A 115,343-nucleotide genomic window follows, 5' to 3' on the forward strand; every position below is an offset into this window, starting at 1 on the left:
CACGGCGCAAATTTTATGACCTGCATTCGGCACGTCCGACTTCGCTGACAACCGAGGCATTCCACTGGATCGGCGAGCTGTATGCCATCGAAGAATCCATCCGCGGCAAGCCGCCAGACGAACGTCGTGCTGCACGGCAGCTGCAAGCAAAACCGCTGCTCGATGATTTTGAGCGCTGGCTGCACGCCAATCCGATACGGCAGCGGCGATCCTGTACGCCCTCAAGCTGTGCCCAGCGCTGACACGCTATGCCGAAGATGGCCGCATCGAAATCGATAACTCGGCCGCCGAACGCTCTCTGAGAGGCATCGCCCTGCGCCGACGCAACTACCTGTGTGCCGGCGCCGACAGCGGTGGCGAACGCGCTGCCGCCATCTATGGGCAGATCGGAACGGCCAGGCTGAAAGGTATCGCCCCCGAAGCTTGGTTGCGCTATGTGCTGACGCATATCGCCGATCATCCTGTGAACTGCGTCGACGACTTCTGCCCTGGAACTGTGCCGCCAAGCTCGCCAGCTGAACCCCGCTTCCCAGCGGTGTGGCAAGCATCATCTCGCTTCCTGCTAATCATCTCAAGACGGCGCTGAGACGACGCTTACGGTGGATGCCAATTGTCGTACTCTAATGATGACGCCTCCCTTGATGTCGTGCCTTGTTGACACTTCCACTTTGGCACATCGATGCCGTTTCGGGATGGCGGCGTCCTACCCATTGCCTTAATAATTGATTCATCGCGATGCTTTACAATTGGCTCCCCTCCTGCCATTCGAGAGTCACCCGTGCAGATCCTGTTAGTGGAAGACGACACCATGCTGGCCGACGCGGTGTGCCATGGCGCCCGCCACAACGACTGGAAGATCGACCATGTCGGCGATGCGGCCACCGCGCGCCTCATGCAACTCGACCGACTGTATTCGGTGGTGCTGCTCGATCTCGGCTTGCCCGGCGAGTCGGGCCTGAGCCTGCTCCGTGCGATGCGTGCCCGCTATGACATCACGCCGGTGCTGATCCTGACCGCCCGCGACCAGATGAGCGAACGCATCGCAGGACTCGATGCGGGGGCCGACGATTACTTGGTCAAGCCTTTCGAACTGGGCGAGCTGTGGGCGCGGGTGCGCGCCGTAATCCGCCGCAGCCAGGGGCGCATGGTGCCCCTGCTCGCTTGCCGCGACGTGGAACTTGATGTGGCCCGCGGCACGGTGACCCGCGCCGGCGCGCGCGTGACACTGAGCGCCTACGAGTACCGCACGCTGCTGGCGCTGATGGAGCGGCCAGGCTATGTGTTTACCCGCGCCCATCTTGAAAATGCCGTGTATGACGGCGCCGGCGCCATCGAGAGCAACACCATTGCCGTCTTCATCCACCAGTTGCGGCGCAAGCTGGGCGACGACGTGATCGTGACCGTGCACGGCCAGGGTTACACCATCGGCGACGGCATTCGCAACGGCATCGGACCCACCGCGCGATGACGTCGCTACGCAAGCGGGTTCGCACGGTACTGGCGCTGGCGTTCCTCGGCTGCTGGATTGTCGGGGGCGGCACGCTGGTTACCTATACCACGCGCGCGGAACATAGTGTCTGGGATGCGAAGATGGAAGCCTTCGCCCACAAGCTGCTGATGGCGATTCCCGCAGATGAGATCAACGAAGGCCCATTCGGCCCGGGCTTGCAACTGCCGCTCGACAAGGGCCGGACCGCCGAAGACTTCAGCTTCCAGGTATGGAATGGCCAGGGTACGCTGTTCATCAAGACTCCCGGGGTGCCGTCCCGGCCATTCCGGCCCCGCGGCGAAAACGGTTTTTTCAGCACGGTCATCGGGGGCGAGAAATGGCGCGTCTATGCCGTATCGGACCGTACCGGGCAAGTGTCGGTGCAGGTCGCCAAACTGCAGGGCGCCGTGGACTGGGACATGCAGCGGGAAGCACTCATCGCGCTGTCCCTGCTCACGGTGGTGCTGGCCATGGTCGGCATGCTGCTGGAATATGCGCTGAACCGGGCCCTGCGCCCGATCGCCGGCATCGGCGCCGCCGTCCTGCAGCGCAAGGATTTCGACCTGGCGCCGTTACCCTTCGAAGAACTGCCGGAGGAATTGCGGCCCCTAGTCGACTCGTTCAATCACATGCTGCGGCGGCTCGCCACCGCCGTGGACTCAGAACGCCGTTTCATCAGCGACGCCGCGCATGAATTGCGCACGCCCCTGGCGGCGCTGCAGGCGCAGGCCGAAGTGGCGCTGGCGGCCGGTTCGGCGGCAGACAAGCATGCCGCGCTGGTCAAGCTGCTGGCCGTCGCGAAACGCAGTACGCGCCTGGCGGAGCAGTTGCTCGACCTGGCCCGGCTCGACGCCAGCGGCAGCAGCGGGCGCGCCACCGTGGTGGACATGGCCGAACTGATCGGCCATGTCGCCCACGAATTTGAGTTCGATGCCGAGCAGAACAGGCCCGCACTGCTGGTGGAAACAGCGCCCTGCCACATCGATGGCAACATCGACGAACTGGCCATCCTGTTGCGCAACCTGGTCGACAATGCCCTGCGCTTCGCGCCCCGGGGAGGACAGGTCCGCATCGCGTGCGGCCGGCCCGATGCCCGCGCCCGGGCCTATCTGGATGTGGCGGACGACGGCCCGGGTGTCCCGCTTCACGAGCGGGAGCTGATCTTCCAGCGCTTTCACCGTGCATCGAGCGGCAACAACGGCCGCGGCAGCGGCATCGGCCTGTCACTCGTGGCCGGTATCGCGCAGCTGCATCGGGCCCGCATCGTCACGGGCGCCGGGCTGGCGGGGCGCGGCTTCTCGGTCCGCGTGCTGTTTCCCCCACATGCCAGCAAGTCCGTTCAAAAGTTATAGAGATAGCCAAGCTTGACACTGCTCTCGCTGGACTTTTCCACCAGCGGGCTGTCCTTGATGGCGCCACCCAGCGAGGTGGCGCTGAAGTCGACGAACAAGTTATGGCGCGGGGTGACGGCGTAGCCCAGGCGTATGCCGATTTCGCCGTTGGTAGCCGACTTGCCCACGTAGCGGGCGCGGCTCGCGCGGACTTCCTCGGCGCGCACGCCATAGTAGTAGTCGACGTATTTCTTGTCATGCCAGTTCGCCGCGATGCGCGGCGTGACGGACAATGCGCCGGACTTGAAGGTGCGGTTCAGTTCCAGCTTGAAGCGCTTGCCCTCCGCGTCGCCAGTGGACGCGAGCGCTTCGGCGGAAGCGTTCAGGATACCGCCGCGCCAGGTCACGGCGCCGCCAAGCCAGACCCCGCCCTTGCGTTCGGCCATGCCTGCCAGGTAGGGCGAATCCTTCGCCTCGTAACCGTCGCCGGAGTACTTGGCGCGCAGGCGGAACGTGAACGGCCCGGCGGACGGCAGCTTGGCATCGAGCGTGGTGCCAAAGAAGCTGATGTAGCGGTTCTCGTACATCAGCAAAGGCAGCACGTCGGGATCGTCGTCGAACTCGCGGTAGGCCGCCTTGCCGAAGCCGGCGCCGATGCCCAGGCCCCAGTGCGAATCGGCGGGAGCCGCTTCCTTGGCGGCCAGTTCCGGCGCCAGCACCTGCGCCTGCGCGCCGTGGTGTACCGCAAGCGACAAGGCCGCGGCCAGCAGCGTGCGGATGAAGAACGTGCGGTAAGTGGTGGTTGCGTGTGTCATGCGTGGTTCTCCTTCAGGGTTAAAAAATCAGTAGTCAGGTGGCGAGGCCGGCACCGGGAAATCTCACGGCAAGCCGGCGCCGCAGGCCGTCCACGTAGCTGAATGCCACGGGCACCACAAACAGGCTCAGGAAAGTCGATGTCGTTAAACCGCCTATCACGGCGATCGCCATCGGCTGGCGGAAGCTGGCATCCGCGCCCAGCCCCAGCGCGATCGGCAGCATGCCGGCCACCATTGCCATCGTTGTCATCACGATCGGGCGGGCCCGCTTGTGGCACGCGTCCAGCAGCGCATCGCCTACGTCCAGCGCCCGGTCTCGCATGCCGACGACCGCATATTCGACAAGCAGGATCGAATTCTTGGTGACGACGCCGATCAGCATCACCAGCCCGATCATCGACGGCACATCGAGTTCGCTGCGGGCAAGCAGCAGGGCCACGAAGGCGCCCCCCAGCGACAGCGGGATGGCCGACAGGATCGTCACCGGCTGCAGCAAATCGCGGAACAGCAGAGCCAGCACGCAGTACATGCACAGTAGGCCGGTCAGGATGGCGGTGCCAAAGCCGGCCGCCAGTTCCGCAGCAATCTCCGCGTCGCCATCGTCGACCACCGCCACGCCCGACGGCATGCCGCGCGCGGCCGGCAATGCCAGCGCCGCGTTCATGGCCGATCCCAGGGGCACGGCGCCCAGATCCGCGCTCACCGTCACTTGGCGGCGGCGGTCGTAACGGTCGATCTGTGCCGGGCCGCTGTCCACCGACAGGCTGGCCACACTGGCCAGCGGCACCTGGCCGCCGCGTCCGTTCACGCGCAGGCTGGCCAGTGCGTCGAAGTCGGTGCGCAGGGCCTCATTCATCCGCACCCGGATCGCCAGCTGGCGATTGTCGAGGTTCAGCTTGGCCAGTTGCGCCTCGAAGTCGCCCATTGTTGCCACCCGCACCGTCGCGCCGATCTCTTCGGTGCTGACTCCCCGTTCCGCGGCACGGGCGGCGTCCGGGCGTACCACGATCTCCGGCCGCTCCAGGCTGGCCGTCGAGCGGATGTTCGCCAGCCCGGCCACGCCGCGCAATTCGCGCTCGAATGCTTGCGCCGTCGCTTGCAGCGCGTGCGCGTCGTCGCTGGCCAGAATGAGCGACAACTGTTCGCCCATCGCGCCGCCCACCGTGAAGTGCGCGCCTGCCACGTGGCCGAGTAAGGGCCGTATCGATGCTTCGATTTCCTGTTGCCCGGGCCGTTCGTCCCGCTCCGCCAGCGTCAGCGTCAGCGTGGCTGCATTCGCGCCGCGAGCGGTCGAAGCGGCGTCCCCCGCCGCACCCACGCTGGCGAATAGTGAGGTCACGCCGCCTACCCCCGCCAGCGCGCCGCGGACACTTTCCGCCGCCGCTGCCGTAGCTTCGAGCGAGCTGCCGGGCGGCAGTTCAAGGCCGATCGTGATGTAGCCACGGTCGGCGGCCGGGACTAGTCCCGTCGGGATGAGCGGCACCAGTGCGAGCGACCCCGCCAGGAACAGCACGGCGGCGCCAACCGTCGCGGCGCGATGGCGCAGGCACCAGCGCACGGCCACCAGGTAATCGGCCATCGGGCCCGTCGACTCCATCGGCCGGTCGCCGGCCTCGGGTTCGTCGTGCGCACCCGGACCGAACTTCAGCAGCCGCGCCGCCAGCACGGGTGTCAGCAAACGCGCCACCAGCAGCGAGGCGAGGATCGCGATCACGGCCGTCCAGCCGAACTGCTGGAAGAACAGCCCCGGCACGCCGTCCATCAGCGCGGTGGGAATGAATACGACGACGAGTGTAAGCGTGGTGGCGATCACCGCCAGTGCGATCTCATTGACGGCGTCCGCCGTGGCATGCATTACCGGCTTGCCCATGCGCCGGTGCCGGGCGATATTCTCGATCTCGACGATGGCATCGTCGACGAGGATGCCGACGATGACGGCCATGGCGAGCAGGGTCAGCGTGTTGAGCGAATAGCCCAGCCAGTGCATCGCCGCGAACGCGGGCAGGATCGACAGTGGCAGGGCCGACGCGGCAACCAGGGTGGCGCGCCAGTCGCGCAGGAACCACCACACCACGAGTACCGCGAGCAGCGCCCCCTCGTACAGCATCTGCATCGAACCCCGATACTGCTGCAGCGTGTAGCGCACCGTGCCGGAGACGGGTGTGAACTTCAGGTCGCGGCCGTCGCCCGCGAAACGGCACACCACCTTAGCCACACCGGCTGCGACGCGGGTTTCATCGGAGCCGCGGGCGCGGTAGATCTCGAAGCCGGCGACGCGCCGACCATCGAGCAGCGCGATGGAGGTGGCGTCCGCCGCGCTGTCGCTGACCATGGCCACCTGGTCGAGCCGAAGTTCGCGGCCGTCGGGCATTGTCATCGGCAGCGCGGCCAGCTCGCCGGCCTGCCGCACCGTGGCCACCGTGCGCATCGACTGTTCGCCGTGCCCCAGTTGTCCGCGACCGCCGGAGGCGTCCTGCTGAGTGCGGCGCAGCGCGCGCGACACATCCACCGCCGTCACGCCGTGCGCGGCCAGCTTTACCGGGTCGAGTTCCACAAGTACTTCGCGCTGCACGCCGCCCAGCCGCGCCACCCGGCCCACACCGGGCACCTGCAGCAGCGCCCTGGTCAGCTCGTCGTCGATCAGCCAGGACAGTGCTTCTTCATCGATGCGGCCGGAGGCGACGGCATAGGTCAGCGTGGGCTCGCTGTCGGTCGTGTCGGCACTGATGGCCGGCTGTTCCAGGTCCGCCGGCAGGTCCGCGCGCACGCGGTCCACAGCATCTTTCGTTTCGATCAGCGCATCGGACAAGGGTTTTTCTAGCACGAACTCCGCCTCGATCCGCACCTGGCTGTCGGTGATGGCCGTCGTGACGTGCTTGAGCCCCGACACCCCGACCAGCGCATCCTCGACCTTGCGCGCGACTTCGGTTTCCAGTTGCGCCGGCGTGCCCCCCGGCTGCGTGAGCACGATATGCACGGTGGGCAGCGCAAGGTCCGGCATGTTCTGGATCGGCAGTTGCCGGAAACCGTGCAGGCCGGCCAACGACAGCAGCACGAACATCAGCAGCACGGGGATCGGATTGCGCAGCGACCAGGTGGACAGGTTCATGCCGTTACCCCCTCTTTTCCGCTGCCGCCGCCACGGGCGCATTCAGCAGGCGCACGGCGTCGCCATCCTTGAGGAACCCCGCGCCCTGCATGACCACGCGCTCGCCTGCGGCCACGCCCTCGACCGCGACGGAGCTGCCGCTGCGCTGTCCGGTTCGAACGGTCAGCGCCTCGACGATGGGCCGGGAGCTGCCCGGCCTGAGCCGGAACACATGACTGCGGCCGTCGCGCACCACAATGCTCGAGGCGGGCACCGCCAGCACCGGCCTGTTATCAAGCATCACGCTACCGGCGGCATACATGCCGGCGTGCGCGCCGCTGCCCCGATCGATATCGGCATAGACCGTCGCCATGCGTGTCTGCGCGTCGAAGCGCGGGGCACTGCGCCGGACGCGCGCGCGGGCGGTCGTTCCGTCCGGCAGCCGCAGGTGAATGCGCTGGCCGGGCGCGATGCCGGCCAACTGGCTGGCGGTCACCTGGCCATGCCATTCGAGGCGGCCCTGGCGGATCAGGCGAAACAGTTCCCGGCCGCTTTCGGCCACGGCGCCCACGGTCGCCCCGCGGGCACTGACGATGCCGTCGTCGGGTGCGCGCACCTCGGCCTGCGCGACCAGCAGGCGCCGGCTCTCGACTTGGGCGCGGGCCACGGCAACCTGCGCTGCGCTGGTCTCGGCCAGCGTCTCGTACTGCAGCAACTCCTGCTGGCTGACACCGCCCCTGTTCTGCAGTGCCGCCATGCGCTGGCGATTGGCGGCAGCCTGCCGCGCGGCCGCTTCGGCCTGCGCGAGGCTGGCCCGCAGTTCCGCCAGGCCAGCACGCAACAGCGCATCGTCGAAGCGGGCCAGCAACTGGCCCCGCTTCACGGAATCGCCAACGTTGGCGTGTACTTCCAGCAGCCGCAGGCCTGCGCTCTGGGCGCCAACGACCGCTTCCTGCCACGGTTCGATGGCGCCCGACGCTTCGACCGTGTGCGCCCACACGACGCGTTCGACCGGCGCCAGCGCCACCGTGATGGAAGGCGCGGCGGGTGCCGGTGTGGCCCGGACAGGGCTGCCGGCAGGCGATATGCCGACGGTGACAAACAGTGCCAGGCACAGGATCGCGGCCGCGGCCAGGAATGCCGCGGTGGTGAGTATCCGGTAGCGCTGCGATGCCGCGGCCGGTGCGGTACCGACGTCCGCATAGGCGTCGGCGTGGATGCTGTCGTACGATTTCATTGGGAGGCGCTTTCAGGAATGATCGGGGAACCGCCGCATGCCAGCACCAGTGCCACCCACGCCTGGCTGCTGTCCTGCACGGCGGCGATGGCGTCGTTGTTGGCCGATGCGAGCTGGCGCCGGCTGTCTTCCAGGACGAACAGACTGCTGGCGCCGGCGCGCCACATCGCTTCGGTGGCATCGAACGTGGCCTGTGCGGCTTCAGCCGCGTCGCGCGTGGTGACCAGGCGCGCGTGGGCAGAACGGCTAGAGGCAAGTGCGTTTTCCACATTGAGCGCGGCATCGCGCACGGCGCCGCGCAGTGCCGCGGTGGCGAGGCGATAGCGGGCCTGGCTGCCTGCCACGTTGGCGGCGCCTCGGCCGCCATCGAACAGGGGAACGCTCAGCGCCGGGCCGATGCTCCAGCCGGTAGCACTTTCGCTGGGCGCGCGCAGCCACTGGCCGGACAGCGCCGCGCCCAGGTCCACACGCGGCAGCCGCTCGGCGCGGGCAACAGCGATTTCTGACGACGCCGCCGCCAGCTCCGCTTCGGCGGCCAGCACGGCGGGATGGCGGGCCAGCATTGTGGCTGGCAAGCGCAGCTGGTAGCTGGGTGCGCGCGGCATGATCCATTGTGCGTACAGTGGCAGGGCCTGCGCGGCGGCGGTGCGGCTTTCCACCGGCCCCGCCATCAGCGCGGCGACGGATGCGGCATCGCGGCCGGTCAGCGCAACCAGCGCATTCGTGTAGGTAGCACATTGCTGCCCGCGAACCGCCTTTGCCGTCCGGGCGGCAGCCAGCCCGGCCCGTGCGCGGTGGACATCGACCGCCGCCATAGCGCCGGCTGCGAGGTGGTGCTCGCTCAAGTCAAGCGTGACTTCGCGCGAGGCGATATCGTCGGCCAGCACCGCTTCGGCAAAGCGGCAGCCGCGCAGCGCCATGACGGTGTGGGCCACGCGCGCGGTCAGGGCGAGCCGGGCCGCGGTGGCGTCGGCATGGCGTGCGTCCAAGCGGTGGCTCGCTTCATTCACCGAGTTGCGCACGCGACCGAACAGGTCGATTTCCCAGCGCAGGGCGAGGCCCAGCGTCGCAGCGCTCGTGGCGGGCGTCGTCTCATGATCGAGTTCGCGCAGGCGCGCGGCACCGAGATCCATTTGCAGCAATGGCATGCGCTGTGCCGCACGGCTGCTCAACACCGCGCCGGCTTCGTCGACCCTGGCGATGGCTTGTGATAGTGTCGGATTGTCCGCCAGCGCGGCAGGCACCAGCACGTCGATCGCCGCGTCGTTCAGCGCGGTCCACCAGTCCCCGCTTGCGATCGGGGCCTCGCCGGCCATCCCGGATGGGCTGGGGCTCGCCGGCTCCGACAGGGCGAGGGGGGCCGGGAACGGCCCCGGCACGTGCATCGGCTGCGTGGCGCATCCACCGGCCAGCGCCGAACAAAGCAGCGCGGCCGGGCGGCACCACGTGCGTGGACGATTGGTAAAACGGATTCGCATATTCCCCCTTGGCGTTCTGGATACCGCGCCGTCCAGACGGCCGCGGATCACAACGGAAGGGATAATGCCTGTCTGCGATTAATAGTTTTTTGGGGTCGCCGAGCCGGTCGGCAGTTACCGCCCGCGCACCACCTGCAACTTCACGTTCTTGCCCTGCCGGCAGGTTAACTGGGTCATCGCGGCATCGCACAAATCGCCTTCGCATCGAAGGCGACGGAGCCGGTGATGCCTTCGTACCTGCGTTTCGTTAGCGCCGGCAGAAACTTCGCGGGCACGGGGGACCCTGCCTGCTGCATCGTGGTCGCGAAGATCATCACGGCATCGTAGTCATACGGGCATGGGGTCCATCGGCAGCTTGTAGCGCTGCCGATAGCGCTCGATGAACGCAGCATGGCTCGCTTCCTGCAGGCCGTCGATGTCGCCTGCCACCACGCACACGACTTGGTCGTCGCCAGCGCATTGCCGGCCAGCACCGGCAGGCGTTCGGAACAGATGCCGTCGCTGGATACGGCAATCGGGTGCCGACGTTGACCAGTTGCAGCGCCGGCGCGCCTGGCCAGTGGTGCGCGCTGGCGTGAAAGGACCAACCTGAAGGTGGAAGAGCGCAACTGCGTATCTGGCCTACCGGGTCGAGCGTCGCGAGATGGTGACGACAGGCAAGAGCGCACACCGAAGCCTTACCCCAAATACTCAACCTTTCTATGAAACGAGTAGACGATTTCCCGCTACGGGACTGCGCCGATAAGCCTGGCCGGCTGAACTCCGCTTCATAGCGGTGTGGCAAGGATCATCTTGCTTCGTGCATATCAGCTCAAGACCGCGCAGCCAACCCTTACTGTAGGGGAAAAATGAATGTGGCGCGATTTTGGCGCAGTTCCCCGAACCGCGCCAAAGTGGCAAGAGATTCTGGCGCAGTTTCGCTAACGGCGCCAAATTTTTGCGAAGCGCCAGCATCGAAGCCGCTAGCGAATCCGCGCCGGATCCCCTCAAATTTCTCGACCGGTGGCAGCGGAGCCGTGTAGTAGTTGCCACGTGAGAGAACCCTTTGTTGCCTACCACCAAAGCGTGGTCTACAGTGGCGAAGGCGTAGAACTTGAGGGCAGCCTTCGGCTCAGCGGTACACCCGCGCACGACGGCGCCTGTGCAGTGACCTTATCTGGAATCGTTGCCATAGCTAGGCGCAGAGAACGCCACGCGGCGCGACTTCCGCCTGGAACTCGGAGAACGAGCTCTGGCACAACTGGTAAGTGGACGACGGCAATTGCCTTGCCCAGAAGCCGCCGATTGCTGAGTGCCGCATGGTCTTGCCTGCGCATCCACGCCAGGTGCGCATCCAAGGCGCCCTGTGCCGACCAGCGCCTGCACAGCAGATCCCCTAGCGGGAACCCAGTAACTTCTCCAGAGCTTCCGGCGCCAGCGGCTTGACCAGATGCAGTGCAAAGCCTGCCGCCCCGCTGCGTTCCCGGTCCGCATCCTGTCCATAACCGGTCAGGGCTACATAGCGCGCATTGGCATTGCGTCCGCTTTCGCGCATCAGGCCGACGAGCTGGTGGCCGCTGATCTCCGGCAGCCCGATGTCCAGGATCGCCAGGTCCACGCGCAGCTCCGCGAAGCGCTCGAGTGCCTCGGCCGGAGCATGGCAGACCGTTACCGCATGGCCATGGGAGCGCAGCAGCGCAGCCAGCGTATCGGCAGCATCGACGTTGTCATCGACGACCAGGATGGATTGCGCCGTCCCGGACTTTTCCACTTGCGCTAACGGCACTTCGATCCGGGGCCTCGGAGGTGCTGCCGCAAGCGGCAGATGTACGGTAAAGATGCTCCCTGTTCCCGGTCCCTCGCTGGACGCGGCCACGCGGCCGCCATGCAGCTCCACCAGGTTTCTGACCAGCGCCAAGCCAATCCCTAGCCCGCCTACCGCCCCATCCAAGTTCCGCTCGCCCTGCACGAACGGCTCAAAGATCCGAGGCAGCAGCTCCGCCGGCAGGCCGGTGCCGTTGTCGGAGACGTCGATCCTGATCTCGCCGCCGGCGGCACCGGCTCGGAGCATGATCTCCGCCCCGGCCGGGCTGTAGCGCGATGCATTGGTCAGCAGGTTCGAGACGATCTGTGCCAGCCGCGCAGCATCGCCGTACCACGGCAAGGAAGCGACCTCGACCTGGAGCCGCTGCTGTTTCTGCGCGACAAGCGGAGCCACCATCTCGACGGCGCGCATGAGTACTTCACGCGCATCGACGGTTTCTTTCCGAAGTTCGACCTTGCCGCGTGTGATGCGCGACACGTCGAGCAGGTCGTCGACCAGGCGCGTCAGGTGCGCTACCTGGCGGCGGATCACCACCTGTTCACGTTCCGTCGACCCGTCACGCATGCGCATCAGTTCGAGCGCGGTAACGATCGGTGCAAGCGGATTGCGCAGCTCGTGGCCCAGGAGTGCCAGGAACTCGTCCTTGGCGCGCGCAGCGGCCTGCAGGTCGACGTTCAGCTTTTCCACCTCGGCACGCGACTCCACCTGGACGGTGATATCCACGGCGATCACCATCAGCCCATACACCTGGCCAGCGAGGGTACGCAAAGGCGAAAGGTTATATGTAAAGTAGCGATTGTCGAGTGCGCCGCCGTGCCGGTGGATCTGCACCAGGGTCGGCTGCGAGATGAACGGCTGGCCCGCGCGATACACGGCTTTAAATTGTTCGTGAACCGGCGAACCGTCCAGCTCGGGAAATACACGGACGAACGGCTTGCCGATCATGTGCTCGGCCGGCCGGCCACTGACCATGGCATACATCGAATTGACCAGGTGGTACACCAGCTCCTCGCCAATCATGACAGCGGCGCCGACCGGTGCATCCAGCAGGAGCCGGTCTCGCTCCGCTTCGACAATCCTGCGCAACGCCTCGCTGTCCACCCGATGCCGCGCGGTAGCAACCAGCAACGTAAACTGCTCCACGAAAAGCCGATAGGCGTCATCCAGCGCGATCCGCGGCGTTGGTTCGAAGTCGATCGCCAGGTCGACGTGGAGGCCGACGTCGGCCGCCGTGACCCGCACATGGCGTACCGACGGGTCGGGTGGCGTGGCGACGGGCTCAAGCGGCGTAAGCTTCGCACTGCACAAATCGCTGGAATTGAATGCCACTGCCTGGTCGACGGCGGCATCCAGCCTGTCCAGTGTGCTGGCAGTGACCAGTTCCTGGCGCAGCAAGTCCAGGGTCTGCTGGCGGCGCGTGCCGAGGATGCGCTCGGTCGTCTCGTAAGAGATCAGCAGCACGCCCCGAACGGCGCCGGCGTCGTCGCGGACAGGCGTGAAGGAATATGTCCAGTAAGTATCCACAACCCGGTTATTGCGCTCGATACCATACCGGAAGTCGGAATGAACGGTCGGCGGCCCCCCGCCAAGCACGACGCTGACCAATGGCGCTATCGAAGCCCAACCGTGTTTCCAGCTCTCGGCGGCCGGCCGGCCGAGCGCGATCGTCCCCTGCCCGGCATCAACGCGCGGTGCATAGGCATCGTTGTAGATCTGGATCGATTCCTCGCCCCACCAGATGACCAGCGGCTCGGTCGAATCGAGCATCAGCGTGACGATCGCCTTCAGGCTGGCCGGCCATTGCGGGATGGGTCCCAGCGGGGTCGCAGCCCAATCGTGCTCGGCGACCAGCACGCGCATGCTTTTTTCGCCCCTGGCTGCGAAGCGATCATTGACAGCGCCCGGCTGGGCCGGTGATGGAAGGACAGACGGCTTGAGCATCGTGTTATCTAGATCGGACCGCGGACACTGCCGCGTACGTCCCGATTGTACCGATCATTGCCATTTCACGATGGCCAGGCGCTTCATCCGTGTACTTGCCCTGTCGCCTCCCTCGTTCTCTTCCGTCAATCACTCCAAAGGCAAGGCACGACATCGCGCAGCCGTACCCGCAAGCGCCGGGACGTCCCTTGCGTCATCCGTGCAGCGCGCTGTCGATCGCTTCCCGCAGTAGCGGATCTCCGGGCTCCACGTCCGGATTGAATCGCGCCACCACCCGGCCATCGCGGCCGACAAGGAACTTCTCGAAATTCCACAGCACATCCGACGGATCTTCCTGCTCAAAGCCGTACTGCGCCAGCTTGCGGTGCATGGTGCCGCCCGCCGGGTCCAGTGCCTCCGGCTGGGCCTGCGTCAACGCGGCGTACAAGGCATGCCGATCCGGCCCCTTGACGGACACTTTCTCGGCCAGGGGAAACGCCACGCCGAAAGTCGTGTTGCAGAACTGGGCAATTTCCTCGTTACTGCCCGGCTCCTGGGCGCCGAAGTCATTGGCGGGGAAACCGATCACGACCAGGCCCGCCTCGCGCTTTTCCTCGAACAGCCGCGCCAGGCCCTCGTATTGCGGGGTCAGTCCGCATTGCGAAGCGACATTCACCAGCAATACCGCCTTGCCGCGATAGCTGGACAGCGTGGCCTGGCCACCATCCATCAGCCGGAACGGTATCTGGTCGATCCTTGTATGCATCGTTGCTTCTCCTTCAAACAGTCAATAGGGTGCGCTGGGAATGGCCATGCCGAGATTGGCGGCGCCATGCGGAAAGCATGCCGATGCGCTTCGAGCCCGAACCGTCGACGCAGCCCGGAAAAAATATCCGGCAGCGGCCACATCGTTTGTTGAACAAATCCACGATAAGTGTACAATTAAAGCGCGGAAAAACAAAGGAGACAACGATGCACCCACATGCCGAAACGACACTGCGGGACGGGACCAAAATCTCGGACCTCATCAACCACGAGACGCGCGAGGTCAAGGTCCGCGCCCTGTCCGATCCCGAGCTGTATGAACTCGAGATGGAACGGATCTTTGGCAAGACCTGGATCTTCCTCGGGCACGAGACCGAAATCCCCAACAAGGGCGACTTCATCACACGCGACATGGGCTCCGATGCCGTCATCGTCGCCCGCGATCGCGATGGCGAGATCCACGTCTCGCTGAACGTCTGCCCGCACCGCGCGATGCGGGTGCAGACGCACGATGCCGGCAACACCAATGTGCACATGTGCATCTACCACGGCTGGGCCTTCAAGCCGAACGGCGACTTCATCGGCGCACCCGTCGAGAAGGAGTGCATGCACGGAAAAATGATGGCGAAGGACCAGCTCGGCCTGAAGAAGGCGCGCGTGGCGCTGTATGGCGGTCTGATCTTCGCTACCTGGAATATCGACGGCCCCAGCCTGGAAGAGTTCTTCGGCGACGCCAAGTACTACTTCGACACGCTGTTCCTGCGCACCAAGGGCGGCCTGGAAGTGCTCGGGCCGCCGCAGCGCTTCCGCATCAATGCGAACTGGAAGACCGCCTGCGAACAGTCGGCCGCCGATGGCTTCCACACGCTGACCCTGCACCGCTGGCTCGCGGAAGTCGGCCCATATGCGAAGAAACCGGATGCCGAAGGCAAAGGCGCCGACCTCTCGCCGGAAATGTATGGCAGCGAAGTGTGGACCGACCATGGCCACGCGCTGCGCTGCATCGAACTCGACCGGAAGATCGTTCGCCTGACGGGCAAGGATCCGGCCGAACTGACGCCCGCGGAAAAGCTGACCGCCCTGCCGCCCCCCGGCATCACCGCCGCGATGGTCCCGGAACTGCTGGAGCGCTTCGACGAGGGCCAGCTCAAGCTGATGTCGTGGCGTCCGCCCCAGGTGGGCGGCTTCTTCCCGAATGGCCTGTTCGAATTCATCTACCTGCCGCAGCCCGATGGCACGATCGTCGGCGCCTGCGCCCTGCACGCCTATATCCCGAAAGGTCCGGACAAGCTGGAATTCATGAACTGGATTTTCGCTGAAAAGGACACGCCGCCGGAACTCAAGGCACGTATGCTGCGCCAGTCGGTCCAGATGCTGGGCACGTCAGGCATGGTCGAGATGGAAGACTCCGACACATGGCCGCACCAGACGGAAGTGGCCAAAGGCGCAATGAGCAAGACCATCACGATGAAGTACCAGGCCAAGTTCGACCACGGCGCGCCGGAAGGCTGGCCGGGGCCCGGGCACGTGGGCGACGGCTTCACCAAGGACGATACCCAGTGGGCGTGGTGGACATACTGGCACGAGCTGATGACGAGCGAAAAATGAGCCAGCCACCGGACACCCAACAACGCCCCCAGGAGACAACCATGGAAAACAATCCGCTGGAACCGCGCCCGCTGCCGCCGTCGCTGCGCGCCAACCGGGTCGCCATCGGCAGCCCGCTGTACAACGACATGGTCGAGTTCATGTACGACGAAGCGGAGATGTTCGATACGTTGCGCCTGCGCGACTGGATCGAGATGGTCGCTAAAGACATCGAATACACCGTGCCGCTGCGCCACACCCGCGCGACCCGAGACCAGGACAAGTCGATCGTGCGCACCGTCCAGCACATGTACGACGATTACCGCTCGATCATGCTGCGCGTGATGCGCGTGATGGACACCCGTAGCGCATGGGGCGAGGACCCGCCGTCGCGCACCAAGCACATGGTCTCCAACATCCGCGTCTACCGCACCGACAGGGAGGACGAGTTCAAGGTGCACAGCTACCTGCTGCTGACCCGCAACCGCTTCGACAACGATAAATTCGACCTGATCCCCTGCGAACGCCACGATGTGATTCGCAGGACCGAATCGGGCTACCAGCTGGCGCGCCGCGAAGTCATCATCGACCAGGCGGTGCTCGGCACGCCGAACCTGGGCATCTTCCTGTAAGCACCCACGGCTCGTTACAGCCCGCCCCCCCGCCGGTAAGGCGCGGGGCGGCTTTTTTCATGCTGCCTTTCGATGTACTGTAGGCCGCCGCAGGACGTGGCGGCGGCGCCCGCCCCTGCCGGATCGCCCGGGAGAAGCGTCCGTCACGGAGCCGGACTGCGGCTTACTGCGCGGTGATGTCGAAGATCGCATTCACTCGCGACGGTCCAACGGATGGGTACGGGACGACCGGTGCCTGGTTCACGCCGGCTTTCGACCAGTCGCATACGCCGGCCGGAAAGATCGCTTTCAGGCGTGCCAGCTGCGTCGCGCCGAGCACCGGCAGGTAGTCATCGGCCGTGACCGGCTTCAGCGCACATTTGAGCTTGTCCGCGGCGATCGATGCACCTGCCTGCGCACGCGGATAGGTCCACGTCGGCCAGATGGCATTGCAGCTGCCGGCCGGTCCAGTTGACCCGACGGTCTGCGTCTCGGCGATAAACGCCGGTGTCGTCGACAGCGTGAAGCAGCCGTCGACCGCCGCGGCAGGCTTGCTGGCAATGACCCTGTCACGCTGCGGCGCCGCGCCCGCTGCCGCCTTGTAGGCGCGCACCCACTGGATGAACAGCGGCCAGGCGTCGGCCTGGGCCTTCGCACTGACAGCTGCACGCTCCGCGCGGCCCGGCGTGGCAATGCCGAACAGGTCGGCGAACGAGACACCGCCCCGCCACATGACATGGTTTTTCGTATCGCCATTGGCTTTCAGCAGCCGCTCGCGCATCGCGAAGTGGAACCACTGGTAGTGATAGAAATTGTCTTCGTCGTAGAAATTCGACAGGTCGAAGATCGGGATCGCCGCCAGTCCACCGTTGGCGCCAAGCTGCATTCCGGACTGGTAGGCACGCTGGATGGCGGCCTCGGAGCCCGCGCTGCGCGCCGCGATGTAATTGCCGTCGCGGTCGTAGCCGCCGATCTTCTCGTTCAGGTCGAGGAACTGTTCGACCGTCAGCGCGCCGTCGTTCAGCTGCGCCAGCCCGTACTGCACGCCGACGTTGTCGAACGGCCGCAGGCCATATCCCTGGGCGTCGACGCCATAGATATTGCGGCCGATATCGAATACCGTGGCGCGTGCACCGCCCGGATTGACGATGGCATCCCAGCGCTGCGATATCGGCACGGCGGCGTTGAAAGCGCCGGCCGCGTACGCACCGCCGAACGAACCGGCCGTGGGGATGCTCTCGGTGCGGCCCGATACCGGGTCGGTACGCCCGGACTGCACGGCCAGGTCATACCAGGCGCGCGCAGACTTGTGACCGGAGACGGCAACCATCTGGTGCTCCGACACGCCGGCGCCGTTGTTGACGGCAAGGTAGTGGCTCAGGAGCTTGGCGTCCATGGCCGACATGGCGATCGCCAGCGCGTCCGGGAAGGTCGCGTCGATGAAGACACCGTCGAACAAACCCGGGAAAGCATCGGCGATCTGCAGGCTGGTGTACGAACCGCCCGAGGTCCCGACGCTGACGGTGAAGGCCGGCACGCCGAAGGTCTTGATGAAGTGATGCTTGCCCATCAGGGTCGTCTCGGCCGCCAGATGGGCATTGCAGCTGTTGGTCGGATGATTCAGCGTGTTCGTGAATACCGCATAGCCCTCGCCCAGCCGGGTCATGTTCGTCGCCGTGTACGGGCTGACGCCCATTGCGGCACCCTGGATATACCAGCCGGTCGCGCATCCCGTACCATGCACCGCGATCAGGCCCCTGTTCCATGCGGGCGGCGGGGAAAGCGCGCCCGGCGCCGCATCCTTGACCGGATTGAACAGGATGGCGTTCTGGTAGATGCCGCGGTTCATGGTGCCGGTCTCGATCCGCACCACGAACGGCACGGTCACCCCGGCCGTCGTGGTCGTGCTGGCCACATCGGCAGGCAGCGCCTTCGTGTCCGGCAGGACTTTGAGCGCACCGGCCCCGGTGGGCAGGTACATGTACTGGACCTTCGTTGGTGCCGAGCAGGCCGCATCGGTCGGGGCACCCAGCCGCGAGCCGTCGGGCAGCACGAAATCCTGGGTCTGGCACTGGAACGGCTTGAGCACGGGACCGGACAGGACCGGCCCATTGCCGTAGTTGGTTACCGTCGCCGATGCCGCGGCGCCGCCCACATTGGCCGAGAGGACGTTGGCGCCCGCCTTGAGACCCGTGACCAGGCCGACGAAGTGGCCGGGATGCGCCGGGTCCGCGGCAAAGCTGGCGGAAACGTCGACATCGTTCGCCGTTACTTTCAACGTGCCAGCTGCCAGCCCGGCCGTGGGCGCGGCAATTTCGACAAGGGCCGAATTGCCGGCCACGTAGTCGGCCTTCGATGACAGCAGCGTGATCTCCGGTGCGGCAGGCGGTGCATCCGCGTGGCCGCCACAGGCCACGATGGCCAGGCTTGTTGCCGCGGCAGCGGCGGCCAGCACCGCTGTTGGGGAAGTTGTTTCATGGGTTGCAAAGTCTCCGTTGTGTTGAATACAGCTTGAAAGGCATCGGCATGCGACGCGTCATCGAGCGTCGATCCGCGATCGCCTTTTTATCCAGGAAATGAAAATGTGTCGAAGTAGTGTGGAATGTACCGACACGAGCGTTGTTACAGGCGTGACGCTTCCAGCCCGGTCCGCCACGCGATGTACGTAGCGGCGGCGTCAAGTCCTCGAATAAAAAGGCAGTCGTGCCGCGTGGCACGACTGCAACACTTCCCTGTTCAGGAAGTCGGGAAAGGGATCAGGTGCCGCGTGCCGGGCGCCCGCCCGGACGACAGGCGTAAAGCCGATGGTTTGTTCCTGGGTGCAGCCGTTGCGCCGGCGTCCGCGGCATGCAACGTGCTGCGTGTCACCGCAGCCCAGCCTGACGCCTTGCGGTTTCCAGTCTGCCCACCCACCGCGGACTGGCCGCTCACCTGCGCCATCAACAACGGCACGGAAGCGTTCCGCGGTACCAGATCGGCTGGTATCCGTGTACCGATGATTCTCATTGTGTCTCCTCCAAAACCTCTTCTTTGCGGCTTCAGGCCGTCTTTCGATGCACGATCGGCGTATGGGTGAGGATGGGCCTTTCGCGCTATCCGCCTGGACCGCCGAGGCACCGAGCACCATCATGCTAGCGTAAGTGCTTGACGAAATTAATACGCAAAAACCACATTTTTGTTCAAATACATCAATGCGCGTATTTTTCCCGGATCGCTTTCTACGAACTCAGAACGCCAGCCAGCGTTCGCCTGCCGCGATGCAGTGAACTCCCGGCATGTGCCGAGGTGGCGGCCAGCATGCCCGACGATACGGATGAAGAGCCGAGGATCGACCCGAAGAAGGCCGGCTTGGCGAAGGCAAAGGCCATGCGGCCCGGCGTGTGATCGACATCGACATCAAGAACGTTTTTTTGGGGGGGGGAACGCCGTCGACATCCAGGAACCGGTGAGCTATGCCAGGCACCGCTTGGACCTGTATTACGTCACCCGAGCATCTCCTGGGCGGGTCCCGGCGCGCCCATCACAGGCGCGCGGCAAGCAGCACGCCTGCGCCGGCGCACAGGAACAGGACCGCGGCACCGGCGGCCAGCGACAGCAGCGATCCCCACACCATCGGCGCGATGACGGCGGCGATCAGTGCGTTGAATCCGGTCTGGACGAAAAGTTGTACCGAGGCCCCCATGCCGCGGCGCGCGGGGACGCAATCGAGCCCGCGGATCGTCAGCGTCGGCACCGCCAGCGACATGCCCAGGTTGAACACGAACAGGTGCAGTACATACCATCCTGCGCCTGGCGGACGCGCCAGGCAGACCGCCAGGTTGAAGGCGAGCGCCGCCGCCATCAGCGCGAAGCCAACCTGCAGGGTCAGGCGCACGGGCCACCTTGCCGATACCTTGCCCGCCAGCGCCGAACCGCCGACCAGCCCGGCCGTTGCCGGTCCGAACAGCCAGAGGAAGTCGGCTTCGCCGAGACCGAGATGGCGCATCAGGAATACGGGGGCCGACAGTACGTACAGGAAGAACGCGCCGAACATCAATGCATAGGACAGCGACCAGGCCATGAACGCACGGTTGCCCAGCACCCCGGCATAGCCGCGCGCCAATGGCCCGGGCCGGAACGGCTGGCGCGCCGTCGCCGCGAGCGTTTCCGGCAGGCGCAGCACTACCGCCACGAACAGGCTGGCGGCCAGCAACGCCAGGAACAGGAACACGGCGCGCCAGCCGAAGGCCCTCTGCAGCGCGCCGCCGACCAGCGGCGCGATGGCCGGCGCCAGTCCGTACACCATGACGACCTGCGACATCATGCGCCGCGCCTGTGGCCCGTCGTGCAGGTCGCGGATGATCGCACGCCCGATCACGATGCCAGCGCCGGCGGCCAGGCCCTGCAATGCCCGCAGCGGCAGCAGCTGTTCAACGCCCGTGACGAACACACAGCCAAGCGAAGCCGCCGCATACACCGCCAGTCCTGCCAGCACCACCGCGCGCCGCCCGCAGGCATCGGAGATGGCGCCGTGCCACAGCGACATGAACGCAAACGCGGCGAAATAGACCGAGATCGTCTGCTGCAGTGCCACCCCGTCCGTGTGCAGGACGCGCGTCATCTCCGGGAACGACGGCAGATAGGCGTTGATCGAAAACGGCCCAAGCATCGCCAGCCCTGCCAGGATCAGCGCGATGCCGGAAGGCACTAGCCCCGCATCCCGAGGACCGCAGCGATATCGACCGCAGGATCGGCATCGGCGCCGTAGGCGAAATCCCCGGCGCGCTGGCGTTCGGCCAGGCGCGCCATCAGTACCCGGTAGCGGTTGCCCGGCGCGTCGAAGCGAGAGCTGAGGTCGCGCCGCTGGTTCGACTCGAAATAGCGCGCATTCTGCGGCCGCAGCACCGAGTTGTCCTGCGGCCCGATCACATAGGAAATGCGCGGCATCAGCCAGCGGAACGGCGCCGGCGCATGCACCGTGTAGTTGGTCTGGTCGACCCGCGAGCGATGCTTCCCGACCGGCACGAAGGGCTGCACGTTGGGGATCGCATAGCCGGGTGAGAAGCTGGGATAGGAAATGCACAGGTTGTTGCGCAGATGGACATGCAGCACCGCGCGCAGGTCCTGGTAGCGGGCGCGTACGCCGCCGATCCAGCGCATCACGGGAGCCACCGACTTGCGCGTGACTATGCGGGTGCGCGTCAGCGTCTCCGATGTCGAGCTGAATTCGACCACGTCGCTGTCCGATTGCCCGTCGCCGATGGTGTTCGCATGCAGGAAGTCGGCATGCGTGAGGTCGATCAGGTTCTCGACCGACAGCGGCGAGGCGGCGTCGAAGCGCACCGACCGCTGGGTATAGCGCGGGATGCCGGCACCGTCCGCCGGCAGGAACGGAATCTGCGGGATCAGTGCCTCGTGCGCATGGTCCGGATCGCCGTACCAGACCCATACGTAGCCATAGCGTTCATGGACACGGTAGAAGCATGAACCGCCGGTAAATGAGGTGGCGCCGCGGCGCAGCCGTTCCAGCAGGTCGGGCCGGAACTCCGCGGCGCGCACGCGCCCCGCCTCGCGCCACAGATAGACATCCTGCGCGTGGACGATGCGCCGCAAGGCGCGCTCGCCCACGTCGGCGCTGTACGCCACCGGGAACCAGGTGTCGCGCAAGTCGAAATTGCCGGGGATCCAGTCGCGTTTGCCATCCGGCGCCGCGTAGCGCGCCGCCTTGTCATCGCTGTGCATGCAGGCACTCCTTTTCTTCGTCGATTCCAGAAGCGGCCCCGGTGCGCCGTTCGCGCGATGGCGCGGCGACCAGCGCCGCGATGGCGCGCCCGTCCAGCGCCGTACGCACCGTGAACGGCGGCGCTCCCGCCAGGCGGCGCAGGCGCCAGCCCGGCGGCCCCATATGGGCGTGCGCATGGGCGAAACCGCGCCACACCAGGCTCGTCGTCCCGCGCCGACCGGCGGTGGCGGCGATGAACAGCGTCACCAGCGGCCGTTCGGCCGCGTCCAGCAATGCCATCACGATGTCGCCGCCCGACAGCGGCACGCGTGCGCGCACCAGCAGCGGATGGTCGCGCACGAAGGCGGGACCGGGTCCCCTTCCCTGCCAGACCGCGCCGCGATCGAGCAGCAGGTGGCGGCCGTCGCGCCGCGGATCGCCGAGGAAGAAGTCGGTGATCGTCACGCCCGGGAAATCCACCAGGCATTCCGGACCGTCGAGCATGACGTCGAGGTAGTCGTCGAATGCGATGGGTACCACCGCACTGCCGGTATATTCCCGCCCCGCCGGCCGATAGCTGACGCCGGGCAGCGTGCCCTGCACCGCGGCGCCCCCGGCGTACACGTGGATGAAGCCATTGAGTTCGCCTACCGGATAGGCCTGGGCCATCGCCGGCGGAATCTTTTCATCTCGCCGCAAATTGGGAATATCGGTGCAGCGCCCGCTTGCCCCGTCGAAAGTCCAGCCGTGGTACGGGCATTGCAGCCCGCCCGGCCGGACCTGGCCCGGTGACAGCAGCACCCGCCGGTGCGGGCAGCGGTCTTCCAGCGCGAATGCCGTGCCGTTGGCGTCGCGGAACAGCGCCACCTCCCGGCCGTCGCACACCACCGCCAGCGTCTTGCCCGGCGCCAGCTGGCCGGACAGCGCGACGATCCACCATTGTCCTGATGTCATGGGCTCCTCTCCACGCACCGGGCGCTCAACCGCGCACGCGCGCGGTGATCTTCGCGTGCGGTCCGCTCACTTGCGCCGCCCAGGCCGCGCCGGCATCGTCGAAGGCGAAATCGCTGTAGTCGATGCGGATGTCCTGCTCGCGCGCGATGCGCAGCAGCCGCTCCCAGATCGCGCGCCGGTCTGCCGGCGGCCGCTGCCCCGTGCCGATGCAGGACAGCGTGCGGAACAGCAGGTCGGCGATGTCCAGGTTGACCTGCCGCCCCGCGCCGGTGCCGATGGTCATGATGCGCGCCCCCCAGCGCGTGGCCTTCAGCGCGTTGAGCATCGGTTGGCCGCAGACCAGGTCGAGCACGACGTCGAAGCCTTCGCCGGCCGCGGCCTTCAATGCGGCGGCATCGTCTTCACCGCCGAGCGTCACGACCGCGTCGGCAATGCCGCGCTCCTTCAGGCGTGCCAGCGCCTCGGCTGAACGCGCCGCCGCCACGACCCGGCCGGCGCCCAGGAAGCGCGCCAGCTGCAGCGCGATCTGGCCCAGCGTGCCCGTGGCACCGAGCACCAGTACCGATTCGCCCGGCTGGATCCTGGCCTGTTCCAGCGGCACCAGCGCGCCGGTGGCGGCGATGCCCATCGCGATCGCCGTGCGGTCGTCGACGTCGTCCGGCACGTCCCACACTTCCTCGGCCGGTACCAGGGTGCGCTCGGCCCAGGCGCCATACGGCAGCACCGAGCGTTCGCCGAAGTACACCCGGCGCCCATCCGGCGCCCGACCCACGCCCTCGCCGCGGATCACGCAGGGGTACTGCACGCCGAGCCGGTAGGCGCCCAGCACGTCCCAGCCGCCCAGCCCGGCCGTGTCGACGTCGATCAGCACCGCGCCGTCGCGGGTCCCGGGTTCGGCGAACTCGCCGATGACCGGCGCCGCGCCGCGTTCATGAATGATGGCTGCCTTCATCACATCCCCTTTGCGCCGGACTGCGCGAACAATGCCTTCATCGCCACCAGCGACGGCGTATGGCTGCCGAAGCCGCCATCGGCCACCAGCGTGGTACCGGTCACGAAAGACGATTCATCGGATGCCAGGAACGCCACCACGTCGGCAATCTGGCGCGGCGTGCCGAGCTCGGGCGTCAGGTGATTCTCGCGCAGGATCTCGAGCAGTGGCGCGGGCATGCTGTCGTGCGCATTCTCGGCCGGGGCCAGGCCGATCTGCAGCGCGTTCGAACGGATGCCCTGCTTGCCGTACTGCGCCGCCACCGAGCGCGCCAGCATGATCAGCGCGGCCTTCGAGGCGGCATAGGCCGTCAGCGACAGGTCGCCCTGCACGCCCAGGCCGGAAGTGACGAAGATCACCGAACCGCGGCCATGCTTGAGCATCTCGCGGATCGCATATTTACTGCACAGCATGGCGCCGCGCAGGTTGACGGCCATCGCCCGGTCCCAGGCTTCGACATCCATGTTGACCACGTCGCGGTCGCGCTGGCGCTGTTCCACGCTCAGGATCGCCGCATTGTTGTGCAGCACGTCGACGCGGCCGAAGCGCGTTACTACCGCCTCGACCATGGCGGCGACTGCCGCTTCGCTCGAGATGTCGCACTGCAGCGCCAGCGCCGTGCCGCCCTGTCCTTCGATGCTGGCCGCGACCTTGCGCGCGGCCGCGCCGTCGATGTCGACGATGGCCACGTGCGCGCCATGGCCCGCCAGCACGCGGGCCGCCTCGGCGCCCAGGCCGCCGCCCGCGCCCGTGAGGATCGCGACACGGCCGTCCAGCTTCCCTTTGTTCACTGCTTCATTCATTCCCGGTCTCCGTCAGGTGGGCCGCGCTCAGCGGCCGATGAAATGGGGCTGCCGCTTCTCGCTGAAGGCCAGCGCGGCTTCTCGTGCATCCTCGCTCGGCTTGAGCATGGCGAACAGGTCGAGTTCGAGGTCCAGGCCCTGCTTGAGTTCCAGGTCGAGGGCGCCGCGCGCGGCGCGCTTGACCGACAGCGTGGCCGCCGGGGCACGGGCCGCGATGCGCCGCGCGAACGCGCGCACCTCGTCGACCAGCGCCGCCGATTCGCTGGCGATGCGCGTGACCAGGCCGATGTCCCTGGCCGCGCCGGCATCCAGGCGCTCGCCGGTAAGCAGCAGATCCATCGCCCGGCCGGGGCCGACCACGCGCGCGAGGCGCTGCGTGCCGCCACCGCCCGGAATCAGGCCCAGCGCGGTCTCCGGCAGGCTGAATACCGCATCCGGCGCGGCGTAGCGGATATCGCAGGCCAGCGCCAGCTCCAGGCCGCCGCCCATGCAGTAGCCATGGACTGCCGCGATGACCGGCTTGCGCACCGTGTCGATCGCCTCGATCCAGCGCGCTCCCTGCATGCGGCTGCGCACTTCGATCGCCGTTTCCGCCCCACGCCGCTCCTTGATGTCCGCGCCGGCGCAGAAGCCGCGCTGGCCGGCGCCACGGATGGCGATGACCCGGATCGCCGGGTCGGCGTCGAGTTCGCGCAGCGCAACCGGCACGCCGCTGCGGATATCGTCGTTGATGGCATTGATCTGGGCAGGGCGGGTCAGGACCACCCAGCCCACGCTGTCCTCGCGCTCGATGGTCACCGCGTCGTTGACGACGCTGGACAGTACGTCGGCGCCGCCGTGCGGTTCGCTGGCGCGCGTGTCATGCTGCTGCATCTCGCTGTTGTCCATGATTAGGCTTCCTCGAACTCGATGACTTGGCCGCGCAGTTCCGAGGGCTCGATGCGGATTAGCGGGCGCCCGCCGGCCGATTCCGATTCCTCCACCCACGTGAAGCGCGTGCCCCGCGCGCGCAGGTCTTCGGCCTTGGCCTGCAGGCCGTGCACGGCGATACGGATGTAGTACAGGCCGGGGCCCCAGTTGTTGAGGTAATGCGCGGCCGGCGTGTCCCACGCGGTCGGCTGGATCACATGCAGGGCCGCGCTGTTGGCGACGGCGAACGGCATCACGGCGCGGCGCTGGCCCTCGCGCCCCAGCAGCTCCACCCCGCCGCGCGGTTCCCAGTCCAGGTTCTTCGAGCAGCAGCGCAGCGTGTGGTCGAGGTCGCGCACCAGGAAGGCCCGTGCACTGATCCTCACCATCTCGCCCGGCCGCGGCTCGCGCGGCTGCGCCGGCACCCCGGCAAAGGTCTCGGGCGGCATCTGCAGCGGCTCGGTGGGCATTACCTCGATGCACAGGCCACCGTCGACATCCGGCGCATAGCGCGGGCGTTCCGGCGTGGCGCCCAGCCACAGCCTGTCGAACGGCATCTCCGCAGTACGCTGCGCCATGCGGAATGCCAGGCCGCGGCGCATCAGCTTGTCCACGAAGATCTCGAACTTCGGCCCCTGCAGCGCCAGCACCACAGAGTGCGTCAGCATCGGGCGATGGCGGCCCTGGTAATCCTTCAGGCTCTCCAGGAATTCATGGAACATCGGATCGCCCGGATTGTCATAGTCCAGGTGCCATTGCGGTTCCAGCCTGGTCGGCGCGACCGCCAGCGACTTGTGCACGCGCAGGAAGTGGGCGATATACGGATGGTTGTCGAAGGCCTGGCGCCAGTTCGGATGGCTGTGCACGCCGAGTTTATTCACCAGCAGTTCGGTCATGCCGTCCGGGTCGGGCAGCATCATGTCGGCTGACAGCAGCAGATCAAACATATTTTTTCTCCAAGGGTGGACTGACGCGCGCCTCGTCACGGGCGCTGCGGGGATTGAGCAGGAAATAGGACAGCGCCGGGGTCAGCATCAGCGCGCCGAGCATATTCCACAGGAACATGAAGGTCAGCAGGATGCCCATGTCGGCCTGAAACTTGATGGGCGACCACGCCCAAGTGACCACGCCGGCCGCCATCGTCATGCCGACCAGTGCCACCACCTTGCCGGTGAAGTCGAGCGAACGGCGGTAGGCGGCACGCAGGCTGTCGCCGCGGCGCTGGCAGGCCAGCTGCACGGACAGCAGGTAGAGCGCATAGTCGACGCCGACCCCGACCCCGACGGCAATCACCGGCAAGGTGGCCACCTTCAGCCCGATGCCCAGCCACACCATCAGCGCCTTGCAAAGGATGGTGGTGATCACCAGCGGGATCAGCGCCACGATGGTGGCGCGCACGCTGCGGAAGGTGACCAGGCAGAGCAACGCGGTCGAGCCATACACCGCCAGGTACATCATGACGATGCTCTTGCCGACCTCGATGTTGGTGGCCGCCTCGATGCCGGCACTGCCGGCCGCCAGCAGGAACTCCACCGGCTCCTTGGCGCCTGCCGGCGTATTGTTGACCCGGGCGTAGTCGCTGGAGGTCTTCAGGATGCGTGCCACCGTGTCGGCCTTGTGGTCGCGCAGATAGACCACCAGCGGCGACACCGAGCAGCTCTGGTTGGTGATGTCCGGCGTGGCGATCGCCGCCGCCGACATCGCGCCGTCGGTAATCGACTGGTTGCGGCTGATCGTCATCCATTTGCCGCTGCCTTCGGACATCGCGGCCGTCGTGAAGCGTACGGTCTCGGCCAGCGACGTGGTGGCCTGCACCGCCGGATCGGCGCGCAGCAGCTGCGCCAAGCCATCCATCCTGGTCAACGCGGGGTAGAGCCGGCAGCCTTCGTCGCCGGTCTTCATGATCACCACGAACTGGTCGCTCGACAGGCCGTAGTTGCGGGTGATGTAGGCGTTGTCGCGGTTGTAGCGCGAATCGGGGCGCAGTTCCGGCGCGCCGGCGTCGAGATCGCCGATGCGCAGGCCCTGCATCACGATCGCCGACGCCACCGTGACCAGCAGCGCGGCGGCGGTCACGCCGATGGCCCAGCCCCGGCCCGTCAGCGCATCGAGGCGCTCCCACACACGGCCCAGCAGCGACTGCCCCTGGGCCATTTCGCGGTCAGCCTCCAGGGCACGCTGCGCTGCCCTGGCGCCGATACCGGTGTACGACAGCGCCACCGGAATCAGGAACAGCTTGGTGAAGACCAGCACCGAGACGCCGATGCTGGTGGTCACCGCCAGGTCGCGGATGACCGGGATATCGATGATGACCAGCACCGCGAAGCCAACGATGTTGGCCAGCAGCGCCGTCACCCCGGCCACGAACAGCCGGCGGAACGTATAGCGCGCCGCCACGTACTTGTGGGTGCCGCGCCCGATGTCCTGGATGATGCCGTTCATCTTCTGGGCGCCGTGCGACAGGCCGATCGCGAAGATCAGGAAGGGCACCAGGATCGAGTACGGATCGAGTTCGTAGCCGAGCAGCTGCATCAGCCCGAGCAGCCAGATCACGCCGATCACCGCCGCCGACACCAGCAGCGCCGTGCTGCGCACGCAGCGCGTGTACAGGTAGACGAACACCGTGGCGACGGCAACCGAGACGGCAAAAAACAGCATGACCGATTTCAGCCCTTCGATCAGGTCACCCACGATCTTTGCGAAACCGACGATATGGATGCCGACCTTGGCGCTTTCGTAGCTGCGGATCTTGTCCTCCAGCTGGCGCGAGAAGGCGCCGTAGTCGAGCGGCTGGCCGGTTTTCGGGTCGCTGTCGAGCAGCGGCACGACGATCATGCTCGATTTCATGTCGAGCGCGACCAGGCGCCCGACGATGCCGGCCTTGGCCACGTTGTCGCGCAGCTTGGCCACTTCCGCGGCGCTGCCGTCGAACTGGGGCGGCATCACGGGGCCGCCGGTGATGCCATCCTCGGTCACCTCGCGCCAGCGCACGATCGGCATCCAGATCGACTTCATCCAGGAGCGGTCGACGCCATCGATCATGTACAGGTCGTCGTTCACCTTGCGCATGACCTCGAGGTAGGCCGGATCGTAGACATCGCCGGTCCTGTTCTCGACCACGATCCGCACCGTGTTGCCGAGCCCCGGCAGGTCCTTCTTGTACTTCAGATAGTTCTGGATGTACGGACTGTCGAGCGGGATCATGCGCTCGAAGTTGGCGTTGATGTCGATCCGGGTCGCCGAGTAGCCGAGAAACACGGTGGCCAGCAGGCAGACCAGCAGCACCAGCAGCCGGTTGTTGAAGATGATGCGTTCGAGGAGATTGCCCGATCCGCGATCGAAGTCTTTCACGTCCCGCACCACGGGCATGCGGGGTTGTTCGCTATGCGCTGCCATGTCAGTTCTTTCCAATTCTTGCACTATCCGCGCCGCAGCCCGGAACCCGGGCCAGTCTTGCGCCGGCACTGCCGACCAGTGCCACCTGGCCCGGTCCCGCGAAAGCGGCGCCCGCCACATCGCCGCCGCGTGCCGGACCACCTTCGGTCACACTGCCGCCACGGCTGAGAAACACCTGCCCGGCCTGGGTCACCAGGGCCAGTTCACCCGGCGCGCAGGCCAGCGCATCGACCACCGTGGACTGGGTGCCGAGGGCGATCCGCTGCCAGGTGGTTCCCTGGTCGGCGCTGGCAAAGGCGTTGCCGCGCAGGCCGAAGGCCACCAGGCCATTCTCGCTGGCCTTCAGGCCGAAGAAGGTGCCAGCGTATGGCGAGTCCAGTGCCACGAACCGCGCGGCGGCACGGTCATGGCGGCGCAGCAGGCCCTGCTCGCCGGCAAGGTAGAACACGCCGTCGACACCCTGCTCGACGGCATACAGGTGCATGCGGCGATCGTTGGCGGCACGTTCCATCCACGGCTCCCAGCTGGCACCGCCATCGCGCGTATGCAGCAGCAGGCCGAACGCGCCGGCCAGGAATCCTTCGCCGCCGGCGTCGATGCGAATATCGAGGAAGGGATAGGGCAGCACGCCCGGCGTGGCCGACTGCGCAGCCGCCTGCGCGATTTCCTTCAGCATGGCCGTGGCGCCGGCATCGCCCCTGTTGGCGAGACCGGTGTAATGGGTGTTCAGCAGCGCCATCAGGCTCTGCCCGTCGAACACCTTGCGCCAGGTCGCGCCCTGGTCGTCGCTGCGCAAGACGACACCGTCATGGCCGAGCGCCCAGGCGCTGCCCGGCCCCGTGATGCGCACTGAAGTCAGGTCGACGCTGACCGGCGCCGGCGCCTGCTTCCAGGTTGCCCCGGCATCGGCCGACGCCAGGATGGTGCCGCGCGCGCCGACGGCGAGCGCGGTATTGCCCTGCATAGCGATGCCGGTCAGGGAACTCTTGAGTGCCGCCTGCGACAGCGCAGCCGGCATCGTGATGGGATCGTGGCCGGCAACAGCGCCGGCCAGGGTGGCCAGGCTGGCCAGCACGCCCGCGAGCGTGGCGCGCCGCCACCTGGCAGGCGCGCGCGGACGTGGGGCATGGCGATTGAGACTTTTCATGGCTGACTCCGTCGTGATGCGTGGTGCCGGACTGCCGGCCGCGGCGCGTGGCCGCGACCGGCGCAGGCCGCCACGGCCTGCCCGGCGGGGATGCCGGCTCAGCGCGCGGTTTCCTTGGCCACGATGGTTTCCGGGTTCAGGTCGCGGTTCGAACGCGGCTTGGTGACCACCCCGTACCCGCCGACCAGGCCATCGTTGACCAGTGCATACATGCCCTTGTTGAAGTCGAAGATCACGTTCTTGACCGTGTAGGGGGCATTGACGTCGTACAGCTGGACCATCGAATTGAAGATCGAGCGGTACAGCTGGCCGCTGCGGTCATAGGCGTCGTACAGCATGGCGCCGTAGGTATCCTCGTCGATGTAGTAGGTGCGCTTTGCATAGGCATGGCGGAAGCCCGGCTTGAGCGTGGCCTCGACCACCCACATGCGGTGCAGTTCCCAGCGCCAGCAGGCCGGGTTCGGGTATTTTTCCTTGAACTGTTCTTCGACGCCGCAGCCGAAATACAGCTTGTAGGCGTTATAGGGGACGTACATTTCCTTCGTGCCGGCCAGCTTGAAGTCGAAGCGGTCCATCGTGCCCGAGAAAACGAACAGCTCGTCGAACAGCGTCACGCCGCCCATGCTGGCCACCGGCGTATCGTACGAGAATTCAGGCGCCAGCTTGATGCGGCGCTGGCCCGGCGCATAGCTCCAGGCGCGGCGCGGTTTCTGGGTGGGATCGAGAAAATCCATCAGGCCGGTCACTTCGCCCGCCTTGCGGATCGGCGCGCTGTTGACCGAGTACGTGCGCCAGTACATCTGCTCGTCGCGGCCGTCCAGGTCATCGTGGTAATACGGCGTTTCCTCGAATGTCTGCTGCTGGGCCGTCAGCACGGCCTTGCCACTGGAATCGACCACCCACGAGCGCGAGGATTTGGTGGTGGTATCGGCCTTGTAGCGCAACTGCTGGTTCCACATCATCTCGTGGCCTGTCTTCGCAATCGGGAACGGGATGCCGCCGCGGCATTCCTGCTCCACCGACAGCCCGTTCTTGGCCGTCTTGCAGGACGTGGCATTGCGCACGGTCTTGGCCAGCACCGCTTCCGGCAAGGCGGCCGTGCGGTGGCTCGGGTAGACGTCCATGTAGAAGCCCGGGTTCTTCTTGAACAGCTCCTTCTGCCCGTCGGAGAGCTTGTCGGCGTGCTGCTGCCAGTTCTTGGCATCGATGCGCAGGATCGGCGCCTCGTCCTTGAACGGGTCGGCCCAGACGCCGCTACCGGGCTTGAAGCCGGCCGGCGCCTTGGTCAGCCCGCCCGTATAGGCCGGGATCGTGCCTTCCTTGTTGCCGGCCTTGACGGCGCCCGCCTGGGTCAGCGTGCTGCCCAGCTGTTTGGCTTCCTCGGGCGTGACCGCGGCGTGCGCGATGGTACTCGCGCCAGCCAGCAACGCAAGGACGAATGTGTGCTTGTTCATGTCTTGTCTCCTGTATGCGGCGTTTCAGAATGCCGTCTTGAAGGTAAAGGACAGCCAGCCGCGGTCGATGACCCCGACCGACGAATTGCTGTGCGCGGCGCCGCCGGTGATCCTGCCGTTCAGTTCGCGTACGGGCAGGGTGCGGTCGGCATAGCTGAGAGAAAATTCATACTTCGATGCATACGTCATGGTCGCGCCAAGCGACCAGCGCAGTTCGCCTTCGGTGCCGCCGCCAGAGGTTGGCGCATTGCCCGACAGGCCGTACGTGATACTGAGCGGGATGCTCAGGTCCCACGACGGTAGCACGTTCAGGTACTGGGGCGTCATTTTCAGCGCCATCAGCCAGGCATCGCGGGTCGAGCAGCCATCGTCCTTGTTGCCCGAGCCGGCCTTGCCGGTGCGTGAATCGACGCAGGCGGCCGAGCCCACCGACCGGTACAGCGCCGGGTTGGTGACCACCTTGTCGAGCCGGTTGTAGGCCAGCTCGGCAACGAAGCTGCCGGTGTCCCAGACCGGCGTTGCCGGCAGCATGTAGATGCCGTTCACGACCGCGTGCCAGGTGTCGCCGCGTGCGCCCGTCTCGGTGACCACGGACGACGGCGTGTTCAGGGCGCCGTTCTTGCGGTGCGAGAGCTCGACACCCACCGCGACAGTCTGGATCACACGCCCGAAGCTCAGGCTGGCCTGCTTGACATCTTCCGGGTACAGGAAGCGCGCCCGGGTCGGCAGCGGGCCACGGAAGTCCAGCAGCTGGACGCCCAGCTCCGGCGAATAGTCGTCGAAGCGGCGGTAGTAGGCACCGAACGTGGACTCGATCGCTTCGACATTCAGGCGCGCGCCGATGCCCCAGTTGCCGTGCTGGCCCGGCTTGCGTGCCTGGTCGATGCGGGCCGCCACGCCGGCCACGGGAAACGCCAGGAAGTCGGACGACGGTGCCGTGTCGGCGCCCATCAGGTAGGTGCCGGCATGCGGGATGCGGGTCGGCTTCCACTCGTAATAGTACTGGCCGACCAGCGTGAGATTGTCCGTCACCTGGGTGCTCAGATGGACCTGCCCTACCGGCAGGAACACTTCCTTGGTCTCGACGCCCGGGTTGGTCGCGGCCTTGACACCGTCCACCGGCGACTGCCCGTACGAGATCGCGTGGGCGCCCAGCAGCAGGCCCTCGCCCCAGACATTGGTCTGGCGGCCCACCTTGATGTTGACGGGCACCTTGCCAAGTTCCAGATTGGCCCAGACGAAGGCGTCCAGGATCTCGCCCGACGGGCCGTTTACATAGCGTTCCACTTCGCTGTTGTAGCGGTTGTTGCGGTAGGCGGTGGCGAAACCGGCCGGCGAGCTGACCGTGTGATCGTCGTAGGCCTGGTCATACCACGCCGCGGCCGACACCCGGGCACCGACCTTGTTCTTGTAGCTGATATCGAATTCGGTCAGCAGGTCGAGGCGGTTGGTGACCATGTCGCCACGGTCGAACTTGGCATCGCCCTCGTCGTAGATGTAGTTGCCCAGCAGCCGGCTGTCCGGCTTTTCGGTGCGCCAGCCGCCGGTGTAGCGCACGGTGGCGTCGAGCCGCACCTTGAGGTCGGGATTGCTGACCGCGATTTCGGTGGCCGGCGCGGTGCCGGCGCAGAGCATGGCGACTGCCGCCGCGATGCCGCGCAGCGCCTGGCCGGCAAGGATGGAAATGCCGCTTGCATGGTGGGTGGGGATACCCCTTGCGTGGTGCATGGACCTGTCTCCTGTCGTTGTCGTTGTCGTTATGGCGGATTTTTAAAAAATCGCTCGGTACTGCCTGCCCGGTCCTTCCCATGCACCGTGCTGCTGGCCTGCCTTCGGCCCATCGGAAACGAGATGCCTGACACGATCAATAGTAGCAAGAATTTAGACACTATTCTAGTATTCGATTACTATTCTGTATCTAGAATTCCTGGCACCTACCTATGGTCTTATGGAACGGTGCCGCCGGCATGGCGTGCACGGGCCATTTCGGTGAACTCGCGCTTCAGCGTCGGGTAATAGGCGATCTGCCCCTGCAACCCGCCGGCGATGTCGATCGAGGCCGCGCTGATGAAGCTCGCGTAGTCGCTGGCCAGGAACAGCGCCATGCCGGCTACGTCCTCGGGCTTGCCGAAACGCCCCAGCGGAACCACCTTCAGCACCATCCGGTCGAACTCCTCGCGCGTGACGCCGGGACCGGTATCACGGAAGTGGCGCTCCCACTGGCCGGTATCGATCCAACCCATGTTGAGCGAATTGACCAGGATGTTGTCCTTGGCCAGCGACATGCCGAGCGACTTGGACAGCGCCAGGCAAGCGGCGCGGTTGATGACCGAGGGGATGCCATCCGGCGTGGGAATGGCACCGGCCAGCGCGTTGATGTCGATGATGCGCCCCCAGCGCTGGCGGCGCATGTGCGGCACCACTGCCTGCACGAAGCGGAAGTGCCCCATCTGGAGGATGTTGGCGTGCTCCAGTATCTGCTCCGGGGTCAGCGTGTCGAGATTGCCGCCGCGCCCCTGGCCGGCATTGTTGACCAGCACGTCGATGCCGCCCCAGCTAACCGCGACCTCTTCGACGAAGGACTTCACGCCGGCGTCGTCGGTCACGTCCACCGCACAGGCGATGACGGCTTGCGCGCGCGGCGCGAGTTCCTGGCCCGCCGCCTCCACCGCTGCGGCGGTGCGGGCACAGATGGCCACGCGCGCGCCCTCCGCCGCGAACGCGCGGGCGATGGCAAGGCCAATGCCGCGCGACGCACCGGTGACGATGACGCGCTTGCCGCTCAAGTCGATCTGCATGGTTGTCTCCTGTTCCCTAGAGGCGCTCGATCAGCGTCGCCGTGCCCATCCCGCCGGCACAGCAGATCGCCTGCAGGCCGAAGCGCGCGTCGCGCCGCTCCAGTTCATGCAGCAGCGTGGTCATGATGCGGGCGCCGCTGGCGCCGAGCGGGTGGCCGAGTGCGATCGCTCCGCCGTTGACATTGAGCCGGTCGAGCGAAACGTCCAGTTCGCGCGCCCACATCAACGGCACCGGGGCAAAGGCCTCGTTTACTTCGAACAGATCGATATCCCTGGCCGTCAGTCCCGCCATCGCCAGCACCTTGCGGGTGGCGGCCACCGGCCCGGTGAGCATCAGCGTCGGGTCCGACCCCACTGTGGTGAAGGCACGGATACGGGCTCGCGGCCTGACGCCCAGGCGCTTCGCCGCTACGCCCGACATCAGCAGCAGCAGCGCGGCACCGTCCGAGATCTGCGACGAATTTCCGGCGCTCAGCTTGCCCTCCGGGCGGAAGCTCGACTTCAGCGTGGCCAGTTTCTCCGCATGCGTGCCGGGGCGGATGGTTTCATCGGCGTCCAGGATTTCCGCTACGGGCTCGGCCCAGTCGCGCTCCTTCAATGCTGCCACCGGCACGGCGGCGATCTCGCGCCGGAAGTAGCCGGCCTGCGCGGCGGCGGCGGCGCGCCGGTGGCTCTCGACGGCGTAGGCATCGAGCTCGCCGCGGCCCAGTTTCCACAGGTCGGCGATCCGCTCGGCCGCCTCGCCCTGGCTGGTCAGCTCGTACCGGTCGGCCGCCATCCAGCCAAATGCCTCGCCGTAGATCTCGCGGTTGCCGCCCATGCGCACCCGGCTCATGTTTTCCGCGCCCCCCGCCACCACCACCTGGGCGGCGCCGGCGGCGATCTGGCCAGCCGCCAGGTGCACGGCCACTTCGCCCGAACCGCACTTGCGGTCGACCGTCAGGCCCGGGATACCGGCCGGCCAGCCGGCACCCAGCAACGCCGTGCGGGCGATGTTGGCCGACTGTTCGCCCACCTGGGTGACACAGCCGAAGATGACGTCGTTGACCAGGCTCGCTTCGATGCCGGCGCGCGCCACCAGGTCGTTCAGCAGGTGGGCCGCCAGGTGGTCGGCGCGCACGCCGGCCAGGCTGCCCCGGTATTTGCCGACCGGCGTGCGCACGGCTTCCACGATGTACACATCCGTCATAGCGCGCTCGCTTTCAGGCCGGAGCCGGGCACGCGCTGGCCCGCCGCGTCGTAGCGGTAGACACCATGGCCGGTCTTGCGCCCATGGCGGCCGGCGGCAACCATCTTGATGATCAGCGGGCACGGACGGAAGCGTTCGCCCATCGTCGCGTGCAGGTAGCGCAGCACCGACAGGCGCGTATCCCAGCCGGTCATGTCGCCCAGCTCGAGGGGCCCCATCGGATGGTTGAAGCCCATCCGCAGCGCGGTGTCGATGTCCTCGGCACTCGCAGTGCCTTCCTGCAGCATCCACATCGCTTCGTTGCCAAGCAGTGCCGACATGCGGCTGGTCGTCAGTCCCGGCGATTCGTTCACCAGGATCGAGGTCTTGCCGATCGCCTCGCACCAGGCGCGGCTGCGTGCCACGGCGTCGGCATCGGTGGCGATGCCGAGTACCAGCTCGACCAGCTTCATCTTGTGCACGGGATTGAAGAAGTGCATACCGATCACGCGTTCCGGCTGCGGCACCGATGCCGCGATCTCCGTGACCGACAGCGCCGAGGTATTGGTGGCCACCAGCGCGCCATCGGCCAGGACCGGCACGGCCTGCGCCAGCACCGCCTGCTTGACGGCGAGGTTCTCGGATACCGTTTCCACCAGCAGGTTGGCATGCGCCGCGCCCGCTCCGAGTCCGGCATGGACGCTCAGCCGCTGCTTGGCGGCGGCCGCGGCTTCCGGCGTCAACTTGCCGAGCTTGACGCCGCCATCGACGATGGCGTGGATGTTCTGCAGCGCCTTGTCCAGCGCCTGCCCATTGCTGTCGACCAGGCGGGTCTGGAAGCCGCTGCTGGCGAATGCGTGCGCGATGCCGGTGCCCATCAATCCGGCACCGACCACCACGACGATCTGGTTCTTGTCGATCATTGTTCTTGTCTCCTCAGGCGCCGGGCCGAGGCCCGACGATATTGCAAATGGTGCCGATGCCTTCGACACCCGCTTCGACCACGTCGCCCGGTTGCAGGTATAGTCCGGTGCCCTGCCCCACGCCAGCCGGCGAACCGGTGAACAGGATGTCGCCCGGCGCAAAGCTGGAGCGCGCCTCGACAAAGCACAGCAGCTGGCCGACATCCCAGGTCATCTCGCTGGTATTGCTGTCCTGGCGCACCTGTCCGTTAACTTTCAACGTGAGGCGCAGATGCGGGCTGCCGCCCGGGAATTCGTCGCGCGTCACGATCCATGGGCCCACGCCCGTACTGCGGTCCTGGCTCTTGGCCGCGAACAGGTCCATGCCGATGCCGGCCGGCCCGCTGCGCTGCAGGTCGCGTGCGGAAACATCGTTGCCGACCGTATAGCCGAGGACGCTGTCGAGCGGCGCCGCGGGATCGACCGGCGCGCTGCCGACCACCACCACCAGTTCGACCTCATGGTCCAGTTCCGCGGTCAGCGGCGGATAGCGGAGCGCGTCGGTGGCGCCGATCAGCGCACCGTAGGCTTTCAGGAAGGCAATCGGCTGCGGCGGCGACTGCAGGCCGAAGTCGGCGGCCAGGTGCTTGGCATAGTTGGCGCCAGCCACCACCACGCGGTTGACCGGCTCGACCGGCGGCAGCAGGCGCACGCCGGCCAGCGCGCGCGCCGGACCGGCCAGCGGCAGCGCCGCCCGGCCCTCGCCGGCACGGCCCGCGGCGATGGCGCGCGTCAGTGCGGGCGCCCACTCGGCGAAGGCGCCGGCGATCTGGCGCAGCGTCTGCGCGTCGGCATCCACCAGCGCCCAGAACGGCGTGCCGCCATCGGTGCAGCGGGCGATCTTCATGCGGCCAGCGCCGGCGATTTGGCGACCTCGACCAGCGTGGCCGGATCGATGTGCAGCAGTTCGCAGGCATTCTTCCAGCGGATCTTCTGCAGGTCTTCGTCCGACAGGCGCAATCCGTCGGTCAGGTCGTGGCGCACCGCGTCGCTGCCGCCGAAGTTCGAGCCATACAGCACGCGGTCGGCGCCGATGACTTCGATCATCGCCTGGCGCATCGGCAGCTCGTGCAGTTCGACGTCGAAGTAGAAGTTCTTCAGGTATTCCAGGACCGGCTTCTTGTTGTGCGCCACGTCAAGGTTCGGATTGGTCTGCGCCAGGCGACCGAGCTGGTACGGCACGAAGCCGCCGCCGTGGGTGATGTACACCTTCAGGTTCGGGAAACGGTCGAACACGCCGCCGTTGATCATGTTCCAGAAACACTTGGTCTCGTCGTAGTTCATGCCGACGATGGCGGTGGTCTCGTAGTTGTCGGTATTGGCGTTCTCGCCCCAGGTGACCGACTGGTTATAGCCGTGCACGAACATCGGCAGGTCGAGGTCGCACAGGGCCTGCCACACCGGATCGAGCTCGGGCGAATCGAATTCCAGGCCGCCGAAGTTGGAGCCGCCCGCCACCAGGCCCTTGGCGCCCAGCGTGGTGCAGGCGCGGCGGATTTCCTTGGCGGCCTCGACCGGAACGTTGAGGGGCGCGTGGGCCCAGGCCATCAGGCGGTTCGGCGCGGCCGCGCAGTACTCGGCCAGCACGTCATTGACCTTGCGGGCGAACGGCACGCCGAATTCCGCTTCGGCCCAGTACATGTAGCAGTGCGAAGGAACCGACACCACCTGGGCGCTCTGCCCCGCCGCATCCATGCCGGCCAGGCGTGTCTTCGGATCGGCCCAGCGCTCCAGGTACTGGTTGATGTCGAGCTGCTTGCCTTCGGCGCGCGCCTTCTGCAGCGCGGCGCGCCGCTCCGGCGAGCCGAGCGACAGGATCCAGTGCCCGACGCGCAGCTTGATGTCGCCATCCGGGCGCTGTTCGAAGAAGGGACCCCAGTGCGGGTGCTGGTTGTAATAACCCGGGTGCGGGGCATGGGCGTGAAGGTCGATGAGCATGGGGTGTCTCCTGTCTGGATTGATTAACCCGACCACAGGCGCACTCATCCGGACACACCGGGGCCCCGTTCAGGCCTGCCCGCAAGCGCTACGTGTCTCCATCAGCCCGCACTCGGTCGGTGCTTTGCATCAGGACCCATCATGCCAAACTTAGACAGAAATGGCAAATATGTTTAACTTTATTTTTTCAACGCTCGCTCGTGCCGCAGGCGACAAACGAATACAGGAACCTGACGATGCGCTGCACGCCGTCCTCCGGCCGCCGGTTCGGTACCACGAGCTCGCTCAGCACGCAGCGGATCAGCATTTCACAGACGAGGTCGCGGTCGATGCGGATGCCGAGCCGGCGGTCCCAGGAATCGAACACGGTGCGCATCAACTCGTCGATGCGCGCCAGCGACTCGTGGAACAGGCGCCCGAACAGGCGCAGCGTGTATTCGGGTGCCGCGCGCAGCAGCAGGCGCGCCTGGCCGTGCGCCGCGTAATTGTCCAGGTAGCGCACCAGCGCCTGGAAACGTTCGTCCGGATCCGTGAACGGCACCACGGCGTCCGCCATGGCCTGCTGGAACGATGAACGCTTGTGGCGCGCGAACGCGTCCAGCAGTTCGTCCTGCGAGGCGAAGTAGCGATAGAAGGTGCCCCGCGACACTTGCGCGAGCTCGCATACGTCGAGCACCGAGATGCGGTCGGATCCGGCGCGCAAAACGATGGCCTCGGTGGCGGCCAGGATCGCCGCGACGGTCGTCTCCGCACGCCGGTTGCGCTTGTCGTTCGAGGAGTGGCTGGCGCTGGGGACGGTCGCGGTGCGCATCGGGGTGGTAATCCTGTCGTGGAAAAATCAGTATTCGCGAACCGGCACATGCGCCGGCCTGGAGTTGTAGCCCGGCAGGTGCAGGCCGCCGTCGACATGGAACGATTCGCCGGTCACGTAGCGCGACATGTCGCTGGCCAGGAACACGGCCACCGGGCCGATATCGTCTTCCGGGTCGCCGCAGCGGCCCAGCGGGCGCATCGCCGCCGACCGCTCGGCGAACCCCGGGTGCTCCGCCGCCAGCTTGTGGAACGTCGCGCCCATCGCCGTCGGCGCGATCGCGTTCACGGTGATGTTGAAACGCCCCCATTCGGCCGCCGCGCTGCGCGTCAGGCCGATGATCGCAGCCTTGGCGGTGTTGTAGTCGGCATGCAGCCAGGCCCCGATGTCGACATCGATCGAATAGAAGTTGACGATCTTGCCGCCGCCACGCGTGCGCATGTGCGGCAGCGCCGCGCGCATGGCCCACCAGCAGGCCTTGACGGTGGACGTCAGGGTCTGGTCGAGCATCTCGTCGGTCTTGTCTTCCAGCAGCACGTTCGGCGTCGGCACGAAAGCGTTGTTAACCAAAATATCCAGACCGCCGAACTGATCGACAGCAGCAGCGACTGCTGCTTCAACAGATGCTTTCTGCAAGACGTCGGTCTGGATGAACAGTGCCTTGCCGCCGAGTTCCTCTACTTCGCGGGCGACCCTGGCGCCGCTGTCGGGGTCGATTTCGGCGATCACCACCGCCGCGCCTTCGCGTGCAAAACGGCGTGCCACGCCGCGACCGATACCGCCGCCGGCACCGGTGACCAGCGCCACCCTGTCTTTCAGAAGCTCCATGTCAGTCTCCTCACTTATGAACATATTTTCTGTTATTGTACACATTCACAACAACAACCGATATCGGAATACGCCATGCAACGCTTTCGCAGGCGCATCGAACTGGCCGCCCGCCGCCATGGCGACGGCGGCGAAGTGCGCGCCGTCCTCGAGGACGACTTCCATCATTTCCGTGTCGTGGTCGGGCATCGCGGCGGCGCGGTCACGGCGGTGCGCGGCGAAACGCCGCGGCATCCGTTCTCCGCCTGCCCTGGCGCGGCCCCCGAACTGGACCGCCTGGCCGGCATGCGGATCGACCGTATTGCCAATTCGGTCACGCTGCATGCCGACCCGGCGCAGCAGTGCACGCACATGTTCGACCTGGCCGGGCTGGCGATCGCCGTCGCCGCGCGGGGCGACAGCCGGCGCCGCTACGACATCGACGTGCCGCGCCACGTCGACGGGCGCTCGCATGCGTGCCTGCGGCGCAACGGCGTACTCGTGCTCGAGTGGGAAGTAGACGGCAGCCTGATCCTGGGACCGGCGCCCTACGCCGGCGTCGACATGCGCCAGGGCATGGCGCGCTGGGCGCTGGGCACGCTGCCGGACGAGGAGGCGGAAGCGGCCCTCGTGCTGCGCCGCTGCGCCCTGATCTCGCTGGGGCGGCTGAAGGACCTCGACCGCCAGCCCCATGCCCACCTGAGCGGGCGCTGCTACGCCCAGCAGCCCGAACGCGCCCCGCAGGCGATCCGGATCGTCGGCTCGACGTGGGATTTCAGCGCGCGCCCCGAGGCGCTGTGCCAGGACGACCAGGCCTGGCTGGGCGACTTCGGCGCCTGAGCTCGGCGCCACCCTGGCCGCTCAGCGGTTGGCCGCCTCCCACGCCTTCAGGTCGAAACCGGGCGCCGCCGCCATCGACGGCGTCAGCGCCGGCGGACGTGCCAGGATCTTGCGCGCCGCCATGTGGTCGCCGACCCGCCCGCAGGATTCCACCGCCAGCAGCTGTTCGCCGCGGAAGCACAGCACCGACACCTGCTGCGCCGCCGGGTCGCCGAGCACAACGTGATTGTCCGCGCCGCCCGACAGGCCCGCGATCTGCAGCTTGAGGTGGCCCTGGTCGGTCCAGAACCACGGCAACGCGGTGTACGGCGCCGGCTTGCCGGTGAGGCGCGCCGCGATCAGCTTTCCCTGGTCGACGGCGTTCTGCACCGACTCGAGGCGGGTCGGCCGTTCGCCGTTCTGCAGGCAGGGGAAGCAGGCGACGTCGCCCAGCGCGGAAATGTGCGGGTCGGACGTCAGCAGGCCAGCGTCGACCCGTATGCCATTGTCGATGCCCAGTCCCGCCTCCAGCGCCAGCCCGACGTTCGGGATGACGCCAATGCCGTACACCACCAGGTCGGCGGGCAGGCGCCGGCCATCCGCCGTGAGCACGGCCACCGCCTTGCCGTTGTCGCCTTCAATTTCCGCCACCGCGCCGCGGAAGTGGAAGGTCACGCCCCAGGCGGCATGCGCCGCGCGGAACAGCTCGGACATGGCCGGCGACACCGCGCGGGCCATCGGGCGATCGCCCAGCTCCAGCACGTCGACCGCGGCGCCGGCGGCGGCCGCGACGGCGGCGAATTCCAGCCCGATGAAGCCGGCACCGATCACCACCACCCGCTTCGCATTGCCGAGCAAGGGCGCCAGTGCCTCGGCATCGGCGCGGGTCTTCACGCCATAGACGTTCGCCAGGCCGGCGCCCGGCACGTTCAGCGGCCGGTTATGGGCGCCGGTGGCCAGCACCAGGTGATCGTAGTCGAGCACCGTCCCCGAGGCCAGCAGCAGCCGGCGGTTCTGGCGGTCGATCGCGGCGCCGCGGTCGGCCACCAGGTCGATGCGCTGGTCGGTGTAGAACTGCGCCGGGCGGAACTGCATCGCCGTGGCATCGATCTTCCCCAGCAGGTAGGCTTTCGACAACGGCGGGCGCTGGTAAGGCAGCCAGGGTTCGTCGTTGACGAGGGAGATGCTGCCGGTGTAGCCGTCCTGGCGCAGCGACAGCGCCACTTGCACGCCGGCATGGCCGGCGCCGGCGATCACGATGGAATTGAGCGTCATGGTATGGTTCCTCCAGTTTCGATAACAGTCATGCCGCCGCGTGCGCCTGCATGGCGGCTTGCGGACTGCGTCCCAGCGTCAGCAGCAGCAGCGAACCGGCCAGGGTGCTGGTGGCGCAATAGACCAGCATCGTGGCATAGCCGCCGGTGGCGCTGAACATGGCCGCGAACAGCAGCGGCGCGCCCGCCGAGGCCACCGTGATCAGGCCCTGGTGCAGGCCGAAAATGCGCCCGTAGTCCTTCAGGCCGAAATAGCGCGCCATGAGGAAGGCGGCGATATCGAATTCGGCGCCCGCGCCCAGGCCCGCCAGCGCTGCGGCCAGGCTGAGCAGGACGATGTCACCGCTTCCCGACAGGAAGATGGCCGCGCCGACGGCCGGCAGGGCCAGACTGACGGCAGCCACGCCGGGCGGCCATAGCCTGTCGAGCAGGTAACCGACCACCAGCCGTCCCAGCACCAGCGCGATGCCGAACCAGGAAAAGACCTGCGTCGCGCCGGCGAGTGTCAGCCCGCGGTCGCGCAGCATCGGCACGGTGCTGGTGACCATGCCCATCACCGCCGAGACGACCAGGCACAGCGCCAGGTTGCAGATCCAGTACCTGGGCGATGCCAGCGCGGCCCGGAAGGACATGCCGGCCAGCGCCGGGGCGCCTGCTGCAACCGCCTCCGGCGCCGCAGCTGCCACCCTGGCCACTTGCGGCAGCCGGAACCAGGCAAGTGTCAGGGGGATCCCGATCAGCACGTTCACCAGGGCCAGGATCACGAAAGGCGCCTGCCAGCCCCACTGGGCCACGCCCCACGCAAACAGGGGTGGCGTGACGGCGGCCGTGATGCCTGTGCCGGACAGGCCCAGCGCCAGCGCCAGGCCGCGGTTGCGCGTGAACCAGAGGTTCAGCAACTGCGTCCAGGTCACCGCCAGCGCGCCCATGCCGACGATGGGCAGAAGGAAGAAGGCCGCGTACAGCGTCCATACCGGGCCGCCAATGCCGGTGGTCGCCAGGTAGCCGAGCGCCATCGTGAACAGCGACACCAGGGTGACGCGCTTGATGCCGAAGCGCAGGTTGAGCCAGCCGACCAGCTGCAGGCCGATCACCGCGCCGGCGAAGAGGAAACTGATCGCCGCCTGCAGCGACGGGCGGTCCCAGCCGAACTGCTGCTGCAGCGGGATGACCAGCACGCCGAAGCCGTACAGCAGGGCCGCGTTGATGCTGATCATGACCCCGGCAATCGACAGCAGCAGGACGCGCCAGCCCTGCCTGAATTCGGCGAAATCGATCGCCGCGCCATTCTTGGTTCCGACCATGGTTGTCTCCTGTTGGGTCGTGGAAGCGGCGCCCTGGCTCTGCGGCCGGGTGCACCGGGGGGAAGGAAGGCGGTTCAGGGCCGCACGATGCGGCTGCGCAGCACGCCGATGCGTTCGATCTCGAGCTCGATCTCGTCGCCCGGCTTCAGGTAGCGCAGCTGTTCGAGCCCGCAGCCGTTGCCGACCGTGCCGGAACCCAGCACTTCACCCGGGTACAGCGTCTCGGAGCGCGAGATGTGCTCGATCACGTCCTCGAAGCGCCAGCGCATGTCGCGCGTGCTGCCCCTGCCCCACTCTTCGCCGTTGACCCGCGCGACCATGGCCAGATCGTAGGGATCGGGAATCTCGTCGGCGGTGACCAGGCATGGCCCCATCACATTGCCGGTGTCGAAATCCTTGCTCTTGGCCGGCCCCAGCATGCCGGCCATTTCCAGCGCCTGGGTGTCCCGCGCGCTCATGTCATTGAAGATCGTGTAGCCGACGATATGGTCGCGCGCCGCGCCGGAGGCGATGTCCTTGCCCTTGCGCCCGATGTAGCAGGCGAACTCCAGTTCAAAATCCATCGCCTTGCTGTAGGCGGGCCAGATCACATCCTCGTCCGGGCCGATGACGGCGAAGCGATTGCACTTGTAATAGATCGGCTGGCGATTGAAGGTGGCAAGCACGCGCTCGTCGGCGCGCGTATTCATTTGCGCCAGCGCCTCCTCCGGATTGGGCAGGTGCGCCACGCGCGCGCGGCGCGCCGCCGCGAAGCTCTGCTTCAGGTGCAGCTCGAAGCACGAGCAGTCGCGCATCTGCGGCGGCGGCTGGATCGGCGCGCACAGCCTGACCGTGGCACGTCCGATGACCGCCCCGGCAGGCGGGTGGGCAACCAGGCGGCGCGCCTCGTCCATGGCTTCGTCGCCCGCCTCGACCAGCGCCAGGATGCTGGTGAACGCGGGCCATGCGCCCAGGCCGGTGGTGGTGGCGGCGCTGCGCAGATCGACGATCGCCGTATCGTCGTCGATCAGGGCGCCGGGGCGCATGGCGCCCGAAGTGTCGCGGTAGGTAACCAGTCTCATTGCTGCAGTTCCATTGCTGTGTCTCCGTACTTGTTTTGGTGATCCGCGGCTACACGCGGCCGTTGACCGGAATGCAGGCGCCGGTCAGCGCCGACGCCTCGTCCGACAGCAGGAAGGCGATGACCGCCGCCAGCTTGTCGGGCGTCACCCAGCGGGCATGATCGGCATCCGGCATGTCGGCACGGTTGGCGGGCGTGTCGATGATGCTCGGCAGGACGGCGTTGACGGTGATGCCGCGGTCCTTCAGCTCTTCGGCCAGGGCTTCGGTCAGGCGCATCACCCCGGCCTTGGAGGCAGCGTAGGCGCCCATCCCCATGCCGGCTTTCTGCGCCGCCGCCGCACCGACATTGACGATGCGCCCGGCGCCGCGCGCCAGCAGGTGCGGCAGCGCCGCGCGGCAGCTGGCCACGGCGGTACGCAGGTTCGTGTCGTACATGCGATCCCACGACGCCAGCGCCCCGCCTTCGACGGTTTCCCAGGTGAAGCCGCCGGCGACGTTGACGATGCCGTCCGGCGCACCGAGCGCTTCGCGCACCTGGGTGTACGCGGCCTGGCAGGCGGCTTCCTGCCCCAGTTCGATGCCGCCGAGCGCCAGTGCAAGGCCCGGCACAGGAGCGCCGGATGGCGCGGCACGGTCGAGCAGCGCTACGGATGCGCCTTCGGCAATCAGCCGTTCGGCGACGGCGCGGCCCAGCGCGCCGAAGCCGCCGGTAATGACGATGATGCGGGAAGCAAGTCGATCGGACATGGTGTGAAGGTTCTCCGGACGGAATGAGGGACGGGATGGAATTGGCCCGGTGTGAAAACTTTAAACATATTTTCAATTTCTGTCTACATAGTTGTAGAATCTTCTCACCGACAGTTCGCCATCCACTCGTTCCAGGGCCAGCACATGACAAGAAAACTTCCGGCACTCACTGCCGACAACCGGGCATTCTGGCAAGGCGGCGCCGAAGGCCGGCTGCAGATGCATCACTGCGACCGCTGCGCGCGCTTCTTCCACCCGCCGGCGCCGATCTGCCCGCGCTGCCTCGGCCAGGACGTCGCGCCGCGGCCGGTCTCGGGCCGCGGCAAGGTCGTCACCTTCACCATCAACCACCAGGCCTGGCGGCCGGACCTGGACCAGCCCTATGTGGTGGCCATCGTCGAGCTGGCCGACCAGGAAGGCTTGCGTTTCGTGAGCAATATCGTCGGCACCGAGCCGGAGCGGGTCAGCATCGGCATGCCGGTGCAGGTGTGCTTCGAGCAGGTCGAGGATGTCTGGCTGCCGCTGTTCGAGAGGGCTGCATGATGTTCGACCGCCTGTACGAGAAGGACGTGGCGATCACCGGCATCGGCCAGTCGGAAGTGGCGCGGCCGTCGTCGAAATCGGCGATGCGCCTGACGCTCGACGCCTGCCTGGAGGCGATTGCCGACGCCGGGCTGACGCGCGACGATATCGACGGCATCGCATGCTGGCCTGGCGACAACAACAACGGCGACGCGTTTTCCCCGGTCGGGCCGAATGCGCTGATCGGCACGCTGGGCCTGAAGGTCAACTGGTATGGCGGCGGCTACGAAGGTCCGGGGCCGTTGGCCGGCGTGATCAATGGCGCGATGGCGATCGCCGCCGGACTGTGCCGGCATGTGCTGGTATTCCGCACCATCGCCGAGGCAACCCGGCGCCAGACCGACAAGGGCGCCAGCGCGCTGACCAACAAGACGGCCGGGCGCGACACCAGTGCCGCGTGGCAGTGGTACACGCCGTTCAACGTGCTGTCGGGGGTCAACCTGATGGCACTGTATGCGCAGCGCCATTTCCACGACTACGGCACCACGCCCGAGCAGCTGGCGCAGATCGCCCTGACCTGCCGCGCCAACGCGGCCCTGAATCCCAAGGCGATCTACCGCACGCCGCTCGGCATGGACGACTACATGGCCTCGCGCATGATCTCGACGCCGCTGCGCATGCTCGACTGCGATGTGCATTGCGACGCGTCGACGGCCATCATCCTGTCGCGCGCCGACGCCGCCCGCGACGGCCCCAACCCGCCGGTGCGCATCGAAGCGATCGGCGCCGCGCTGCACCAGCCCTGGTCGTGGGACCAGATCGACCTGACGGCGATGGCCACCCGCGATGCGGCCGACATGATGTGGTCGCGCACCGACATCACGCCATCGGAAGTCGGTACCGCCCAGCTGTATGACGGATTCTCGATCCTGACCATGATGTGGCTGGAGGCGCTGCGGCTGTGTCCGCTGGGCGAAAGCGGCCGCTTCGTCGAGGGCGGACGCCGCATTGCCCTCGATGGCACACTGCCGGTCAATACGAACGGCGGCCAGTTGTCCGGCGGCCGGACCCATGGCCTCGGCTACGTGCATGAAGCTTGCACCCAGCTGTGGAACCGCGGCGGCGCGCGCCAGGTAGCGCCGCACCAGGTCTCCGTGGTGGCATCCGGCGGCGGTCCGCTGGCAGGCAGCCTGCTGCTGGTGCGCGCCTGAACCCGTGATGCCGTGCCCGGCGCGCCTGCGGCGCTCGACCGGGCGCGCCGGCGATCCGTCCTTGCCCGGAAGCGATTCTAATCTTAGAATTTGATTTTCAATACGGGCATGCCGGCGGATCGCCGCCGGCGCCCGATCCGGAGCGCAACAATGCCAGAGCACAGCAGTGAAGACCTGTCCGAATCCTCGACCGGCGTGACCGTCAAGCCGGTCGTGAATGCGATCCGCATCCTGCGCTTCCTCACCGCCTCGGGTTCGCCCGCGCGGGCCGCCGACATCGCGCGCGAACTGGCCATCAATCCCAGCACCTGTTTCAATACGCTGCGCACCCTGGTGGCCGAGGAGATGCTCGACTTCGATCCGCTGTCGAAAACCTATACCACCGGGCTGGGCCTAGCCAAGCTGGTCGAGCAGCTGGTCACGCAAGGCCAGCGCCTGGAAATCGTGCGCCCGCTGATGCAGGAATTCGCGGCGGCGCACCACGTCACCGTGACTCTGTGGCGGCGCATGGGCAACGATCGCATCGTGCTGGTCAGTTCCGAGACCAGTCCCGGCGACCTGCGTATCGACATGGCGATCGGCCAGCGCCTGCCGTTGCTGATGGGTGCCAGCGGCCGGCTGTTCACGGCCCGGCTCGGCCTCGACGAGGAGCGCCTGCGCGCCGTCTTCGACAAGGTGCGCTGGGCCCGGTCGCTCGGCTACGAGGAGTACCGGCGCCAGGTCGCCGACGCCAGCACCAACGGCTGGTCCGTCGACGACGGCTATTTTTCAGCCGGCATCCTGGCGGTCGCGGCGCCCGTCAACGACCGCGCGGGAGCGATTGCCTATGCGGTCTCGGCAGTGACCTTTCGCGGCCAGCATGGCGACGCCGAGATCGGCAAGCTCGGCCAGTCGCTGTGCAGGACAGCCGCGAAAGTCGGCAACATCCTGTTCTAAACCCTGGAGAAAACGTGACAGTTTTTTGATTTGTGTGCATAATCGTCTCACGGTCGACGCGGCCGGACAACTATTAAAGAGACGAATCATGAGCGATCAAGTACTGCACCGCGTAATCATCGAACGCAGCCGCTGCTGCGGTTACGGCCTGTGCGCCGCCATCTGCCCCGAAGTCTACAAGCTCGATGCCGGCGGCATCGCCTATGTCGACAGCGACCTCGTTCCCGACGAGCTGCTGGAGAGTGCCCGCGAAGGTGCGGCCGCCTGCCCGGCGGAAGCCATCGCCGTCCAGGCGCCGGCCTGAACCGGCCGGCGTTGTGCCACCTTGAGGAGAAATCCATGATGAGACTGGCTGGGAAGGTTGCCTTGATCACCGGCACCGGCGGCGGCCAGGGCCGCGTGGCGGCCCTGTATTTTGCGCGCGAAGGCGCTACCGTGGTGGGCTGCGACGTCGACCGCGCGGGGCACGAGGAAACGGCGCGCCTGATGGCCGCCGAGGGGTTCACGCTGCATGGCAGCGCCCCGGTCGACCTGGGCGATCCTGAGCAGGCGCGGCACTGGGTCGAGGCGGCTGCCGAGGAATGCGGCCGCATCGATATCCTGTACAACAATGCCTCGGCGGCAAAATTCGCGCCGGTCGGCGAGATGTCGGTCGACGACTGGCACTACACCATCCGCAACGAACTCGACCTTATTTTCTTCACCACCCGCATCGCCTGGAAGCACCTGGCGAAGCAAGGCGGTGTCGTACTCAATATCGCCTCGACCGCGGCCTGGGGCGGCTCGCGTGCCGCCGGCCTGAGTGCCCACAGCGCGGCCAAGGGCGCGGTCGTGTCCTTCACGCGCCAGCTGGCGGTGGAAGGCGCGCCGCTCGGCATTCGCGCGGTCAGCATCAGCCCCGGCTTCGTGCGCACGCCCGGCACGGCCGCCTTCGTCGACAATCCGGCGATGCGCCGCGTCATCCTCGACGGCGTGCTGCAGGACCGGCCCGGCGAACCCGAGGAAGTCGTCTCGCTGGCGCTCTACGTCGCCTCCGACGAGGCGCGGTTCATGACGGGATCGGACCTGGTCGTCGACGGCGGCCTGCTGGCGGTCTAGGCGCCCGCGCAATCAACCATAAAACCAAGGAAGGAGACACATGGACATCATCGGCATCGGCTATCTCGGCTTCGAGACCGCCAACCTGGACGCCTGGCGCGAATACGGCCCCCAGGTGATGGGTTTCCAGGCCGGCAATGCGCCGGAGGACGACCAGGATTCGCTGTACTTCCGGATGGACGACCGGCGCCACCGGATCGCCTTCCACCCCGGCAAGATCGATCGCCTGGCCTACATCGGCTGGGAAGCCAAGGGCAGGCTGGAGTTCCATGCCGCGGTGGAACGCTTTCGCGAGCACGGCGTCGAGATCAGCTTTGCCGACGAGGCCTTGCGCGAGCGCCGCGGCGTCAAGGAACTGGTGCGCTTTCGCGACCCGGTCGGCTACCAGCATGAACTCTTCTACGCGCAGAAATGGATGCCCCGTTCGTTCCAGCCGGGCCGTCCGCACGGCGGCTTCGTGTGCGGCGAGCGCGGTGTCGGCCACGTGGTCCTGATCACGCCGGAATTCGGCCCCGAGCTGGAACACTTCCTCACGGTCGTGATGGGCCTGCGTTACTACGGCGCCGGCGCCGGCAAGGGCAAGACCGGCTTCTTCCGCGCCAGGCTCAATACCCATACCAGCCACGACATCGCCTACGGCTTCGGCCCCGGCAAGGCCGGCGTGCAGCACGTGGGCATTACGGTCAGCTCGGTACGCGACGTCGGCGAGACCTACGACCTGGTCCGCAAGAAGGGTTTGCAGATGATGATGACACTGGGCCAGCATACCCAGGACCCGCACATGTCGTTCTACCACTTCACGCCGTCGGGCTTCGCCATCGAGTGTATCGCCGAGCTGGAGCCATGGCATGACGACGGCTATGAGCTCAATCCCGAAAAGCTATCGACCTGGGGCCATGAACTCGTTGGACCGATCCTCGGCACGAGCGTACGCACGCCGGAAGAGATCTTCGGGAGCTGATCCGCGTTAGGAACTATTCACGAGTTCCTGCAAGGCGTCCGGCTTGATGATGATCAGCCGGCTCGCCTCTTTCTGCACAATTCCCTTCTGGGCCAATACCGTCAACGCGCGCGTCACGGTCTCGCGGCTGGTGTTGATCATATTGGCGATGTCCTGGTGGGTCGGTAGGTTTTCGAGCACCGCCGGGGAGCCCGGTTCGGACTGCTTGTCCTTCTGCATCAGCACGAGATAGGTGTAGATGCGCCTGGAGGTATTGTTGATGCTCAACAGGGAACGGAACTCCGAATCCCGCTGGATCTTCTCGGCCAAGTGCTGCAGCATGCGCTTCGCGACCGACGGCGAATGCGAGAACAGGTGCAGTGCAGTGGCCGCAGGCAAGAAACCCACCAACACGTTCGAGATCGCGACGATCGATGCCGTCCGCCTAGAATTGTCGATCAGCGCGATCTCGCCGAAAAAGTCTCCCGGCGCCAGCATACGCAGACCGATCGTCCTGCCGTCCTTGGTTACATCGACCACTTGCAACTGCCCCGACAACAGGAACAGCAGACCATCGCCATGGCCGCCTTTGTGCAGCACGATATCGCGTTTACTGTACTGCCGGACGCGGATTTCCTGCTTAACGAGGGCAATTTCCTCCTCCGCCAACCCGGCAAGAAGTGGAATCTTGCGCAAGTGAATTTGTATCTGGCGCTCTTCGGGCACGCTGGCGCCCTGACCGCCGGGAGGGATCGGATGAATGGATGTAGCGCTCATGGTGATGTCATCGTCCGACAAATTGCAGGGGGCCCGCACGGTGCGCACCGGCCAGAAGTTTACCCGATTTCGGCGGCCAGTGCCGGAACGATCTCGAACAGGTCGCCGACGATGCCGTAGTCGGCCACCGAGAAGATCGGCGCTTCCGGATCCTTGTTGATGGCCACGATCGTCTTCGAATCCTTCATGCCGGCCAGGTGCTGGATCGCGCCGGAGATACCGACGGCGATGTACAGCGACGGCGCGACGATCTTGCCGGTCTGGCCCACCTGCCAGTCGTTCGGCACGTAGCCGGCGTCGACGGCGGCGCGCGAGGCGCCCATGGCCGCGTTCAGCTTGTCGGCCAGCGGTTCGAGGACCTTGAAGTTGTCGGCCGAGCCGATGCCGCGGCCGCCGGAGACGATGACCTTGGCGGCCGTCAGTTCCGGACGGTCCGACTTGGCCACTTCGCGGCCGACGAAGCTCGACTTGCCGGAATCGGCGACGACCGTGACGTTTTCAACGGCAGCCGAACCGCCGGTGGATGCGGCGGAATCGAAACCGGTGGTACGGACGGTGATGACTTTCACCTTGTCCGACGACTGCACGGTGGCGATCGCGTTGCCGGCGTAGATCGGGCGCTCGAACGTGTCGGGCGAATCGACCCTGGTGATTTCGGAAATCTGCGCCACGTCCAGCCTGGCGGCCACGCGCGGCAGGATGTTCTTGCCGTAGGCGGTGGCAGGCGCCAGGATGTGCGAGTAAGCGCCCGCAACGGCCAGGATCTGCTCGGCCACGTTCTCGGCCAGGCCGTCGGCGAAATGCGGCGCATCGGCCAGCAGCACCTTGGTGACGCCGGCGATCTGCGCGGCCTGCTCGGCGGCGGCCGCGGCGTTCGCGCCGGCGACCAGGACGTGGACTTCACCGCCGGCTTGCGCGGCGGCGGTAACGGTGTGGTGGGTGCTGCCTTTCAGGCTGGCGTTGTCGTGTTCTGCGATGACGAGTGCGACCATGATGGATTCCTTGTTGGATGCGGTGGTGAACACCGGTGACAGTCCCCGTGCGGGGACTGTCACCAGTGCATTACGCGCCGGGGTAATTCGGATGACTTTATTCAGATGACTTTGGCTTCGGTGCGCAGCTTCGACACCAGCGTGGCAACGTCGGGCACCATGACGCCGGCCGAGCGCTTGGCCGGCTCGGCCACTTTCAGCGTCTTCAGGCGCGGCGTCACGTCAACGCCCAGGTCTTCCGGCTTGATCGTTTCCAGCGGCTTCTTCTTCGCCTTCATGATGTTCGGCAGCGTCACGTAGCGCGGCTCGTTCAGGCGCAGGTCGGTGGTGACGATCGCCGGCAGGCTCAAGGACAGCGTTTCCAGGCCGCCGTCCACTTCGCGGGTCACGGTGACCTTGCCGTCTTCCAGCACGACCTTGGAGGCGAAGGTGGCTTGCGGCCAGCCCAGCAGTGCACCCAGCATCTGGCCGGTCTGGTTCGAATCGTCGTCGATCGCCTGCTTGCCCAGGATAATCAGTTGCGGCTGTTCCCTGTCGGCCAGCGCCTTCAGCAGCTTGGCCACGGCCAGCGGCTCCAGTTCTGCCGTCGTTTCGATCAGCACGCCGCGGTCGGCGCCGATCGCCATGCCCGTGCGCAGCGTTTCCTGGCACTGCGTCACGCCGGCCGACACGGCCACGATCTCGGTCGCCTTGCCCGCTTCCTTCAGGCGCATGGCTTCTTCCAGGGCGATCTCGTCGAACGGATTCATCGACATCTTGACGTTGGCGATATCGACGCCAGTGCCGTCGGACTTCACGCGCACCTTGACGTTGTAGTCGATCACGCGTTTCACGGGTACCAGTATTTTCATGTCTCTCTCCTTATGTTCTCGTTATGCTTGCCGCAGGGTGCGCGGTGGCGCCATATTGCTCCATGAGGCGGGTCCACCGTTCGGCGGCCTCGTCCATGGCGCGTTCCTTCACGTGGCCGTAGCCGCGGATCTTTTCCGGCAGCCGCGCCAGTTCCAGCGCCGTGTCCAGGCGTTCCGGGGTCAGGCTCTCGCAGAACAGCCGCACCAGCGCAAAATAGTCATCGACCAGTGCACGCTCGCGCCGCCGTTCGCCGGTCTTGCCGAACGGATCGAGCAGCGTGCCGCGCAAGCCCTTGAAGCGGGCCAGCAGGGCGAATACCGGCATCATCCACGGACCGAAGCGGCGCTTGACCAGCTTGCCGGCCCCGTCGCGCCTGGCGATCAGTGGCGGCGCCAGGTGGAAGTGCAGCTGATAATCCTTGCCGGGCTCGCCTTCGAACTGATTGCGCAGTTCAGCCAGGAAGGCCGGCGCGCTGTGCAGCCGCGCCACCTCGTATTCGTCCTTGTAGGCCATCAGCTTGGCCAGGTTGCGCGCCACCGTCTCGGTCAGCGCCAGGCGGCCACCGGGATTGACCGCCGCCTCCACCTTGCGCAGCGCGTCCACCGCGGCACGGTACCGCGCGGCATAGCGCGCGTTCTGGAAAGCGGCAAGCAGGCCGGCACGCTGGGCAATGACGCGATCGAGCGAGACGGGCATCGGCAGCGCCTTGCCCTCCGCCGCCGGGGCGACAGGCGCCGCCACCGCGGCCGAGTCGTGCGCCGCCAGCCGGCCGGCCTCGAAGGCCTGCTGGTTTTTATCCACGGCGACGCCGTTCAGTTCGATGGCACGCAGCAACGCGGCGCGGCCCAGCGGCACCCAGCCCTTCTGCCAGGCATAGCCGAGCAGCAGGGGATTGGCGTAGATCGTGTCGCCGAACAGGCGCAGCGCCAGAGCATTCGCATCGACGAACTCGCAGGTCTCGCCGATGGCGCCGCGCAGGTCCGCCTCCGTGGCCGTACCGGGGAACTTCCAGTCAGGGTTCGACAGGAAGGCGGCGCTGGGCACCGACGCGCTGTTGACGACGGCACGGGTGCGCCCCCGCCAGACCCGCGACAGTGCGTCCCCGGAAGCGGCCACCATCGCGTCGCAACCGATCAGCAGCGCTGCCTCTCCCATCGGTACCCGGGTCGCGTGGATCTGGTCGGGATGCGCGGCGATCTGCACATGGCTGAGCACCGCGCCGCCTTTTTGCGCCAGGCCGGTGATGTCGAGCACCTTGACGCCCTTGTTCTCCAGGTGGGCCGCCATGCCGAGCAGTGCGCCGACCGTGACCACGCCAGTCCCGCCGACCCCGGGCACGACGATGCCGCAGACGCCGTCGAGCGGGGCCGGCACGGGTTCCGGCACCACCGGCGCAGCATCTGGCAGGGGCGCCGCCACCTTCGGACGGCGCAGCTGGGCGCCTTCCGCCGTCACGAAGCTCGGGCAGAAACCGTTGACGCAGGAAAAATCCTTGTTGCAGGAACTCTGGTTGATCCGGCGCTTGGTACCCAGCGGCGTTTCCAGCGGTTCCACCGACAGGCAGTTGGAGGCCACCGAGCAATCGCCGCACCCTTCGCACACCGCCGGGTTGATGAAGGCGCGCCGCGGCGGGTCGGGATAATCGCCACGCTTGCGGCGCCGCCGCTTTTCGGTGGCACAGGTCTGGTCGTAGATCATGACGGAGACGCCGGCAACTTCCCGCAACGCCAGCTGCAGCGCGTCGAACTCATCCCGATGATGCACGGTCACCGCATCCGGCAGGCCGGTGCGTTCGGCGTATTTTTCCGGTTCATCGCTGACCACCAGCACCCGGACCGCCCCTTCGCTGGTGACTTGCTGGGCGATTTGCGGCACCGTCAGCGTGCCGTCCACTGGCTGGCCGCCGGTCATCGCGACCGCGTCGTTGTACAGGATCTTGTAGGTCAGCGTGGCGTTGGCGGCGATCGCCGCGCGAATCGCCAGCAGGCCGGAGTGGAAATAGGTGCCGTCGCCCAGGTTCACGAACACATGCCGGTCGCGCGTGAAATGCATCTGGCCGAGCCAGCTCACGCCCTCGCCGCCCATCTGCGCCACCGTCTCGGTGCGCCGGTCCATCCATAGCGCCATGTAGTGGCAGCCGATGCCGGCCAGCGCCCGGGAGCCTTCCGGCACCCTGGTCGAGGTATTGTGCGGGCAGCCCGAGCAGAACCATGGCTTGCGCTCGACCGTCACGCGCGGCCGCGCGGCTTCGCGTTCCTTGGCTTCGATCACGGCGATGCGCGCATCGATGGCGGCACGCCGCTGCGCCGGCAGGCCGGCCGCGCCCAGGCGGCGCGCCAGCGCCTTGGCGACCAGCGCCGGCGACAGTTCGTAGCGAGCCGGCAGCAGCCAATCGCCGCGTGGCGAAGCCCACTCGCCGCCCGCCATGCCGCGTTCATCGAACTTGCCGTACACGCGCGGACGCTGTTCGCCGGGCCAGTTGTACAGCTGCTCCTTGATCGCATATTCGAGAACCTGGCGCTTCTCTTCGACGACGAGGATTTCCTCGAGCCCGGCGGCGAATTCGCGCACGTCGTCCGCATGCAGCGGCCAGACGCAGCCCACCTTGAGGATGCGGATGCCGATATCGTGGCAGGCCGCGTCGTCCAGGCCCAGGTCGACCAGCGCCTGGCGCAGGTCGAGGTAGGCCTTGCCGGCGGCGACGATGCCGAAACGCGCCCGCGGCGCATCCAGCACCACCCGGTTCAACTTGTTGGCGCGGATATAGTCGAGCGCCGCGTACCACTTGCGCTCGACCAGCCGCGCTTCCTGCTCCAGCGGGCCGTCGGGCCAGCGGATGCCGAGGCCGCCCTCCGGCACCGGCGTCTCCGGCGTGCCGATGCGCAGCCGCTGCGGATCCATCTCCACCGAGGCGGATGACTCCACCACGTCGGTCACGCATTTCATCGCCACCCAGACGCCCGCGTGGCGGCTCATGGCCCAGCCGTGCAGGCCATAGTCATGGATTTCCTGCACATCGGCCGGATACAGCACGGGAATGCCGCAGGCGACCAGCACGTGCTCGGACTGGTGCGCCACCGTCGACGACTTGGCGGCATGGTCGTCGCCCACCACCATCAGCACGCCACCATGGGCCGACGTGCCGGCCGCGTTCGCGTGCTTGAGCACGTCGATCGAGCGGTCCACGCCCGGTCCCTTGCCGTACCACATGCCGAACACGCCGTCGCGCGTGGCACTGTCGTACAGGTTGACCTGCTGCGTGCCCCACACGGCGGTCGCCGCCAGGTCCTCGTTCAGGCCCGGCTGGAATACCACGTCGTGGCTGTCGAGATGCTTGCTGGCCTTCCACAGCGCGAGGTCCAGCCCGCCCAGCGGCGAGCCGCGGTAGCCGGACACATAGCCGCCCGTGTTCAGGCCGGCCTCCAGGTCGCGCTTCTTCTGCAACATCGGCAGGCGTGCCAGCATCTGCACCCCGCTCAGGTAGATGCGTCCGCGGTCGACCGTGTATTTGTCGTCCAGCGAGACGGCACGCAGCGCTGCACCGGCGGCAGGCGTTAGCGGCGAGTTCATGAATGCCTCCGTTAAATTTTCATGAACATATTCTACTAATCTGTTCAACTATCTCAAAACCAAGAATCATGAGCGCAGGTATTTGAAAAACGAATACCGGCGCCGGCCGGTGCCGGTACGCTGCCGCTTTGCTTATTCGTGGCCGCGCACCAGGCTGCGCGTCGCCTCGAACGGCCGCAAACCCGACCAGCACAGCCAGATCGCCGCCAGCGCGGTCGGCAGCACGGTAGCGCTGATGGCCCAGTGCAGCTTGCCATCGTCGCGCAGGATGTGGTCCGATACCAGCGCCACCAGGGTCGGCCCCAGCCCGATGCCCAGCAGCCCGGCGACCAGCAGGTAGACCGACACCGCCTGCCCGCGCATATTGTTCGGACAGACTTCCTGGATGCAGGCCGGCGCCGCCGACTGCGAGATGCTCAGGCCGAACACCGCGCAGCCGAGCAGCGCGAACGCCGTGCCGGCATCGCCGGCGAGCGGCCACAGCACGGCCGTCGGTGCGCATACCACCGTGCCCGCCAGTGCGACCCTGAACCGCGCTGCCGGCACCCGCAGCCGCAGCCAGCGGTCGCTCAGATAGCCGCCGAGCAGCGTGCCGCCCAGGCCGGCGACGGCGATGATGACGCCGAGCACGATCCCGGCGCGGCTGGCCGGCATGTGGAAGCGGCGGTCGAACAGCGCCGGCGCCCATGACAGCATGCCGTAGCCGATCACGGCAAGCAGCGCGGGATAGGTCAGCAGGCGGCCGAAGGTGGCCCGGTGCTGCCCGAGAAAGCGGGCAAACGCCGCCACCGAGCATCGCTCCGCCTGGACACCTTGTTCGCGCCGCACCGGCTCGCGTATGCTGAACAGCAATGCGCCAAGCAGGATGCCCGGGGCAGCCGCGGCCAGGAAGCATATGCGCCAGGCCGGCATCGTGCCCAGCAGGGGCAGCGCCATGCCCTGCGGCGGGATGGCGCCCAGCAGCCATCCGCCCAGGAGCATCGACGCGCCCGAACCGACCGCCAGCGAGGTGTAGTAGAAGGCCAGTGCGCGCCCGCGCCGCTCCGGCGCCACATAGTCGGCAATGATCGAATACGCGGCCGGTGCCAGCACCGCTTCGCCGACACCCACACCCATGCGCGCCAGGAACAGCACGGTGTACGAGTCGGCAAGCCCGGAAAGCGCCGTCATCAGGGACCAGAACAGCAGGCCCCAGAAGATCAGGTTGCGCCGCACCGCGCGGTCGACCAGGCGCCCGAGCGGCAAGCCCGTCAACGTGTAGCAGATCGAGAACGCATAGCCCTGCAGCAGGCTGAACGCCGTGTCCGAGATCTGGAAATGGTCGCGGATCGGCCGCACCAGCAAGGCCGGCAACTGGCGGTCGAGCTGCGAGAACAGGGTGACCAGGAACAGCACGCCGATGACCCAGGCGGCGTAGCCGAGGCTGGGATAAGGGGCGGCCAGGCGCTGTCGCGAAAGGATGTCCATGTCGTGTTTTCCCGGGGCTCAGAAACGCTGTTCGAGGTTGATGCCGAAGGTGCGCGGATCGCCCGGCGTCTGGTTGTTGTAGCCCTGGATGGCGAACGAATTCGACCGGGCCAGATAGTACTTGCCGGCCAGGTTCTTGCCCCACAGGCTGACACGCGTGCGCTCGCCGCGCAGATTGAGCGTGACCATCGCGTTCAGCAGCCCGAATGGCGGCTGGCTGTTCGATGCGATCTGGCCGGCCGACAGCGGCTGGAACGGCAGGGTATTGGTATTGACGGGCTGGAAGTACGCGACTTTCGAGCGCCAGTTGTAGTCGGCATGCAGGTCGAGCTGCCCGAGCGGGGTGGCAAGCGGATAGTCCGCGCCCAGCGCGACGGTGGTCCTGGCCGTCGTGACGAACGGCAGGCCCTCGAACGGGCCATTGTCGAAGGCTGGATCGGTCAGGCCGATCGCGGCGGACAGGCTCAGGTTCGCCAAGCGCAGCACGGCGTCGAGTTCCAGTCCCTTGATCGTCGCATCGCCGGCATTGACGACGGCGCTGATCGTCGTCGTGCTGCCGGGCGGGAATTGCGGCGTGATCTGCTGGATATCCGTGTACTTTGCCACGTAGGCCGCCAGGTTCAGGCGCAAGCGGCGCTGCAACAGTTCCGTCTTCGCGCCCGCCTCGTACGACATCACCTGTTCCTTGTCGAAGGGCGCATAGCCGAAGGCCGTGGTGGCGCCTGCCGGCTGGAAGCCGCCCGAACGGAAGCCGCGCGAGACCTTGCCGTAGAGGAGCGTGCCGTCGTCGAACCGGTAGTCGAGGCCGAGCGTCCAGGGCGTGTAGCGGGCATGCAGCGCCGCCGGCACATAGCGGCATCCGCCCGCGTCCAGCCCGGCCGCGGCCAGCGCGCAACCGGCGCTGCCGGCCAGCATGGCCCCCGTTTGCACGAGGTAGCGCGGCGCATGGTAGTCGACCTCGCGCTTGTCCCGCACCAGGCGCGCGCCGGCGGTAGCGCGCAGGCGCGGCAGCACGGCATACGTGAGCTGGCCGAACACGCTGGCCGACGTCTGGTCCGAATCGAATTCGTTCAGGCGGCCCAGCATATTGGCGCCCGAGGGCGTGGTGACCAGGCTGCTGTCGCGCAGCGCCTCGCTGAAATAATAGGCGCCGGCGATCCAGTCGAGGCGGTCGTCGAGCGCGCTGCCATAGACCTGCAGCTCCTGGGTGAACTGGTGGCCGCCCACCGCGTAGCGCTGCAACTGGTTGACGAATACGGGCGTCGCATCGAGGTCGTAGCCGCTGACCGTGGCGAGATGCCGGTAGGCGCTGATCGACTTGACGGTGGCCGGGCCGGCGTTCCAGCGCACCGTCGCGGTCGTGTTGTCGACATCGGTGGTGTTGCGCGGATTGAAGCCGGCGTAGCTGGTATAGCCGCCATCCTGGACGTAGCCGGCGATCGGCGCCAGCGCGCGGGCGGCGATGGCGGGATCGAAGAAGTGGACGATCCACACCTGCGATGCGGCATCGCTGCGGAACCGGTCCCAGGTCACATCGACCAGCAAATCGCGCAGCGGCCTGCTGCGCAGCGAGGCGCGGACATAGCGCCGGTCCTCGTCGCCGAGCTGCTCGCCGAGTGCAGCGCTGCGGCCACGCCCATCGTGCCGCAGCCCGTCGACCACCAGGCGCAGTGCCGTGGTGTCGCCGAGCGGCACGTTGACGATGCCGGTGAGCGAGCGCTGCCTGTAGTTGCCCACGCCCGCGGTCACGCTGCCTTCGAAGGCCGGCTGCGGCGCCCGGGTCGTCATGTTCAGCGCACCGCCGATGGTATTGCGGCCGAACAGCGTGCCCTGCGGTCCGCGGATGACCTCGACGGCGTCCATGTCGACCAGCGCCGCGTTGGCGCCGGCGGTGCGTGCATAGTAGACGCCGTTGACATAGATGCCGACAGTGGGATCGTTGTTCGAGGAAATCGAAGTCGGCGCGATGCCGCGCATGCCGATGATCATGTTGTTCTTGCCGACCGGGGTGTCGCTGATCAGCAGCGATGGCGCGTTGGCGCTGAGCGCCTTGATGTCGCCGACCTGGCGCCTGGCCAGCTCGCCGGCGTCGATGGCGGTGATTGCCGCCGGCACTTCCTGCAAGGCCTGTTCGCGGCGCTGCGACGTGACGATGATGCGCGGCACCGCAGGCGCCGTCTCGGCCTGCGCGGCCTGCGCGGCCTGCGCGGCCTGCTCGGGCGGTTCGGCCGGGAGCGTTTCGGGTGGCGCGGCGAGTGCGCCGCCGCCAAGGACGGCGACGGCGAAGCCGCCGGCAAGCAGGGGCAGTGGAACGGATCGGGTCATGCGGGTCTCCATGAATATTATTGTGAACAAAGTCTACAAAACTGTTCACTTAACGTAAAATCAAATAATCATGAATCGAGGTATCGGAAAAACGCATGTCACGCACCGATAACGTCAGCCTGCGCCAGCTGCGCTACTTCGTGGCCGCCGCCGAGACCGGCCGCTTCTCGATGGCCGCCACGCGCGCCCACGTGTCGCAGTCGGCAATCACCAACGCGGTGCTGCTGCTCGAGCAGGAACTGGGCGTGCGGCTGTTCGAGCGCAAGCCGCATGGCGTTGCCCTGACCGCCGACGGCCAGCGCTTCTACCACCGCACGCGCGGCATTCTCGACTCGCTGGCGGACTGCCTGCGCGAGCAGCACCTGCCGGCGCTGCAGCTTTCCGGGCCGCTGCGCATCGGCGCGTCGTACACCCTGCTCGGCTATTTCCTGCCGCCCTTGCTGTCCCGCTTCCGCGACCAGTATCCCGATGTCGCGCTCGACCTGGCGGACATGCACCGCCAGGCCATCGAGGACGCCGTGCAGGCCGGGAGCATCGACATCGGCGTGGTGATCCTGTCGAACATCGCGGAGCGCGAGCGGTTCGGCCACCACGTCCTGGTGCGGTCGCGGCGCCAGCTGTGGCTGGCGGCGGATCACCCGCTGCTCGCCAAGGAAAACGCCGCGCTGGCAGACATCGCGGCCTATCCGTACATCCAGGTGACGGTGGACGAGAGCGAGGAGTCGACCGGGCGCTACTGGCAGGCGCGCGGCGTGCGCCCGCCCGTCGCTTTCCGCACCAGTTCGATGGAGGCGCTGCGCGGGCTGATCGCCCACGGCTTCGGCGTCAGCATCCTGTCCGACATGGTTTACCGGCACTGGTCGCTGGAAGGCAAGAAGATCGAGGCCCGGCCGATCCTCGACGTGGTGCCCGACATGGAAGTGGGACTGATCTGGCGCCGCGGCCAGCCGCTGGAAGCGCCGGCCGAGGCATTCCGCCAGTTCCTGATCAGGACCAGCGGGAGTTGAAACACGCAGCGGCCAGCCGGGCCGGGCCGGCTGGCCGCCTCGCAGCGCTACAGGGAGCGCGCGATGATTTCCTTCATGATCTCCGACGTGCCGCCGTAGATGCGTGCGACGCGGGCGTCCACCCAGGCACGGCTGATCTTGTACTCGCTCATGAAGCCGTAGCCGCCGTGCAGCTGCAGCAGCTCGTCCAGCACCCTGCCCTGCATTTCCGATCCCATCAGCTTGCACATCGCGCCCACCTCGGCCGACAGCTCGCCGCGCATGGCCTTGGCCAGGCAGTCGTCGACGAACACGCGCAGCATCGTGGCCTGGGCCTTGCACTCGGCCAGCTTGAAGCGGGTGTTCTGGAAATCGAACACGGACTTGCCGAACACCTTGCGCTCGCGGACATAGCCGAGCGTGTCTTCGAGCAGCGCGTCGATGCTGGCGGCGGCGCGCAGGCCGATGATGGTGCGCTCCCACGCCAGCTGGTGAGTCAGGTAGGAAAAGCCCTTGTTTTCCTCGCCGAGGCGGTTGGCCACCGGCACCCGCACGTCGTCGAAGAACAGCTCGGACGTGTCCTGCCCCTTCAGGCCGATCTTTTCCAGCAGCTTGCCCTTGGAGAAGCCGGCGCGGTCGGCCTCGACGCAGACCAGGGTCAGGTCCTTGGCGGCCGGGTCCAGCTTGGCCGCGGTCACCACCAGGTCGGCATTGCCGCCGTTGGTGATGAAGGTCTTCTGGCCCGTCACCACGTAATCGTCGCCGTCGCGCCGCGCGCTGGTGCGCATCGAGCGCAGGTCGGAGCCGATGCCCGGTTCGCTCATCGCGATCACGCCGATCGTGGCGCCGCTGACCATGCCGGGCAGCCATCGGCGCTTCTGCTCCTCGCTGCCGTAGGCCACGATGTAGGGCGCGACGATTTCGGAATGGGTCGTGAAACCGATCGCGGTGGCGTTGACGCGCGCCAGCTCCTCGATCATCACGGCCGAATGGCCGAAATCGCCGCCGGCGCCGCCATACTCTTCCGGCACGGTCGAGCACAGCAACCCGACTTCGCCGGCCTTGCGCCAGACCGACTTCGGCACGATGCCGGCGTGTTCCCACTCCGGCAGGTGCGGCACGATCTCGTTCTCGATGAACCGCCGGGCCATCTCGCGGAACATCTGGTGGTCTTCACGGAATACCGTACGCATGCTGCTTCTCCTGATATTGAACGGGTCTTATCTGCCCTGGTATTGCGGTTCGCGTTTGCCGAGGAAGGCGGCAACCGCTTCCGCGTGGTCCTCTGTGTGATGCGCCAGCGCCTGGTAGGCGGCCGACATTTCCAGCAGGGAGTCGAGCCGCATGTGCTGGCCCTCGCGCAACAGCCGCTTGGTCAGGCGCAGCCCGTGCGAGGGATTGACCGCCATGCGCCGCGCGATTTCCTGCGCCGCACTCTCGAGCTGCGCCACCGGCACGACTTCGGTCACCAGGCCCCACGCCAGGGCCGTGGCCGCGTCGATGCTGTCGCCCGTCAGCGCCATCAGGCTGGCCTTGGGCATGCCGACGATGCGCGGCAGCAGCCATGCGCCGCCGTCGCCAGGCACGATGCCCAGCTTGACGAAACTCTCTGCGAATTTGGCGGTATCGGCGGCGATCCGCACGTCGCACATGCAGGCGAGGTCGAGGCCGGCGCCGATCGCCGGACCGTTCAGGGCCGCGATTACCGGCACGTCCAGGTTGTACAGGCACGATGGAATGCGCTGGATGCCGTTGCGGTAGCTCTCGCTGACCTCGTACGGCGAGCCGGCGAAGATGCCGCCGCGCTCGGCCATGTCCTTGACGTTGCCGCCCGCGCAAAAGGCCGGGCCATTGCCCGTCAGGACCACGACCTTGACGCTCCGGTCGAGCCGCACCGCCGCGCACAGGTCGACGAATTCCTGCATCTGGGACGGCGTGCTCAGGGCGTTGCGCGTTTCAGGGCTGTTCAAGCGCACCGTCAGGATCGCTCCTTCGCGCTCGATTGCCAGGAAGGGAGTCATGCGTATTGCTCCTGCAGGGTGCCGAAACGGCCATCGGTGATGCCGGGCCAGAAGGCCTCCGGACCGGCGGCACAGACCGCCCTGCCCAGCCGCTGGGACCAGGTGCTAGCCGAACCGAACTCGCTGCGCCAGGACCACAGGCGGCGCGTGCTCAGGTGCAGCGAATGCTCGTGCGTGAAGCCGATCGCACCGTGCACCGCGTGGGCGATGCCCGCGCCGATGCCGGCCGCTTCCGAGGCGCAGATCTTGGCGGCAATCGCCTGCAGCCGCACGATGCGGGTGTCCTCCGCCGCGAACGCCGCCTCGCACGCCATCACGGCGGCGGCGGCGTGTTCGGCCAGCACGGCGACCTGGTGCTGGATCGCCTGGAAGCTGCCGATCGGCTTGCCGAACTGGACCCGCTCGCCGGCATAGCCGGTGGCCATGGCCAGCACGCCTTCCAGCGCACCGGCAATCTGGGCCGCGCGAACCAGGGCGCCGCCGAGCAGCAGCACATCGGCCGGCCAGCCGGCCGGCAGCGGTGCCTGCGCCACCGGCGCCACGTCCTCGAACAGCAGCGTCGTGCGTGGCTCGGCGGCGGCATTGGCGCCGTCGAGCTGGCTGGCCGCTTCCGTCGGCAGCAGCACCACCATCGGCGCGCTCCCCCCGGTCACCGCCACCACCAGCGGCACCGTGCCGCCCCAAGGCACGTCCGGCGCCTTGCCGCTCACCAGGCTGCCCTGCAGGCGCAGCGAGCCGCCACCGACGATGCTGACCGGGCCGCCCGCCGGAGCCAGGCCGGCCGCGCCCAGCAGCCAGTTGGCCAGGATCGTCTCGGGCAGCGGCAGCGGCACGTTGAAGCGCCCGGCCAGGCGCATGACGCCGCAGACGTCGGCCCAGCTGGCCCCGGCGCCGCCGAGCGCCTCGGGCGCCAGCGCCAGCGGAAAGCCCGACTCCTCGACAGCCGCCCACATGGCTTGCGGCCAGGCGCCGTCCTCGCAGGCCAGCACCGCTGCGGGGCTGGCAATGTCGGCGAACAGGCGCTCGACCGTCGAATCAAACACTTGTCTCATGATTAACGCATTCCCAGTCCGCGCGCGATGATTCCGCGAAGTATTTCGCGTGTACCTCCGCGCAATGAAAATGAAGGAGCCTCCTGCATCAGGTAGGCCAGTACCCTGGCATGCTCGCTGCCGCCGCGCGTCGCCGGCGCAACGTCCAGCAGCGCTTCGGCCAGCTCGGGTATTTCCTGCTCGAAGGTGGTGCCGAGTTCCTTGACCACCGAGGCCTCCCAGGCCGGGTTGCGGCCTGCCGCCAGGTGGGCGGTGACAGCCAGCGACATCTGCCTCAGGGTGGCCAGCCGCGCCGCCAGCCGGCCGATGTCGCGGGCTTGCAGCGCATCGGGTTCGGCACCGACCGCGCCGATCAGCGACTGCAGCAGCGCGATCGAGCTCAGGAAACGTTCCGGCCCGCTGCGCTCGAACGCCAGCTCGGCCGTGACCTGCGCCCAGCCGCAGCCCTCGGTGCCGATCAGGGCGCCGGCATCGAGGACCACGTCGTCGAAGAAGACTTCATTGAAGTGGGTGGCGCCGGTCAGGTCCTTGATCGGACGGATCGTAATGCCGGGCAGCGACAGGTCGATGATGAACTGCGACAGGCCGTCGTTGCGCTTGCTGTCCGGATCGGTACGCACCAGCGCAATCATGTAGTGCGAGCGCTGGGCGTTGGTGGTCCATACTTTCTGGCCGTTGACGATCCACCGGCCGCCGTCGCGCCGTGCGCTGGTCCTGATCGACGCCAGGTCGGAACCCGAGTTCGGCTCGCTCATGCCGATGCAGAAGAACTGCTCGCCGCGGCAGATGGCCGGCAGGTGGAAATCCTTCTGGGCGTCGCTGCCGTAGTGGAGGATCTGCGGGCCGCTCTGGCGGTCGGCAAACCAGTGCGCTGACACCGGCGCGCCCGCGGCGAGCAGCTCCTCGACCACGACATAGCGTGCAAACGGGCTGGCCTCGGCACCGCCGTAGCGTTTCGGCAGGGCCATGCCGATCCAGCCGCGCTCGCCCAGGCGGCGGCTGAACGCGGCATCGAATCCCATCCAGGACTCGGCGCGCCGCGCCGGCGCAATATCCGCCATCGCTTCGGCGAGGAAGCCGCGCACCGCGCCGCGAATCGCCTCGGCCTCGGGTGGCAGGGGGCTGTAGGTGAACTGGTCAATGGACATGGTGGTTCATCGTTTGAATGGAAATGACTCCGTCGCGCCGCGCCTGCACGCAGGCGCGGCCAACATCGCGACAAAAAGCGGTCAGAGCGCAGTCTGCGCGTCGGCGGCGGCGAACATCTTGTTGATGTCGCCCGACGTCACGGGGCGGGTCGGATCGCGTTCCGGCGCCGCGCCACCCAGGCCGAGGGCCGGCTCGATGCTGACGTGGGTGGCCTGCGCCTTCAGGGCGCCGACGGTGCAGTTTTCGCGGCCGAGGATGGCGAAAGGATCGTACGAGAACTCGCGCATCGCGTTCAGGTGGGTGATCTTGTTGATCACCTCGTCCGACAGGTGCTGCGCCTGGCTCCAGAAGACGTTGGCCGAATTCGGCCAGGTGCAGTCGGAGTGCGGGTAGTCGCATTCCCAGGTCACCTTGTCGACATTGATCGCATCCAGGTTCTTCAGGCCGAAGGCATCCTCGATGAAGCACGTGATGAAATGCTCGTTGAAGATCTGGCTCGGCTTCTTGCCGTCGAAGTTCGAGTTGGTCCACTCATGGTGGTGGCTGTGGGTGAAGTCGGCGCGCTCGAGCAGGTAGGGAATCCAGCCGATGCCGCCTTCCGACAGCGCCATGCGCAGCTTCGGGAACTTCTTCCACATCGGTGCCCAGATCCAGTCCGCGGCCGAGTTCGAAATCGAGATCGGCATCGAGGTGATCCAGGCGTCGATCGGCGATTCATCCGAGGCGTGGGCGGCCTTCACGCCGGTGCCGATATGGCAGCAGATGACGACGTCGTTGTCGGCGCAGGCTTTCCACAGCGGATCCCAGTGCGCGTTGTGGATCGACGGGTAGCCGTGCACGGTCGGGTTGTCGGACAAGGTCAGTGCATGCACGCCCTGTGCCGCCAGCCGCTTGACTTCGGCCGCTGCCGCCTGCATGTCCCACCAGGGCACCATCATCAGCGGGATGAAGCGGCCCGGCGCCGCATTGCACCAGTCGTGCAGGTGCCAGTCGTTGTAGGCCTGGATCGCCGCCAGGCTGACTTCGCGGTCGTTCATGACCTGGAAGCGCTGGCCGGCGAAGCCGGGGAACGTCGGGAAGCACAGCGAGCCGAGCACGCCGTTGGCGTTCATGTCGTCCACGCGCGCCTTGATGTCCCAGGTGCCGCGGCGCATCTGCTCGTAGGACAGGGGCTCCATGCCGTATTCCTCCTTCGGGCGGCCGACCACGGAATTGAGGCCCATGTAACCGGTGGCGCGGTCCTCGAACACCCAGACGTCGCGGCCCTTGATATTGTCCACCCGCGGCTGGCGGCCCTTGAACCGCTCGGGCATGTGGCGGTCGAAGGCACCGCGCGGTTCGATCACGTGGTCGTCCACGCTGACAAGGATCAGGTCTTCAAATTTCATGTTTGTCTCCAGGAAATGAAATCCGCTTCACAGGAAGCGGTGTTCTTCTGTCGTCAATTCTAGAACAGAAATCAAGATTAGTTAAACACTTTTCTCTTTTGTGTTCAATATATAGCGGAAATTTCAGTCCCAGATCACATGGACGTGTTTCGGGCCGCGCAGCTGGGCACCGGTGATGCGCGGCGGCGCCTGTTCCGGGTCCAGTCGCACGTTCGGCATCAGGTCGAGCACGCCATTGATCGCCACCTGCAGCTCCGTCTTGGCAATGAACTGGCCGATGCACATGTGCGGACCGAAGCCGAAGCCGAACGAAGGCTTGGGCTTGCGGTCGATATCGAACTCCTCGCTGCGTTCGAACGCTTCCTCGTCGCGGTTGGCGGAGGACACGATGCATTGCACCATCGCCCCTTTGGGGATCGCTACGCCGGCCAGCTCCAGGTCCTGCGCAGCCTGGCGCACCTTGAAGGTGGCCACCGGCTCGAGGCGGATCGCCTCGTCGATGGCTTTCGGCACCAGGCTGCGGTCGGCGCGCACGCGCGCCAGCAGTTCCGGCCGTTCCAGCAGCAGCGTCATGGTCGTGCCGAACGTGCGCGTGGTGGTCTCGGCGGCGGCCGGCAGCAGCGAGCGCACGAAGGTCGTGACTTCATGGTCGTCGAAGCGGCGGCCGTCGCTTTCGGCGCGGATCAGGCGGCTGATGAGGTCGTCGCCAGCGGCGCCGTTGCGGCGCACCTCGACCACTGCCGCATGGGTGGCGTCGTACAGCGCCTTGGCCGCCTCCATGGCGGCCTGGCGCGCCTGCGCGGCCTTTTCCGCGTCGACCTGGGGACCCGCCAGGATCGCCAGTGCCCATGCCGCATACTGCTTGACCTTCTCGGGGTCGTTGTCGGGGAAGCCGATCAGCGCGTAGATCACGCGGATCGGGAACAGCAGTCCGAAGTCCATCAGGTCGGCCTTCTTATGCGCCACCAGCGGCTGCAGGAATTCCTCGCGCACGATGGGTGCCATCTTGGTGTCGCGCCAGCTGTTGACCACCTCCGGCATGAAGATCGGCTGGAGCAGCGCGCGCGCCTTCTTGTGCGCATCGCCATCCATGCCGGTCAGGATCAGGCCGTCGAAGAACGATCCCAGCCCCTCCGCGATGAAACCGCTGGTGTAGTTGGCGGCATCGCGCAGCACCGCCATCACTTCCTTGTACTTGAACACCGTGAAGGTCGGGCGGTTCGCATCCAGCCCGGCGATGTTCGGCACGCCGAGCCTGCCCATGAAATTCTCGGCGATGATCGGCGAGTTCCGGCGCATGTCGCGGTAGATCGCGTGCAGGTCCACATCCTCGCCGCGGTAATTGTCGGCCACGCCCGAGTAGGCACTCTCCAGGCTCACGCTCTTGATGACAGTCATACATTCTCCTCCATATGGTCGACCCGGACGATGCCGGGATCAATTTATTGAACACTTTTCACGATAGTGCTCTATTTATGGAGAATTGCCAAGCCTGAATTGGCTGGCAGGCGTGCCAGGCATCCACACCGGCCAGGCGGTTTCAGATCCGCTGGCCGGGACCGATCGTACGCGCCTGGATGCTGCCCAGTCCGAGCGCGAAGGACATCAACCAGAACAGGACGGCGGCGCCGATGCTGGCGCCGATCGCCCCGAACAGCAGCGGCATCACGGCCATCGACGCATGCAGCGTCATCGAACGCAGCGCCAGCGCCTCGCCCTGGCGCTCCGGCGGCGTCACGTCATGCAGCGTGGCCATGATGGCCGGCTGCACCAGGCCCAAGGCGATGCCGAGGATGGCTGCGCAGGCCGCCATGGCCCAGGCGCTGTGGAACAGCGGATACGCGGCGAACACCGCGCAGGTGAGCGTCAGGGCACCGCACAGCAGCGTGCGGCGCGACAGGCGGGCCGCGGCCAGCGGCATCAGCAGCCGCACCGTCATCGACGCCGCGGCGTAGGCCGCCAGCACCAGCGCCAGTGCGGAAGCATCCAGGCCGCGCTCGACACCGAGCAGCGGCAAGGCAAAGCCGTGCACGTCCCAGCTGGCCGACACGACCCAGCTGATGAACACCATGCGGCGCACGGGTGCCAGGCGCAGCAGGCCCCAGGCCGATGCTTGGCGCGTGCCTGGCGCAGGGGCGGGCCGCGGCGCCTCGCGCGGCACAGCCTGCGCCACTAGCAAGGTGGCCGAGGGCAGCAGCGCCAGCGCCAGGAACGCGGCGGAGAATCCGGCACGGTCGACCAGCACGCCCGCCAGGAGGGGGCCGACCAGCCCCGCCAGCGCCGGGGCCAGCGCGATCCAGCTGAACACGCGCAGGCGGTCGGTGTCGCTACGTGCCAGGCGGCTGGCGCTGCGCTGGATCGCGATCATGCCGAAGCCCGCCCCCGCGCCGCACAGGGCCGCGGCTGCGCACAGCGTAAAGCGGTTCTGCTGCGCCGCCGCCAGCAGCGTGCCGGCAAGCGAACAGAACGCGGCGATGCGCACCGGCAGGTGATAGCCGCGGCGGTCCGCCAGGCGTCCGGCCGGCAGCGCCAGCAGGGCCGGGAACAGCGCGAACATCGTCATCACGAGGCCCACCGACCAGGCCGAGTGGCCCAGCTTCAGGACGTTCAGGGGCGCTGCAAGGCGCACGCCCTGCATGCAGCCGTGCAGGCCGACCTGGCACGCGACCATCGCGCCCAGCGCCAGGTGCCTGTCGCGCGCCGGTGTCGCCGGCCCCGCCGGACCGGCTTCGGGACTATGCATGGCCGGTCATGGCGCTGCCTCGTAAGCCTGCTGCACATAGGTCATGCGCCCGCCCGCCAGCATCAGCGCGCAGAACATGTTCAGCTCGACGATCTCGGGGATGGTGAATTGGCGCTTGAGCAGCTCGAACAGGGCGTCGTCGATCGCCGTGTAGTCGGCCGCGAACAGCTCGGCATAGCGCAGGGCTGCCTGCTCGGCCGGCGTGAAGCGCGCAGAGTCCGCGGACAGGCAGGCAAGATCCTCGTCGCCGACGCTGTCGTCCTTGCGCGCTAGCTGGCACGCCCTGCAGTTGGTGATCGAGGCGATCCTGAGCCGCACCAGCTCCTTCAGGCGCGCCGGCAGCACGCCACGCAGGTGCATCGCTTCCAGCGTGGCGAGCCAGGCGCCGGCCGCTTCGGGCCGGTGCGCCCAGACCTGCACCGGCAGCGTGGTGCTGAGCATGCGGTTGGTACGCCCGCGCGCGACCGCCGCAGACAAGTCCGGCGGCAATGCGTTGATCGGTACCGGCGGCAGGCGGCTCACGGCGCGGTCCCTGCCGGGGCGTACGAAAATGCGGTCATGCATGTCTCCTCTCCCGCGGCACATCGGATCATGCCATGCGGGGGCGATTAAATTAAACATAACTTTTAGTAGTGTTCAATATAATCATGTTCAAGGAAATTGTCGACCGTTTCCGCTGGTGCCCTACTCCGGCCGGATGAAGTAGCGCACCAGCAGCCGGCCGTCCTCGTCAAAGCGATACAGCTCGATGGTCTCGATGACCCGGCCGTCGCGCCGCATCCTGTTACGGTTGTGGCAGGCCGCCTCGGTACCGTTGACGATGAGCGCTACTTCCTCGATCTCGATGGCGGCGCTCTGCCGGTCCCACATCGCTTCCAGCACCGCCCAGCCGTCGGTGGCCGGGCGGCCGACGTATTCGATGAGCAGGCCGCCAGGTGCGGCCTCGCGGTACGCCGCCAGGAAGCCGGCCTTGTCGCCGGCATTCCAGCAGGCGACCTGGGTATGGAGAAAATGGTTGATGTCGCTTGCACTCTTGCCTGCAGTGGTGCTCATGCCTGTTCTCCCGTGGCGGCCATGCTTTCCTGCCCGGCCTCGTCCGGCGCCGCCGGCCGCACGTCGCGAGCGCTGCCATTGCGCCGGTCGGTCTCGCCCCAGCCCACCGAGCGGTCGGGCTCGCGCGTATCGCCACGCCGCCGCCAGCGGCCTTCCTGCTGCGCGGTAATCGGGAAGCCGCCAACGAAATCGATCATCTCGCCCTGCGGGTCAGGCACGAACTCCCAGGTCTCCACGCCATCGAGGACAATCTGCGCGCGCTCGACGAAATAGCTGCCGGGCTTGTGCAACACCTCGCCCTCGATGTCCGTGGTGCAGCGCACCTGGCCTTTTTCGTTCTGGAAGATGGCGTAGCCCAGCTTGCCGTGGCCGACCATGAAGGAACCGGCGTCCCAGGTACCGTCCGTGTAGACAGTGGCGAAGGTCCACCAGATCACGTGCATGCCGTGGTTGACTACCAGGTCCTTCTGGAAATGGATCGCGCCGCCTTCGGCCATCCAGGCCTGGTCAAGCGCGATGAAGCCCTTCACGGGGCGGCCTTCGCAGGTGCCGGCAACGTCGTACAGCTGGGAGACGTAGAAGGTGCCCCAGTCGCGTCCCGGCAGGTACCACTGCATGCCTTTGCCGAGGAGACGGCCTTCGAGCGCGAACAGTCCCTCCTCCTGCCAGGTGAAACGGGTGCCGGAGGCCGTGAGGCGCCAAGGGTTGCCCGGCTCGCCGTCGTGGCTGGCCCAGCCCGCGGTGTCGCCGTCCAGCCAGCGCTGCGGGAACATCGTCGGCGCCTGCGCCGCGCTGCGCTCCCGGTCGATGCGCAGCTGGCCACCGTCGCCGGACCGGGTCGACTGGTAGATGAACTTGGTGGGGTTCGGGCTGCTGCCCGGCGCATTGAGCGCGCGTACCATTGCGTAGATCGCGCCTTCGGCATCGCGCACGCAGCCGAACGGCATGTGCTTGGTCAGCTTCAGGCCGAAGTGATCGCGCAGGTCGGCCAGCCCGGCGCCCGTCACCTGCTGCGGGCCCACCAGGCACTGGTAATCGAAATCGGCGCGCTCCGGCACGTTCGTGAAGTTTTTCATGGTGTCAGTCCCAGAGTACGTGGAGGTGGGCGGCGCCGCGCAGCTGGGCACCCTCGATGACGGGCGCCGGCATGGCAGGGTCGAGGCGCAGCCCGGGAAACAGGTCGAGGATCGCGTTGACGGCGCAGTTCAGTTCCATTTTCGCGACGAACTGGCCGATGCACATGTGCGGCCCGAAACCAAAGCCGAACGACGGCTTGGGCTTGCGGTCGATATCGAACTCGTCGGGGCGCTCGAACACTTCTTCGTCGCGGTTGGCGGAGGCGACCATGCACTGGACAAAGGCGCCCTTCGGGATCGTCACGCCATGGAACTGTACTTCCCTGGCGGTTTCGCGCACCTTGAAGGTGGCCACCGGCTCGAAGCGTACCGCCTCGTCGATCAGCTTCGGCACCAGGGCGCGGTCGGCACGCACGCGCTCCTGCAGGCCGGGCGTCGTCAGCAGCAGCGCCATTACCGAGCTGAAGGTGCGGGTGGTGGTTTCGCCGGCGGCCGGCAGCAGTGAACGCACGAACGTGGTGACTTCATGGTCGTCCAGCCTGCGCCCCTCGTGCTCGGCGCGCAACAGGCGGCCGATCAGGTCGTCGCCCTGGCTGCCGTCCACGCGCCGCTGCGCCACCACTTCCAGGATCGCCTCGTACAGCAGCCTGACCGCGATCCCCGCGTTGCGGCGCGCCTCGTCGGCCTTGGCGGGATCGACCTGGTTGCCACCGACCATCGCCAGCGCCCAGCCGGCGTAGCGCCGGTAGGCGTCCGGATTGTCGGTCGGAAAGCCCATCAGCGCATACATTTCGCGGATCGGGAACTCCAGGCCGAATTTCATCAGGTCGGCGCCCTTGTTCCCGGCCAGCGGTTCGAGGAAATCCTTGCGGATCACGGCGTCGATCTGATCGCGCCACTTGTTCACGGTTTCCGGCATGAAGGCCGGCTGCAGCAGCGCGCGCACCTGGCGGTGCTGTTCGCCATCCATGGCCAGAATGATCAGGCCGTCGAAGAAGGCGCCCAGGCCCTCGGCGATGAAGCCGCTGGTATAGGACGAGGCATCGCGCAGGACCGCCATCACGTCCTGGTGACGGAACAGCGCAAAGGTGGGCCGCGTGCCCTGCTGCATGCCGGCGTTGGTCGGCACGCCGAACTGGCGGATGAAGTCGCCGACGAAGATGGGGGACGCCTTGCGTGCCGCGCGGCACGCGGCATGGATGTCCCCCTTGCCCTTGTAGGTGTCGGATACCGCCGTATAGGCGCTTTCCAGGTCGATGGTGTCGCTGTCGGTGCTCATGCTGTCTCCTTGGGGTCCACGACCGCGCGCTGGCGGACATGAACATTTGTTTGAATGGTGTTCATATAGTAGCCTTGCGGCAGGTCGCAGCGGCCGGCCTTTCCCACAACTTTATTTGACTGCGAGTCAAGCGCATGGGATAACACGGGGTACTTCCACCGAACCGGACACCATGACCATCCTGCCGGACCTGCACGACAGCCCCGCTCCCGGCCGCGCCGGCCCGGCTGCGGCCAAGGCGCCCCCCAACAAGCGCGACACACTCAGGCGCATCGCTGAAGCGGCGCGGCGCGAATTCGCCGCCAAGGGCCTGGCCGATGCGCGGATCGACGATATCGCCGTGGCGGCAGGCGTCACCAAGCAATTGATCTACCACTACTTCCGCAGCAAGGAAGAGCTGTTCGCCTGCGTGCTCGACGAGTCGTCGGCACAGGTCATGGAAGCGCTGCTGGCGCTGGAACTGGACAGCCTGCCGCCGCGCGAGGCGCTGCGCGCACTGCTCGACGCGATGCTGCTGCCTTACCAGGACAGGGAATTGCGCGCGCTGGCGCAGGAAGGCATCCGCTATCACGAGACCCACACCACGCCGCGCAACAGCTTCACCGGCATGGCGCCGCAGCTGAACGGGATGATGCGCGCCACGCTGGCGCGCGGCGTGGCGAGCGGCGACTTCCGCGCCGACGTCGATCCCGACCTGCTGCTGGCGATGGCCGCACTGGCGACCACCAGTGCCTATGTGAACCGCTACACGGTCGCCACGCTGGCCGGGCTGGACGTGGCCGGCGACGCCGGCGCCGCTACGTGGCGCAGGTTCGCGGTGGCGTTCGTGCTGTCGGCGGTCGAGCGGGAGCGCAGCACGCTGGACCCGCTGACACGCGCTGCGCAATAGGGTTGGGCTAGCGCCCGAGGAAGCGCTCGACGCGCTGCGACGCGATCCGGCCCGGCAGGCCGTTGACGCCGCCGCCGGGGTGCACGCCGGCACCGCCGAGGAACAGGCCGGCCACCGGCAGCGTGTCGCCGCCGAGCCCGGCCGCCGGCCGCATCAGTGCGCTGCGCGCCGGGCTGGTATCGATATGCACGACGCAGCCGCGGTGCACGTTCAGGCGTGCCGCCAGGTCGGGCGCGGCCTCGATGCGCCGCCCGATCTCGTAGTCCTTCAGCCCGTCCATGTAGCGGGCGGCATGGTCGATCACCTGCTGCCCGACCCGGGCCCGGATGGCGTCCCAGCCCTCGCGCGGCTCGACCGGCATCGCCACCGGATACAGGTAGGCGACGTCCTGTCCCGGCGGCGCCTGGCCGGGGTCGACAGCCGATGGCGCGGTGAGCCACAGGTACGGCAGCGGGGATACCTCGCCACGCGCGGCGCAGCGGAAGTTGTCCAGCACCGCGTCCGCTGTACCGACCAACAGCACGCTCTTGCGCAGGCTGAGTCCGTCAGGACGCAAGGCCTCGTGGCGCGAATACGCGACCTGCCCCGACAGCGCCACGTCCACTTTCAGCGGCGAGGCGCCGTGGGCATTGGCCGGCGCCAGCGCAACCCTGGTCAGGGTGCGGCGATCGAGCGTCCCGGGCGTGACCATCTCGAGCGCCATTTTCGGATGCAGCGTTGCGATCACGGCCCGCGCTTCGATCAGCCCGCCGCCAGCCAGCCGCACGCCGTTGGCGCGACCGCCGCGCGCCACGATCTCGGCCACCGGCGACGACAGCAGGATTTCGCCGCCCAGTTCGCGCAGCCGGGCAGCCAGCGCATCGGACAAGGTCTGCATGCCGCCGGCCGCGCGGCCCAGGCCGAAGCGGTGGATGAAGCCCAGCAGCGCGAAATAGATGCCTGTCGCTTCGGCGGCGATCGGGCCGGCCGCGCCCAGCAGGCAGCACAGGGCCGACTGCGTGACCGGGTGCTCGAAGCGTTCCATGATCGACGTGTAGGCCGGGCTGCCGATCAGCGCCATCAGGTCCGGCTTGAGCTTGCGGTGCTTCAGCAGCGCCTGGAGCGACTGCCACTTGGCGCCGAAGTTGCGCCGTGCCGGATCGACCCGCATCATCGGGATCGCCATGTCGATGAACGCGTCGACCAGCTTCATCAGCACCAGGAACTCATCGGCGTCGCGTGCCGAGAAGCGCCGGATCTCGGCCGCTGTCTGCGCGGCGGTACGCCCGAATACCAGCGAACTGCCATCCGGGTGCAGATAGACATACCCGGGATCCATGTCGACCTGGCGAAAGCCGTGGCGCTCGAGTTGCAGTTCGCGCGGCATCATCGGATGCACGCGCAGCGACATCAGGTCGAGCGCGCAGGGATGGACCAGGTGCTGCGGCGCCTCGGGGATCAGGTAGCCGCTGGACGCCATCCCGCCGACCTTGTCGCGTGCTTCGACGACGATCACCTTCCTGCCACCGGCCGCCAGGTAACAGGCGGCAGCGAGTCCGTTGTGCCCGCCCCCGACGATCACCGCGTCGTACTGTTTTACTCCCGTCATGCTGTCTCCTCCCGCTGGCGCGGCTTGTCGTGTCGTTATCGGTCTCCCGTACGGGGCGATTGGAACACGGCGCCGCGGCGGCGCGACAGCACAACGGTTTGACTGCGCGTCAAAGCAGGCGCGCATCCTGACAAGGAGTTAACGGCGCGTCGTGCGTCCCGACATCAGCATCAGCACGAAACGTTCGATCCGGCGCATCAGGTTGCGGCGGTCCGGCCCTGCCGGCACCAGCACGTCGCTCATGATGTAGCGCACCATCAGTTCACAGACCAGTTCGCGGTCGATCACGATGCCGCGCCGGACTTCCCAGGCGTCGAACACCGGGGTCAGCAGATCCTGGAAGCGGTGCACCGAGTCGGTGAAGATGCGCTGCAGCCAGCGCATGGCGTAGTCCGGTGCGACCAGCAGCAAGCGCCGTGCGCGGGTGTTTTCCAGATAGTCGTCAATGAACGTCAGCAGGGCCTGGAAGCGCTCATCCGGGTCGATCAGGTCCGCGGTCTTTTGCAGGTTGGTGTGGAACTGGTCGCGCTTGTGGCGTGAAAACGCATCCAGCAGGTCGTCCTGGGAGGAAAAGTAGCGGTAGAAAGTGCCGCGCGAAATACCAACCTCCTCGCAGACGTCGAAGATCGAGATGCGCTCGGCGCCGGAGCGCAGGATGATTTCCTCGGTGGCGGCGAGGATCTTGCCGATGGTTTCGCTGGAACGTTTGTTCAGCTTGGCACTCGGGGCAGCGGTCCGCACCACCGTGGGCAGCCGCGCTTCGCCAGCCTTGGCGGGTTTGGCGGCAGGCTTGACAATGGCCTTCGCCGCCGGCGTGGCCGCCTTCGCCACCGCGTCGCCTGCCGGTTCGATCGCCGCCCGGGCGCGCCTGGCTGCCGGCTTGGCTGCCGGTACGACCTTGGCCACCGCCTTCGATTTCGGCTGTGCGGCTGCGACTGCGACGGCCTTCCCTTTTGCTGCCTTGAGTGCACCTGTCATTGGTTTCTTCGTACATGTTTCTGGAACAGCGATTGTAGCGCATGCCCCGGCCCGGACGACATCGGAACGGAACTGGGGCGACCTTTTCTTTGACACTATTTCGTTTTGTGTTTATATTTATCTCATAAACCATGTAAAACAGGAGACGAAATGGCAGGCATGGGCAATCCCGAAACCTGGTCGGTTGGCCAGCAGGACACCGTTATTGCCGCACTCGACAGGGCAGTTGAGGCGCACCCCGAACGCGTGCTGTTCGATTTTGGCGGCGAACTCACCACTTACGGTCAATTCGACCAACTTACCACCCGATTGGCGCACTCGCTCGCGGCACTGGGACTGCGCGGCGGCGAAACCATTCTCACCATGCTCGACAATAATATCGACGCGGTGGCGGGCTGGATCGCGGCCAACAAGCTGTGCGCCGTCAGCGTGCCGGTGAACACCGCCCTGCGCGGCGAGTTCCTGCGCCACCAGATCGCCGACTCGAAGGCACGCATCGTGATCTGCGAGGCCGATTACGTCGAGCGCATCGCCCAGGTGGCCGAGGGCTTGCCGGACGTCGCACTGCTGCTCTACCGCGGAACGCTGGAAACGCTGCCGCCCTGCCCGGCCCGGATCGATGCGCTCGACCGGCACCGCGGCGCGTGCGACGAGCCGATCCTCGAGAAGCCGGCGCCTTCGGACCTGGCCTGCATCGTGTATACCTCCGGCACGACCGGCCCGTCCAAGGGCTGCATGCTGAGCTATAACTACATGTGCAACCTGGCGCGCCTGCAATTGCGCGCGGGCCCCGCCACGGCCGAGGACGTGACCATCACGCCGCTGCCGCTGTTCCACATGAACGCCATGTGCGTGGGCGTATTGTCGAATATCCTGGTCGGCGCCCGCGTGGCGATCGTGCCGCGCTTCTCGGTGTCGAACTTCTGGCCGGAAGTCGAGCGCAGCGGCGCCACCATCGCATCGATCCTGGGCAGCATGGGCGCCTTGCTGGCCCAGGCGCCGGCCAGCGAACCGATGCGGCGCTGTACCGGCCAGATCCACACCGTGCGCGGCAATCCGTTTACCGAGGAAACCAAGAAGATCTGGCGCGAACGCTTCGGCGCCCGGCAGGTGGGCGGCAACGGCTACGGCCTGACGGAAGCCAGCGTGATCACCTCGCTGCCGGGCGGCGAGTACGCGGCGCCAGGCTCTTCGGGCAAGCGCATCGCCGACTTCGATGTGCGCATCGTCGACGACCTCGACCGCGAAGTGCCCGCCAATACGCCGGGAGAGATCGTGGTGCGCCCGCTGCGGCCGGACGTCATGTTCATGGGTTACTGGGGCCGGCCGGCCGACACCATGAAGGTGATGCGCAACATGTGGTTCCACAGCGGCGACATCGGCAAGTTCGACGACGACGGGTTCTTTTATTTTGTCGACCGCAAGAAGGACTACCTGCGCCGCCGCGGGGAGAACATCTCCAGCTTCGAGATGGAAGCGGCGTTTGCCGCCCATCCCGACATCGAAGAGGTCGCTGTCCATGCGGTACCGTCCGACAAGGGCGAGGACGACGTCAAGGTCACGGCGATCCTGAAGCCCGGCTGCGCGCTGCCGCCGGAGGCCCTGTTCCACTGGGCGGTCGATGCCGTTCCCTACTATGCGTTGCCGCGCTATATCGAGTTCCGCACGACGATGCCGAAAAATCCCCAAGGGCGCGTGCTGAAATACCAGTTGCGCGAGGAAGGCTGCACCGCATCCACCTGGGACCTGGAACGCACCGACATCAAGGTCAGCAAGCGCTGACCGCAGCCACGATTCCCCCCTAACGTACAGGAGACCGCGACATGACCATCTTCACCCACGCCACCCTCGGCACGCACGACCTGGCACGCGCCAGCGCCTTCTACGATCACGTCCTGGCACCGCTCGGCTACAGGCGCCTGCTGGACGTCGAAGGCCGCATCTGCGGCTGGGGCGCGGAAGCGCCCCAGTTCATGGTCGGCTATCCACGCAACGGCGAACCGGCCACCGCCAGCAATGGCCTGACCATCGGCCTGGCGGCGCCAAGCCGGGCCGCGATCGATGAATTCCATCGCCGCGCGCTCGACCTGGGCGCGGTGGACGAAGGCGCCCCTGGCCCGCGGCCGTTCGCGCCGAACGCCTATGCCGCCTACATCCGCGACCCGGATGGCAACAAGATCGCAGCGTCCTGCCGCAAGCCCGCTTGACAACCCTCGCGGCCTAGGCCGTTATCTCCTGTGGCGCGGCATAGTCGCGCAGGCGATACGTGCCACGGCCGGCCCGCTTGGCGTCGTAGAGCGCCAGGTCGGCACAATCGAGCAGCAACCTGGGCTCGACCTTGCTGCTCTCCGCAAACGCGCCACCGATGCTGGAGCTGATGCGCAGTTCGCCGTGCGGCAGCAGCATTGGCGACAGCATCGCCGCCAGGATCTTGTCCGCCACCCGCTGCATCGCGGCGCGGTCCGCCACCGCTTCCAGCACGATCACGAATTCATCGCCAGCCAGCCGTGCGACGGTATCGGTTGCCCTGACCGAGGCCAGCAGGCGGCGCGCAAATTCGCGCAGTACTTCATCGCCTGCTGCATGGCCATGCGTGTCGTTGATCTGCTTGAAATGATCGACGTCCAGGAAGAGCAAGCCCATGGGTTGGCTGGCGCGGGCAAGGCGCTGTACGGCTTCCGCCATTTTCTCGTTGAACTGGTAGCGGTTCGGCAGGCCCGTCAGTTCATCGAACCGTGCCAACTCGGACAGCTGCCGTTGTACCCGCTTCAATTCGCTGACGTCGGCGCAGAGCGCGAGAATACCGAGCACGGCGCCATCCTGGCCAAACTGCGGTACCACGGTGTAGTGCAGCCATCGCTCATGGTTGTCGACGAACGTCGTGAACTCGAATTCCACCCGCTCGCCGTGCAGCGCGCGCAACATGAACGGCATGAGCCCTTGCGCCGCCGGACTGTCGGGGAATTCATTAACGAGATCGGCCAGGCGACAGCCGACCACGGTCGACGCCGACTTTCCCAGCCAGCTTGTAAACGTGGCGTTGGCGAACTCGATTTTCAGCTCCGCGTCGAGATAGCAGATGACCGCAGGCAGGTTGTCGGTGATGGCACGCAGGCGCAGTTCGCTCTGCTTGCGTTCGGTGATGTCATGCCAGAGAGCAAAAACGCTGACCACCGCCCCGGTATCGTCGAGTTCCGGTGAATAGATCCCGGTGAAATAGCGGTCCACGCCGCCGACCGGAAAACAGATGTCGAACTCGACTTTGTGCCCCTGGAAGGCCCTGTCGATATGGACGCTGACGCTTTCATACAGCGCATCGCCTGTGATTTCGCGCAATTTGGCGCCCAGCAGTTCTTCAGGCCGCTGCGGCAGCACGGTACCGATGTATTTGTTAATGAACGTGAAACGTCCATCCAGGTCGAACTGGGTGATGATGACGGGCAGGTTGTCCGTCACCGCGTGGAAGCGCCGCTCGCTCTGTGCGAGCTGCTCCTGGACAGCTGCCAGTTCGCTACCCTCGACCATATCGGGAGCCAGCGCTTTTGCCAGCGCGCGCCGCCAGCGCCCGAGCCAGTTCCCCATGCGATCCTCCTGCGCTGAAAAGTGGCAGCGATTATAGTCCGCTCGCCCGACAGTGGCCACCCGACTGACAAACGCACGGCGGCTGCCACGGACCGCATCCCGTGATCGTGACGATGTCGGCGTAGCGGCATCACCTGTTTTCCGAAAACAACACAAATTGAACACAATACGCCGATTTGTTTAGATGATTTGATGCCTGATGGCAATTGCGTTACGCTTCCAATTGTTCCCAGGAGCAAGACGCGCGGTGAGCCCCGTCTGTACCAATACGCCCGTACGCCCTGGTTCATACACCGGTGGCAACAATTTCCACTCGATTGTTAGACACCTTTCATAAAACCGTTCACCTAATAAACTGCACAACATGAGACGTTTCATTGCCCCGCTGCTCGCGCTGCCGTTCGCCCTGTCGACGGCACTCGCCCAGGAAAGCGCAACTTCCTCCATCAAGATCAGCGGCTTCGGTACCGGTGCCCTGACCTGGACCAATACCGACGATGCGCAGTTCGTACGCGCTAGCCAGGCCAGCGGCGCGGTCAAGAGCCCGCGTACCGGCGTGGATTCGAATCTCGGCCTGCAAATTGATGCGCGCATCAACGACTGGATCTCGCTGACGGGCCAGGGTCTCGTGCGCAAGGCTGGCGAAGACAACTATGGTGCCGATGCCACGCTGGCATTCGCCAAGTTCACGCTGTCGGACAACCTGAGCGTACGTGCTGGCCGAGTTGGCTTACCGCTGTTCATGATCTCCGACTACCGGAACGTCGGCTATGCCAACATCATGCTGCGGCCGCCGACGGAACTGTACAACCTGGTACCCATCAACAGCCTCGATGGGGCCGATGCGACGTGGCGCCAGAATGTAGGTAACACCACATTGACCGGTCAGCTGGCCTATGGCCGTACCAAGGAGAAGGCGCCGGGCGGCCTCGCCATGCTCGCGATCACCGATCACCGGGTCGTGAATTTATCGGCCGAACACGGTCCATTCACCGCGCGCATTGTCCGCAGCGATGCCAAATACTCGTTCGAGACAGGCGACTTTGCCACCCCCAAGAGAAAAATCTCGTTCACGGGGGCCGGCCTCGGCATGGACTGGAACAATATCGTGCTGCAATCCGAGTATGGCCAGACGCGCGGCGTCGGCGCGGGCAAGAACGCTTGGTACCTGATGGCAGGCTACCGTATCGGCAAGTTCGTACCGTTCTACAACCACGGCAGGGTTACCGGCGAAAACCGTCAAACCACCGACAGCATCGGCTTGCGCTGGGATGCATTCAGCTCGGCCGCGGTGAAGTTCCAGCTCGATCGTGTCAAGCCGGAAGGGGCTGGCATGTTCGTCAACGTAAAGCCCGGTTTCGACGGTCCTGTCACCGTCGGCGCGGTGTCGGTCGATTTCGTTTTCTGAGGAGACACGCATGAACAAACTGATGCATGCAATCGCCGCCGCCATCGCCTTTGCCGCCGCGCCCGCAATGGCCGAAGTCGTTGCCGTGGTCGGCACCGCCAGCAGCCAGGCGACGATGACGAAGGACGAGGTGGCCAACGTCTTCACGGGCAAGTCGTCCGCGCTGACGCCGATCGACCAGCCGGAAAGCGCTCCGGTGCGGGCCGAGTTCTACAAGAAGGTGGCGGACAAGGACCCGGCCCAGGCCAAGGCCCTGTGGGCCAAGCTGGTCTTCACCGGCAAGGCCACGATGCCGAAGGAAGCAGCGGACAGCGCCGCCGTCAAGAAAGCCGTGGCGGCCAATCCGAAGGCGATCGGCTATATCGAGAAGAGCGCCGTCGACGCGACGGTCAAGGTCGTCTTCACCGCGCCCTGAGCGCCAACGGCAGTCGCGGCAGGCATGGCTGGCAGCGGGACCGCTGGCCATCACCCGCGCGGCCACGAGCAGTGGCCGGCGCGACGCCATCAGAACAATTCAGGCACTCGTCAACTGGAGACAGCAGTATGAGCATCAAGCGCAGGATCTGGTCTTTACCGGTCATCTCGACCGTCATATTCGTGCTGGGCGTTGCGGTCAGCACCAGCTTTGCAACGCGCGCCCTGGATTCGATCCACGCCACCGAGAGCGTCGACTTTCCCACCCTGGGCGCCGTGAAGGCGTTGGGCAGCGAGGTCGAAGCGGTCACCGCCGGCCTGCGCGATGCCGTCAGCGAAGGCGACAAGGCACGCATTGCCCAGGTGGGCGAACAGGCCGCCAAGGTGCGTGCCCGGATTGCCGAGATCGGCAAGATCGACGGCATGGCCGAGACCGGCAAGCGCCTCGCCCAGGAATTCGACGACTACTATTCTCCCGCCGTATCCGCCGCAAAGATCATGCTGGAAATGGAACAGGGCGATGCCGGCGCCACCGTGACGCGCATGCAATCCACGCTGAACACGCTGAACGGCGACATTGCCAAGTTGAACGACAACGCGCAGCGCCAGTTCGCTGCCGGCATCTCGCACAGCAGGAGCAGCGTGCGCAGCGTGCTGGTCGCCACCATTGTCACCGCCCTGGTGGTGATCGCCGCCCTGGCCGTGGTGTCGTGGTTTGTGGTGCGCACCATCTGGCAACAACTCGGCGGCGAGCCGGGATATGCGCGCGACATCACGCGCGCAGTCGCCGCCGGCAACCTGTCGATGGAAATCCGCACCGAGGCCGGCGACCAGGACAGCCTGCTGGCGGCGCTGAAGGACATGCGCGGACGCCTGGCCAGCATGGTCGCCGGCATCAAGAGCTCGGCCGAGACCATCGCCGTGGCGAGCAGTGAAATCGCCAGCGGCAATGCCGACCTGGCCAGCCGCACCGAATCCCAGGCCGGGCGCCTGGAAAACACCACCCGCGCCATGGAATCGCTGACCGAGACGGTGCACGCCAATGCCGCCAACGCGCAGCAAGCCAACGCGCTGGTGGTCTCGGCCAGCGACATCGCCACGCGCGGCGGCGAAGTGGTCGGCGATGTCGTCACCACGATGGGCGCCATCAATGCGTCGGCCAGCAAGATCGTCGACATCATCGCGGTCATCGACGGCATCGCCTTCCAGACCAATATTCTGGCATTGAACGCGGCGGTGGAAGCGGCCCGTGCCGGCGAACAGGGCCGCGGCTTTGCCGTGGTGGCCTCGGAAGTGCGCACGCTGGCCCAGCGCAGCGCGGCTGCCGCCAGGGAAATCAAGGAACTGATCGGCGATTCGGTGGCCAAGGTCGGTACCGGCACCGCGCTGGTCGACAAGGCCGGCGAGACGATGGAGCAGATCGTCGCTTCCGTGCGCAAGGTCCACGGCATCATGGCCGAGATCGCGGAAGCCGGCGCGCGCCAGAGCGAAGGCATCGAGCAGATCGGGCATGCGATCAGCGACATGGACGGCATGACCCAGCAGAACTCGGCCCTCGTGGAAGAAGCCTCGGCCGCCGCCGAGTCGCTGACGGAACAGACCCGCCACCTGTCGGCAGCGCTTGCCGTCTTCAAGCTCGACGACATGCCGGACACGGCACCGGCAGGCTCGCGCGGCCGTGCCGGCCCCGCCGCCCTCGCGCTCCGCTGAGCCGCAGGCAGTTCCCGGCAGCCCATCATGCCCGGCAATGCCGGGCATTTTTTCGTCCCGTGCCATGGTGAACACAAACGCGGATTATGCCTCACTTTACGTTTACGTAAACGTAAAGTCGAGCTATCATCGCCCTATGGACCGGCAGCACAAGACGGCTGGAAAGGCGAACGCGATGGAGACATGGAAATGCACGGGCATGCGCAATATGGATGAGCTCGAAAGCCATTCCACGACGGGCAGCCACGCGTCGAAAAGCCCTGGCAACAGGATCGGGCATGTTCCAGCGCGACCCGAAATGGTCCGGCAAGCATGGCCGCTGCCGTGCCAGCCTGCTCCACCGGCGAATACGCCGTTGCCGCTGTTCGATGGTCTCTTCCTGCAAGATCCATACCCCACCTATCGAGCATTGCGTGAACAGGGACCGGTGCACTGGCGCGACGATGTGTTCCAGGGCGCCTGGATCCTGCCGCACTACGCCGATGTGGCGTTCGCGCTGCGCGACCCGCGCTTCTCCTCGCAACGCACCGGCGGCTGGATCAAGCGCGTCCCGGATGCTGCCACGCCGGCCGCCGACGGCCGGGGGCAGGCCGGCCGCGATGCCTTCCAGCGCATGTTCGCGCGCGCCATGGTCTTTCTCGACGCCCCCGACCACCGGCGCCTGCGCCGCGCCATGGCGGCCGGCTTCCACCCGTCGCGGATCCGCGCGCTGGCGCCGCGGATCGAGCAACTTGCCGATGAACTGTTCGATCCGCTGCAGCACTGTCCGCAATTCGAGTTCATCGGCGCAGTCGCGCGCCCTCTTCCCTCGCGCGTCATGGCACTTCTGCTGGGCGTGGACCGGTCCGATGAAGCCCGCTTCATGGCCTGGTCGGACAGCCTTGCAACGTTCATCGGTGCCTTGCAGCCATCGGCGGACGAACTGCGTGGCGCGCGGCGCGGCCTGATGCAGATGGCGGGCTACTTCGATGGACTGCTGCGCGAACGCCGCCAGGCTCCCGGCACGGATCTCATCGGCTGCCTGCTGCAGGCCGAAGCGGCCGGAGAAATCCATGCCGATGGCGAATTGGTGGCGCAATGCGCGATGCTGCTGTTCGCCGGCCACGAAACCACCCGCAACCTGCTGGGGAACGCCGTGCACACGCTGCTGTCCCACCCCGCGCAGTGGCGGGCACTGCGTGCGTGCCCGGAAGCGATGCCGGCGGCGATACGCGAGATCCTGCGCTACGACAGCCCCGTGCAATACACCGGACGGCGGGTGGCGGCCACGCTCACGCTGCACGGCCACACGCTGCGCCGGGGCGACCTCGTCCTGGCGTTGATCGGCGCCGCCAACCGCGATCCGGCGCGCTTCGCAGCTCCGGATACCTTCGACATCGCGCGCCGGGAAAGCAGCCACCTGTCCTTTGGCAGTGGGCCGCACGTGTGCATCGGCGCCACCCTGGCGCTGCTGGAGGCCGAGGTCACACTGCGCCAGATGGCCAGGCGCTGGCCAGACCTGCGCCTGGCGGAAAGCACCACCAGCTGGAATGGCAACCCCGGACTGCGTGGATTAACCAAACTGCAACTTCGTACTGTAGGTTGAACAAGACATGACCGTCATTGAAACCAAACTGAATCCACGCGGCGACGACTTCAAGGCCAATGCGGCCGCCATGCAGGCCCTGGTGGACGACCTGCGCGCGAAGGTCGGGAAGATCGCCGCGGGCGGCGGCGCGGCCGCGAGCGCGAAACATGTCGCACGCGGCAAGCTGCTGCCGCGCGAGCGCGTGCGGCTGCTGCTGGATCCCGGCACGCCCTTTCTCGAACTGTCGCAGATGGCCGCTTTCGGCATGTACGACGACGCGGCCCCGGCCGCCGGCATCATCACCGGCATCGGCCGGGTTGCCGGCCAGGAGTGCGTCATCGTCTGCAACGACGCCACCGTCAAGGGCGGTACCTATTATCCGGTGACGGTGAAGAAGCACCTGCGCGCACAGGAAATCGCCGACCAGAACAACCTCCCCTGCATTTACCTGGTCGACTCCGGCGGCGCCAATTTGCCGAACCAGGACGAAGTATTCCCGGACCGCGATCATTTCGGCCGCATCTTCTACAACCAGGCCAACATGTCGGCCAGGGGCATCCCCCAGATCGCCGTGGTGATGGGTTCCTGCACGGCGGGCGGCGCCTACGTGCCGGCGATGAGCGACGAATCGATCATCGTCAAGGAACAGGGCACCATCTTCCTGGGCGGCCCGCCGCTGGTCAAGGCTGCCACCGGCGAAGTGGTGTCGGCCGAAGACCTGGGTGGCGGCGACGTGCACACGCGCCTCTCGGGCGTGGCCGACCACCTGGCGCAGAACGACACCCACGCGCTGGCGCTGGCGCGCAACATCGTGTCTCACCTGAACCGGTGCAAGCCCGCTGCCGCGGTGCACGAAGTCGTGGCGCCGAAATACGCGCCGGAAGAACTGTATGGCGTAATCCCGGTCGATACGCGCAAGCCGTTCGACATCAGGGAAGTCATCGCGCGCATCGTCGACGGCAGCGAGTTCGACGAATTCAAGGCGCGCTACGGCGCCACGCTGGTGTGCGGCTTTGCCCGCATCTTCGGCATGAAGGTCGGGATCATCGCCAACAACGGCATCCTGTTCTCGGAATCCGCGCTGAAAGGTGCGCACTTCATCGAGCTGTGCGCGCAGCGCAGGATCCCGCTGGTCTTCCTGCAGAACATCACCGGCTTCATGGTCGGCCGCAAGTATGAAAACGAGGGCATCGCCCGCAACGGCGCCAAGATGGTGACGGCGGTGGCCACGGCGGCCGTGCCGAAGTTCACCGTCGTCATCGGCGGCAGCTTCGGCGCGGGCAACTATGGCATGTGCGGGCGCGCGTATTCGCCGCGCTTCGTGTGGATGTGGCCCAATGCGCGCATCTCGGTGATGGGCGGCGAGCAGGCCGCTTCGGTGCTCGCCACCGTGAAGCGCGACGGCATCGAGGCCAGGGGCGGGCAATGGTCGCAGGACGAGGAAGCGGCGTTCAAGCAGCCCATCAAGGAACAGTATGAACAGCAGGGCCACCCGTACTATGCCAGCGCGCGGCTGTGGGACGACGGCATCATCGACCCGGCCGACACCCGCATGGTGCTGGGCCTGGGCTTGTCGGCGGCATTGAATGCGCCGATTCCGGAGACGAAATTCGGCCTGTTCCGCATGTAGGCACCCGCGTGCGGAACAGTGCCACTCAGCAGACAGCAGGGAACTCAACCAGAAAGCAGGGAAACGCATGTTCCAGAAAATCCTGATCGCCAACCGTGGCGAAATCGCCTGCCGCGTCGCGTCGACCGCGCGCCGCATGGGCATCCAGACCGTGGCCGTGTATTCGGAAGCCGATGCCGGCGCCCGCCACGTCGAACTGTGCGACGAGGCCGTCCTGATCGGTCCCGCCGCGGCGCGCGACAGCTACCTGAAGGGCGACACCATCATCGCCGCCGCGCTGGCCACCGGCGCACAGGCTATCCATCCCGGCTACGGCTTCCTGTCGGAAAACGACGAGTTCGCCCAGGCCTGCGCCGACCACGGCCTGGTATTCATCGGCCCGCCCGCTTCGGCGATGCGCGCCATGGGTTCCAAGTCCGCCGCCAAGACGCTGATGGAGCAGGCCGACGTGCCCCTCGTGCCCGGCTACCACGGCGAGCGGCAGGACAGCGCATTCCTGCAGCAGCAGGCCGACCGGATCGGTTACCCGGTGCTGCTCAAGGCCAGCGCCGGTGGCGGCGGCAAGGGCATGCGCATCGTCGAGCGCAGCGAAGAGTTCGCCGACGCGCTGGCCTCGTGCAAGCGCGAGGCGATCAGCAGCTTCGGCGACGACAAGGTGCTCGTCGAGAAGTACCTGACCCGCCCGCGCCACATCGAAATCCAGGTATTTGCCGACACGCACGGCGAATGCGTCTACCTGTTCGAGCGCGACTGCTCGGTGCAGCGCCGCCACCAGAAGGTGCTGGAGGAAGCACCGGCGCCAGGCATGACGCCCGAACGGCGCCGCGCCATGGGCCAGGCCGCCGTCAACGCGGCGAAGGCCGTGGCCTACGTCGGCGCCGGCACGGTGGAGTTCATCGCCAACCAGGACGGCAGCTTCTACTTCATGGAAATGAATACCCGCCTGCAGGTCGAACACCCGGTCACGGAAATGATCACCGGCACCGACCTGGTGGAATGGCAGCTGCGCGTGGCCAGCGGCGAGGCGCTGCCGCTGCGCCAGGACCAGCTGCGCATCGACGGCCATGCGATCGAGGCGCGCATCTATGCCGAGAATCCCGAGAAGGGCTTCCTGCCGGCGATCGGCCAGCTGCGTCACCTGCGCGCTCCGCAAGCCGTGCATTTCACGCGCAATGACGGCGTCCCCGCTGCCCTCCCCGCACCGGTGCGTATCGACGCTGGCGTTCGCGAGGGCGACGCCATCTCGCCGTTCTACGATCCGATGATCGCCAAGCTGATCGTCTGGGGCGCCGATCGCCGGCAGGCGCTGGTGCGTATGCGGCAGGCACTGGCCGCTTACCAGGTGGTGGGCCTGTCCACCAATGTCGGCTTCCTGCAGCGCCTGATGGACAGCGACGCCTTCTCGAACGCCGACCTCGATACCGGCCTGATCGAGCAGAATCGCGCAGCGCTGTTCCCGCCACCCGCGCCCGCGTCGCGCGACGTGCTGGCGCTGGCCGCCGCATCGTTGCTGCATGGCGAGCGGCTGCACGATGCCTCGGCGGCCGGCGACCCCTGGCGCAGGTCGGACGGCTGGCGCATGAACGGCCGGCTGGCGCGCGAGCTCGATTTCGGCGACGACAGTGGCGCACGCAGTGTCACCGCCACCTACGCGGGCGATGGCTGGGCCTTCAGCCTGGATGGCGCCAGCTGCTCCCTGTCGCTGGTGCGCGCCGAAGGCAGCGACCTGTGGATTACACTGGATGGCCAGCTGCTGCGCGGTTGCGTGGTACGTGACGGCGACGCTTTCCATGTGTTCGCACGTGGCCGCCACGCGGTGCTGCAGTACACCGATCCGCTGGTGCACACCGGCGCGGCGGAAGCCGAAGCGGGCGCACTGACCGCGCCGATGCCGGGCAAGATCGTGGCCCTGCTGGTTACCGCAGGCGCCAGGGTGGCGAAAGGCGCGCCGCTGCTCGTGATGGAAGCGATGAAGATGGAACACACGATCGCGGCGACGCATGACGGCATCGTGGAAAAATTGCTGTACCAGGTCGGCGACCAGGTCACCGACGGCGCCCAGCTGCTGACATTGACCGCCGAGGCGTGAAGCAAAGCGGCCGCGGCGCGCGGCCCGAGCGGCCCGCGCGCCGCGGCCGGGACGGCTCAGATCCGTTCGAAAATCGCCGCGATGCCCTGGCCGCCGCCGATGCACATGGTGACCAGCGCATACCGTCCACCGGTGCGCTGCAGCTCGTACAGCGCCTTGACGCTGATGATGGCGCCAGTGGCGCCGATGGGGTGGCCCAGGCCGATGCCGGAGCCGTTCGGATTGACCTTGGCGGGATCGAGCCCCAGTTCCTGCGCCACCGCGCACGCTTGCGCCGCGAAGGCTTCATTGGCCTCCACCACGTCGATGTCGTCCACCGTCAGGCCGGCCCGCTCGAGCGCCTTGCGGCTGGCCGGCACCGGACCGATACCCATGTATTTCGGATCCACCCCGGCGTGCGCATAGGCCACCAGCCGCGCCAGCGGCCTTGCACCACGCTGCTCGGCCACGCTTCGCTCCATCAGCACCAGCGCGGCGGCGCCGTCGTTCAGGCCCGACGCATTGCCGGCAGTGACACTGCCATCCTTCCTGAACGCGGCGCGCATGCCTGCCAGGCTCTCCAGCGAGGTGTCGGCACGGATATGCTCGTCCGCGGCAAACAGCGTTTCCCCCTTGCGCGATTTGAGGGCTACCGGCAGGATCTGCTCCTTGAAATAGCCGGCCTCGGTGGCATGCGCCGCGCGGCGATGCGACTCCACCGCCAGCGCATCCTGCGCCTCGCGGCCGATGGCGAAACGTTGCGCCACATTCTCGGCGGTGATGCCCATGTGGACGCCATCGAAAGGATCGGTCAGCGCGCCTGTCATCATGTCCGAAAAGGCGACCTCGCCCATGCGGGTGCCCCAGCGCATCGCACCGGTCGCATGCGGCGCGCGGCTCATGCTCTCGGCGCCGCCGGCCACGGCGATATCGGCGTCGCCCAGCAGGATCGACTGCGCGGCGCTGATCACCGCCTGCAGGCCCGATCCGCACAGGCGGTTGACCGTCAGTGCCGGCGCCGCGTGGGCGATGCCGGCCTCGACCGCCGCCACGCGCGACAGGTACATGTCCTTCGGCTCGGTATGGATCACGCTGCCGAACACGACATGGTCCACCTCCTCGCCGTTCACGCCGGCGCGCGCCAGCGCCTCGCGCGTCACGCGCGCTGCCAGGTCGGTGGGCGCAAAATCCTTCAGGCTGCCGCCAAAGTCGCCAATGGCGGTGCGCACACCGCTGACGATCACTACTTCTCGTTCCATGATTCCTCCATTGTTTCGGTCGTTTCAACTGTGATGGGTGGCGCTGCATTCCTGGGTACCGCTACATGTTCGGATAGCTCGGCCCGCCACCGCCTTCCGGCGTGACCCAGGTAATGTTCTGGGTGGGGTCCTTGATATCGCAGGTCTTGCAGTGCACGCAGTTCTGGGCATTGATCTGCAGCCGGTTTCCTCCCTCGTCGGTCTTGATGAATTCATACACGCCTGCCGGGCAGTAGCGCGCTTCCGGACCGGCATACATGGCCAGGTTCACGTCCACCGGCACGCTGCCGTTCTTCAGTGTCAGGTGGACCGGCTGGTCTTCCGCATGGTTCGTGTTCGAGATGAACACCGAGGACAGGCGGTCGAACGTCAGCTTGCCGTCCGGCTTCGGATAGTCGAACGGCCGATAACGGTTCGCCGGCTGCAGGCATTCGTGATCGGCGCGGGCATGGCGCAGCGTCCACGGCGCCTTGCCGCGCAAGAGGACCTGGTCGATCCAGGTCATCGCGGAACCGAGGTACAGTCCCTTGCTCAGCCAGGGCTTGACGTTGCGGGCGACATGCAGCTCCTCATGCAGCCAGGACTGTTCGAAACTGGCCGGATAGGAGGCCAGCTCGTCGCCCGCTCGGTTCTCCGCCAGCGCGGCGACCACGGATTCGGCGGCCAGCATGCCGGACTTGATGGCGGCGTGCGAGCCCTTGATGCGGCTCATGTTCAGGAAACCGGCTTCGCAGCCGATCAGCGCGCCGCCGGGGAAGACCAGCCTGGGCAGGCTTTGCAGGCCGCCCGCCGCGATCGCGCGCGCCCCATAGGAGATGCGCTTGCCGCCCTCGAAGAAGGTACGGATGGCCGGGTGCGTCTTGTAGCGCTGGAATTCCTCGTACGGCGACAGGTAGGGGTTCTCGTAGTTAAGGCCCACCACGTAGCCGACCACCACCTGGTTGTTCTCCAGGTGATAGAGGAAAGAGCCGCCGTAGGTGCCGGCATCGAGCGGCCAGCCGGTGGTGTGGACCACCAGGCCGGGCTGGTGCGTGGCGGGATCGATCTCCCACAGTTCCTTGATGCCGATGCCGTAGGATTGCGGATCCTTGCCCTTGTCCAGGCCATACCTGGCGATGAGCTGCTTGCCCAGGTGGCCGCGCGCGCCTTCCGCGAACAGCGTGTATTTGCCCACCAGCTCCATGCCGGGCTGGAAGTCGGCTCCCGGCGTGCCGTCGCGCCTGACACCCATGTTGCCAGTGGCGATGCCGCGCACCGCGCCGCCGGCGTCGTACAGCACTTCGGCGGCGGCGAAGCCGGGGAAGATGTCGACACCCAGTTCCTCGGCCTGCTGGCCCAGCCAGCGTACCAGGCTGCCCAGCGAGATCACGTAGTTGCCATGGTTTTCAAAGCACGGCGGCAGCAGCGCGGCCGGTGTCCGGTACGCCCGCGACTCGGTCAGGAACAGCACGCGGTCCTCGGTCACGGGCGTATCGAGCGGTGCGCCCTTCTCCTTCCAGTTGGGGAACAGCTCGGTCAGGGCGCGCGGGTCCATCACGGCGCCCGACACTGTGTGGGCCCCCAGCTCGCCCCCCTTCTCGAGGACGACAACCGACACTTCGCGGTTCTCGGCTGCGGCCAGCTGCTTGATCCGGATGGCTGCCGCCAGGCCGGCGGGCCCGCCGCCAACGATGACGACATCGTATTCCATCACGTCGCGGGGCCCGGATTGCATGGTTTGGTTCATCATGAGTCAGTCAGTTTCAAGAACGGGTGGGCGCTGCCGCATGCCGCGCGCCGCGCAAAGGACGACAGGGGAACTTGCAGGCCATGTACATGCGCTTCACGGCTGGGCGGCGGCACGGCTGGCCGCCAGCGCGTTGCCCGCGCGGCTGGCTGCTTTCCGCCCGAGATGGCTTGCGATGAACTGCCCCGCATCGACCACTGCGCCAAGGTCGATGCCGGTATGGATTCCGAGTCCGTGCAGCATGTACAGCACGTCTTCGGTGGCGACGTTGCCCGTCGCGCCTTTCGCGTAAGGGCAACCGCCCAGTCCGGCCACCGAGGAATGGAAAGTGGTGACACCGATTTCCAGGCAGGCGTAGATATTGGCCAGCGCCTGGCCATAGGTGTCGTGGAAATGGCCCGAAAGCTGCGCGATCGGGAACGCGCCGGCGGCGCGCGCCATGACCTGCTGGACCTGGCGCGGCGTGCCGACCCCGATGGTATCGGCGATGTCGATCTCGTCGCACCCCAGGTCGCGCATGCGGCCGACCACATCGGCGACCGTATCGCTGGAGACCTCGCCCTGGTAGGGGCAGCCGAACGCGCAACTGATGCTGCCGCGCAGGCGCAGCCCCATTTCCCGTGCTGCCAGCGCGACCGGCCGGAAGCGTTGTACGGATTCCGCGATGGAGCAGTTGATGTTTTTCTGCGAGAACGCTTCGGATGCCGCGCCGAAGATCACCACTTCGTCGACACCCGCCGCATGCGCTGCCTCGAGCCCCTGCATATTGGGCGCGAGGGCGGAATACAGCACGCCGGGCCGGCGCCGGATGCCGGCCATCACCTCCGCCGACGTGGCCATCTGCGGCACCCATTTCGGCGAGACGAACGATGCCGCCTCGATATTGGCGAAGCCGGCCGCCGTCAACCGGTCGACCAGTGCCACCTTGACCGCGGCCGGGATGATTTCCCGTTCGTTCTGCAGCCCATCGCGCGGACCGACCTCGACGATCTTGACCTTGTGCGGCAAGTTCATTTCCCTACTCCTCTTCTCCGATGGGCAGCATGCGCTGCCCGGGCTTGCCGGACGACGGCGTTCGACGGCATGCCGCCCACTGCGTCCATGTCGCAAGACTTTACGTTTACGTTAACGTCAATCTAACTATAGATTACCATTTTCCATCCAGAATTTGTACCCATCGCCAAAAATGTTTCCACGAGCTGGCTAACCCTCAGGCATGGCCGCACTTCTTGCAGGCATGCAAGAAGTGCTGATACAATAACTCGTTCGATCTCTAACCATTTATGTCTTATATGTCGTCCGCTATCGAAGAGCGTTTTTCGCAAGCCCTGCACAGCACGGCCCGCGCCTGGCGCCAGGCGCTGGACCGGCGCATGAAATCCCTGGGACTGTCGCAGGCCGGCTGGATGGCCATCGCCACGGTGGCGAAGGACGTGCCGATGTCGCAAACGGAGCTTGCCGCAAGGCTGGGCGTCGAAGACCCGACGATGGTCGCCATGATCGACCGGCTGGTCAAAGGCGGCTACATGGTGCGGGTGCCGTCTGAAACGGACCGCCGCGTCAAGCTGGTGCAGCTGACCGGGCGCGGTCGCGAGATCTTCCAGGAACTGCTTGCCGTGGCGGATCCATTCCGCAGCGAACTGCTGGGCGGCGCGGACCGGGCGCAGCTGGAACAGGTGACTGTCTTCCTGGAAGCGCTGCGGGCAGCAATCGAGAGCCGCGGATGAGCCAGTCCGCGGCCAATGCCGGGGATGGTCTCAACCGGCCCATGATCACGCTGTCGATCATGCTGGCCACCGTCATCCAGGCCCTCGACGGTACCATCGCCAACGTCGCGCTGCCGCACATGCAGGGCGCGCTGTCGGCCTCGCAGGACCAGATCACCTGGGTGCTGACCTCGTTCATCGTGGCGGCGGCGATCGCCACGCCGGTGACGGGCTGGCTGTGCGACCGCTTCGGCACGAAGAACGTGTTCCTTGCGTCGGTGGCCGGGTTCACCATCGCCTCGGTGCTGTGCGGGGTGTCGCAATCGCTGACGCAGATCGTCGTGGCGCGCCTGCTGCAGGGCGTATTCGGTGCCGCGCTGGTGCCGCTGTCGCAGGCCACGCTGCTGGACATCAACCCACGCGAAAAGCACGGTTCGGCCATGGCGGTGTGGGGCATGGGCGTGATGATCGGCCCCATCCTGGGTCCCACGCTGGGCGGCTGGCTGACCGACAGCTACAACTGGCGCTGGGTCTTCTTCATCAACGTGCCGGTTGGCGCCGTGGCGTTCTGGGGTATCTGGCGCTACATCCGCCCGGCCGCCGCGCCGCGCCGTATCCGTTTCGACATGTTCGGCTTCGTCACGCTGAGCCTCGCGATCGGCGCGCTGCAGATGCTGCTCGACCGGGGCGAACAGAACGACTGGTTCGCCGCCACCGAAACCTGGATCGAGGCGGTCGTGCTGGCGCTGTCCTTCGCCTGGTTCGCCGTCCACACGTGGACCAGCCCGCCGGGCAGATCGTTCTTCGATTACCGGCTGCTGAAGAACGCCAATTACGTGGGTGGCCTGCTGTTCATCTTCATCGTCGGCCTGGTGCTGTTCGCCACGCGCGCGCTGACCCCGACGATGCTGCAGGGGCTGATGGGCTATCCGGCCGCCGTCGCCGGCCTGGTAACGGCGCCGTCGGGCATCGGCACGATGCTCGCGATGATGCTGGTGGGCCGCCTGGTCGGCAAGGTCGATGTACGGCTGCTGCTGGCCACCGGCTTCGCGATCACCGCCTTCTCGCTGTGGCAGATGAGCCGCTACACCTTGGTGTTGGCGCAGTCCGATATCGTGTGGCCCGGCGTGATCCAGGGCCTGGGGCTCGGCCTGGTGTTCGTGCCGCTGTCGGCCGCCACGTTTGCCACGCTGTCGCCGGCGATGCGCGCCGAAGGCACGGCCATCTACAGCCTGGTGCGCAACATCGGCAGCAGTATCGGCATCGCGCTCGTGCAGACGCTGCTGGTGCGGAACACGGCAACGATGCACGCCTCGCTGGCCGAACACGTGACGATCGCCAACCCGGCGCTAGGCGCCACCACGCCGGTGGCGCTGGCGCAGCTGAACGAGGAAATCACGCGCCAGGCGTCGATGATCGCGTACGCCAACGACTTCTGGATGATGACCCTGATGACCCTTGCCGTGATCCCCCTGCTGCTGCTGATCCGCACGGGGCCGGCCGACCAGCAACCCGCACTCGACCATGCCGCGATGGAATGAAACGATGAACAAGAAGATCACTCTCGCCGGGGCCGCCGCCGTGCTGGCGCTCGGCCTGGCCGGCTGCGCCACGCCACCGCCGGATGGCCGCGTGCCGCCGGTACGCAACATCGCTGCGGAGTTGCCGGCATCGATCCACCTGGCGCGCGAAGGCTGGCCGGAAGCGCGCTGGTGGAGCAGCTACGGCGACGAACAGCTGACCAGGCTGATCGATGCGGCGCTGGCCACCGCGCCCAGCCTGGAAGTGGCGGCAACCCGCATCGGTGCCGCCCACGCCGCGCTGTCGCTGTCGCGCGCCGACCGGGGCCTGTCAACCAGCCTCGACGCGGCCGCCAGCCGCCAGCGCTACTCCGCCAACGGCCTGTTCCCGGCCCCCATCGGCGGCGCTTGGTATACCGAAGAGACGGTGCGGGTCCAGGCCCGCTACGATATCGACTGGTGGGGCCGCAACCGCGCGCTGGTCGCCGCGGCCGCCGGCGAAGTCAATGCCAGCCGCGCCGCGTACGCCGCCGCGGAACAGGCACTGGCCGCCGCGGTCGCCCGCAGCTGGTACACGCTGCAGGGCCAATGGGCGCGCCGCGCCAACCTGGAACAGCTGATTGCCGTGCAGCGCGACCTGCTCGCCGACACGGGCAAGCGCCTCGCCTACGGCCTGGCGGCGGCGCCGGACCGGGAACGGTTCGCCACCGACCTGGCGCTGCTGGAACGGGACCTGGCCGAACTCGATACCGCCAGCGCCAGGGAAACCGAAGCGCTGCGCGCGCTGCTCGGCGCCGGCAACGATGCGCTGACCGGTCTGCATGCCGCGTATGGCCCTGCCGAACCGCCCGCGATACCGGCCCGGCTGGGCGCGGAACTGCTGGCACGCCGGCCGGACCTGCAGGCCGCCCGCTGGCGCGTGGAAGCGGCGCTGTCGCGCATCGATGCCGCGAAGGCGGCGTTTTATCCGGAAATCGACCTGAGCGCAGCGATCGGCCTGGATTCCCTTTCACTGTCGCGCCTGCTGGAAGCCGGCAGCCGCACGCTGTTCGTCGGGCCGGCGCTGTCGCTGCCGCTGTTCGACAGCCACCGGCTGTCGGCCCGCCTGGAAGGCAACCGCAATGAACGCGACGCACTGATCGCCGACTATAACCAGGCCGTGATCGACGCCATGCGCGAGGTGGCGCAGGAAGCGGCCGCCGTGCAGGGCCTCGCCACCCAGCTGGCGCGCCAGGCGCAGGCCTGCGCGGGCGCCCGGGCCGTGCTGCAGGCCACGCAGTCGCGTCTCGAGCGCGGCCTGGCCAGCCGCGCCGAGCTACTCGCGGCACGCCAGGCCGTGCTGCGCCAGCAGGACGCGGCCCTCGCGCTGCAGCAGCAGCAGCGGCTGGCCGGTGTGGCCCTGATCCACTCCCTCGGCGGTGGCTACCATGCCGGCGCCGCGGATACCGAACGATTCTCTTCCCACTGACACCATGAGCGACAACACCCCACAAGCCCCCGCGGCGAACCGCAAGCGCAAGGTCATGCTGGCCGCCGTCACCGCCGCGTTCGCCATCGCCGGCCTTGCCTACGGCACCTACCACCACCTGGTGCTGGCGAAGTTCCAGGAGACCGACAATGCCTACGTAGGTGGCAACCTCGTCACGCTGTCGTCGCAGGTGGCCGGCAATGTCGAAGCGATCCGCGCCGACGAAACGCAGCTGGTGCAGGCTGGCGCCGAGATCGTGCGCCTCGACGCCGCCGATGCCGATGTCGCGCTGCGCCAGGCGGAAGCGAAGCTCGGCGCCACAGTGCGCGAGGAGCGCCAGCGCTACAGCGACGTCGGCCAGTACGATGCGCTGGTGGCCCAGCGCCGCCTGGCCCTGGCGACGGCCGAACAGGACCTGGCGCGGCGCCTGCCGCTGGCAGCCGATCACACCATCGCCGGCGAGGAAGTAGCCCATGCGCGCCGTGCCGTCGACGATGCGCGAGCCGCCGTGACGGTGGCCGAAAAGCAGGCCGACGCCGCGCGCTCCGGTGTGGCGGGCGTCGCGCTGGCCGAGCACCCGGCCGTGCGCGCGGCGCAGGCGGACTACGAGGCGGCATGGCTGGCGGTGCGGCGCAATGCGATCGTCGCGCCGGTTGCCGGCTACGTGGCGAAGCGCGCCGTGCAGGTCGGTGCGCATGTCACGCCCGGCACCGCGCTGCTGGCCATCGTCCCGCTCGACCAGCTGTGGATCGACGCCAATTTCAAGGAATCGGAGCTGCGCAACATCCGCATCGGCCAGCCGGCAACGATCGAAGTCGACATGTACGGCGACAAGGTGGCGTTCCACGGCCGCGTGGTCGGCATGTCGGCCGGCACCGGCAGCGCGTTCTCGCTGCTGCCGGCACAGAACGCCAGCGGCAACTGGATCAAGGTGGTGCAGCGGGTACCCGTGCGCATCGCGCTCGACCCGAAGGAGCTGCGCGCGCATCCGCTGCGGATCGGCCTATCGGCGACGGCGCGGGTCGACATCCGCCAACAGGATGGCGCAGTGCTGGGCGCGCCGATGCCGCGCCAGCCGGTCTATGCCACGGCCGCGCTGGGCCAGCCGCTGGCTCAGGCCAGTGCCGCCGCGGCGGCAATCGTACAAGCCAACCTGGCGCGCTAGTGCCACGAATCGTTCACGCATCTGCCCACCAAGGACCAGCATGAAAATCATCACTTCCATCGAAGACCTGCGCGACCAGCTGAGCGGCCAGTTGCGCACCGCGTTCGTGCCGACCATGGGCAGCCTGCACGAAGGCCACCTGTCGCTGATGCGGCTGGCGCGCAAGCATGGCGATCCGGTGGTTGCGTCGATCTTCGTCAATCGCCTGCAGTTCGGCCCGAACGACGATTTCGAGCGCTACCCCCGCTCCCTGGAAGCGGACGCCGAAAAACTGGCCAGAGAAGGCGTGTACGTGCTGTTCGCGCCCAGCGAGAAAGAGCTGTATCCGGAACCCCAGGAATACCGGGTGCAGCCGCCGGACAACCTGGGCAATATGCTCGAAGGCGAATTCCGACCCGGTTTCTTCAACGGCGTGTGCACGGTGATCACCAAGATGTTTTCCTGTGTGCAGCCGCGCGTGGCGGTGTTCGGCAAGAAGGATTACCAGCAGCTGATGATCGTGCGGAACATGACGCGCCAGCTGGCGATGCCGACCGAAATCGTCGGTGCGGAAACATGGCGCGCCGACGACGGCCTGGCACTGTCGTCGCGCAACAGTTATCTGTCCGCCGCCGAACGCGACGAGGCACCGGCCTTGTTCCATTGCCTGAACACGGTTGCCGATAACGTGCGCACAGGCCGCCTGCCCATCGCGGAGGTCGAACGCAGCGCCATGGCATCGCTGGCGCAGCGTGGCTGGAAGCCGGACTATATTTCGGTCCGCAAGCGCCACGACCTGCTGGCGCCGGACGCCGCGGACCTGGAGGCGGGCACGCCCTTGGTCGTGCTGGCGGCGGCCAGGCTGGGCACGACCAGACTGATCGACAACCTCGAGATCTGAAGCCGCCGGGGCACGAGTTAGTTTTTAGGCATGAAAACGTATTCATGTTTAACTCTTACGCTTGACCGACTATACTGGCCATCATAATCCTTATAAATATCTGATATTCATACACAGGAGATAGCCATGGTCATTCTGAAACTTGTGTGCTGCGCCGTTGTCGCCGTTGCTGCGGGTGCGGCAGCGCTGTTCGACGAAGAGGAACCGGCCGTCGTGTCGCAGCCGTCGCAGGGCGAAGTCTTCCATCCGCCGGCCATCGACATCAATCACCTCGCCAAGGCATTCCGCTGACGCGCGGCCGCCGCCCAGGCGCTGCGCCCGCCATCTGTGGCAGCAGTGCCCTGGGATGGAGGACGCGCCCCTGCCCCGTCTGGTCAGGGGGGCAACATCGGCAGGCAGCATTGCCAGAGCGGAGCACGGGGCGTTCGTGCACCAATCCGGCTTAGGCAAGGCGCCTTGGCTGTTGCCCGGCTGCCCAGTTATCATCTTGCGGCATGGAGGATATCGAAAAGCGCAATTGGATTGTTCCTGTCGGCTAGTACAAGATGGAAACATCGTTACTTGCCAATGGAGTCCAGCATGACCTTCCTCGAATATTTGCCGATTGCTCTTGCAGTGACCGGCCTCGTGCTGCGGTTCGTGATTTCCAAGCCGGCGGCGCAGGCTGTGCAGGCGTGGGAACAGGACTCCCGTCTGCAGCGGGAAGCCCAGCCTGCCGCCACGCGCCCTGCCGTATCGGCACGCGAACGCGCTTTCGCCGCCGCCTGAACGCCAGAGTCGGTTTTTTGTTTTTTGTACCGGACGCCCGCCAATCGATCCTTGGCGGCAGCGTTGCTCAGCCGCCGCGCAGCCGCCGCCACAACGTGGTACGGCTGATCCCGAGGTAGGCCGCGGCTTCGTCCTTGCGCCCCCCGAAGCGCCGCAATACCTGGGTCAGCGACTCGGTCGGTTGTGGCGCCCCTACCGCATCCACGCTAGCCGGCCCTGCCTCGATGCGCTCCGCCAGTTCCGGTGCGATGCCGAGCAGGAAAGCCGGCGTCAGCGCCTGCAGCGGCTCTGCCGCCAGGAACAGCGCAGTGCGTTCCATCAGGTTGCGCAGTTCGCGGACATTGCCCGGCCACGGGTAGCCTTCCAGCAGCGCCGCGCAAGCGTTCATCTCCGCATGCAGGTTGATGTGCGTGGCGCCACGCAAGGCGGCCAGCGCGTTTTTCAGCGACCACTCGGCGAGGGCAATGATGTCCTGCCTCCGTTCACGCAGCGGCGGCGCCGCCAGCCGCAGTACAGCGAGTCGATAGAACAGGTCGGCGCGAAAGCGTCCTTCCCGTACGCGCGCCTCGAGGTCGCAGTGGGTAGCGCTGATCACGCGTACATCGATGGGGACCGGGCGCGTCCCACCCACCCGCACCACTTCGCGCTCTTCGAGCACGCGCAGCAGGCGGGTTTGCAGCGCGAGCGGCATTTCGCCGATCTCGTCCAGGAACAGGGTGCCATGGTTGGCCGCTTCGAACAGCCCGGCGTGGCCGCCGCGACGCGCACCCGTGAAAGCGCCCTCCTCGTGGCCGAACAGTTCGGATTCGAGCAGCGATTCGGCCACCGCGCCGCAGTTGACGGCGACAAACGGGCGGCCTTTCCCGTGCCCTCCCGGCGCTTCGCGGTGGATCGCCTGCGCGACCAGTTCCTTGCCGGTGCCGGTTTCGCCCTGGACCAGCACGGTCGCCCGCGAGCGCGCATACAGCACCACCGCCTGACGCACCCGTTCCATGGCGCCGGATTCGCCGCGCAGGTCATTGAGCCCATAGCGCGCCTGCAGGGTATCCGCCACGGCGGCACGGCGGCCGCGGTTCGACTCCAGTTGCGACAGGCGCGCCATCTCGATGGCATCGTCGAACGCCTCGCGTATCGACGATGCCGAGTACACGAATACGCCTGTCAGGCCCGCTTCCTCGGCCAGGTCGGTGATCAGGCCGGCACCGACGATCGCCTCGATGCCGGCGGCCTTCAGTTCCTGGACCTGGGCACGCGCATCCTCGTCGGTCACATAGGTGCGCTGCACGATCGGCACGTGGAAGGTCGCGCTGAACTCGGCCAGTTCCGGGTGCTCGCGCTGGTGGGCGATCACGCCGATGCGCTCCGTCACGCGGCGCGCGCGCGACAGTGCCTGCAGCATGTCGAAGCCGCTGGCCTTCGCAACGACCACCGGCACGGGCACGCGCCCCTTCAGGTAGGCCGCGTTCGAACCAGCCGCGATCAGCACATCGCAGCGTTCGGTGGCGATACGTTCGCGGATATGCCTGACCGCTTCATCGTACCCGAGCCTGATCGGTTCGATGGTGGCGAGATGATCGTATTCGAGCGTGATGTCGCGGAACAGGCCGGCCAGCCGCGACACGGAAACGGTCCAGAAGACAGGCTTGTTATCGGACATGGAAGCAGGTGCCATTCAAGAATGCGGTTGCAGGATCCCGGCAACCCGCGCTGCAAGGCAGCACGGATCGTGCCGGGCCGACCCGATGCATCGGGCCTCGTCCTTCACTTCGGTCCGGCAAGCGTGCGCCAGGTGTCGATCACCGAATCCGGATTGAGCGACATCGATTCGATCCCCTGCTCGACGAGCCATGCGGCGAGCTCGGGATGGTCGGACGGCCCCTGGCCGCAGATGCCGATGTATTTGCCCCGCTCCCGGCATGCCGTGATTGCCATGACCAACAGGGCTTTCACGGCCGGATCGCGTTCGTCGAAGTCGGCCGCCAGCAGGGCCAGGCCGGAATCGCGGTCCAGGCCCAGTGTCAGCTGCGTAAGGTCATTCGAGCCGATGGAGAAGCCATCGAAATATTCGAGGAACTCGCCGGCCAGCAAGGCGTTCGACGGCACCTCGCACATCATGATCAGCCGCAGGCCGTCTTCACCGCGCTTCAGGCCATTGCTGGCCAGCAGTTCCACCACCTTCCGCGCCTGGCCCAGCGTGCGCACGAACGGCACCATGATTTCCACATTCGTCAATCCCATGTCGTTGCGGACCCGTTTCAGGGCCGCGCACTCCATTTCAAACGCGCCGGCGAAATCGGCCGACAGGTAGCGAGCGGCACCGCGGAAACCGAGCATCGGATTCTCCTCGTCCGGTTCATGCCGCGAACCGCCGATCAGCTTCCTGTACTCGTTGGACTTGAAGTCCGACAGGCGCACGATCACGGGCTTGGGCCAGAAGGCAGCGCCGATGGTGGCGATACCTTCGGCCAGCTTGTCGACGTAGAAGTCCCTGGGAGATGCATGGCCGCGTGATACGGACTCCACTGCCTGCTTCAGGTCCGCGTCGACATTCGGGTACTCGAGGATCACCCTCGGATGCACGCCGATATTGTTGTTGATGATGAACTCGAGTCGTGCCAGGCCTACTCCGCGATTCGGTACCGACTGCAACTCGAACGCCAGTTGCGGGTTGCCGACATTGAGCATGATCTTGGTGGCGATGGGCGGCAGATCGCCGTTCGCGACTTCGGTGATTTCACTGTCGACCAGGCCGTCGTAGATCCTGCCTTCGTCGCCTTCGGCGCACGACACGGTGACGATGGCGCCTTCCTTCAGCACATCGGTCGCGTTACCGCAGCCGACCACCGCCGGCACGCCGAGCTCGCGCGCGATGATGGCCGCGTGGCAGGTGCGCCCGCCCCGGTTGGTGACGATCGCCGCCGCGCGCTTCATGACCGGTTCCCAGTTCGGATCGGTCATGTCGGCCACCAGCACGTCGCCGGGCTGTACCCGGTCCATCTCCGAGGGATCCTTGATCACGCGAACCGGGCCCGCGCCGATCTTCTGGCCGATCGCGCGGCCGCTCGTCAGTACCGTACCGCCGCCCTTGAGACGGTAGCGCTGCTGCACGTCGCTGGCCTTCTGCTGCGACTTCACGGTTTCCGGGCGCGCCTGCAGGATGTACAGCTTGCCATCCCGGCCATCCTTGCCCCATTCGATGTCCATCGGACGCCCGTAGTGGTTCTCGATGATGACGGCATACCTGGACAGTTCGGTGACTTCGTCATCCGTCAGCGAGTAGCGGTGGCGCAGGTCGGCCGGCACATCGATGGTCGTGACCGAGCGCCCGGCCCTGGCATCGCCAGTGAACTCCATCTTCACGAGCTTGCTGCCGAGAGTCCGGCGGATGACCGATGCCTTGCCTTTTGCCAGCATCGGCTTGTGGACATGGAATTCGTCCGGGTTGACCGCGCCCTGCACCACCGTTTCGCCGAGCCCGTAGCTGGAAGTCACGAACACCACGTCGCGGAAACCGGATTCCGTGTCCAGCGTGAACATGACGCCCGCGGCGCCCAGGTCCGAGCGCACCATGCGCTGCACGCCGGCGGACAGGGCAACCTCGGCATGGGTGAATCCCTTGTGCACGCGGTACGAGATAGCGCGGTCGTTGTACAGCGATGCGAACACGTGCCTGATGGCTTCGAGCACGTTGTCGATGCCGACAACGTTCAGGAAGCTTTCCTGCTGGCCCGCGAACGATGCGTCGGGCAAGTCCTCCGCCGTAGCCGACGAGCGCACCGCGAACGAGACTTCGGCGCTCGAACCGCTCGCCAGGCGTTCATACGAGCGCCGGATATCTTGCTCGAGCGCGGCCTGGAATGGCGTGTCGACGATCCATTGGCGGATCTCGGCGCCAGCGGCGGCCAGCGCACGCACATCGTCGGTGTCGAGCCGTTCGAGGCGCTGCGCGATGCGCTCGGCCAGCGGTGCGCCCCCGCCGGGCGCATGCGACAGGAAGTCGCGGAATGCCTGTGCCGTCGTGGCAAAACCGCCGGGCACGCGCACGCCGGCGCCGGCAAGCTGGCTGATCATCTCGCCGAGCGACGCATTCTTGCCGCCGACGGCGTCGACATCGGCCATGCGCAGCGCCTCGAACGGCGCGACGTAAGGCTTCGACTTCGGGAAGGGATTGGACATGTGGTTCATGGTGCTTTCCTGTGCAATTGAAATCTGTTTCGGCTACACACTGCAATAAGCATTCCACAACGCAAGGGATCGGCGTTTCCGCGGTGCGCCGGGAGAAAAGGCCTTGGCCCCGTTGAAAAATGTTGCACGAAGGTTTCATGACGTTTCAATGTCTGAAACGTGAAACAAAAATTGAAACATCGCTCCTTGGCGCGCGGATGCCGGACATGGCCTCCTCCCTTTTTTTGTAACTCCTTGATTTTCCTGAAAACGTGTTGGCGAGAACGCGAGTGCCTGCTGTACACGGGCAAGCCGGAACGCTGTTGGCATGCGCCTTGCGATACAGCTCGCACCATCAACGTTACAGGAAGCAATCATGAGAGAGTCACGAGGAGCGCTGTTCCGCCGCGCCGTGGAGCAGGAATCGCCGCTGCAGGTGGTCGGTGCCATCACGGCCTACACCGCGCGCATGGCCGAACAGTCCGGCTACAGGGCGATCTACCTGTCGGGCGGCGGCGTGGCCGCCAACTCGCTGGGCATGCCGGACCTCGGCATCAGCACGATGGACGACGTGATTACCGATGCGCAGCGCATCACCGACACCTGCGGCCTGCCGTTGCTGGTCGATATCGATACGGGCTGGGGCGGCGCCTTCAATATCGCCCGCACCATCCGCCACATGATCCGTGCCGACGTGGCCGCGGTCCACATGGAAGACCAGGTATCGTCGAAGCGCTGCGGCCACCGCCCGGGCAAGGAAATCGTGTCGAAGGAAGAAATGGTCGACCGTATCAAGGCTGCCGTCGACGCCCGCCACGACGAGAACTTCGTCATCATGGCCCGTACCGATTCGCTGGCCGTCGAAGGGCTCAACGCCGCTGTCGACCGCGCGTGCGCGTATGTCGAAGCGGGTGCCGACATGATCTTCCCCGAGGCGATCACGGAACTGGGGATGTATACCCGGTTCCGCGACGCCGTGAAGGTGCCGATCCTGGCCAACCTGACCGAATTCGGTTCCACGCCGCTGTACACGCTCGACGAACTGCGCGAGGCGAAGGTCGATATCGCCCTTTATTGCTGCGGCGCGTATCGCGCCATGAACGCCGCGGCGCTGAACTTCTACCAGACCCTGCGCGCCGAGGGCACGCAGAAAAGCGTCGTCCCGGCCATGCAGAGCCGCGCGGACCTGTACGAATACCTGGGCTACCACGACTACGAGCAAAAGCTCGACTCGCTGTTCGCCCAGGGCAAGGCCAAGTAAATCCATTCAAACCAATATCCGGAGATCCCATGAACAATCCCGTCGAAGGTTCCGCATTCAAGCCCAAGAAATCGGTCGCCCTGTCCGGCGTCACCGCCGGCAATACCGCATTGTGCTCGGTCGGCAAGACCGGCAACGACCTGCACTACCGCGGCTATGACATCCTCGATGTCGCCGACAGCTGCGAGTTCGAGGAAATCGCCTATCTGCTGGTACACGGCGCGCTGCCGAACGCCGCCGAACTGGCCGCCTACAAGACGCACCTGAAGGCACTGCGCGGCCTGCCGCAAGCCGTCAAGCTGGCGCTCGAGGCGCTGCCCTCGGCCAGCCACCCGATGGACGTGATGCGCACCGGCGTCTCCGCGCTGGGCTGCGCGCTGCCGGAAAAGGACGACCACAACGTGCCGGGCGCGCGCGACATCGCCGACCGCCTGATGGCATCGTTCGGCTCGATGCTGCTGTACTGGTACCACTACAGCCATAACGGCAAGCGCATCGACGTGGAAACCGACGACGACTCGATCGGTGGCCATTTCCTGCACCTGCTGCACGGCGAGAAACCGCGTGCATCGTGGGTCAAGGCCATGCACACCTCGCTGATCCTGTATGCCGAGCACGAGTTCAATGCCTCCACCTTCACCGCACGCGTGATCGCCGGCACGGGTTCCGACATCTATTCGTCGATCACCGGCGCGATCGGCGCGCTGCGCGGTCCGAAACACGGCGGCGCCAACGAGGCCGCTTTTGAAATCCAGAAGCGCTACGCCAACGCCGACGAGGCCGAAGCCGATATCCGCGCACGCGTCGACAACAAGGAAGTCGTCATCGGTTTCGGCCACCCGGTCTATACGGTGTCCGACCCGCGCAACAAGGTCATCAAGGAAGTGGCCCGTTCGCTGTCCGAGGAAGCCGGTTCGACCAAGATGTTCGACATCGCCGAGCGCCTGGAAACGGTGATGTGGGAGATCAAGAAGATGTTCCCGAACCTGGACTGGTTCTCGGCAGTGTCCTACCACATGATGGGCGTGCCGACCGCGATGTTCACGCCGCTGTTCGTGATCTCGCGCACTTCCGGCTGGGCCGCCCACGTGATCGAGCAGCGCATCGACAACAAGATCATCCGCCCGAGCGCGAACTATGTCGGTCCGGAAGACCTGGCATTCGTGCCCCTGGCCGAACGCAAGTGAATCACGGAACCGGAACCTGACATGACTACCCCCATGAATTGCGCCTGGCGCAAAGCCCTGCCCGGCACGGGCCTGGACTATTTCGATGCGCGCGCCGCAGTCGACGCGATCGCGCCCGGCGCGTATGCGAAGCTGCCCTACACCTCGCGCGTGCTGGCTGAAAACCTGGTCCGCCGCTGCGTCCCAACGGCGCTGCCGGCGGCGCTGGGCCAGCTGATCGAACGCCGCCGCGATCTCGATTTCCCGTGGTTCCCGGCCCGCGTGGTCTGCCACGACATCCTGGGCCAGACCGCACTGGTCGACCTGGCCGGCCTGCGCGACGCCATCGCCCTGCAAGGTGGCGATCCGTCGCTGGTCAATCCCGTGGTGCCCACCCAGCTGGTGGTGGACCACTCGCTGGCCGTCGAATGCGGCGGCTTCGATCCCGAGGCCTTCGCGAAGAACCGCGCCATCGAGGACCGCCGCAACGAAGACCGCTTCGACTTCATCAACTGGACCAAAAAAGCGTTCAGGAACGTCGACGTGATCCCTCCGGGGAACGGCATCCTGCACCAGATCAACCTGGAACGCATGTCGCCGGTGATCCAGCGCGAGGCAGGCGTGGCTTACCCCGACACGCTGGTGGGCACCGATTCGCACACGCCGATGGTCGACGCGCTCGGTGTGATCGCCATCGGCGTCGGCGGCCTGGAAGCGGAAAGCGTGATGCTGGGGCGCGCCTCGTGGATGCGCCTGCCGGACATCATCGGCGTGGAGCTGGCCGGCAAGCCGCAGCCGGGCATCACCGCGACCGACATCGTACTGAGCCTGACCGAATTCCTGCGCAAGCAGAAAGTGGTGTCGTCGTACCTGGAATTCTTCGGCGAAGGCGCTTCGCACCTGACGCTCGGCGATCGCGCCACCATTTCGAACATGGCGCCGGAATTCGGCTCGACCGCGGCGATGTTCTATATCGACGAACAGACCATCCGGTATCTGCGCCTGACCGGCCGCGACGACGAGCAGGTGGCGCTGGTCGAGACGTACGCAAAGCAAGCCGGCCTGTGGGCCGACAGCCTGGCAGATGCCGAATACGAGAGCGTGCTGCGCTTCGACCTGTCGTCGGTGGTACGCACCATCGCCGGACCGTCCAACCCGCACAACCGGGTACCTACCTCCGACCTGGCGGCGCGCGGCATCAGCGGCGTGGTCGAGAACGTGCCGGGCGTGATGCCCGACGGCGCGGTGATCATCGCGGCGATTACCAGCTGCACGAACACCAACAATCCGCGCAACATGATCGCCGCCGGCCTGATCGCTCGCAACGCCAACCGCCTGGGCCTGGTTCGCAAGCTGTGGGTGAAAAGCTCGCTGGCGCCCGGCTCGAAGACGGTCGAACTGTATCTGCGTGAAGCAGGCCTGCTGCCGGAACTCGAGCAGCTCGGCTTTGGCGTGGTGGCCTTTGCCTGCACCTCGTGCAACGGCATGAGCGGCGCGCTCGATCCGGTGATCCAGCAGGAAGTGGTGGCGCGCGACCTGTATGCCACCGCCGTCCTGTCCGGCAACCGCAATTTCGATGGCCGCATCCACCCCTATGCCAAGCAGGCTTTCCTGGCCTCGCCGCCGCTGGTGGTGGCCTATGCGATCGCCGGCACGATCCGCTTCGACATCGAGAAGGATGTACTGGGCCATGACGCGGCCGGCAAGCCGGTCCGCCTGGCCGACATCTGGCCGTCGGACGAGGAGATCGACGCCATCGTCGCATCCAGCGTCAAGCCCGAACAGTTCCGCAGCGTGTACATCCCGATGTTCACGCGCGAAGCGGACGACGGCAACCGGGTCGAGCCGCTGTACCAATGGCGTCCGGAGAGCACCTACATCCGCCGTCCGCCGTACTGGGAAGGTGCGCTGGCCGGCGCCCGCACGCTCAAGGGCATGCGTCCGCTCGCGCTCCTGGGCGACAACATCACCACGGATCACCTGTCGCCATCGAATGCGATCATGCCCGACAGTGCGGCGGGCGAGTACCTGGCGAAAATGGGCCTGCCGGAAGTGGACTTCAATTCGTACGCGACCCACCGCGGCGACCACCTGACCGCGCAACGCGCGACCTTTGCCAACCCGACCCTGGTCAACGAGATGGCGTACGTGAACGGCCAGGTCAGGACAGGCTCGCTGGCGCGCATCGAACCGGAGGGCAAGGTGACCCGCATGTGGGAAGCGATCGAAACCTACATGGAACGCAAGCAGCCCCTGATCATCATTGCCGGGGCCGACTATGGCCAGGGCTCCTCGCGCGACTGGGCGGCCAAGGGCGTGCGCCTGGCGGGCGTCGAGGCGATCGTCGCGGAAGGTTTCGAACGCATCCACCGCACCAACCTGGTGGGCATGGGCGTGCTGCCGCTCGAGTTCCAGCCCGGCACGAATCGCATCAGCCTGGGCCTGGACGGTACCGAGACGTTCGACGTGATCGGCGAACGCACGCCGCGCGCCGGTCTCACGCTGGTCATCTGGCGCGAGACCGGCGACCGCGTCATGGTGCCGGTCACCTGCCGCCTCGACACGGCCGAGGAAGTCTTGATCTACGAAGCCGGTGGCGTGCTGCAGCGCTTCGCCCAAGACTTCCTCGAGTCGGTGGCGAAAGCCGCCTGACGTGGCGCGGGCGGCGAGCCGGTCGCCCGACGCGCGTTTGCCCCCGATGTTTACCCGCCGGCCGCGTTCCCCGGACGCGCCCGGCCCCAACAGGATCCATCACATGCTTCATCCACCTCAACTGAAAATTCCCGCCACCTACATGCGCGGCGGTACCAGCAAGGGCGTCTTCTTCCGCCTGCAGGACCTGCCGGCGAACGCGCAGCAGCCCGGCCCGGCGCGTGACGCACTGCTGCTGCGCGTGATCGGCAGTCCCGACCCATACGGCAAGCAGATCGACGGCATGGGCGCGGCCACGTCGAGCACCAGCAAGACGGTGATCGTGTCGACCAGCACGCGCCCCGATCATGATGTCGACTACCTGTTCGGCCAGGTGTCGATCGACAGCCCGTTCGTCGACTGGAGCGGCAATTGCGGCAACCTGTCGGCGGCCGTCGGCGCGTTCGCGATCAGCGGCGGGATGGTCGACCCGGCGCACATTCCGCAGGATGGCGTGGCGACCCTCCGCATCTGGCAGGCCAACATCGGCAAGACCATCATCGCCCATGTGGCGGTCGCCGCCGGCGCGGTGCAGGAGACGGGCGACTTCGAACTGGACGGCGTGACCTTCCCGGCGGCCGAGGTGCAGCTGGAATTCATGGACCCCGCGGCCGAGGCCGAGGGCGAAGGCGGCGGCGCGATGTTCCCGACCGGGAACGTGGTCGACAAGCTGGAGATCCCGGGCCTCGGCATGTTCCGGGCCACCATGATCACGGCAGGCATTCCGACCATCTTCATCGACGCCGCATCGCTCGGCTATACCGGCACTGAATTGCAGGAGGCAATCAACGGCGATCCGAAGGCGCTGGCCGCGTTCGAGGCCATTCGCGCCTATGGCGCGCTGCGCATGGGGCTGATCAGGAACATCGACGAGGCCGCCAAGCGCCAGCATACGCCGAAGGTGGCCTTCGTCGCCCCGCCTGCATCCTACCTGGCCTCCAGCGGCAAGGCCGTGGCGGCCGGCGATGTCGACCTGCTGGTGCGGGCGCTGTCGATGGGCAAGCTGCACCACGCGATGATGGGCACCGCGGCGGTGGCGATCGGCACGGCGGCCGCGATTCCGGGTACTCTGGTCAACCTGGCCGCGGGTGGCGGCGACCGAACTGCCGTGCGCTTCGGGCATCCGTCCGGAACCTTGCGGGTAGGCGCCGAAGCGGAATTGGTCGATGGCGAATGGCGCGTCAGCAAGGCGATCATGAGCCGCAGTGCCCGCGTGCTGATGGAGGGGTGGGTGCGCGTGCCGCAAACGGGCTGATTTCCGGCCCGGCCGACGAACGTCATCGACACTGCATTCGCCTTGCCATGGCCATTAAGGCAGGTGCGGCCGCGGCCGGTCAGCAGTTTGCCTGCAGCGCCGGCGCCGCGCCGCCGGCATAGCGGTTGAGCCGGTAAGTTGCCCGCCCTGCCCGCTTGGCATCGTACAAGGCCACATCGGCGCACTCGAGCAGATCCATCGGCACGATCCCGGGACCGGCAGCGAACGCCAGCCCGATACTGGAACTCACTTGCAGCGGCCCGCCGGGCAGCGCGAAGGGAGGAGTCAGGCCCTCCAGGATTTTGGCGCCGACCGTTTCCAGCGTCGAGCTGTCGCCGATATTTTCCAGCACGATCAGGAATTCGTCGCCGCCCAGGCGCGCCACGGTGTCGCATTCACGCACGCAGCCCGACAGGCGCCGGCCGAACTCGCGCAGCACGCTATCCCCTACGCCATGCCCGAGCGTATCGTTGATCTGCTTGAAGTGATCAATGTCCAGGAAGATCACTCCCATCGGCAGGCCGCTGCGGCTGTTGCGCCTAGTTGCATCAGCGAGCTTTTCGTTGAGATGGTAACGGTTCGGCAAGCCGGTCAGTTCGTCGAAACGCGCCAGGCCGGCCAGTGTTTGCTGAACCTGCTTAAGGCTGCTCACATCACTGCTCAGCAAATGAATACCTTCGACCATGCCGCCTTCGCCAACCTGCGGCACGATGGTCACCTGAAGCCAGCGTTTTGCCTTGGCGGGGTCGGTATCGTACTCGGGGTCGGGACCAAGCTCGAATTCTACACGCTCGCCATTCAGGCCCCGCTGCAGGTTGTGCCGTATCGCCTCGGCACGCCGCGGCCCTGCAGCAACGATCACATCCAGGATGCTTCTGCCGAGAAGCTCGGCAGGCTGCAAGCCAGTCCATGTCGAGAATGTCGCATTGCAGAATTCAAAGCGAAGATCGCTGTCCACATAGGCGATCAGGGCGGGAAGGTTATCGGCAATGGTGAGCCACCGCCTTTCGCCCGCAGCGTGGCGCAGCTCCACCTGCTTGCGCTCGGTGATATCGAGCCACAGTGCGTACACACTGAGCAGCTTGCCCGCGGCATCGAACTCAGGCACGTAGCTGCCCGAAAAATGTGTGTGAACGCCTTTCACCGGAAACGCCACCTCGAAGGCAACCTGTTCGCCGGTCAGTGCGCGCTCGAAGTAGCGTTCTACCAATGCGAAGACTTCCGGTGGCGCCACGTCGCGCAGGTGGTGGCCCAGCAACTGCTCGTTGCTGCGCCCCAGCCGCGCCGTGACCATGGCGTTGGCGAACAGGATGCGCCCTTGCGCATCGAACTGGATGATGATCCCGGAGATATTATCGGTAATCGCCCGGAAGCCGCGCTCGCTGTCGCTCACGGTGCCCTGCCCGGTCGCAGTACCCGGATCGACTGGCAAGATCCACCGGGCCAGGGAACGCCGCAGGCGGTTGATCGTTTCCATTACCATAGCTTTTCCGTCCGGTGTTGCCGCACAGTTGTCGTCGTGGTCCGATTATAGATCGCAACCTGCCCGCCAGCGACGAATTAGAAAACAAATATAGATTGATAGCAACATTTGACTCGTTCCCATTGTTGTGCGTTCAGCTGCCGCGCAGGCGCCTGCGCTGTCCGATGCCAGGGTGCGCTGCGTCGGTACGGCTTGCCAGCCTGTCCATTGCCGAACCGTTGAGCGTGGCGAGCGGTGCACCATCCATAATGCCTGCCTCATCTGGGGGAGAGAGCTATCGAGACACGAGCCGGCACCGCGCCGCTGCATTGAACCCAACGGCAGGCCGGCGCCGGGCTGGTGCAAGCTTTTTGCTACCGAAAAGCTCAACGGCCTGGGCCGAGCACATTGGCTCACCCGTCCGCTCGAAAAACTCCCCACCTGCCCAAACAGCAAAATGGACTCCTTACTGGTGAATGCTGAATTCACCTAGAATTAAACCTTTCTGAAAGCGGCGTGCTTGGCCGCTTTCCGTGAAGCTGTGCCAGCGAACGGTCTCGGGCCGTCTCAACAAATAAGTCTATTGTAGGTCCCTGCTGTTGGCCATCGGACTTCGGCGTATCTGCATTCGCGCCTTTCCTCGGCCTTGTTGAGCGTACAAATTTCTGTCGAGCGATTTTATTGCTAGGGTTTTCGCATCAAACGGTCTACGGAGCGAATGGTCGCGAGCGCATCATCACATAGTTGAAGTCGATAACTTGAATTATTTCGTACTACAAGAGCTGGGCTCGGAGCAATCTCTGCGCAGCAACAAGTTTTTCCGATATAAAACCAATACTTGGCTCGCATAAGACAACAAGCCCTTGCTGATACAGCGGTGATTCGACCAAATCAAAACCGCTGTTATAGTCATCAAGTATAAGCAAAGGCTGACCGGCCTTTCGATGTTTGGCAATCCATTCTATTAGCTCATCAGACCGAGACGAGTACTCATTCTTAGGAGTCGTCCAGCAAACGTGCAGTGCGTCAGCAATGAACTCTAGGCCACATTTCCGGAAAATTTGCTGTATCTGTTCTTGCTTTAAATAACGTGTCCACGAAGAACTGATGACATAACTCGGCAAGAATTCATAATGCAATGTGGATAAGTTAGCTCGCCCAACTGAAAATACGAGCTCGCTCCAAAGCTCGGGCCACTCCCAGTTTTCAGATTTAAGAGCCGCCATCACTTGATAGCTGTTGTAATGTAGGTTGATCGCAATTACATCGTCAATGTCTAAGAATACTACTGGGCGCATTTATTATTCCTCTGAACCAAGCATGCGCGCCGTAAACAAGCGCGTTTTGGCATATTAGATTGCACAATCACTGCATAAGGCCTCTACATACCAATGTTCGCGCTATAGCAACAATTATTATCGCGAAAACATGCAGTGCCGAAAATTGAACAATAATAGGGAACCGAACTTTGCACTTTTGGGACTACCGTGAACTCAACTGCGTTCAGCGAAAAAACAACCACGTCGAATTAGACAATGCGCCAAAAGAAGAATCATTCTCGATCCTCTTTCTTGCCCCGAATATCTATTATCGCAGCGTTTTTTAGTTTCTACTCGGATTTCTAGTCACAAGCGCGTCGTCAATTAATTATTCGCGCGCAAATAGCCGAGATATGTGCTGCCGTCCTCTGGTACTGAGCATGGCCACCAATCTCGCGGCTCAGTTCATTCGAAAATCATACCGTGCTCACCTACGAAACATACGTCGAAGGACATTGATGGACATTATAAAAAGTCAGGTTGCTGGAGTTCGATTACCACGCGTGGTGGCGCAAAATCGACGCCCGCAACACCAGGCATAGCTAGGCCAACGGCAATGTTGCGCTCCTGCTTTTTGAGGCGTTCATGGGCCTCGAAGTTTATCAGGACGTGGGTAGGTCGCCACTGCCCTGTGAGACCGGACCTTTATCCGCTGCTAGCATCGCGTCGATCACTCTTTGGATGAACTCATGGTTTGATAATACCGTGTTAGTCATGTGTGTTTTCTTGGTTGACCAAATGTAGCCATGGCTGTTTGTGTTAGCAGCAACGCAATGCCACTCGTCACCAAACACTGGTAAGAGCTACGCCTACCGATCTCTTTCCGTACGTCGTCCCTGCAAGATCGAATCAACCGTCACTCACAGATTGCTCAAAATTTCCCTCACGGCATTCTGAGCATTAATGTCGCTCATCCCAGCGGCACCATCTGTCTTTACAAGCCGTTGTTCACACCACCCTGGCCACCCTTCGATATCATCGTCTATCGCAAACCACCGTCGCAGACATCTCCGATTTACGAAGGAAAGAACTTGCTCACCGCGCCTCATGAGGAAGAACTCTGACCTGTGAATTACTCGGCTATTATAAGTTGCGCCGATAACGCGTGCTTGCAAGTCTGGTGGCAATCTTGACTTTGCGAACAAATATGAGCGCATCGGCACCCAAGATGTGCTTAACACGATTCGAACATCTGGGTGTGGTTCTAATAGTTCAGACAGAATCGATGTCCACGCAAAAAGCGCATGTTTTGAATTAACTATGAATATACCCTTACCCGGCTTGTAGTAAACCTCATCAGGATGCAATACGCCATCGAAATCAAGAAAACAGATTGGGACATCGGATATTGAACTTATTAGTGGCAAACTCATCAGCAATGCACCTCATTGACTAGGCTTTTCTTCACGAAAAATGCGTGGCACGCTCATGTCTAGCTGCGCACATCAACTCTTCATGGCGATCTAAAATATCGACAGGCGAACAATGACACGATTCTGCGGTTTTTTTTACCCAAGAGTTCTCGCAGACGAACCATGCCGCTATCGCCCATGGATCATCGATCTTAAGAATGTCGAGAATCAGATTGATTATTGGCAGAGGCCGATCATGGCTATCAAACTGATACCTCGCAAATAGCATCTGTTCATTATGAATGACTGAGAATATTTCCCTAGACGCAAGCCAATTGCGGATTGTCGCCTCTCCGGTTTCAGAACCATTAATTATGCGCTGCATTAATTCTTCAGATGTAAACCACTTCGTCATCGAAAGAACCTTACGGATTGTATGCATGCGCGCATCGGTTTCCACTATTTGCAGCTGAGAACTTAATCGCGTTTGGAATAACTCATCCATTTTAGCATCGATCTCTAAAGTGCACTTTTCGAAGTTGGCATAATTTTCCTGTTGCGAGCGCGATTTAATCGATCAAGTAAAAGCTTCCTGGGGTCTTTCCCAAAGCATCGATCATCATGCAGGCGATTTCACCGTTTACAGCGCACCTAAAGCTACTCATATCCTAAGACCACTGATTGCTGTTATAAAAATGACTGCGAGCGAAATCACAGTGTGCTATTAATATGTATATATCCCGCTCCACCTATCTTACCTGCCAGCATAAGGAAATTGCACCCGGTAACATATGGCTGACGGGTTCGAACGGATACACGTGGTGCGGCCTTAGAAATATGATTCTATTCAATTGCGTCGGCCGCATTCTCTCATGTAGCTTCACACCAGACACATTCTTTCTCAACACCACCGTCACCCAAGGTCGCAACAGAACCTTCGGGCTCTACTGACCCATCTGAGCATTCGAATATGTACATCTCACTGGGCGCACCAAATTCGATATGGAAAATCCGGGTTATCCGCTTAATTTGATAATTCCCGTCAGCATCACGCCGCGTCTGTAAAGCTATTCGGAAGTTCGATATTTCCTCGCTCTTCACAAAAGCAAGAAAGTCATCGAACCTATCAAAAATATACCGTTGCCAATTCATTGCGGCTGACGCTGTAGCAACATCCACATGAAAAAGCTCACGGTTTAAAGGTATCTCAACAAATGGATAACACCGCAATTCTGGACAGTCGAACAGGGTTCGAAGAATTTCCGCGCGGCGGGTTTCCTCCCAAGACTCAAAAACATGAAGCATAGATAGTTCCTGATAATTAAGACTTATGTACTGGGGTTATTCTTGCAATCGGATTTCGTTCCCACGTTGGGTGTTGCGGAGATATCGCACGAATATTTTCATAAAGCGCTGTTACTCTCCAATTGAGACGGGTTTGCATAATGATCTGGTAACGTAAAAGCGAGATTTGGTCTTGATTAAGCAAGGTATGCATCTGGACAATGGAAGTCATTGCCTGCTTGCGCCATACCTCCCAGCAATAATTAGCCGAGGCAGGATCCCTACAGGAGTCCAGCCATGGCACCGCCGTGCTTGTACGCAAACGTTTTTGTACGATCAGGATGACACTTGGGGCCGCGTAGGAGGACTATACACCACATGTCATTGAGGTGTATAGACTGTCGTCAGGATGCCACGGCGCGTGCATTATTCCGGCATGACCATAACGCCTGGACG

General features: G+C 65.9%; 93 protein-coding genes and 1 pseudogene (2 of these 94 running past the window's edge). 34 read left to right on the forward strand and 60 right to left on the reverse strand.

The genetic code is table 11. The features are described from left to right. From FHS02_RS03455 to FHS02_RS03465, 3 genes and pseudogenes are all read left to right on the forward strand, one after another. Positions 1-586, forward strand: a pseudogene (locus FHS02_RS03455) (IS66 family transposase) (its annotated part extends 73 nt beyond the left edge of the window); the annotation flags it as partial. Between the two features lie 192 nt (positions 587-778). After that, positions 779-1,468, forward strand: a complete 690-nt coding sequence (locus tag FHS02_RS03460; protein WP_137312811.1) for a response regulator — start codon at positions 779-781, stop codon at positions 1,466-1,468. Further along, entirely contained in the window at positions 1,465-2,841 is a 1,377-nt protein-coding gene (locus FHS02_RS03465; RefSeq protein ID WP_137312812.1) for an ATP-binding protein, read from the forward strand. The genes FHS02_RS03460 and FHS02_RS03465 overlap by 4 nt, the downstream gene beginning before the upstream one ends. Here FHS02_RS03465 and FHS02_RS03470 read toward each other — a convergent pair. From FHS02_RS03470 to FHS02_RS03495, 7 genes are all read right to left on the reverse strand, one after another. Then, positions 2,829-3,635 (reverse strand): MipA/OmpV family protein, encoded by an 807-nt coding sequence (locus FHS02_RS03470; RefSeq protein WP_137312813.1) that lies wholly within the window; start codon positions 3,633-3,635, stop codon positions 2,829-2,831. The two genes, FHS02_RS03465 and FHS02_RS03470, sit on opposite strands and share 13 nt — an antisense overlap. Positions 3,636-3,669: 34 nt before the next feature. After that, on the reverse strand, positions 3,670-6,744 hold the full coding sequence (locus FHS02_RS03475; protein WP_137312814.1) for an efflux RND transporter permease subunit: 3,075 nt from the start codon (positions 6,742-6,744) through the stop codon (positions 3,670-3,672). Positions 6,745-6,748: 4 nt separating this feature from the next. Further along, the gene (locus FHS02_RS03480) at positions 6,749-7,960 is read right to left on the reverse strand and encodes an efflux RND transporter periplasmic adaptor subunit (RefSeq protein ID WP_137312815.1); all 1,212 of its coding nucleotides are present in this window, start codon (positions 7,958-7,960) and stop codon (positions 6,749-6,751) included. Next, positions 7,957-9,438: an efflux transporter outer membrane subunit gene (locus FHS02_RS03485; protein ID WP_137312816.1), complete on the reverse strand. Its 1,482-nt coding sequence runs from the start codon at positions 9,436-9,438 to the stop codon at positions 7,957-7,959. Before FHS02_RS03485 ends, FHS02_RS03480 begins: the two co-directional genes overlap by 4 nt. Before the next feature lie 1,174 nt (positions 9,439-10,612). After that, positions 10,613-10,738, reverse strand: coding sequence for a hypothetical protein (locus tag FHS02_RS31800; RefSeq protein ID WP_259772480.1), 126 nt, complete (start codon positions 10,736-10,738; stop codon positions 10,613-10,615). Between the two features lie 75 nt (positions 10,739-10,813). Continuing rightward, entirely contained in the window at positions 10,814-13,183 is a 2,370-nt protein-coding gene (locus tag FHS02_RS03490) for a hybrid sensor histidine kinase/response regulator (RefSeq protein WP_137312817.1), read from the reverse strand. 193 nt (positions 13,184-13,376) lie between these two features. Beyond that, positions 13,377-13,928, reverse strand: a complete 552-nt coding sequence (locus tag FHS02_RS03495; RefSeq protein ID WP_137312818.1) for a glutathione peroxidase — start codon at positions 13,926-13,928, stop codon at positions 13,377-13,379. A 206-nt stretch (positions 13,929-14,134) separates the two neighbouring features. On the opposite strand from FHS02_RS03495, the gene FHS02_RS03500 reads away from it, so the two are divergent. After that, on the forward strand, positions 14,135-15,535 hold the full coding sequence (locus FHS02_RS03500) for an aromatic ring-hydroxylating dioxygenase subunit alpha (RefSeq protein ID WP_137312819.1): 1,401 nt from the start codon (positions 14,135-14,137) through the stop codon (positions 15,533-15,535). 41 nt (positions 15,536-15,576) lie between these two features. Further along, positions 15,577-16,146 carry a 3-phenylpropionate/cinnamic acid dioxygenase subunit beta gene (locus FHS02_RS03505; RefSeq protein WP_137312820.1) on the forward strand — a complete coding sequence of 190 codons (570 nt, stop codon included), beginning with the start codon at positions 15,577-15,579 and terminating at the stop codon, positions 16,144-16,146. Between the two features lie 163 nt (positions 16,147-16,309). Here FHS02_RS03505 and FHS02_RS03510 read toward each other — a convergent pair whose 3' ends face one another. The 19 genes from FHS02_RS03510 to FHS02_RS03600 form a co-directional block, all read right to left on the reverse strand. Next, positions 16,310-18,580, reverse strand: a complete 2,271-nt coding sequence (locus FHS02_RS03510) for a DUF6351 family protein (RefSeq protein WP_137312821.1) — start codon at positions 18,578-18,580, stop codon at positions 16,310-16,312. Positions 18,581-19,645: 1,065 nt separating this feature from the next. Further along, positions 19,646-20,812 (reverse strand): multidrug effflux MFS transporter, encoded by a 1,167-nt coding sequence (locus tag FHS02_RS03515; protein ID WP_229422534.1) that lies wholly within the window; start codon positions 20,810-20,812, stop codon positions 19,646-19,648. Further along, on the reverse strand, positions 20,812-21,846 hold the full coding sequence (locus FHS02_RS03520; RefSeq protein WP_137312822.1) for an aromatic ring-hydroxylating oxygenase subunit alpha: 1,035 nt from the start codon (positions 21,844-21,846) through the stop codon (positions 20,812-20,814). The genes FHS02_RS03515 and FHS02_RS03520 overlap by 1 nt, the downstream gene beginning before the upstream one ends. Then, complete coding sequence (locus FHS02_RS03525; protein ID WP_137312823.1) at positions 21,833-22,780, reverse strand: Rieske 2Fe-2S domain-containing protein; 948 nt, start codon at positions 22,778-22,780, stop codon at positions 21,833-21,835. The genes FHS02_RS03520 and FHS02_RS03525 overlap by 14 nt, the downstream gene beginning before the upstream one ends. Before the next feature lie 25 nt (positions 22,781-22,805). After that, positions 22,806-23,732 carry a quinone oxidoreductase family protein gene (locus FHS02_RS03530; protein WP_137312824.1) on the reverse strand — a complete coding sequence of 309 codons (927 nt, stop codon included), beginning with the start codon at positions 23,730-23,732 and terminating at the stop codon, positions 22,806-22,808. Next, a complete protein-coding gene (locus tag FHS02_RS03535; RefSeq protein WP_221403767.1) occupies positions 23,732-24,574 on the reverse strand; it encodes an SDR family NAD(P)-dependent oxidoreductase in 843 nt (280 codons plus the stop codon). Before FHS02_RS03535 ends, FHS02_RS03530 begins: the two co-directional genes overlap by 1 nt. Before the next feature lie 27 nt (positions 24,575-24,601). After that, positions 24,602-25,462, reverse strand: a complete 861-nt coding sequence (locus FHS02_RS03540) for an enoyl-CoA hydratase/isomerase family protein (RefSeq protein ID WP_229422535.1) — start codon at positions 25,460-25,462, stop codon at positions 24,602-24,604. 2 nt (positions 25,463-25,464) lie between these two features. Then, positions 25,465-26,430, reverse strand: coding sequence for a VOC family protein (locus FHS02_RS03545; RefSeq protein WP_137312825.1), 966 nt, complete (start codon positions 26,428-26,430; stop codon positions 25,465-25,467). Continuing rightward, the gene (locus tag FHS02_RS03550; protein ID WP_137312826.1) at positions 26,423-28,879 is read right to left on the reverse strand and encodes an efflux RND transporter permease subunit; all 2,457 of its coding nucleotides are present in this window, start codon (positions 28,877-28,879) and stop codon (positions 26,423-26,425) included. Before FHS02_RS03550 ends, FHS02_RS03545 begins: the two co-directional genes overlap by 8 nt. A gap of 1 nt (position 28,880) precedes the next feature. Further along, a complete protein-coding gene (locus tag FHS02_RS03555; RefSeq protein WP_137312827.1) occupies positions 28,881-30,026 on the reverse strand; it encodes a WD40/YVTN/BNR-like repeat-containing protein in 1,146 nt (381 codons plus the stop codon). Positions 30,027-30,124: 98 nt separating this feature from the next. After that, on the reverse strand, positions 30,125-31,480 hold the full coding sequence (locus FHS02_RS03560) for a DUF1329 domain-containing protein (protein WP_137312828.1): 1,356 nt from the start codon (positions 31,478-31,480) through the stop codon (positions 30,125-30,127). A 24-nt stretch (positions 31,481-31,504) separates the two neighbouring features. Beyond that, positions 31,505-33,208 carry a DUF1302 domain-containing protein gene (locus FHS02_RS03565; RefSeq protein ID WP_137312829.1) on the reverse strand — a complete coding sequence of 568 codons (1,704 nt, stop codon included), beginning with the start codon at positions 33,206-33,208 and terminating at the stop codon, positions 31,505-31,507. A 218-nt stretch (positions 33,209-33,426) separates the two neighbouring features. Continuing rightward, complete coding sequence (locus tag FHS02_RS03570) at positions 33,427-34,278, reverse strand: SDR family oxidoreductase (RefSeq protein ID WP_137312830.1); 852 nt, start codon at positions 34,276-34,278, stop codon at positions 33,427-33,429. A 16-nt stretch (positions 34,279-34,294) separates the two neighbouring features. Continuing rightward, positions 34,295-35,467: a thiolase family protein gene (locus tag FHS02_RS03575; RefSeq protein ID WP_137312831.1), complete on the reverse strand. Its 1,173-nt coding sequence runs from the start codon at positions 35,465-35,467 to the stop codon at positions 34,295-34,297. After that, positions 35,464-36,369: a 3-hydroxyacyl-CoA dehydrogenase gene (locus FHS02_RS03580; protein WP_137312832.1), complete on the reverse strand. Its 906-nt coding sequence runs from the start codon at positions 36,367-36,369 to the stop codon at positions 35,464-35,466. Before FHS02_RS03580 ends, FHS02_RS03575 begins: the two co-directional genes overlap by 4 nt. A gap of 13 nt (positions 36,370-36,382) precedes the next feature. Next, positions 36,383-37,255, reverse strand: coding sequence for a fumarylacetoacetate hydrolase family protein (locus tag FHS02_RS03585; protein ID WP_137312833.1), 873 nt, complete (start codon positions 37,253-37,255; stop codon positions 36,383-36,385). Continuing rightward, the gene (locus tag FHS02_RS03590) at positions 37,252-38,346 is read right to left on the reverse strand and encodes an amidohydrolase family protein (RefSeq protein WP_137312834.1); all 1,095 of its coding nucleotides are present in this window, start codon (positions 38,344-38,346) and stop codon (positions 37,252-37,254) included. Before FHS02_RS03590 ends, FHS02_RS03585 begins: the two co-directional genes overlap by 4 nt. 187 nt (positions 38,347-38,533) lie before the next feature. Then, the gene (locus FHS02_RS03595) at positions 38,534-39,157 is read right to left on the reverse strand and encodes a TetR/AcrR family transcriptional regulator (protein ID WP_137312835.1); all 624 of its coding nucleotides are present in this window, start codon (positions 39,155-39,157) and stop codon (positions 38,534-38,536) included. 27 nt (positions 39,158-39,184) lie between these two features. Then, positions 39,185-39,985, reverse strand: coding sequence for an SDR family NAD(P)-dependent oxidoreductase (locus FHS02_RS03600; protein WP_137312836.1), 801 nt, complete (start codon positions 39,983-39,985; stop codon positions 39,185-39,187). A gap of 75 nt (positions 39,986-40,060) precedes the next feature. Between FHS02_RS03600 and FHS02_RS03605 the strand changes: the two genes are divergently transcribed. Then, complete coding sequence (locus tag FHS02_RS03605) at positions 40,061-40,804, forward strand: DUF2889 domain-containing protein (RefSeq protein WP_137312837.1); 744 nt, start codon at positions 40,061-40,063, stop codon at positions 40,802-40,804. A gap of 21 nt (positions 40,805-40,825) precedes the next feature. On the opposite strand, the gene FHS02_RS03610 is transcribed toward FHS02_RS03605, so the two are convergent. The 4 genes from FHS02_RS03610 to FHS02_RS03625 all read right to left on the reverse strand — a co-directional run bounded on the left by FHS02_RS03610 (position 40,826) and on the right by FHS02_RS03625 (position 45,170). Then, the gene (locus FHS02_RS03610) at positions 40,826-42,058 is read right to left on the reverse strand and encodes an NAD(P)/FAD-dependent oxidoreductase (protein ID WP_137312838.1); all 1,233 of its coding nucleotides are present in this window, start codon (positions 42,056-42,058) and stop codon (positions 40,826-40,828) included. A gap of 28 nt (positions 42,059-42,086) precedes the next feature. Continuing rightward, a complete protein-coding gene (locus FHS02_RS03615) occupies positions 42,087-43,361 on the reverse strand; it encodes an MFS transporter (RefSeq protein WP_137312839.1) in 1,275 nt (424 codons plus the stop codon). A gap of 74 nt (positions 43,362-43,435) precedes the next feature. After that, positions 43,436-44,422, reverse strand: a complete 987-nt coding sequence (locus tag FHS02_RS03620) for a fumarylacetoacetate hydrolase family protein (protein WP_137312840.1) — start codon at positions 44,420-44,422, stop codon at positions 43,436-43,438. Between the two features lie 49 nt (positions 44,423-44,471). Next, positions 44,472-45,170 (reverse strand): SDR family NAD(P)-dependent oxidoreductase, encoded by a 699-nt coding sequence (locus tag FHS02_RS03625; protein WP_137312841.1) that lies wholly within the window; start codon positions 45,168-45,170, stop codon positions 44,472-44,474. A 144-nt stretch (positions 45,171-45,314) separates the two neighbouring features. Between FHS02_RS03625 and FHS02_RS03630 the strand changes: the two genes are divergently transcribed. The 6 genes from FHS02_RS03630 (at position 45,315) to FHS02_RS03655 (ending at position 49,898) form a co-directional block, all read left to right on the forward strand. Next, positions 45,315-45,713 carry a Zn-ribbon domain-containing OB-fold protein gene (locus tag FHS02_RS03630; RefSeq protein WP_137312842.1) on the forward strand — a complete coding sequence of 133 codons (399 nt, stop codon included), beginning with the start codon at positions 45,315-45,317 and terminating at the stop codon, positions 45,711-45,713. Beyond that, positions 45,710-46,903 carry a thiolase family protein gene (locus tag FHS02_RS03635; RefSeq protein ID WP_217496906.1) on the forward strand — a complete coding sequence of 398 codons (1,194 nt, stop codon included), beginning with the start codon at positions 45,710-45,712 and terminating at the stop codon, positions 46,901-46,903. The genes FHS02_RS03630 and FHS02_RS03635 overlap by 4 nt, the downstream gene beginning before the upstream one ends. Positions 46,904-47,053: 150 nt before the next feature. Next, positions 47,054-47,839, forward strand: coding sequence for an IclR family transcriptional regulator (locus tag FHS02_RS03640; RefSeq protein WP_137312843.1), 786 nt, complete (start codon positions 47,054-47,056; stop codon positions 47,837-47,839). Positions 47,840-47,927: 88 nt separating this feature from the next. Further along, a complete protein-coding gene (locus FHS02_RS03645; RefSeq protein ID WP_137312844.1) occupies positions 47,928-48,143 on the forward strand; it encodes a ferredoxin in 216 nt (71 codons plus the stop codon). Between the two features lie 35 nt (positions 48,144-48,178). Further along, complete coding sequence (locus tag FHS02_RS03650; protein ID WP_137312845.1) at positions 48,179-48,937, forward strand: SDR family NAD(P)-dependent oxidoreductase; 759 nt, start codon at positions 48,179-48,181, stop codon at positions 48,935-48,937. 40 nt (positions 48,938-48,977) lie between these two features. Further along, positions 48,978-49,898 (forward strand): VOC family protein, encoded by a 921-nt coding sequence (locus FHS02_RS03655; RefSeq protein ID WP_137312846.1) that lies wholly within the window; start codon positions 48,978-48,980, stop codon positions 49,896-49,898. A 6-nt stretch (positions 49,899-49,904) separates the two neighbouring features. On the opposite strand, the gene FHS02_RS03660 is transcribed toward FHS02_RS03655, so the two are convergent. From FHS02_RS03660 to FHS02_RS03685, 6 genes are all read right to left on the reverse strand, one after another. Next, on the reverse strand, positions 49,905-50,654 hold the full coding sequence (locus FHS02_RS03660) for a Crp/Fnr family transcriptional regulator (RefSeq protein ID WP_137312847.1): 750 nt from the start codon (positions 50,652-50,654) through the stop codon (positions 49,905-49,907). A 59-nt stretch (positions 50,655-50,713) separates the two neighbouring features. Next, positions 50,714-51,646, reverse strand: coding sequence for an electron transfer flavoprotein subunit alpha/FixB family protein (locus FHS02_RS03665; protein WP_137312848.1), 933 nt, complete (start codon positions 51,644-51,646; stop codon positions 50,714-50,716). 101 nt (positions 51,647-51,747) lie between these two features. Then, positions 51,748-52,497 (reverse strand): electron transfer flavoprotein subunit beta/FixA family protein, encoded by a 750-nt coding sequence (locus FHS02_RS03670; RefSeq protein WP_137312849.1) that lies wholly within the window; start codon positions 52,495-52,497, stop codon positions 51,748-51,750. A 10-nt stretch (positions 52,498-52,507) separates the two neighbouring features. Continuing rightward, positions 52,508-56,068, reverse strand: a complete 3,561-nt coding sequence (locus tag FHS02_RS03675; RefSeq protein ID WP_137312850.1) for an indolepyruvate ferredoxin oxidoreductase family protein — start codon at positions 56,066-56,068, stop codon at positions 52,508-52,510. A gap of 132 nt (positions 56,069-56,200) precedes the next feature. Beyond that, on the reverse strand, positions 56,201-57,535 hold the full coding sequence (locus FHS02_RS03680) for a spinster family MFS transporter (protein ID WP_137312851.1): 1,335 nt from the start codon (positions 57,533-57,535) through the stop codon (positions 56,201-56,203). 18 nt (positions 57,536-57,553) lie between these two features. Next, complete coding sequence (locus tag FHS02_RS03685; protein ID WP_137312852.1) at positions 57,554-59,860, reverse strand: TonB-dependent receptor; 2,307 nt, start codon at positions 59,858-59,860, stop codon at positions 57,554-57,556. 95 nt (positions 59,861-59,955) lie between these two features. On the opposite strand from FHS02_RS03685, the gene FHS02_RS03690 reads away from it, so the two are divergent. Next, a complete protein-coding gene (locus FHS02_RS03690) occupies positions 59,956-60,867 on the forward strand; it encodes a LysR family transcriptional regulator (RefSeq protein WP_137312853.1) in 912 nt (303 codons plus the stop codon). 47 nt (positions 60,868-60,914) lie between these two features. Here FHS02_RS03690 and FHS02_RS03695 read toward each other — a convergent pair whose 3' ends face one another. From FHS02_RS03695 to FHS02_RS03745, 11 genes are all read right to left on the reverse strand, one after another. Further along, the gene (locus tag FHS02_RS03695) at positions 60,915-62,039 is read right to left on the reverse strand and encodes an acyl-CoA dehydrogenase family protein (protein WP_137312854.1); all 1,125 of its coding nucleotides are present in this window, start codon (positions 62,037-62,039) and stop codon (positions 60,915-60,917) included. A 27-nt stretch (positions 62,040-62,066) separates the two neighbouring features. Further along, the gene (locus FHS02_RS03700; protein ID WP_137312855.1) at positions 62,067-62,867 is read right to left on the reverse strand and encodes a crotonase/enoyl-CoA hydratase family protein; all 801 of its coding nucleotides are present in this window, start codon (positions 62,865-62,867) and stop codon (positions 62,067-62,069) included. Then, positions 62,864-63,919 carry an acyl-CoA dehydrogenase family protein gene (locus tag FHS02_RS03705; protein ID WP_137312856.1) on the reverse strand — a complete coding sequence of 352 codons (1,056 nt, stop codon included), beginning with the start codon at positions 63,917-63,919 and terminating at the stop codon, positions 62,864-62,866. The genes FHS02_RS03700 and FHS02_RS03705 overlap by 4 nt, the downstream gene beginning before the upstream one ends. 2 nt (positions 63,920-63,921) lie before the next feature. Then, entirely contained in the window at positions 63,922-65,067 is a 1,146-nt protein-coding gene (locus tag FHS02_RS03710) for an acyl-CoA dehydrogenase family protein (RefSeq protein WP_137312857.1), read from the reverse strand. An 81-nt stretch (positions 65,068-65,148) separates the two neighbouring features. Continuing rightward, the gene (locus FHS02_RS03715; RefSeq protein ID WP_137312858.1) at positions 65,149-66,456 is read right to left on the reverse strand and encodes an amidohydrolase family protein; all 1,308 of its coding nucleotides are present in this window, start codon (positions 66,454-66,456) and stop codon (positions 65,149-65,151) included. A gap of 123 nt (positions 66,457-66,579) precedes the next feature. After that, positions 66,580-67,854 (reverse strand): cytochrome P450, encoded by a 1,275-nt coding sequence (locus FHS02_RS03720; RefSeq protein ID WP_137312859.1) that lies wholly within the window; start codon positions 67,852-67,854, stop codon positions 66,580-66,582. Positions 67,855-67,996: 142 nt separating this feature from the next. Then, a complete protein-coding gene (locus tag FHS02_RS03725) occupies positions 67,997-69,199 on the reverse strand; it encodes an MFS transporter (protein ID WP_137312860.1) in 1,203 nt (400 codons plus the stop codon). Between the two features lie 6 nt (positions 69,200-69,205). Next, positions 69,206-69,763 (reverse strand): carboxymuconolactone decarboxylase family protein, encoded by a 558-nt coding sequence (locus FHS02_RS03730; RefSeq protein ID WP_221403768.1) that lies wholly within the window; start codon positions 69,761-69,763, stop codon positions 69,206-69,208. Positions 69,764-69,883: 120 nt separating this feature from the next. Continuing rightward, positions 69,884-70,252, reverse strand: a complete 369-nt coding sequence (locus FHS02_RS03735; RefSeq protein WP_137312861.1) for a nuclear transport factor 2 family protein — start codon at positions 70,250-70,252, stop codon at positions 69,884-69,886. Next, positions 70,249-71,328 carry a hypothetical protein gene (locus tag FHS02_RS03740; RefSeq protein ID WP_137312862.1) on the reverse strand — a complete coding sequence of 360 codons (1,080 nt, stop codon included), beginning with the start codon at positions 71,326-71,328 and terminating at the stop codon, positions 70,249-70,251. Before FHS02_RS03740 ends, FHS02_RS03735 begins: the two co-directional genes overlap by 4 nt. Positions 71,329-71,332: 4 nt before the next feature. After that, on the reverse strand, positions 71,333-72,607 hold the full coding sequence (locus tag FHS02_RS03745) for a cytochrome P450 (protein ID WP_137312863.1): 1,275 nt from the start codon (positions 72,605-72,607) through the stop codon (positions 71,333-71,335). A gap of 172 nt (positions 72,608-72,779) precedes the next feature. Between FHS02_RS03745 and FHS02_RS03750 the strand changes: the two genes are divergently transcribed. Beyond that, entirely contained in the window at positions 72,780-73,496 is a 717-nt protein-coding gene (locus FHS02_RS03750; RefSeq protein ID WP_137312864.1) for a TetR/AcrR family transcriptional regulator, read from the forward strand. 7 nt (positions 73,497-73,503) lie between these two features. On the opposite strand, the gene FHS02_RS03755 is transcribed toward FHS02_RS03750, so the two are convergent. Further along, positions 73,504-75,084: a phytoene desaturase family protein gene (locus FHS02_RS03755; RefSeq protein WP_137312865.1), complete on the reverse strand. Its 1,581-nt coding sequence runs from the start codon at positions 75,082-75,084 to the stop codon at positions 73,504-73,506. Between the two features lie 138 nt (positions 75,085-75,222). After that, a complete protein-coding gene (locus FHS02_RS03760; protein WP_137312866.1) occupies positions 75,223-76,062 on the reverse strand; it encodes a TetR/AcrR family transcriptional regulator in 840 nt (279 codons plus the stop codon). Positions 76,063-76,221: 159 nt separating this feature from the next. Here FHS02_RS03760 and FHS02_RS03765 point away from each other — a divergent pair, with 159 nt between their 5' ends. Continuing rightward, positions 76,222-77,844: an ATP-dependent acyl-CoA ligase gene (locus FHS02_RS03765; RefSeq protein WP_229422536.1), complete on the forward strand. Its 1,623-nt coding sequence runs from the start codon at positions 76,222-76,224 to the stop codon at positions 77,842-77,844. 41 nt (positions 77,845-77,885) lie between these two features. Continuing rightward, positions 77,886-78,269 carry a VOC family protein gene (locus tag FHS02_RS03770; protein WP_137312868.1) on the forward strand — a complete coding sequence of 128 codons (384 nt, stop codon included), beginning with the start codon at positions 77,886-77,888 and terminating at the stop codon, positions 78,267-78,269. Positions 78,270-78,282: 13 nt separating this feature from the next. On the opposite strand, the gene FHS02_RS03775 is transcribed toward FHS02_RS03770, so the two are convergent. Continuing rightward, the gene (locus FHS02_RS03775) at positions 78,283-79,704 is read right to left on the reverse strand and encodes a diguanylate cyclase domain-containing protein (protein ID WP_137312869.1); all 1,422 of its coding nucleotides are present in this window, start codon (positions 79,702-79,704) and stop codon (positions 78,283-78,285) included. Between the two features lie 304 nt (positions 79,705-80,008). Between FHS02_RS03775 and FHS02_RS03780 the strand changes: the two genes are divergently transcribed. The 6 genes from FHS02_RS03780 (at position 80,009) to FHS02_RS03805 (ending at position 88,462) form a co-directional block, all read left to right on the forward strand. After that, positions 80,009-81,052, forward strand: coding sequence for a porin (locus FHS02_RS03780; RefSeq protein WP_137312870.1), 1,044 nt, complete (start codon positions 80,009-80,011; stop codon positions 81,050-81,052). A 10-nt stretch (positions 81,053-81,062) separates the two neighbouring features. Beyond that, positions 81,063-81,467: a hypothetical protein gene (locus FHS02_RS03785; protein WP_137312871.1), complete on the forward strand. Its 405-nt coding sequence runs from the start codon at positions 81,063-81,065 to the stop codon at positions 81,465-81,467. Positions 81,468-81,595: 128 nt separating this feature from the next. Further along, positions 81,596-83,176 (forward strand): methyl-accepting chemotaxis protein, encoded by a 1,581-nt coding sequence (locus FHS02_RS31920; protein WP_137312872.1) that lies wholly within the window; start codon positions 81,596-81,598, stop codon positions 83,174-83,176. A gap of 199 nt (positions 83,177-83,375) precedes the next feature. Continuing rightward, entirely contained in the window at positions 83,376-84,761 is a 1,386-nt protein-coding gene (locus tag FHS02_RS03795) for a cytochrome P450 (protein ID WP_229422537.1), read from the forward strand. Between the two features lie 7 nt (positions 84,762-84,768). Further along, positions 84,769-86,373, forward strand: a complete 1,605-nt coding sequence (locus tag FHS02_RS03800; protein ID WP_137312873.1) for a carboxyl transferase domain-containing protein — start codon at positions 84,769-84,771, stop codon at positions 86,371-86,373. Positions 86,374-86,440: 67 nt separating this feature from the next. Continuing rightward, the gene (locus FHS02_RS03805) at positions 86,441-88,462 is read left to right on the forward strand and encodes an acetyl/propionyl/methylcrotonyl-CoA carboxylase subunit alpha (protein ID WP_137312874.1); all 2,022 of its coding nucleotides are present in this window, start codon (positions 86,441-86,443) and stop codon (positions 88,460-88,462) included. Between the two features lie 56 nt (positions 88,463-88,518). On the opposite strand, the gene bktB is transcribed toward FHS02_RS03805, so the two are convergent. From bktB to FHS02_RS03820, 3 genes are all read right to left on the reverse strand, one after another. After that, positions 88,519-89,700 (reverse strand): beta-ketothiolase BktB, encoded by a 1,182-nt coding sequence (gene bktB / locus FHS02_RS03810; protein WP_137312875.1) that lies wholly within the window; start codon positions 89,698-89,700, stop codon positions 88,519-88,521. A gap of 61 nt (positions 89,701-89,761) precedes the next feature. Continuing rightward, on the reverse strand, positions 89,762-91,390 hold the full coding sequence (locus tag FHS02_RS03815; RefSeq protein WP_137317288.1) for an electron transfer flavoprotein-ubiquinone oxidoreductase: 1,629 nt from the start codon (positions 91,388-91,390) through the stop codon (positions 89,762-89,764). A 132-nt stretch (positions 91,391-91,522) separates the two neighbouring features. Then, positions 91,523-92,440, reverse strand: a complete 918-nt coding sequence (locus FHS02_RS03820; protein WP_137312876.1) for a hydroxymethylglutaryl-CoA lyase — start codon at positions 92,438-92,440, stop codon at positions 91,523-91,525. A 359-nt stretch (positions 92,441-92,799) separates the two neighbouring features. Here FHS02_RS03820 and FHS02_RS03825 point away from each other — a divergent pair, with 359 nt between their 5' ends. The 7 genes from FHS02_RS03825 (at position 92,800) to FHS02_RS03855 (ending at position 98,933) form a co-directional block, all read left to right on the forward strand. After that, a complete protein-coding gene (locus FHS02_RS03825; protein WP_229429996.1) occupies positions 92,800-93,153 on the forward strand; it encodes a MarR family winged helix-turn-helix transcriptional regulator in 354 nt (117 codons plus the stop codon). Next, positions 93,150-94,673, forward strand: coding sequence for an MDR family MFS transporter (locus FHS02_RS03830; protein ID WP_137312878.1), 1,524 nt, complete (start codon positions 93,150-93,152; stop codon positions 94,671-94,673). The genes FHS02_RS03825 and FHS02_RS03830 overlap by 4 nt, the downstream gene beginning before the upstream one ends. A gap of 4 nt (positions 94,674-94,677) precedes the next feature. Then, positions 94,678-96,120 (forward strand): efflux transporter outer membrane subunit, encoded by a 1,443-nt coding sequence (locus FHS02_RS03835; protein WP_137312879.1) that lies wholly within the window; start codon positions 94,678-94,680, stop codon positions 96,118-96,120. 4 nt (positions 96,121-96,124) lie between these two features. After that, entirely contained in the window at positions 96,125-97,285 is a 1,161-nt protein-coding gene (locus tag FHS02_RS03840) for an HlyD family secretion protein (protein ID WP_137312880.1), read from the forward strand. A gap of 40 nt (positions 97,286-97,325) precedes the next feature. Next, complete coding sequence (gene panC / locus FHS02_RS03845) at positions 97,326-98,165, forward strand: pantoate--beta-alanine ligase (RefSeq protein ID WP_137312881.1); 840 nt, start codon at positions 97,326-97,328, stop codon at positions 98,163-98,165. A gap of 126 nt (positions 98,166-98,291) precedes the next feature. Next, entirely contained in the window at positions 98,292-98,456 is a 165-nt protein-coding gene (locus tag FHS02_RS03850) for a hypothetical protein (RefSeq protein WP_175424726.1), read from the forward strand. 288 nt (positions 98,457-98,744) lie between these two features. Further along, entirely contained in the window at positions 98,745-98,933 is a 189-nt protein-coding gene (locus tag FHS02_RS03855; RefSeq protein WP_137312882.1) for a hypothetical protein, read from the forward strand. A 67-nt stretch (positions 98,934-99,000) separates the two neighbouring features. Here FHS02_RS03855 and prpR read toward each other — a convergent pair whose 3' ends face one another. Both prpR and ppsA read right to left on the reverse strand, forming a co-directional pair. Then, entirely contained in the window at positions 99,001-100,590 is a 1,590-nt protein-coding gene (prpR, locus tag FHS02_RS03860; RefSeq protein WP_229422538.1) for a propionate catabolism operon regulatory protein PrpR, read from the reverse strand. Positions 100,591-100,694: 104 nt separating this feature from the next. Further along, positions 100,695-103,118: a phosphoenolpyruvate synthase gene (ppsA, locus tag FHS02_RS03865; RefSeq protein WP_137312884.1), complete on the reverse strand. Its 2,424-nt coding sequence runs from the start codon at positions 103,116-103,118 to the stop codon at positions 100,695-100,697. Between the two features lie 355 nt (positions 103,119-103,473). Here ppsA and prpB point away from each other — a divergent pair, with 355 nt between their 5' ends. The 4 genes from prpB (at position 103,474) to prpF (ending at position 109,470) form a co-directional block, all read left to right on the forward strand. Next, a complete protein-coding gene (gene prpB / locus FHS02_RS03870; RefSeq protein WP_137312885.1) occupies positions 103,474-104,358 on the forward strand; it encodes a methylisocitrate lyase in 885 nt (294 codons plus the stop codon). Positions 104,359-104,387: 29 nt separating this feature from the next. Beyond that, positions 104,388-105,545: a bifunctional 2-methylcitrate synthase/citrate synthase gene (gene prpC / locus FHS02_RS03875; protein ID WP_137312886.1), complete on the forward strand. Its 1,158-nt coding sequence runs from the start codon at positions 104,388-104,390 to the stop codon at positions 105,543-105,545. A 33-nt stretch (positions 105,546-105,578) separates the two neighbouring features. Next, the gene (acnD, locus tag FHS02_RS03880; protein ID WP_137317289.1) at positions 105,579-108,176 is read left to right on the forward strand and encodes a Fe/S-dependent 2-methylisocitrate dehydratase AcnD; all 2,598 of its coding nucleotides are present in this window, start codon (positions 105,579-105,581) and stop codon (positions 108,174-108,176) included. Between the two features lie 103 nt (positions 108,177-108,279). Next, complete coding sequence (gene prpF / locus FHS02_RS03885) at positions 108,280-109,470, forward strand: 2-methylaconitate cis-trans isomerase PrpF (protein ID WP_137312887.1); 1,191 nt, start codon at positions 108,280-108,282, stop codon at positions 109,468-109,470. A gap of 79 nt (positions 109,471-109,549) precedes the next feature. Here prpF and FHS02_RS03890 read toward each other — a convergent pair whose 3' ends face one another. The 5 genes from FHS02_RS03890 to FHS02_RS03910 all read right to left on the reverse strand — a co-directional run bounded on the left by FHS02_RS03890 (position 109,550) and on the right by FHS02_RS03910 (position 114,908). Beyond that, on the reverse strand, positions 109,550-110,947 hold the full coding sequence (locus FHS02_RS03890) for a GGDEF domain-containing protein (protein WP_175424727.1): 1,398 nt from the start codon (positions 110,945-110,947) through the stop codon (positions 109,550-109,552). A 758-nt stretch (positions 110,948-111,705) separates the two neighbouring features. Further along, entirely contained in the window at positions 111,706-112,230 is a 525-nt protein-coding gene (locus tag FHS02_RS03895; protein ID WP_137312889.1) for an HAD domain-containing protein, read from the reverse strand. 881 nt (positions 112,231-113,111) lie between these two features. Then, positions 113,112-113,624, reverse strand: a complete 513-nt coding sequence (locus tag FHS02_RS32035; RefSeq protein ID WP_175424728.1) for an HAD domain-containing protein — start codon at positions 113,622-113,624, stop codon at positions 113,112-113,114. Positions 113,625-113,655: 31 nt separating this feature from the next. Further along, positions 113,656-114,108, reverse strand: a complete 453-nt coding sequence (locus FHS02_RS03905) for a hypothetical protein (RefSeq protein ID WP_137312890.1) — start codon at positions 114,106-114,108, stop codon at positions 113,656-113,658. 365 nt (positions 114,109-114,473) lie between these two features. Next, positions 114,474-114,908 carry a hypothetical protein gene (locus FHS02_RS03910; protein WP_137312891.1) on the reverse strand — a complete coding sequence of 145 codons (435 nt, stop codon included), beginning with the start codon at positions 114,906-114,908 and terminating at the stop codon, positions 114,474-114,476. Between the two features lie 415 nt (positions 114,909-115,323). Between FHS02_RS03910 and FHS02_RS03915 the strand changes: the two genes are divergently transcribed. Beyond that, a protein-coding gene (locus FHS02_RS03915; RefSeq protein ID WP_137317290.1) for a helix-turn-helix domain-containing protein crosses the window boundary here: on the forward strand, positions 115,324-115,343 show its start. Its footprint extends 316 nt past the window's final position; only the first 20 of its 336 coding nucleotides appear in the window; its start codon is at positions 115,324-115,326; its stop codon lies beyond the right edge, outside the window.

Origin of the sequence: Pseudoduganella umbonata, from assembly GCF_014192225.1 — a bacterium.
Taxonomy (GTDB): Bacteria; Pseudomonadota; Gammaproteobacteria; order Burkholderiales; family Burkholderiaceae_D; genus Rugamonas; species Rugamonas umbonata.

Excerpts from the sequence above, each read along its gene's own strand:
- FHS02_RS03465 (WP_137312812.1), top strand. The coding sequence starts at position 1,465 with ATGACGTCGCTACGCAAGCGGGTTCGCACGGTACTGGCGCTGGCGTTC.
- FHS02_RS03470 (WP_137312813.1), bottom strand. The coding sequence starts at position 3,635 with ATGACACACGCAACCACCACTTACCGCACGTTCTTCATCCGCACGCTG.
- FHS02_RS03475 (WP_137312814.1), bottom strand. The coding sequence starts at position 6,744 with ATGAACCTGTCCACCTGGTCGCTGCGCAATCCGATCCCCGTGCTGCTG.
- FHS02_RS03480 (WP_137312815.1), bottom strand. The coding sequence starts at position 7,960 with ATGAAATCGTACGACAGCATCCACGCCGACGCCTATGCGGACGTCGGT.
- FHS02_RS03485 (WP_137312816.1), bottom strand. The coding sequence starts at position 9,438 with ATGCGAATCCGTTTTACCAATCGTCCACGCACGTGGTGCCGCCCGGCC.
- FHS02_RS31800 (WP_259772480.1), bottom strand. The coding sequence starts at position 10,738 with ATGCGGCACTCAGCAATCGGCGGCTTCTGGGCAAGGCAATTGCCGTCG.
- FHS02_RS03490 (WP_137312817.1), bottom strand. The coding sequence starts at position 13,183 with ATGCTCAAGCCGTCTGTCCTTCCATCACCGGCCCAGCCGGGCGCTGTC.
- FHS02_RS03495 (WP_137312818.1), bottom strand. The coding sequence starts at position 13,928 with ATGCATACAAGGATCGACCAGATACCGTTCCGGCTGATGGATGGTGGC.
- FHS02_RS03500 (WP_137312819.1), top strand. The coding sequence starts at position 14,135 with ATGCACCCACATGCCGAAACGACACTGCGGGACGGGACCAAAATCTCG.
- FHS02_RS03505 (WP_137312820.1), top strand. The coding sequence starts at position 15,577 with ATGGAAAACAATCCGCTGGAACCGCGCCCGCTGCCGCCGTCGCTGCGC.
- FHS02_RS03520 (WP_137312822.1), bottom strand. The coding sequence starts at position 21,846 with ATGCACAGCGATGACAAGGCGGCGCGCTACGCGGCGCCGGATGGCAAA.
- FHS02_RS03525 (WP_137312823.1), bottom strand. The coding sequence starts at position 22,780 with ATGACATCAGGACAATGGTGGATCGTCGCGCTGTCCGGCCAGCTGGCG.
- FHS02_RS03530 (WP_137312824.1), bottom strand. The coding sequence starts at position 23,732 with ATGAAGGCAGCCATCATTCATGAACGCGGCGCGGCGCCGGTCATCGGC.
- FHS02_RS03535 (WP_221403767.1), bottom strand. The coding sequence starts at position 24,574 with ATGAATGAAGCAGTGAACAAAGGGAAGCTGGACGGCCGTGTCGCGATC.
- FHS02_RS03540 (WP_229422535.1), bottom strand. The coding sequence starts at position 25,462 with ATGGACAACAGCGAGATGCAGCAGCATGACACGCGCGCCAGCGAACCG.
- FHS02_RS03545 (WP_137312825.1), bottom strand. The coding sequence starts at position 26,430 with ATGTTTGATCTGCTGCTGTCAGCCGACATGATGCTGCCCGACCCGGAC.
- FHS02_RS03550 (WP_137312826.1), bottom strand. The coding sequence starts at position 28,879 with ATGGCAGCGCATAGCGAACAACCCCGCATGCCCGTGGTGCGGGACGTG.
- FHS02_RS03555 (WP_137312827.1), bottom strand. The coding sequence starts at position 30,026 with ATGAAAAGTCTCAATCGCCATGCCCCACGTCCGCGCGCGCCTGCCAGG.
- FHS02_RS03560 (WP_137312828.1), bottom strand. The coding sequence starts at position 31,480 with ATGAACAAGCACACATTCGTCCTTGCGTTGCTGGCTGGCGCGAGTACC.
- FHS02_RS03565 (WP_137312829.1), bottom strand. The coding sequence starts at position 33,208 with ATGCACCACGCAAGGGGTATCCCCACCCACCATGCAAGCGGCATTTCC.
- FHS02_RS03570 (WP_137312830.1), bottom strand. The coding sequence starts at position 34,278 with ATGCAGATCGACTTGAGCGGCAAGCGCGTCATCGTCACCGGTGCGTCG.
- FHS02_RS03575 (WP_137312831.1), bottom strand. The coding sequence starts at position 35,467 with ATGACGGATGTGTACATCGTGGAAGCCGTGCGCACGCCGGTCGGCAAA.
- FHS02_RS03580 (WP_137312832.1), bottom strand. The coding sequence starts at position 36,369 with ATGATCGACAAGAACCAGATCGTCGTGGTGGTCGGTGCCGGATTGATG.
- FHS02_RS03585 (WP_137312833.1), bottom strand. The coding sequence starts at position 37,255 with ATGAAGATCGCCCGCTGCACCGATGGCGGCACGCCGTTCTGGGCGCTG.
- FHS02_RS03590 (WP_137312834.1), bottom strand. The coding sequence starts at position 38,346 with ATGCTCATCGACCTTCACGCCCATGCCCCGCACCCGGGTTATTACAAC.
- FHS02_RS03595 (WP_137312835.1), bottom strand. The coding sequence starts at position 39,157 with ATGCGCACCGCGACCGTCCCCAGCGCCAGCCACTCCTCGAACGACAAG.
- FHS02_RS03600 (WP_137312836.1), bottom strand. The coding sequence starts at position 39,985 with ATGGAGCTTCTGAAAGACAGGGTGGCGCTGGTCACCGGTGCCGGCGGC.
- FHS02_RS03605 (WP_137312837.1), top strand. The coding sequence starts at position 40,061 with ATGCAACGCTTTCGCAGGCGCATCGAACTGGCCGCCCGCCGCCATGGC.
- FHS02_RS03610 (WP_137312838.1), bottom strand. The coding sequence starts at position 42,058 with ATGACGCTCAATTCCATCGTGATCGCCGGCGCCGGCCATGCCGGCGTG.
- FHS02_RS03615 (WP_137312839.1), bottom strand. The coding sequence starts at position 43,361 with ATGGTCGGAACCAAGAATGGCGCGGCGATCGATTTCGCCGAATTCAGG.
- FHS02_RS03620 (WP_137312840.1), bottom strand. The coding sequence starts at position 44,422 with ATGAGACTGGTTACCTACCGCGACACTTCGGGCGCCATGCGCCCCGGC.
- FHS02_RS03625 (WP_137312841.1), bottom strand. The coding sequence starts at position 45,170 with ATGTCCGATCGACTTGCTTCCCGCATCATCGTCATTACCGGCGGCTTC.
- FHS02_RS03630 (WP_137312842.1), top strand. The coding sequence starts at position 45,315 with ATGACAAGAAAACTTCCGGCACTCACTGCCGACAACCGGGCATTCTGG.
- FHS02_RS03635 (WP_217496906.1), top strand. The coding sequence starts at position 45,710 with ATGATGTTCGACCGCCTGTACGAGAAGGACGTGGCGATCACCGGCATC.
- FHS02_RS03640 (WP_137312843.1), top strand. The coding sequence starts at position 47,054 with ATGCCAGAGCACAGCAGTGAAGACCTGTCCGAATCCTCGACCGGCGTG.
- FHS02_RS03645 (WP_137312844.1), top strand. The coding sequence starts at position 47,928 with ATGAGCGATCAAGTACTGCACCGCGTAATCATCGAACGCAGCCGCTGC.
- FHS02_RS03650 (WP_137312845.1), top strand. The coding sequence starts at position 48,179 with ATGATGAGACTGGCTGGGAAGGTTGCCTTGATCACCGGCACCGGCGGC.
- FHS02_RS03655 (WP_137312846.1), top strand. The coding sequence starts at position 48,978 with ATGGACATCATCGGCATCGGCTATCTCGGCTTCGAGACCGCCAACCTG.
- FHS02_RS03660 (WP_137312847.1), bottom strand. The coding sequence starts at position 50,654 with ATGAGCGCTACATCCATTCATCCGATCCCTCCCGGCGGTCAGGGCGCC.
- FHS02_RS03665 (WP_137312848.1), bottom strand. The coding sequence starts at position 51,646 with ATGGTCGCACTCGTCATCGCAGAACACGACAACGCCAGCCTGAAAGGC.
- FHS02_RS03670 (WP_137312849.1), bottom strand. The coding sequence starts at position 52,497 with ATGAAAATACTGGTACCCGTGAAACGCGTGATCGACTACAACGTCAAG.
- FHS02_RS03675 (WP_137312850.1), bottom strand. The coding sequence starts at position 56,068 with ATGAACTCGCCGCTAACGCCTGCCGCCGGTGCAGCGCTGCGTGCCGTC.
- FHS02_RS03680 (WP_137312851.1), bottom strand. The coding sequence starts at position 57,535 with ATGGACATCCTTTCGCGACAGCGCCTGGCCGCCCCTTATCCCAGCCTC.
- FHS02_RS03685 (WP_137312852.1), bottom strand. The coding sequence starts at position 59,860 with ATGACCCGATCCGTTCCACTGCCCCTGCTTGCCGGCGGCTTCGCCGTC.
- FHS02_RS03690 (WP_137312853.1), top strand. The coding sequence starts at position 59,956 with ATGTCACGCACCGATAACGTCAGCCTGCGCCAGCTGCGCTACTTCGTG.
- FHS02_RS03695 (WP_137312854.1), bottom strand. The coding sequence starts at position 62,039 with ATGCGTACGGTATTCCGTGAAGACCACCAGATGTTCCGCGAGATGGCC.
- FHS02_RS03700 (WP_137312855.1), bottom strand. The coding sequence starts at position 62,867 with ATGACTCCCTTCCTGGCAATCGAGCGCGAAGGAGCGATCCTGACGGTG.
- FHS02_RS03705 (WP_137312856.1), bottom strand. The coding sequence starts at position 63,919 with ATGAGACAAGTGTTTGATTCGACGGTCGAGCGCCTGTTCGCCGACATT.
- FHS02_RS03710 (WP_137312857.1), bottom strand. The coding sequence starts at position 65,067 with ATGTCCATTGACCAGTTCACCTACAGCCCCCTGCCACCCGAGGCCGAG.
- FHS02_RS03715 (WP_137312858.1), bottom strand. The coding sequence starts at position 66,456 with ATGAAATTTGAAGACCTGATCCTTGTCAGCGTGGACGACCACGTGATC.
- FHS02_RS03720 (WP_137312859.1), bottom strand. The coding sequence starts at position 67,854 with ATGACTGTCATCAAGAGCGTGAGCCTGGAGAGTGCCTACTCGGGCGTG.
- FHS02_RS03725 (WP_137312860.1), bottom strand. The coding sequence starts at position 69,199 with ATGCATAGTCCCGAAGCCGGTCCGGCGGGGCCGGCGACACCGGCGCGC.
- FHS02_RS03730 (WP_221403768.1), bottom strand. The coding sequence starts at position 69,763 with ATGCATGACCGCATTTTCGTACGCCCCGGCAGGGACCGCGCCGTGAGC.
- FHS02_RS03735 (WP_137312861.1), bottom strand. The coding sequence starts at position 70,252 with ATGAGCACCACTGCAGGCAAGAGTGCAAGCGACATCAACCATTTTCTC.
- FHS02_RS03740 (WP_137312862.1), bottom strand. The coding sequence starts at position 71,328 with ATGAAAAACTTCACGAACGTGCCGGAGCGCGCCGATTTCGATTACCAG.
- FHS02_RS03745 (WP_137312863.1), bottom strand. The coding sequence starts at position 72,607 with ATGAGCACCGACAGCGACACCATCGACCTGGAAAGCGCCTATACGGCG.
- FHS02_RS03750 (WP_137312864.1), top strand. The coding sequence starts at position 72,780 with ATGACCATCCTGCCGGACCTGCACGACAGCCCCGCTCCCGGCCGCGCC.
- FHS02_RS03755 (WP_137312865.1), bottom strand. The coding sequence starts at position 75,084 with ATGACGGGAGTAAAACAGTACGACGCGGTGATCGTCGGGGGCGGGCAC.
- FHS02_RS03760 (WP_137312866.1), bottom strand. The coding sequence starts at position 76,062 with ATGACAGGTGCACTCAAGGCAGCAAAAGGGAAGGCCGTCGCAGTCGCA.
- FHS02_RS03765 (WP_229422536.1), top strand. The coding sequence starts at position 76,222 with ATGGGCAATCCCGAAACCTGGTCGGTTGGCCAGCAGGACACCGTTATT.
- FHS02_RS03770 (WP_137312868.1), top strand. The coding sequence starts at position 77,886 with ATGACCATCTTCACCCACGCCACCCTCGGCACGCACGACCTGGCACGC.
- FHS02_RS03780 (WP_137312870.1), top strand. The coding sequence starts at position 80,009 with ATGAGACGTTTCATTGCCCCGCTGCTCGCGCTGCCGTTCGCCCTGTCG.
- FHS02_RS03785 (WP_137312871.1), top strand. The coding sequence starts at position 81,063 with ATGAACAAACTGATGCATGCAATCGCCGCCGCCATCGCCTTTGCCGCC.
- FHS02_RS31920 (WP_137312872.1), top strand. The coding sequence starts at position 81,596 with ATGAGCATCAAGCGCAGGATCTGGTCTTTACCGGTCATCTCGACCGTC.
- FHS02_RS03795 (WP_229422537.1), top strand. The coding sequence starts at position 83,376 with ATGCGCAATATGGATGAGCTCGAAAGCCATTCCACGACGGGCAGCCAC.
- FHS02_RS03800 (WP_137312873.1), top strand. The coding sequence starts at position 84,769 with ATGACCGTCATTGAAACCAAACTGAATCCACGCGGCGACGACTTCAAG.
- FHS02_RS03805 (WP_137312874.1), top strand. The coding sequence starts at position 86,441 with ATGTTCCAGAAAATCCTGATCGCCAACCGTGGCGAAATCGCCTGCCGC.
- bktB (WP_137312875.1), bottom strand. The coding sequence starts at position 89,700 with ATGGAACGAGAAGTAGTGATCGTCAGCGGTGTGCGCACCGCCATTGGC.
- FHS02_RS03815 (WP_137317288.1), bottom strand. The coding sequence starts at position 91,390 with ATGGAATACGATGTCGTCATCGTTGGCGGCGGGCCCGCCGGCCTGGCG.
- FHS02_RS03820 (WP_137312876.1), bottom strand. The coding sequence starts at position 92,440 with ATGAACTTGCCGCACAAGGTCAAGATCGTCGAGGTCGGTCCGCGCGAT.
- FHS02_RS03825 (WP_229429996.1), top strand. The coding sequence starts at position 92,800 with ATGAAATCCCTGGGACTGTCGCAGGCCGGCTGGATGGCCATCGCCACG.
- FHS02_RS03830 (WP_137312878.1), top strand. The coding sequence starts at position 93,150 with ATGAGCCAGTCCGCGGCCAATGCCGGGGATGGTCTCAACCGGCCCATG.
- FHS02_RS03835 (WP_137312879.1), top strand. The coding sequence starts at position 94,678 with ATGAACAAGAAGATCACTCTCGCCGGGGCCGCCGCCGTGCTGGCGCTC.
- FHS02_RS03840 (WP_137312880.1), top strand. The coding sequence starts at position 96,125 with ATGAGCGACAACACCCCACAAGCCCCCGCGGCGAACCGCAAGCGCAAG.
- panC (WP_137312881.1), top strand. The coding sequence starts at position 97,326 with ATGAAAATCATCACTTCCATCGAAGACCTGCGCGACCAGCTGAGCGGC.
- FHS02_RS03850 (WP_175424726.1), top strand. The coding sequence starts at position 98,292 with ATGGTCATTCTGAAACTTGTGTGCTGCGCCGTTGTCGCCGTTGCTGCG.
- FHS02_RS03855 (WP_137312882.1), top strand. The coding sequence starts at position 98,745 with ATGACCTTCCTCGAATATTTGCCGATTGCTCTTGCAGTGACCGGCCTC.
- prpR (WP_229422538.1), bottom strand. The coding sequence starts at position 100,590 with ATGTCCGATAACAAGCCTGTCTTCTGGACCGTTTCCGTGTCGCGGCTG.
- ppsA (WP_137312884.1), bottom strand. The coding sequence starts at position 103,118 with ATGAACCACATGTCCAATCCCTTCCCGAAGTCGAAGCCTTACGTCGCG.
- prpB (WP_137312885.1), top strand. The coding sequence starts at position 103,474 with ATGAGAGAGTCACGAGGAGCGCTGTTCCGCCGCGCCGTGGAGCAGGAA.
- prpC (WP_137312886.1), top strand. The coding sequence starts at position 104,388 with ATGAACAATCCCGTCGAAGGTTCCGCATTCAAGCCCAAGAAATCGGTC.
- acnD (WP_137317289.1), top strand. The coding sequence starts at position 105,579 with ATGAATTGCGCCTGGCGCAAAGCCCTGCCCGGCACGGGCCTGGACTAT.
- prpF (WP_137312887.1), top strand. The coding sequence starts at position 108,280 with ATGCTTCATCCACCTCAACTGAAAATTCCCGCCACCTACATGCGCGGC.
- FHS02_RS03890 (WP_175424727.1), bottom strand. The coding sequence starts at position 110,947 with ATGGAAACGATCAACCGCCTGCGGCGTTCCCTGGCCCGGTGGATCTTG.
- FHS02_RS03895 (WP_137312889.1), bottom strand. The coding sequence starts at position 112,230 with ATGCGCCCAGTAGTATTCTTAGACATTGACGATGTAATTGCGATCAAC.
- FHS02_RS32035 (WP_175424728.1), bottom strand. The coding sequence starts at position 113,624 with ATGAGTTTGCCACTAATAAGTTCAATATCCGATGTCCCAATCTGTTTT.
- FHS02_RS03905 (WP_137312890.1), bottom strand. The coding sequence starts at position 114,108 with ATGGATGAGTTATTCCAAACGCGATTAAGTTCTCAGCTGCAAATAGTG.
- FHS02_RS03910 (WP_137312891.1), bottom strand. The coding sequence starts at position 114,908 with ATGCTTCATGTTTTTGAGTCTTGGGAGGAAACCCGCCGCGCGGAAATT.